The following is an 88,730-nucleotide window of genomic DNA, read 5'->3' on the forward strand; positions in this document are numbered from 1 at the left end:
GGGCGGCCGGGCATTCGCAACCATCTGTTGGTTCTGAATTGCACCGGGCTGACCGATGCCGCCGCACGCCGCGTGGCGGCGGCCCTGCCCGGCACGGTCTTTGCCGGGACGATGTATGGCATGGGCATGATTGCCGCCGATGGCGACTTTCATACTGCGGCCCTGTCCGGGCTGGCGACACATCCCAATTGCGGCGCGGTCCTGCTGATCAGCGCGGACCGCACGCGCCTGGATCAGATGATCGCCGTGGTCGAAGCATCGGGCCGCCCCTATGCCGCGCTGGGGTTGGATGACACCAACCACGATGCCCAGGTACTAAGCCAACGGGCGATATGTGACGGCGCGCAGCTCTTGCGCGATCTGTCGACCATGCGGCCGGTGCCCTGCCCGATGTCTGACCTGTTCCTTGGCTTTGAATGTGGCCTGTCCGACCCTTCGTCCGGGTTGGTGGCCAATCCGCTTTTGGGGCAAATCGCCGATTGGCTGGTGGATGCGGGCGGCAGCGTCGTGCTGGGCGAAAGCATCGAATGGTTGGGCACCGAGGATGAACTGGCCCGGCGCGCCGCCACACCAGAGGTTGGTGCGGCACTGACAGATGCGGTCTCCAACCGGCTGGCCATGGCCCATGCGGCGGGCCTGGATCTTTTGGGCACCAACCCCAACGCCGCCAATATCAGGGCGGGTCTGAGCACGATCGAGGAAAAAGCCAGCGGCGCGGTGCTCAAGGCCGGATCACGCCCAATTCAATCGGTTCTGTCTTATGCCGAGGCGCCCGCTGCGCCCGGTCTGCACCTGATGGACGCCCCCAGCTATTCACCGGAATCCCTGACCGGTTTTGTCGCCGCAGGCGCGCAGATGATCCTGTTCACCACCGGGCTTGGCAACAGCTATTGCAGCGCGCTGGCCCCGACGCTGAAGCTGACGGCCAATGCCGGCACCGCCAGAAACCTGCCTTGCCAGATCGACTTTGACGCCTCTGCCGGGTTCACCGGCCAAACGCTGGCCGATCTTGCACCGGATCTGATGGCCGGGATCATCGCCACGGCCTCGGCCAGGCTCACCTGGGGTGAGATCATCGGCGAAGGCGCAGAATCCATCAGCCGTTTCGGAGCCGCAATATGACCACCAAAGCCCATATGGTCCGCCCCGACGACATGGTCGCCTATCTGCTGGCCGACGCCCGGCCGGGCATGACGGTCCAGACCGCATCCCATGCCCTGACCGCCCGCGACGCCATCCCCGTCTTTCACAAGATCGCCCTGCTCGACATTGCAGCGGGCGCGACCATTCACCGGGGCGGCTGGCCGATTGGCCGCGCCTCTACCGACATCCCGGCGGGGGCACATGTGCATGTGCACAACCTCGTCAGTGCCTATGCGACGTCAAAGGAAACGGAATGACCAACTCTCTGCCGCGGACCCTGGTAAAAGGACGCATCTTCAAAAAGAAACTGACCGACGGACAGGCCGTATCGGGTGCCTGGTCGACCCTCGGCTCGCCCGAGGCCGCCTGCCTGATGGCGGGGGCGGGGTTAGATTACCTGTTGATTGATCTGGAACACGGGCGCGGCGGGCTTGACGGGCTGGCAGCACAGGTTCAGGCGCTGGCGGCCTTTGACACCGCCGTCATGGTACGCCTGCCCGACCACGAATCCGGCAGCATCAAACGGTGTCTCGACCTTGGGGCAAACTGTATTTTGGCCCCCCAGGTCGACACCGCCGCGATGGCGCAATCCATCCTCGACGCGGCCCTGTTCCCGACCGAGGGACGCCGCGGCGTGGCGGTGGGCGCGATCCAGGCCGCCGACTGGGGCTATTCCGCCGAAAGCTATTTCGCCCATGCCAACGATGCCTTGACCGTGCTTGTCCAGATCGAGTCCCCCGAAGCGGTGGCCAACCTCGATGACATCCTGGCGCTGAAACGGCTGGACGGGGTCTTTGTCGGGCCAAACGATCTGTCCGCCAACATGGGCCTGTTCCGGCAATTCGATGCACCGCCGTTCCGCGCGGCTTTTGACAGCGTGCTTCAGTCCACATTGGCCGCAGGCAAGGTCTTTGGCGCCTTGCCCGCCCCGAACATCGAGGTCGAGACCCTGGTCAAACGCGGGGCACAGGTGGTTCCGGCCGGCTCGGATCAGGCCATGCTGCGCGGCGGCACACAGGCGATGATCGCAGGTTTGAAAGCAGCAGGAGACAAGGCATGAGCGACATGACACTTCAGCCGCCGGTATTGCCCGCGCCGACAGATTGGTCGGGCGCCGAAGGCTTTGCAACGCGCGATCCGGCCCTGGGCACCGTTGTCGCCCGCTACGGGATCGCCACGCCGGATGCATTGGCGCAGATCCTGGACGTCGCGCAACAGGGCTTTGCCCTTTGGTCGGCGATGACCACCAACCAGCGCTGTGACCGGCTGGTCGAATGGTTGAACCGGATCGAGTCCGAGACCGACAGCCTCGCCGGGGAAATGACCGACGAACAGGGCAAGCCACTGGCAGAATCCAAGGCCGAGATCGGCAAATCCCTGCGCGAAGCACGCCAGATGCTGGGCTTTGCCCGGTCGCATGGCGGCCAGACCCTGCCGGGCCGTGCGCCGGGCTGGACCAATACAATCCTGCGCCGGCCGCTGGGGGTTGTTCTGGCCATCACGCCCTGGAATTTCCCGGTGCTGACGCCATTGCGCAAGCTGGTGCCAGCCCTTGCCACCGGCAATGCCGTGGTGCTGAAACCTTCGGAATTCACCCCCGCCGCCGCCATGCGGCTGGTGCGCGCCGCAGAGGGCATTCTGCCTGACGGGGCGCTCTGCCTTGTCAATGGTGCCGGTGATGTCGCCGCACAGCTGGTGGCATCCGATATCGCCGCGATTTCCTTTACCGGATCGGTGGCCACAGGCCGCAAGATCGGGGCGGTCGCGGGTCAGAACCTGGTGCCTGTGTCGCTGGAGCTGGGCGGCAAGAATGCGGCCATCGTCGATGACGTGGCCGACCTTGACGCCGCTCTTGATGCCATTGTCGGCGCGGCGTTTCAATGTTCGGGCCAACGCTGTACCGCGATCAGCCGGGTGATTGCCCGGGACGCGATCTATGATGCGGTGCGCGACGGGTTGATCACACGCATGAACGCGCTGACCGCCCCCGGGGCGCGACCCGGCCACAACGCTGGGTCCGATCACCACACAGGCCCAGCTTGACCGGATCATGCATCTTGTCCGCGCCGCAGAGCTTGAGGGCGCCACTGTCCTGACCGGCGGTCAGCGGCACGCGCCCGCGAAATCGCCAGACGGGTTGTTTTTCGAACCAACGCTGCTGGCCTCCGATGACCCGGAAAACCCCGCGGTGCGCGATGAAATCTTTGGCCCGGTGCTGACGCTGACACGTTACCACACCGATGCCGACGCATTGGAAAGTGCCAATGCCACCTCTTACGGCCTGACCAGTGCGATCTTTACCGATCGTCTGGACTTTGCCCAACGCGCGATGAACACGCTGCAAACCGGCATGATCCACGTCAACCACGGAACCGCACCCGACGATAACATGCCCTTTGTCGGCATCCGCGATTCCGGGCTTGGCACCGGATCTGTCGGCCCCTCCACCCTTGATTTCTATACGACCGAACACGCCGCTTATCTGGCGGGTTGAAGGAGCTTTCCCATGAAATTTACCAATATCGAAATCCGCGCCTGCCGGCATGAACCAGAACAATCCTATAGCCTGAAAGACGGCAAACCGATTGATTTTGAATTCCTTGCCATGCGGTTTGACACCGACGAAGGCATGAGCGTCGAAACCTTCGGCTTTGCCGGGCGCAGCGCGCTGGCGATGGGCGCGGTCTCGGCCGAATTGCTGCGGCCCTTCTTTCTTGGCCGTGACCCCGATTACCGCGAGCAGCATTGGCATGACTATCGCCGGTTCAACCGGGCGTGGAATTTCACCCCGTCCTATTGCTATGCGCCCTATGACATTGCCTGCCATCTGGCGCAGGCGCAGAAAGCGGGATTGCCGCTGTACAAACATCTTGGCGCCGTGCGTGACAGCGTGCCAATTTACGGCTCGTCGCTAACCCTGCCCACTGCCGAGGCCTATGCACAAGAGGCAAAGGAACTTCAGGCAAAGGGCTGGGCGGCCTATAAATTGCACCCGCAGGCAGATATCGAGGTTGCCTTTGAGGCCCACCGCGCCTGCCGCGAAGCGGTTGGACCGGACTTCCGTCTGATGTCCGATCCGGTCAGCAACTTCAATTTCCAACAGAACCTGCATTTCGGCAAAATGCTGGAAGAGCTGAATTATTACTGGCTCGAAGAACCGATGTTCGACGAATGCCACGGGTCGATGCGGTCGTTGCGCGACACGTTGAAAATCCCGATTGTCGGCGGTGAAACGGCGGAAAACCACCCCGCAGGCGTGGCCGAACTGGTCGCGACCCGCGCTATCGACATTGTGCGTGGCGATGCATCCTGGTCCGGCGGGATCACCGGTTTGATGAAAACCGCACATCTGGCCGAAGCCCATGGCATGAACTGCGAAATCCACACCGCGATCTATCACCCGCTGGAGCTGGTGAACCTGCATTGCGCCGCCGCGATCCGCAACAACGAGTTTTTCGAGGTGCTGGTGCCCGAAGAATTGTTTGCCATCGGTCTAAAAGATCCAATCGACGTGCGCGACGGCCATGCCCACCTGCCACAGACGCCGGGGCTTGGCATCGACCTGGATTGGGATTTCATCGACAACGCTACGATAAAGGTGATGTGATGGCGGATGTTGCCACACAGGGTCGCACAATAAACGAGGACCGCCAGCGCCGTTGGCGCCAGGCGGGGATCTATATCGCATTGACGGTTGTGACCTTCATCATGGTCTTTCCGATCCTGTGGATGATCTCGGTATCGCTGAAGCCGACCACCGAAACCTTTTCGCTGCCGCCGCGTCTGTTGCCGGACAGCTTTCACTGGGGCGGCTATGCCAAGGTGCTGACCGACCCCAAGTTCCGCACCTTTCTGATCAACAGCTATGTTGTTGGTCTGGCCGTCACTGCGCTGTCGCTGGTGATTGGCACGCTCGCGGCATTCGGCTTTTCGCGCTATCGCTTCTTTGGCGACCGGGTGGCCAAATTGTTCGTGATCACCACCCAGATGGTGCCGACCATCACGCTTCTGATCCCCTATTTCGGCGTGATCGTCTTTCTTGGGCTTTATGACACGCTCTGGGGTCTGATCCTGACCTATCTGACCTTTGCGCTGCCCTATTCCATCGTCATGATGAACGGCTATCTCGACACAATCCCCAAGGATTTCGACGAGGCCGCCACCATTGACGGCTGTACGCCCCTGGGCGTTCTGGTGCGGGTGCTTTTGCCCGTGGCACTGCCGGGCATCATCTCGACCGCGGTTTATACCTTCCTGCTGGCCTGGAACGAATTCCTGTTTGCCCTGGCACTGACCCGGTCGATGGACATGCGCACCGTGCCGGTGGGGATTTCGATGATGGTCGGCGAATTCGGCCTTAAATGGGATAAGATGATGGCCTTTTCGGTGATCGGCTCCTTGCCGGTGCTGATCCTGTTCATGCTTGTTCAAAGATTTGTCGTCGGCGGTCTGTCCGCTGGGGGCGTCAAAGGGTGAGAAACCCGAAAACCGGGGCAACACGCCCCGGACAACCAAAAGTGGAGGAAACAACAATGATCAAGACCCGGATGACCGCATTCGCGCTGGCGGCCGCAACGGCGCTGACGCCGCTGGCCGCACAAGGCGAAATCGAATGGCTGCAATGGTTTGCTGCCGAAAACACCGATGGTTTCTATGACGAACTGGTGGCCGATTTCGAAGCCAAACACCCCGACATCACCGTCAAGCTTGTCACCCAGCCCTTTGGCAAGGTGCGCGAAAGCATCGTGACCGATAGCGCGATTGGTGTCGGTTCCGATGTGCTGGGGCTCAACATGCCATGGACCAAGGAATTCCTCGACATCGGCATTCTTGAACCGCTGGACGACTACCTTGCGCGGGACGACAACAGCTTTGCCACCGGTGATCTGGTCGAGGCCCCACTGGGCAAGATCGACGGCCACACATGGATGGTGCCGCTCAACGCCTTTCCATTTGTGATGCATGTCAACATGGGGCTGGTGCGCGAAGCCGGTTTTGATGCCCCTCCCGCCACATGGGCGGAACTGTCCGCACAGACCAGCGCGATCTCGGCGTTGCAGGATGGCACATCCGGCATCGGCATGCCCTTCTCCTCTCAGCCGCCATCGAACGGCCCGATCCTGACCTTCCTGCCCCTGCTCTATGCCAATGGCGGGCGGATCATGGATGGCACCACGCCGAATTTCGACAACCCCAAAGTGGTGGAAACCCTGCAATACCTCAAAGACATGAACGACGCAGGCGGCATGGCCCCCGGCGCGGCATCGCGCACCGGCGGTGTCGATCTTGAGGAATTCATTGCCGGACGCACCGGGTTCCTGATTTCACCGGGTGTGCATTCCAGCTCGATCACCAGCCGCAATCCTGAACTGGACTACACGCTGGTGCGGGTGCCGTCGAACGGCGAAAACGCCTATCGGGTGCATGGTTGGGAAATCGGCATCTCGGCCGACAGCGCCAACAAGGAAGACGCCTGGACCTTTGTGAACTATCTGCTGTCACCAGAGGTCAATGCCCGCGCGGCCAAGGCCGCCAACGCCCTGCCCGGCAACCTGAAGGCGCTGGATGCGGTGCGCGAAGGCGCGGATGAAACCCTGATCAAACAGATGGACATCCTGTCCGGCGACACCCCGGTCGAAGAAATGCGCCAGTCCCCCAAGGCCGTCGGAAGCTGGTCCGTCATGACCGAAGAAATCCAGGCCATGCTGCGGGGCGACCAAACCCCGGCAGAGACCGCGACCGCCGTTCAGGCGCGTTGGATCGAACTGGCCAAATGATACGCCGGGACCGGGCGGCGCCTGTCCGCCCGGTCCTCCTTGCATGAAGGACGATCAAGTGACCTCAACCATTCGCCAGATGACCACCAAAGGCACACCTTACTTTTTCCTGTTGCCAGGGTTGGTGATCCTTGGTGCGCTGCTTTCCGTGCCGCTCTACAAGGTGGTGGAATATTCGCTCTACGACAATGTCATCGTCGAGCGGAACCCGACCTATGTCGGCCTCGCCAACTATCAAACCCTTCTGACCGATCCCGGCTATTGGAGCGCGGGATTGAACACGCTGCTCTTTACCGTTGGGTCGGTGCTGGGCCACATGGTTGTCGGCATCGGTCTGGCGTTGCTGGTCAACGCCGATATCGCGCCCCGCGCCCGGACCTTTTTCCGGTCAATGCTGGTCCTGCCATGGATTTTCACCGCTGTTGTGGTTGCGCTGAACTGGCAATTGCTGCTCAACCCCTTTGGCCTGATCAACTATATCCTGCAATGGATGGGGCTGACCACGGAACCGCTGGATTGGCTGGGCGATCCCAACCTTGCCATGTGGTCCCTGCTGCTGATCTCGACCTGGCGCGGCTATCCGTTCATCATGGTCAGCTTTCTGTCGGGGCTGCAAACCGTCCCGCGCGAGCTTTATGAAGCTGCCGAAATCGACGGCGCCGGATTCTGGAGCAAATTCTGGCATGTCACCCTGCCACAGCTGAAACCTGTGATCTATGGCGTGGCCCTGCTTGACCTGATCTGGACCTTCCAACTCTTTCCGCTGGTCTGGCTGTCCACGGGCGGTGGCCCCGGTCGCGCAACAGAAGTTCTGTCAACGCTGACCTTCCGCCTTGCCTTTGTGGATTTCCAATTCAGCCAGGCAGCCACGGTTGCCGTGTCCATCCTCATCATCTCGGCGGCCTTCACGCTGCTTTATCTGCGCAACGAAGCGCGCCGTCTGTAAGTCCCGGAGTCCCCATGTCACGTATTGAAATCCGCAATCTCGTCAAGATGTACGGTGCCCATCAGGCGCTGCACGGGATCGACATCTCGATCCAGCCGGGTGAATTCTGTGTGCTCGTCGGCCCGTCGGGCTGTGGCAAATCCACCACCCTGCGCATGGTCGCCGGTCTGGAAACCATTTCCGGCGGCGAGGTGTCGATCGGCGACCGGGTGGTCAACGGTCTGCGCCCCAAGGAACGCGGCATCGCGATGGTGTTCCAGAACTATGCGCTCTACCCGTCCAAGACCGTGTACAACAACATGGCGTTTTCGCTGCAATTGTCGCGGATGCCGAAACCCGAAATCGAACGCCGCGTGCGCGAGGTTGCGGAAATCCTCGAACTGACGCCCCTGCTCGACCGCAAACCCGGCGCCTTGTCGGGTGGCCAACGCCAGCGTGTCGCCATGGGCCGGGCCATTGTTCGCGATCCAAAGGTGTTCCTGTTTGACGAACCGCTGTCGAACCTTGATGCCAAGCTGCGCGGCCAGATGCGGGCCGAAATCAAGCGCTTGCATCAACGGCTTGAAAACACGATCATCTATGTCACCCATGATCAGGTCGAGGCAATGACCCTCGCTGACCGCATCGTCATCATGCGCGACGGGCGGATCGAACAACAGGGCACGCCGGATGAGATTTTTCACGACCCCGACACGGTCTTTGTCGCCGGTTTCATGGGCAGCCCGCCGATGAACCTGGTGGATTGCATGGTCACGCCCGATGGTCTGAAACTGGGGGACAGCGAAATCACCTGTGCCACCCCCAATGGCCTGCGGGCCGGTGAACGCGTGATCTGTGGCATCCGCCCGGATGACATTCGCCCCGCCTCAGACATGACCGCAGACATGACCGCCGATACGGCCCACAGCGCGCCAATCACCGTGCCGATCAACCTCATCGAACAATTGGGCACCGAAAAGCTGGTGCATTTTTCCGCCGGGGATCATGAAATGATCGGCAAGACAGGGGGCCGCGTCACAATGGCCGAAGGCGCGCCGCATCCCATGTCCTTTGACATGAAACATGCCTATTTCTTTGATCCAAAATCAGAAAAACGCATCCGATGACCACGCCGATCAAACCGGTGGGGCTTGGCTTTGGTCTGTTGGGGACGACAAATGCCGCCCCCATTTCCGATGCCGAGGCCGACACCATGATGGCCGCCGCCTGGGGCTTGGGCGTGCGCCGTTTCGACACCGCGCCGCTCTATGGCGGCGGCCTGTCAGAGGAACGGTTGGGGCGGTTGCTCAGGGGGCATCCGCGGGACGCCTATGTCCTGTCCACCAAGGTCGGCCGCTACCGCGACTATGCCGCCGCGGTCAGCAACCCAAAGGACAATCCCGGCGACTGGCGGGATTATTCCCGCGACGCAACATTGCGGTCGATCGAAGCCAGCCTGACCCGGTTGGGCGTTGACCGGATTGACATCGCCTTTGTCCACGATTGCGACGCCCAGCCCGAGGCCGCATTGCAGGGCGCGCTGCCCGCATTGGCCGAGCTGAAATCTCAGGGCGTCATTGGCGCGATTGGCTGTGGCAGCAATCTTGCCGCCACACATCTGGCCCTGTTGCAGGAGGCGGATCTTGACGTGTTGATGGTGGCCGGGCGCTTCACCCTGCTTGATCAATCCGCCGCACAGGCGCTGTTTCCGCTCTGCCTTTCGCGCGGGGTCGCGGTCGAACTGGCGGCGCCGTTCAACTCTGGCATCCTTGCCACCGGCCCCGACGACCCGACAACGCGGTTCGATTACCAAAGCCCGGATGACGCGATCCGCGCCCGGGTGCGCGCGATCAAACTGGTCTGCGACGTCCAGGGCATCCCGCTCAAACGCGCCGCATTGCAATATAGCGCGGCGCATCCGGCGGTCACACGTCTGGTGCTGGGATTGACCGATCCGGCGGGGATGAAATCCAACCTTGATGACCTTGCCGCGCCGGTCCCGCCAGGTTTCTGGACCGCATTGGCAGAGCTGAACATCCCCGACCCCACCGGAGAGAGCTGACATGCCGGCCCGTGCCATCGACACCCACGTCCATATCTGGGACCGCACCCGGGGCGAGACATTTATCGCCGAAACACCCTTTCCCTCGCTGACCGGCAAGGCCTTTTTGCCCGGGGATCTGGTGCCCGTACTGGCCGACACCGGCGCAGAGAGTGCGGTGCTTGTGCATGGTCCCGCCACGGTGAAACATGCCCTGCACTGCCTTGATCTCTGGCGTCAGCATGATGTGTTTCGCTCTGTCATTGGCTGGATTGATCTGCGCGATCCGAACCATGCGGCGCAGCTTGCCGAACAGGCCCGCCATCCGGCGTTTCGCGGCCTGCGCTTCACCCCGCTGCTTGATCCCGATCCAGAGGGGTATTTGCGCAGCGATGCGGCGTCACAAACCTGTGCCGCGCTGCGCGATGTCGACGCCATTGTCGAGGTTCTGGCCCCGCAACCCCTGTTTGATGCGGTCGCCGCCTTGGCCACCGCCCATCCCCGCCTGATCTGCGTTCTGGCGCATTTCGGCCTGCCCGACGGCGATCCCGCCCGGTTTGCCACATGGCGCGATGCAATGGCGCGGCTGGCCGATTTGCCCAACCTGCGGGTCAAACTCTCTGGCCTGCCGCTGACCGGCGATCTTGCCCGGGACCGCGAACTGGCCAGCCGCCATGTGACCGCACTGCTGGATCTCTTCGGCCCCGAAAGGCTGCTTTATGCCAGCAATTGGCCGGTCGCCACCGCGCTTGCCACGCCGCGTCACTGGCGGGATCTGCTCGACGATATCCTGCAAACCGCCGGGGTTGCCGAAAAAGACGTCGCCGCGATTTACCGGGACAACGCCCTGACGCTTTATTGACCGCCCCCGCGCCTGCAACGCGCGCCATCGACCCGCTGCTGCATATAAGTTTTGATTTCAGTGATTTTCATTGTTTCAACGCTGGGTTTAGGTGTTGTTGGTGGTCGTGTTGTTCGTTTGCGGGGCGGCCGTCGATGTAGCTGCCGACGGGCAGTTGGTAACCGCCATGGGCGAGGGCGTCGTTTTCGGCGCGCATCCAGTCGAACAGCCGGGTTTTCAGCCGGGCTTTTTCCTCGGCCAGGGTCGGGTCGTCGGCGCGGTTGGTCCGTTCGCCCGGATCGGTGTCGAGGTCGTACAGCTCTTCGATGTCATGCGGGCTCCAGGCGTATTTGTAGCGCGCCTCGCGGATGCCGCGGAACTTGAACTGGCGGCCCTGATAGGCGTCATAGCCATAGGTCGCATGGTCCTGCCGGGTGGCGCCATACCGGCGTGCGGTCTCTGCCTCGGTCAGAATTCCGGCGCCCGCGCTGCTCGCCACCATGGTCGGGAAAAGATCGCGGAAATTGACAAAACCGTCGTCGACCTTGGCCGCCGCCTGCCCCGCGTCACGGATCAGCATCGGGATGCGCATCACCTCTTCGTAGAAGAACGGCCCCTTGTCGAACCAGCCATGCGCGCCCAGCATTTCGCCGTGATCAGCGGTGAAGCTCAGCGAGGTGCTGTCGTCCAGCCCCAGATCGGTCATCTTGCGGCGGAACTGGCCAAACAGATCGTCGATGAAGGAACAGAAGCCGAAATAATGCTGCGCGGTGCGGCGCCAGTCGGCCTGATCCAGCCCCCGGGTGTCCTGACAGGGCCAGTAAGGCGCGCCCTGGGCCTGGGGTTTGCCGGTCTCAGTGAACTGCGGGATGAAATTGTCGGGCATGTAATCTTCGGGCAGGTCATCATACAGCGCCACCCAATCCGCCGGAACGTGATGCGGGAAATGCGGCCCCGGCAGCGAGACGATCAGGCAAAATGGCTTGTCGCGGCGGCAAGCGACTCGAGCCGTTCGATCCCCGCCATGACCCGCTTTTCGTCCATATGCGTGCCTTTGGTGATCGTGCCGTAAAACGGTGTCTTGCGCGGGGTGGCGAACTCCAGATCATCGGCCGGGATCAGCGCCTCGGCGCCGCCATCGCTCAGCGGGGCGTCGATGCCGCGTTCGGTCAATGTGCCCGCGCCCAGATGCCATTTGCCGATGAACGACACCGCATATCCGGCGTCCTGCAACCGCTCCATATAGGTTTTGTGGCTCGGGTGCAGCTTGCCATGTGGATAAAACGACGAGCCCTGCACATTGTCCATCGTGCCGTTTTGATGCGGCCATGTGCCGGTGAACAGGCTGCCGCGCGCGGGCGTGCACAGCGGCACCGAGGTAAAGGCGTTCACGTGATTGGTGGCCTCGGCGCGAAACGCCTGGAGGTTGGGCAGCTTGCACGGATGCCCCGGCTGGTTCAACGTGTCCCAACGCCATTGATCGGTGATGAACAGAATGATGTTCCTGGCTGTCATTGCGCTACTTTCCTGGTTGAAGACGTCGCGGGGGGGCGGGTGCGTCGTTTGCAAGACCGTGGTTCCCGGATCGAAGGCCACCACAGGCCCCAACCGCCGCCACTGTCCGGCTTGAACACGTCCCCATCTCCGCTCCGGGTGCGAAATCTCACTTTGCTTTATGGGCTCCGTTATCGGCAAACATAATATGTTTTGCAAGCACCCGTCGAGGAAAGACAAGGCCCAGCGCCCCCGCACAGGAACGGACCACCGGCGAATCGTCGGTTTGATCCGGCCACATATTTCCGCCTGTTTCACCCGGCAATCCCGCCGGGGGTTGCGCGGCATGGCGCAGGTTTCAAATCTGAAAGCCCCCGCAAACATCATATCATTAAACAAAACGCCGGGAACGGGGTCACCGCGCCAGAGCCCTGAAATGTGGCGTATTTTCAGAACGTTACCCAAACCTCCGCGCGACAATCCCCCGACGCAAGCAAAATTATGGTTCTATTTTCCAATTTTAGCGTATGCTTTTTTTAAAATAATGTACTATGTTGAGGAAACGACGCACAAACCCCACCCAAGGTCACACTGGGATCCAAGGGGCCCACCCGAACAAATGGACCGTAACATGACAAAAATTGCCGCCATCACCCCCCATTCCATCCGCGTCGGGCAACGCAATCAGCTTCTCGTTCGGATCGAGACGGAAGACGGTATCGTGGGTTGGGGCGAATCCGGCTTGTCATCACGCGAACAGACTGTCGCCACGATGATCAAACAGCTTGCGACCTTCCTCGTCGGTCAGGATTCCCAGCGTATTGGCCGCATCTGGCAGGAAATCTATCGCAGCCAGTATTTCGAAGGTGGGCGCGTGATCACGGCGGCCATGTCGGCCATTGATATCGCGCTTTACGACATTCTCGGGAAACGTCTGGGCGTGCCGGTCTATCAATTGCTTGGCGGCAAGCAGCGCGATCGCGTGCCCAGCTTTGCCACCGCAACCGCCGCAACAGGCGAGGAAAAGCTGGCGCAAACCAAGCTTCTGATTGATGCCGGTTGGGATTGCGTGCGCATCGCGCCCTCATACTATGACAGTGACGATGGCGTGTTCGAGGCCCGCAAATGTATTGCCAATACCGTGCGGGATCTGATCGCCATGCGCGAAGCCTTTGGCAACGAATTGACCATCGGCATTGATTTCCACCACCGGCTGTCCCCGGCGGAAACCGCCAGCTTCTGCAACCTGTTGCCTGCCGGAACGCTCGACTTTCTCGAAGAGCCGATCCGCGATGAATCCCCCGAAGCCTATGCAATGCTGCGCGGCATGACCAACATTCCCTTTGCCGTGGGCGAAGAGTTTGCCTCGAAATGGCAGGCCGCGCCCTATCTGGAGCAGGGTCTGACGCAATACATGCGGCTCGACATTTGCAACATCGGCGGGTTTACTGAATCAATGAAGGTCGCCGGCTGGAGCGAACGGCATTACATTGATTTGATGCCACATAACCCGCTGGGCCCGGTTTGCACCGCGGCCACCGCACATATGTGCGCCGCTGTTCCGAACCTCAGCTGGGTAGAAACCCGTCAAAGCCCGGTCGAAGCACTGGGGTTCCACGACACCACCATTTTCCCGGTTCAGACCCAAATGGAAGGCCCGGATTACATCGTCAGCGATGCGCCCGGGTTGGGGATCGAAATCGACGAAGACGCATTACGCGCAGCGGAGAATCCACACCACGTGGAATCCCCGCATCTGGTTCGGCCTGATGGGGCCGTCACCAACTGGTAAAATCCAGTATCAACGGAGGAGGAGAGACATGAAACACACTATGAAGTCACGCCATCTGGCGGTGTCGCTTGCGGCATTGCTGGGGCTGGCCGCCCCGGCCATGGCGTTCGAGGAAGCGCCGATCCTGAAACCGCTGGTGGAAAGCGGCGCGCTTCCGCCGGTCGATGACCGCCTGCCACTTGAACCGCTGGTTCTGGAAGTGGTCGACAAACCCGGCGAATATGGCGGCACCATGCGCCGTGCGATCCTGGGTGGCGGCGACCAACACAATATGGTCCGCACCATCGGCAGCGACAATCTGGTTCGCTGGGATGTGGAATGGACAGAGGTCCGCCCGAACATCGCCAAAAGCTGGGATGTGTCCGAAGACGCGACCACATTCACCTTTCACCTGCGTGAAGGCATGAAATGGTCGGATGGCGATCCGTTTGATGCGGACGATATCATGTTCTGGTACAATGATATCTTCCTGAACGAAGATCTGACGCCCACCAAACACCCCAATTACGTCGGCCCCGACGGCCCGGTTCAGGTGACCAAGATCGACGATTACACCGTCGAGTTCAAATTCGGCTCGCCCAACGGTCTGTTCATCCAGCAGATGGCTTATGGCTTTGGCTACTATCCCACCGCATACGGCCGCCACTATCTGGAACAATTCCACGAAAAGTATAACCCGGATGTTCAGGCGCTGGTCGATGCCGAACCTGCCGCCAACGATTGGGTTCAGCTTTTCAACCTCAAAGCCGGACCAATGCACACGCCGCTGTTCTGGCAAAACCCGGATCGCCCGGTGCTGCATGCCTGGCATCTGACCAACGCCTATGGCTCGACCGATCGTGTTGTCGCAGAGCGCAACCCCTACTACTGGAAGGTGGACAGCGAAGGCCAGCAGCTGCCCTATTTCGACCGCATCACCTATGATCAGGTCGAAGATGTCGAAACCATCCTGCTCAAGGCGTTCAATGGCGAAATCGACTATATGAACCGCCACGTTGGCCGCCCCGCATTCAAGGCGGTGCTGACCGACAACATGGAGCGCGGCAAATATCGTTTCTTCTCGACCAACGATCTGCCGTCCAACACGATGATCCTGATGATGAACCTCAATCACGAGGATCCCAACAAGCGCAAGGTGATCAACGATCTCAACTTCCGCGCCGGGCTGTCACATGCTGTCAACCGTCAGGAAATCATTGATCTGCTGTACTTTGGTTCCGGGCTTCCGGTTCAGACATCGCCGCGCGAAACCTCTGGTCTGTACAAAGAGGAATACGCCAAGCAGTACACCGCCTATGATCCTGATCTGGCGAACGAATTCCTCGACAAGGTGATGCCGGAAAAAGACGATGACGGCTTCCGCATCGGTCCCGATGGCGAACGGTTCCAGCTGATCTTCATGGTTGCGGATGTCTTTGGGCTTCAATTCCCGGATGCGATGCAGCTGGTGGCGGAATATGCCGCGGATGTCGGCATCGACATTCAGGTGCGCGCCACAGACCGTTCGCGGTTGATGGAAATTGTCCGCTCCAACGAACATGACGCCTATATGTGGAACTGTGCCGGCGGTCAGGCCGATGCGTATACCGCACCGATCTGCTATCTGCCGCTGCCGGGCAACACCGTCAACTGGGCTGTGCGTTGGGCCGAATGGGGCATCGACAACACCAAGGGCGAAGAGCCGCCAGAAGAGGTCAAAGCGGTCTTTGACGCCTATGCCAAGGTTCTTTCGGCCACCAGCCCCGAAGACCAGAAGGCGCGGATGCAAGAGATGCTTGATCTGGCAATGCCGCAGCTGTTCACCATCGGTCTGGTCCAGAACGAAGCGCCCTTTGGCATTGCCCGCAACAACGTTGGCAATGTGCCCGACCCGCTGCCGATTGCCGGTCAGCTTTGGTACCCCGCGCCCTATACCGCGCAGATGTACTATGAAGGTGGTAAATCTCTAGACTAGGTTCCTCCTGGTGTGGTCGGGGTTTCGATCCCGGCCACACACTTTTAGTCTGACATCACTCATTCCCGTTACAGAAAGGTCCTGATCATGTGGGGGTTTATTCTCCGCCGGATCATGTACATGATCCCGACCCTGTTCCTGGTGTCCATCACCACGTTCATCATCATTCAACTGCCTCCGGGCGATTATCTTGACACGCTGGCCGCCGAAATGGGCGAAGCAGGCGTCGAAGACACCGGCGCGATGGAGGTTTTGCGCGAACAATACGGCCTCGGCCAGCCGATGCATGTGCAATACTACAAATGGATGAAGGCCATCCTGCTGCACGGCGATTTCGGCCTGTCGTTCGAAAAGAACCGCCCCGTTGGCGATCTGATCTGGAACCGCCTTGGCTGGACCTTCGGTATCTCGATCCTGACATTGTTGTTCATCTGGGCCACGGCCCTGCCCATCGGCATCTATTCGGCGGTGCGCAAGTATTCCGCCGGGGATTACATCGCCACGTTCTTTGGCTTTATCGGGCTTGCGATCCCGAACTTCCTGCTGGCGCTGGTGATGATGTACATATCGTTCAAATACTTCGGCCAATCGGTGGGTGGTCTGGTCAGCCCGGAATACCTTGATGCGCCATGGACATGGGACAAATACGTCGATCTGTTCAAACATATCTGGATGCCCATCGTCGTGGTCGGCACATCCGGCGCCGCCGCCCTGATCCGCATCATGCGCGCCAACCTGCTGGACGAGCTGTATCGCCCCTATGTCGTGACCGCCCGGGCCAAGGGCATGTCGGAATTCCAACTGCTGCTGCGCTATCCGGTGCGTGTTGCGCTGAACCCCTTTGTCTCCACCATCGGGTGGATCCTGCCAACGCTGGTGTCGGGTGAAATCATCGTTGCCGTGGTGATGAACCTGCCGACCACCGGTCCGCTGTTGCTGCGCGCCCTGCTGGTGCAGGACATGTACCTTGCCGGATCGCTGATCCTGATTGTCAGCATGCTGACGGTGCTGGGGACGCTGATTTCCGACCTTCTTCTGGCCTGGATTGACCCGAAGGATTCGTTACCAATGACCGCGATCACAAAAAACCCGGCCATCGACGAGGATGGCATCGCCACGCCCGAAATTCTGGGGCCCTGGACCCTGATCTGGCGCAAGTTCCGCCGTCACCGGCTGGCCATGTTCAGCCTGTGGATTGTCGGTCTGATCTATCTGGTGGCGGCCCTGGGCGAATTTCTGACGCCAATGGACCCACATGACACGTCGGTGCGCCACACCTTTCAGCCGCCGCAATCGCTTGGCCTGATCGTGCATGAACCGGACGGCGGATGGCGCTTCCAATTGCACGCCAGCGCCAAGAAGATGGAGCTGAACCGCGAATTGCGCCGCCGCACCTTTGTCGATGATCCAGACAGCTTCGTGCCGCTTGGCTTCTTCGTGAAGGGGCATGAATACAAGCTGCTTGGCCTTGTGTCGTCGCGCACCCATCTTTTCGGGCCGACAAATCCCCGCGACCGGGCGCATCTTCTTGGCGCGGACCGGCTTGGCCGCGACATCCTCAGCCGGATCATTGTCGGCACGCGGGTGTCGATGTCGATCGGCCTGGTCGGTGTGGCTGTTTCGCTGGTGATCGGGGTGATTTTGGGCGGGATTTCCGGCTATTACGGCGGCTGGGCCGACAACCTGATCCAGCGTCTGATCGAATTCATCCGCTCGGTGCCCACCATTCCGCTCTGGATGGGGTTGGCTGCTGCGATCCCGCTGGATTGGCCGCCGCTGCGCACCTATTTCGTGGTGACAATCATCGTGTCGATGATCGGTTGGACATCACTGGCCCGCGAGGTGCGGGGCAAGTTCCTGTCGCTGCGATCCGAGGATTTCATCACCGCCGCGCGTCTGGATGGCCTTGCCGACCGGGAAATCATCCTGAAACACATGGTCCCCAGCTTTTCGAGCCACATCATCGCCTCGCTGACCCTTGCGGTGCCTTTGATGATCCTGGCGGAAACCTCGTTGTCCTTTTTGGGCATCGGCCTTCAGCCGCCCCAAATCTCTTGGGGTACTCTGTTGAAAGAGGCCCAGAACGTGCGCACCATCATCGAAGCCCCCTGGCTTCTGTGGAGCCCCGGCGTCGCGATCGTGATCGCGGTACTTGCCCTCAACTTCCTAGGAGACGGACTTCGTGATGCCGCAGACCCCAATGCACACTGACACCTCGCCCCTTCTGGAAATCCGCAACCTTCAGACGCATTTCTTTACCCATGACGGGTTGGTCAAGGCGGTCGACGGCGTCGACCTGACGATCCAGCCCGACCGAACGCTTTGTGTTCTGGGGGAATCCGGCTGTGGCAAATCCATCACCGCGCGCTCCGTTCTGCGGATCGTGGATCAACCCGGGCGCATTGTCGGCGGCGAAATCATCTATCGCGCGGCGGATGGGCGCACGGTGGATCTGGCGGCGGAACGCCCCGGATCACGCCGCATGCGCGAGGTGCGCGGCAAAGACATTGCGATGATCTTTCAGGAACCGATGTCGTCGCTGGGTCCGATCACCCGTATCGGCCAACAGATCAGCGAAACCATCCTGCTGCACCGCAAGGTGACCAAGGCCGAGGCCCGCGAGATTGCCATCGAAATGCTGGACAAGGTTGGTATCCCCGACCCCACCGGGCGCTACATGGCCTATCCGTTCGAGCTTTCTGGTGGCATGCGGCAACGGGCGATGATCGCCATGGCGCTGTCCTGCCAACCCAGACTGTTGATCGCGGATGAACCGACCACCGCGCTGGATGTGACAACCCAGGCGCAGATCCTTGATCTGATCGCCGAGTTGAAAGAAGAGCTGAACATGGCGGTGATGCTGATCACCCATGATCTGGGCGTGGTGGCCGAGGTCGCCGAAGACGTGGCGGTGATGTATATGGGCAAGGTGGTGGAATACGGCGACGTACACGACATCTTTGCCAATCCCCAGCACCCCTATACCCGTGCGCTCATGGCCTCGATCCCACGTATCGGGGCCGAGCGCCGCGATCGTCTGCCTGCGATCCGGGGCATGGTGCCACATCCGCTGTCGCGGCCGTCGGGCTGTTCCTTCCGGACAAGGTGCGACCACGCAATCCCCGGCGTCTGCGACCAGAGCGAACCCAAACTGCAGCCCGCGGCCCCACCAAATCAGCCTGTTTCCTGCATGATCAAAAGGTGACGTCATGACTGCCCCCCTTCTTTCTGTCGAAAACCTCGACATGGTCTTTGGCGGCAACAAGCGTGACGCCGGTGTGCGGGCGGTTGATGACGTGTCTTTTGACGTGATGCGCGGCGAAACCTTTGGCATCGTTGGCGAAAGCGGATCGGGCAAAACCACGCTTGGCCGCTGTATCATGCGGATCATTGATCCGACCGCGGGCAAAGTGACCTATCGCCCGGATGACAGCGCGCCCGTGACCCTGACCGACCTCGACAAGGCCGAGCTGCGCAAACAATGGCAAAGCATTCGGATGATCTTTCAGGATCCGCAAAGCTCGCTCAACCCGCGCCTGCCGGTGATCGAACTGATCGGTCAGGCCCTGCGCAAATCCGAAGGTCTGACAGGCAAGGCACTGGCCGAACGGGTGGCACAATTGCTGCAACAGGTCGGGCTGCGCCCCGAATTTCTGCATCGCTATCCCGGCGCGTTTTCCGGCGGGCAACGGCAGCGGATCGGCATTGCCCGTGCGCTGGCCACCGGCCCGAAACTGGTGATCGCGGATGAGGCCGTATCGGCGCTGGACGTGTCGATCCAGGCGCAGACCCTGAACCTGCTTCAGGATTTGCAGGACGAATTCGACCTGACCTATATCTTTATCGCGCATGATCTGGCGGTGGTCGAACATATCTGTGACCGGGTGGCGGTGATGTACCGTGGCCGCATCGTAGAGCTGGCCGACCGCGACACTCTTTTCCGCACCCCGGCCCATCCCTATACCCGCGAACTGCTCGAGGCGGTGCCGGTGCCCGACCCTTCGCGCCGACGCGACCGCAAGAAAACCGTGCCCGTGCCGACCGGGGTGCAATCCGCAGGCTGTGCCTTTGCGCCGCGCTGTGCCCTGGCGACGGAAATCTGCCGCAACCAGACGCCGCCAAAACGCAATGTCGGCGGCGCCGAGGTGTTATGTCATCATGTGACCTGACGCTTGGATTGCCTTCGGTGAAAATGGTATTATGATTGCGAGACCTAATGAGGCAACGCATCGTGACAACACCTGACACCGAATGGCTGATCCCACAGTCGAATACATTGGCCCGGTCCCTGTCGGGGCAGGTGTCGAGCAAACTTGGTGAACGCATTCTGGATGGCCAGCTGGCCCCAGGCCAGTTGTTGCCGGATGAAAATGCGCTCTGCGATGAATTCGGCGTCAGCCGGACGGTGATCCGCGAAGCGGTCAAAATGCTGGTGGCCAAGGGCCTGTTGGAGGTGCGCCAGCGTATTGGCACCCGGGTGCAGGATGTGCGCAACTGGCAGATGCTGGATCGTGATGTCCTGATGTGGCACCAATCGCTGACCGTCGATGATGAGCGGCTTATGCAATTGATGGAACTGCGCCAATCCATCGAACCCAAGGCGGCCTTTCACGCGGCCACCCGGCACAATGATGACCAATTGGCCGCCATTCTTGCCGCCACGCTGCGCATGCAGGAACATGCCGCCGACAACAGCCGCTATGTGCTGGCCGATGCCACCTTTCATATCTCGGTACTGCGGGCCGCCAACAACCGCTATTTTAACTCGTTGGAAAATGCCATCTTCACCGGGCTCATGCTGTCCATCCGGCTGACCAACCCCGACGAAAAGCGTAATCGCAAATCCATCCCCCTGCACCAGACCATTGCCGAGGCGATCAAAAACCAGGATCCCGAAGCGGCCCAGGAACGCATGCGCGAACATCTGGCCGATTCCGCCTACCGCCTGTCGAAAACCGTCAAGACGCCGGAATAGCGATTGGCGGCCCTTGATCGGCCAAACATATTATGATTACTGGACGGGCGTGACCACATCAGGATGCCCCTCCCATGACCCAATCCCCGCCCGAGAGCCAAAGCCCCGTTTCCAACACCCCGATTTGCCTTGGTGCCGTTGGCGCATTATGCGGCGAAAGCCCGGTTTGGGATCATCGCGCGGGTTGTTTGCGCTGGATCGACATCACCGCACAGCGCGTACATGCCTATGACCCGGCAACCGAAACCACCACAACCCTTACCCTGCCGTATTTGGTCAGCTCCGTCTTGCTCGAACATGGCGGCGGCCTGCTTGTCACCACCGCGCGCGGCTTGGAACGGCTGGATCTGACCACCGGCCAGCTTGAATTTCTGCACAACCCGGAACCCGACCTTGCGGGCAATCGGCTGAACGACTGCAAGGCGGATCCATCGGGACACCTTTGCGCCGGCACGATGAGCGAGGGTGCCAAAGGCCCGACCGGCGCGCTCTATCAGTACGGATCAAACGGGCCAGAGCGGCTGGTGTCGGGATTGACCGTCAGCAATGGCCTCGGCTGGAGCCCGGATGCCCGGCATTTCTATTTGGTCGACAGCGCAAAGGGCGAAATAAATGCCTTTGATCGTGATCCGCAATCCGGCGCCCTCTCGGCGCGGCGGCTGCTGGCATCCTATCCACTGGATCAGGGCAAACCCGACGGGCTCTGCGTCGATCAGGACGGCAATCTCTGGGTGGCCTTCTGGGATGGCGCGCGGGTGGAATGCCTGTCGCCGGACGGCGCGCTGCGCCATGTCGTGCCCCTGCCGGTTCGCCGCCCGACAAGCTGCTGTTTTGGTGGTTCCGACCTGAAACGCCTCTATATCACCAGCGCCGCGATCGGTCTGGATGCGCCTGACCTCGACGGCGGTCTGTTTGCCCTGGACCTTGATGTGGCGGGCCTTCCGACAAACGAAGTGCGCCTTGGCCCCCTGACCGACCTCTGAACACCATCCCCGGATACGCGCGGCACCTGATACGCGCTACCTGATACGGCCGGACATCCTGAACATCCGGCCGTGTCATTTGGGTCAGATCAGATACGCATCGCGATGATATTTGTCGCGATTTTCACTGTTTAGTGCCAACCGACGCGTTCTGCGCGGGGGATGATGGTGTTTGCGCGGCTGTGGATCATGTCCATGTGGCTGCGGCGGATGGGGGCTGCGGCGGGGTCGTCGAACAGGTTGACCATTTCGGTCGGGTCTTCCTGCATGTCATAGAGCTCGCCCGTGTCGGTGTTCAGATCGACCGACATGCGATAGCGCGCGCTGCGCACGGTGCGCAGGTCCAGATCCACGGCGCTGCGTTTGGCGTCGACCTCGAATTCGCTGAGCGCGAATTCCCGGCTGTCCTCGCCATTGATCAGCCCGATCCACGAGGTGCCATTGTCCTCTTCGACCGTCAGCCCGCAAAGCTCGGCCAATGTCTGGCGGATGTCGATCGTCGACACCGGCGCATCAATCACCTGATCGCCCTTGATGCCGGGACCACAGATCAGACAGGGCACCCGCAGCAGCCCATCATAGAGCATCGGCCCCTTCAGCAAGAGCCCGTGATCGCCCATCCATTCACCATGATCCGAGATGAAGACAATGATGGTGTTGTCCAGCTCGCCCCTGGCCTCCAGCGTGTCCAGAATCCGGCCGACCTGGGCATCCACCGCCGAGATCATGCCGAAATAGATCGCCGTGATCTCGCGCATTGCCGCTTCGGACATGTCACCGCGGTTGCCCCAATCGGTGCCGCCCGCATTATGTTCCGCGCCCTGCTTGATCTTTTCGCGACCCTCCATAAAGGCGCCATGCCACCAGGGCCGGTTTTCAAGGTCAAGATCCGGGCATTTCGTGATCTCGACCGCATCGGGATCATACATGTCACACCAGGGTTTCGGCGCCAGAAACGGCGGGTGCGGATCGGGAAAGGACACCCAGGCAAACAGCGGCTTGTCGCCCTGATCCTCCAGCATTTCAATGGCGCGGTCGCCAATCCACGGCGTCGAATGATATTCCGCGTCCAGCGCCGAGCGCCAGGCCTGAAAGTTGCGCGTCTCGGGCGGCAGATGTTCCTTGGCCAGATCCCAGCGCGCCCGCCCCTGACCATCCTGATCCAGCCAGTTTTCATAATGCAGCGTTTCCGGCGCGTCATACCATTTGGTGTGGTGATGCGGGCGCAGCATCATTTGCACATTGTCGAAGCCGAAATAGCTGCCGCTCCAATCCGCCGGATAATCCTTGGCGCTGGAATAACATTCCGGCCGCCCCGTCGGGGCAAAGGTTTGCTGGCTCGACAGATGCGCCTTGCCGATGAAATGCGTGTCATAGCCGGCACTGGCCAGCATCCCCGCCAGCCCCTGCTCTCCAAAGCCATAATCCAGATCCCGGCCATTGTCGCGCACGCCGGTGCTATAGGGCAGCTTGCCCGTCAGGATCGAGGCCCGCGCCGGTTGGCACATCGGATGCGGCGTGATGCATTTCGAAAACCGGGTGCCCAACTGGCCAATCCGGTCAATCGCCGGCGTCTTCACCCCGCGCCCTTCGGGGCCGATACAATCGCCGCGCTGCTGGTCGGTCGAAATCAGAATGATGTTTGGTTTGCGTGTCACAGGCGGCCCCTTTTGCGTTCCGAACGGCATTGCACACTAAAGATCAACTTTAATACATGATACTGTGTGTAGTATGTATGTGACGATATCTGCCTATTCTGTCAACGATTGCCTTGTCGCGCGCATTCATAATATGTTTCAAAACGGCATAAGCGGCCCAATCCGCCACCCGCACCAGCGCATTTGTACAAATCACCGGGTTATGATACACGATCTGAACCGCCCCCGAAAACTCCGCGATTGCCCCCGATATCGCGCAACACGACATGGCCCAGGATGACAGCTTCGAACCTTCCCCTTACGATCAGCGTGGTGACCGAAGACGATGATCCCGGCAGCAACACGATCTTTCACCAGATCCGCCACGAAATCCTGGCCGGAGAGCTGGACAACAACGAACGGCTGAAAGTCAGCGATCTGGCCAAGCGGTTCGGCGTGTCGACCAACCCGGTGCGCGAAGCATTGCAACAGCTGCGCGGCGAGGGGCTGGTGTATTTCGTGCCAAATCAGGGGGCGCGCGTGCGCTCTATCGACACCGATTTCGTCCGCGACGTCAGCGAGGTCGGCCAGCAGCTGGAACCCTATCTGGTGCGCTATTTCGTCGAAACCGTCAGCCAGGAAGACATCGACCAGCTGGTGCGGATCCAGGACGAGATCGAATTCCTCAACTTTGCCGACAAACAGGCCCACGCCAGGCTCGACAAACAATTCCACATGACGATGTACCAGAACCACTACAATCGCGTCGCCTTCAAGCTCTGGCAACAACACCGCGAAATCCTCTGGGCAATCTCGACCCGCGTCCCCGTCTCCATCGGCCGCCGCGACGCCATCTTCGCCGAACACCGCGCCCTGATCGACTGCATCCGAAAACAAGACGCCGACGCAACCGCAAAAACCCTCTACAAACACGTCTCCGACGCAGGACAACACCTCGTCGACAAACTCAGCATCAAACAACGCGGAAACAAAGACAGGTAGAGCGACGACGCACCGCCAGCCGGTTGCTGTTTGTAAGTCACCACGTACTTTTGTAAGCCCGACACAGGGGCGCGCCGGGATCGGTCCGGGCCATGCGCCGATCTAGCACGGGCACACATCACATGAGCGAAACACTGTCGGGCCAACCCAAGGCCTCTGGCCGCCCGGAATGGGTCAACGCGCTTGTCCTGATGACCCTGGTTCAGGTTGCGGCCACGTTAAGCATCCTGGCATTGACGGCGCTCGCCCCCGAGGTTGCAGCGTCGTTGGGCATCGGCGCGCATTGGATCGGCTATCAGATCAGCCTGATCTATTTTGCCGGCGTCTTTGCCTCGGCGGTGGCCGGGACCGTGGTCGAAACCTTTCAGGCAGAGCGCGTGGTGGTGTTCGAAATGGGCGCCTTTGCGGCGGGGCTGTTGCTTGTCGCCAGCGCCAATCCCGCGCTGATGGTGGTCGGATCGGTGATGTTCGGCATCTGTTACGGGCTGAACAACCCCGCCTCGTCCGAGATCCTGAACCGCACGGCGCGCGGCGGGCGGCATTCGCTTATCTTTTCGATCAAACAGACCGGGGTGCCGCTGGGGGCGGTGCTGGCCTCGGTCACATTGCCCGCATTGGCCCTTGTCTTTCATGGTCAGGGCGCTGGCTGGCAATGGGCCCTGGTGGCTGCGGCGGCCCTGCCATTCGGCCTTATGCTCTGGTCCTGGCGGCGGTTCCACTTTGCGCCTGTCCAGCCCCTGACCGGGCGGGGCAACCCGTTTCGGCGCGCATTGCACGATCAGGTCGCGCTTTACCAAAACGGCCGGCTGCGCACCCTGGCGGTGCTTGGCGGGTTGTATTCCGCCCTGCAACTGGTGGCGACGGCCTTTACCGTGGTGATGCTGGTGGAACATGGCTGGTCGCTGGTGGCCGCCGGGGCCGTGGCGGCGGGCCTGCAAATGGCCGGCGCGGTGGGCCGCATCAGCTGGGGTCTGGCCGCCGACCGGTTGGGCGGGTTTCGCACCCTCGGCGTGATCGGGCTTTTGGCGGGCATGATCATGTGCGCCCTCGGCTGGATCGCGGTGATGCCCGGCTGGCTTCAGGTTGTGTTGCTGGTGGCGCTTGGCACCGTGGCCACCGGATGGAATGGCGTTTTCCTCGCGGCGGCGGCGCGGACCGCACCGGCCGGCAAGGTCGGCGCCAATACCGGGGCGCTGCTGGTCTATACCTTCATCGGGGTGATCATCGGCCCCTCGGTCTTTGCCCTGGTCTACAATCTGGTTGGCACATACGAACAATGCTTCCTGCTGTTTTCGCCTGTCGGGCTGATCGGGGCGGTGCTTTCGTTCCGGCGGGCGGCCGAGGGACGCGCCCCAAAGTGACCCGCGGCGGGTTTTGCGATACACATAACGCCCAGATCATGGGCATCTGCACAATAATTAACCCACCCCCCCGTGCATCACATTTTTGCGCAGCGCAGACCCGCCAAAACCGGCGGCCTGACACACCAGGGACTTATGCCGCCAGTGGCATGCGAAACTGGCTGATCCAATAGTCATACAGCTTGTCGTTCGCGGGGGTTCTCATCGCCGCATTTCGATACAGCTGAAGATCAATTGGCGGCAGCTCCGGCAGGCCGGAAATCTGCGCCAGATCGCGACCTTTGTTATACAAGACATCGGGCGTGCGCACCGCAATCCCCAGCCCGGCCTCGGCCGCGGCGGTCACACATGCCATGCTGGGGCTGGACAGCCGGATATCCCAGGATCGCCCCATATCCGACAGCGCCTGAAAGGCGGTTTTGCGGAACTGGCAGGGGCCATCAACAACCACCATCGGGATCGGGTCATTGGGCGACAGCGCGGTGCCGGCCTTGCCGATCCACACCATCTCTGATCGCCGCAACAACGTGCCGGGGCCGGAATGGTCGTTGTTAAAGGCAATCACTTGATCCAAATCACCTTTTTCCAACATTTCAAGCAGGAACTGACTGCGTTCGACCACCACATCAATGCGGATATTCGCGAATTTTTCGGCAAAGGATGACAGCGCACGGGGAAAGAAATCCTCGGCAAAATCCTGCACGATGCCCAGCCGGATTTTGCCGGACAATTGATCCGCATTGGCCAGACGAAGCGCGGCATCATTCTGGGCCAGGATCGCGCGGGCATGTTCGAAAAAATCAATGCCCGCGGCGGTCACAACCCGGTTGCGGCCATCCTTGCGGAACAGCTGCACGCCGACCTGACTTTGCAATCGATCCATCTGCAAACTGATCGCCGGGGCGGTGCGCCCGACCTCTCCTGCGGCGCGGGCAAAGCTGCCCTGCTCGACGATCGACACAAAGGATCTGAGACAGTCCATGCTAAGGTTCACGTTCATTTTCAAATTCCCTGATCACGGCCATTAGATAAGTAAATTTAACCTTTACCCAGAATATAATCAACTTGTTTTACCTAATGGCCCATGGCCCCATGATCTCCATCGCTGCAACCCGCCAAGGGTGAAGCAACGTAATGGGTCCAAAAACCCGCCAAACCGTTTCAGGTTACGCCGCTGTGAAAATCGCGGTTGTGACCATATGAAGCGCAACCAACAGGTAAGGAAATGAAATGCTGAACACCAAAATTATGGCCACGGTCGCCGCGACCACGTTGTTTGCCGGGGCGGCCACGGCCCAGGAATTCGAACTGACCCTCTCGACCTATCTGCCGCCGGCCTATGCCTATTCGTGGGAACCGCTGGAAACCTTCGTCCAGACCATCGAAGAAGAAAGCGAAGGCCGCATCAAGGTCAATGTCTTCCACTCTGCCCAGCTTTTCGATGGCTATCAGGAACTCAGCGCCGTGTCGCGCGGTGACGTCGACATCGTCAACATGACAGGCACCTACCCCAGCGGCACGGTCCCGGCGCTCAGCATCTTTACCCTGCCGTTCATGTTCAACGACATCCAGCATCTGGAACGCGCGCTTGACGCCTGGCCTGATGGATCTTGGCGTCGCAGAGGAATTGGAAACCACGCATAACACCGTCGTTCTGGGGGTTGGCCCGTTCGATCCCTATCAATTCTATTCCAAATCGGACCCCATCGAAACGATGGACGACATCAAGAACAAGGTCTGGGCCACCACCGGCGCGATTGATGCGCGTGCGATCCAGCTTATGGGCGGCTCGCCCACCGGCATGTCCTTATCCGAGCTTTACCTCTCGTTCGATCGCGGCGTGATCGACGGCACCCCCCGCCCGCTGCTGACCGGGGTCGGGCGCAGCCTGGACGAGGTGGTCGGCCACCTGTCGCTTGTCACCTTTGGCGTCGATACATCCATTCTGGCGATCAACGGCGACACCTGGAATGCCCTGCCAGAGGATTTGCAGGCCATTGTCAGCCGCGCCGCCGAAGCCCGCGACAAACAGCAATTCGCCATGGTCGAAGAGTTCATGAAAGATGCGCTGGTCACTTTCGAAGAAAAAGGCATGGCCATCCATCAGGTCGCGGATGCGGAAATCGAAAAGATGAAAGCGGCCACAAGCCCCGCCGTCGCCGAATGGTTGGAAAAGGTGCCCGAAGGCCAGGCCTATATCGACATGGTCGAAGCCGCCCGGAAATAACCACGACACCACGTCGGCCCGGTGCATTCGGGTCGACGCCACCCCAGAATGAAAGAATTCGATGCCCTTACCCCGTTGGATACGCATCATCAACTGCGCCGGTCTGTACCTGGCCCAAGCCACGCTTTTGATGCTCATGTTGATCATCAGCTATGCCGTTTTCGCCCGGTATGTCCTGCAATCGCCAAGCGTACATGCGGTTGAAATTTCATCCTACCTGTTGGCCCTGTTGATCTGGTCGGCGGTCGGTTGGACCCATGTCGAAGGCGGCCATGTCAGCCTGGAACATTTCACCAAGCGCCGCGACGGGGTGATGAAGGTTCTGTCGGTCTGGGCCACCGAAATCTCGATCATGATTGTCTGTGTGACGCTGGCCTTTGCCGGGGTGAAATCCACCCTGAATGCCATCGACAAGGATTATCGCTCGGCCTCTTTGCTGGAATTTCCGCAATGGCCGCTGCTGCTTCTCATTCCGCTGGGGGCCACGCTGTTATGCCTGACATCCATCGGCGGCTTTGGGTCGGCACAACCTATAAACACGAGGGATAGTCGATGGATCCGGTTTCAATCTTCATTCTGATCGTCGCGGTGTTTTTCGGGCTGATCTTTCTCTGCGTGCCAATATTCGCCGCCCTTGGCGTTGCCAGCATTCTGGGGTTCATCCTGCATGGCGGCTTTGCCTCGCTTGAAACGATCCCCGACATTCTTCATCGCGGGCTCAGCAGCTATTCGCTTCTTGCCGTGCCGCTGTTCATCCTGATGGGCGAGGTCATGGCCCGCACCAGCATCGGTTCGCGGCTGTTCAACATGTTCGCCCTGTGGACCGACCGGTTGCCCGGCGGGCTGGGCGTGGCCAGTGTGGCCAGCTCTGCGGTGTTTGGCGCGATGAGTGGCGTCAGCGTCGCGGGCGCGGCCACCATCGGCCGCTTTGCCATCCCGGAAATGCTGGCGCGGGGCTATCGCCCGTCATTGGCGGGCGGCACCGTGGCCGCCGCCGGGGCGCTGGCCTTGTTGATCCCGCCCAGCATCGGCTTTGTCCTCTACGGCGAAGTTGCGGCCAATCCGTCGGCAAGCTGTTTCTGGCGGCTGTTCTTCCGGCGGTTCTGCTGACCGCGCTGATGATGACCTATGTGGTGGTGCTTGCCGCCATTTACCCCGACATGGCCCCGCGCCACGCCACCCGCTGCAATTGGCGGGATCGCTGGCGGTCGCTGCTCGATATCTGGGCGGCGGTGACCATCGTCCTGTTGGTGCTTGGCACGATCTATTTCGGCATCGCCACCCCGACCGAGGCCGCAGGCATCGGTGCGCTTGGCGCCTTTGGGGTTGCTGCGCTCTACCGTGAAATGACCTTCACGCTGCTCCGCGACGTGTTGCGCTCGACCGCTGTGACCAGCGTCATGATCCTGTTGATTTTGGCGGCGGCGCTGATGTTCGGCTATGTGATGACCCGCCTGATGGTGCCACAGAAAATCGTGATGATGGTTGTCGGCATCGACCAGCCGAAATGGGTCATCCTGGCCATGGTTCTGGTGTTTCTGGTGCTGATCGGGATGGTGCTGGATATCGTGTCGATCATCGTGATCACCACCCCGGTTCTGTTGCCGGTCATCACCGCGCTTGGCATTGATCCGATCTGGTTCGGGGTGGTGTTGATCCTGACCTGTGAAATGGCGGTGATCACCCCGCCGGTCGGATTGAACCTCTATGTGATCAAGGGGATCGCGCCGGATCTGTCCATTGGGCAAATCATTCGTGGTGCATTGCCCTTTGTCGGGATCGAGCTGCTGGCCATCCTGATCCTGATCGCCTTTCCCCAAATCGCCCTTTACCTTCCCAGCCTTCGGTGACCCCCATGAAAGATGCACAAAACGTAAAATGCGGCTTTGACCGGTCGGTTCCCGTGGGGCGGCGCCCCGCCCTGTTGGTGATTGATTTCCAACGCGGATTTACCGAACCCGATCTTTGCCCGCTGGCGTCGGATTGTTCCGCCGCCGTCGATGCCACCGCGCAATTGATCAAGGACTTTCGCGGGTTGGGGCCGTTGATCTTTACCATCAACGGCTATGCCGAAAACCTTAGCGATATGGGCCGTTGGGGTGAAAAATGCAGCTCTCTGGCGCAGCTGGTGCGCGGCACCCCCCCGTGCGAGCTTGACCCCCGCCTGGGCTATTCCGCCGAACACGACACCATCGTGCAAAAGACCCAAGCCTCGGCATTCTTTGGCACCCATCTGTCGGGCATGTTGGCGGCGGCGGGCTGTGACATGTTGATGATCGCGGGCTGCACCACAAGCGGCTGCGTCCGCGCCAGCGCCAATGACGCCATGGCCCACGGCTATCCCCCCTTTGTGGTGCGCGACTGCGTGGCCGACCGCACCGCCGCCCAGCATGAAAGCAACCTGATCGATATCCACAGCAAATACGGCGAAGTCATCACATTGGATGATGCCCTGTCGATCACAACCGACCTGCGCGGTTGACCCCCGAAATTGTCGTTTCACAAGGAGAATACGAAATGACCCGCCTTATCCCCGATACCCAAGCCCCGGAGCTGACCATTGATCTGCTGGGCGGTGGCAAATTCACCCTGTCCGAGGCCACACCGGAAAATTTCACCCTCGTCGTCTTTTACCGTGGCCTGCATTGCCCCATGTGCCGCAAGTATCTGACCAACATGAACAAACTGGCAGATGACTTTGCCGCGACGGGCGTTGACCTCCTGGCCGTGTCGATGAATGACATCGCCACGGCAACCCAGACAAAAGCAGACTGGGAATTGGACAAGCTGGCGATCGGTTATGGCCTCAGCGAAGCCGCAGCAGAGGCCTGGGGGCTCTATATCTCTTCTGCCATCCGCGAAGGCGAGGCCGATGTCTTTTGCGAACCGGGCCTGTTCCTGATCCGCCCGGACAATCGCATTTTCCTGCTGAACGTCACCAACATGCCCTGGGGCCGCCCGGTGCTGGATGAGCTGCTGGAAAAGATCCCGTTTGCGCTGGAACGAAACTATCCCGCGCGCGGCGTGCGCAGCTGATCGGATCCCCGAAATTTTCCAAGCCGGACCCAGACCGGCACGAGAGGACACCATGAGCGATCTCAACCTGTCAATTGCGATGGGCAATTACGACCGGGTACAGCCCCTTTTGAACCGCAACGTGGCGATTGACGGCGTCAATCCGGTGTTCATGTTGCTGCCCCCCGAAGAAATAATGTTCCGGGCCTTCCGGCACCATGAATTCGACATCACAGAGCTTTCCCTGTCCGGCTATGTCGGCAGCCTGACCCGCGACAACCCGCCCTATATCGGCGTGCCGGTCTATCTGTCGCGCGCCTTTCGACATGCGTCTTTTTATGTGCGCAACGACCGCGACATTCAGGAACCAAAGGATCTGATCGGGCGGCGCATCGGGATTTCGGAATTCCAATCGACGGCAAATGTCTGGGCACGGGCGATCCTGTTGGATGAATTCGGGGTGCGGCCCTCGGACCTCCATTGGGTGCGCGGCCAGTTGAATGCACCAGGGCGGACCCCGGAATTGGCGGTGCCGGTCCCCGACGGGCTGACCGCCGAACCGGCCCCCGACGACCGATCCCTCAGCGACCTTCTGGCCGCCGGTGAGATCGACGGATTTGTCGGCCCGCGCCCGCCCGATTGCTTTCAGCAGGGCCACCCCGATGTGCGGCGATTGTTCCCGAATTCCGACCAGATTGCCCGCGAATATTACCAGAGCACCGGCATCTTTCCGGTCATGCATATCCTGGGCCTGCGCACCACATTGGCCGAACAGCATCCCTGGCTGCCCGCCGCTTTGTACAAGGCCTTTGCCAAATCGCACCGCATCGCGATGGAGGCTCTGTGCGAAACCTCGACACCCAAGGTATCGCTGCCCTTTGTCGACGAACAATTGGGATCGGCACAGCGGCTGATGGGCCGCGACTTCTGGTCTTATGGGCTTGATGGCAACCGCGACGCGCTCTCGACCTTTTTGCGCAACCACCATCAACAGGGGCTGTCCCCCTACGAGGTTCAGGTCGACGATCTGTTTCATCCCTCGACCCTCATGCCCTTTGTGCAATGATGCGGGTTCTGGGGCGCGACAATTCGGTGAATGTGCAAAAGGTGATGTGGCTGGTCCGGGAATTCGACCTGCCCGTCACCAGAGAGGATTACGGCGGCCCGTTTGGCGCCACGGATCAGCCTGATTATCTTGCGCTGAATCCCAATGGCACGGTGCCGACTCTTGTCGACGGCGATGTCGTTCTGTGGGAATCCAATGCGATCCTGCGGTATCTCTGCGACAGCTATGGCGACGGGCATTGGCGGCCCCAAACTGCCGCCGACTGGGGCCGGGCCGGGCAATGGATGGATTGGGGCCTGTCCTGCCTCACCCCGCCGATGATCACGCTGTTCCGGCAATTGGTCCGCACCGCGCCGGACGCCAGAAATCCCGCGTTGATCACAGACGCGCGGGACCAGGCGGCCAGATACTGGACCCTGCTGGACAGGCATCTGTCGGACCGGGACTATGTCCTTGGCGCGCATCCCGGCCTGCCCGACATTGCCCTCGGAGGGTTGGCCTATCGCTGGCACGCAATGCGGTTTGATCGCCCGCCCCTGCCCGCGCTTGACCGCTGGTATCAGAGTTTGACGGCCCGGCCCGCCTTTCGCCAGAATGTCATGCGACCTTTGACGTGACCGCATCCGGCCTTGGCCGTCCAGCGGGCCAAAGCCGGGCGTAGAACGTTGCATTTAAAAGGCCGGAGTAAAGCCCCCCAACCAAGGCGTTTTCGCACCGTGCAGGCGCCGGAACCCGAAATCGCCCCGCGTCTGGGGATGAGCAGCCCCCCCGTGCGCGGGACTCTTATCCGGCTTGAGGCCAAGGGCCTGCCGGGCGCCGGTGCAACCGATCTTGTCCAAACGTCGGTCAGAAAAGGCCTGCCCGGAAACGAAAACGACCCCGGCAATGCCGGGGTCGTATGACGTGCGCCAAAGCTCTGGCTAGGCCGACAGGCCCCCGCCGGGCAAATCCCCCGTCGGCCCCGCGTCGAGCCGAAAGATATGCGGCGCAACATCGACCGGGAACAACGCCCGCACCAGCGGATCATGGCCGGGCACAATCAGCCGCCGATCACTGGCCAGCGCCTCCAGCCGGTCAAACCCGTCCAGCATGTTTTGCAGATCCACCACGATCGGAAAGGGTTTGCGCGCGATGAAATTCTCATAATAATGCGCCGCATCCGACGCCAGCACCAGCCACCCCGCCGCCGTGCGCACCCGCACACATTGCAGCCCGCGGGAATGGCCGCCAATGCAATGCACCGTCACACCATCGGTGATCTCGCCATCGCCGTCATGGAACATGACCCGCCCGGAATAAAGCCGCTGGATCGCCTCGCAGATATGATCGGCGGTAAACGGCATCTGCAACGTGCCGTGACACATGCAAGGTCCGGTGGCATAGGCCATTTCCGTCGCCTGCAAATGCAGTTTGGCATTGGGAAACAGATGCAATCCCCCGGCGTGATCATAATGCAGATGGGTGACAATCACCTGATCCACATCTTCCGCCGCAATCCCCAGCGGTGCCAGCGCCGCGCGCGGATCGGTCAGGATCGGCCGGTCGCGTCGGCTGGCCTCAACCTCGTCATAGCCGGTATCCACCAGGATCACCTGATCACCGCGCCGCAACACCCAGATAAAGTAATCCATCGCATGGGGCGCGTCGTGATTGTCATCAAAGATGAAGCTGTCCCGCCGCGTCCGGGCATTGCGCTCGGCATACCGCACGGCCAGAACCTCCCAATCGCTCATGACCGGACCTCGGCATAAAGCGCCACGCGCTTGTCCGCGACCATATCGGCGGTGGCGGCATCAAAGGCTTTGAAATGATCCGCCGCAAGATGCGCCTGAAAGGCCGCCGCATCTGTGTAAAGCTCGTACAGAAATACCTCGTCCGGGCGGGCGGGATCGGTACAGACATCAAATTGATGGCAGCCCTCCTCGACCCGCAGGCTGGTGGCGGCATTGTCCGACATCAAGGGCAGGAATTGTTCCCCCTGCCCCGGTTTCAGGGTGAATGTGACGGTGACGGCGTACATCGTGATCTCCTCAGAACAGGCGCGGCAATGTCATCGACAACGCGGGCACATAGGTCACCAGGATCAAAGCGAATATCGCCGCCAGATACAACAGCCCCATGTGCCGGGCGATGCCCAGAACACCAACCCCCGAAATCCGCGACGCCACATAAAGCGTCGCCCCGACCGGCGGGGTGAACAGACCAATCGCCACGTTACAGGTCATGATGACCCCCAGATGCACCGGATCAACACCAAATGTCTGGGCCATCGGCAGGAACAGCGGCGCCGTCAACAGGATCGCAGGCACAGGGTCAAGCACAAGCCCCAGAACCAGCATGACGATATTGACCAGCAACAGGAACACCCAGGGCGAGCTTGACAGGCTTTGCACCGCATCGACCAACACATATGGCATCTGCTCCAGCGTGATCAGCCACCCCAAAACCGACGTCGCACCAATCACCACCATTACAATGGCCGAGGTGACAAAAGCGTCGATCATCAACCGTGGCAGATCGCGCAGGTGAAAATCCCGATAGATCAGCATCGTCACCAACAGACCATAGATCACGGCAACCGCCGCCGCCTCGGTCGGGGTGACAAAGCCGGAAAAGATGCCGCCAATGATCAAAACCGGCATCATCAGCGCCGGGATTGTCCCGACAAAGGCGCGCCACAGATCCGGCGCCGGGGTCATCACCCCGCCCGCATCACAGCCCGACGCCTTGCCAACCCGGTAACACACCCCCATGAACAGCAACCCGAACAACAGCCCGGGCAAGGTGCCCGCCAGGAACAGATCGGCCACCGACACACCGCCGACAAAGCCGTAAATCAACATCGGGATCGACGGCGGAATGATAATGCCGATGGTGCCCGCCGCCGCGACAAGACCGGCGGCAAAGGCGGGTTTGTATCCCTGTTTCGCCATGTTCTTGATCATCACCGAACCAATGGCGGCGCTGTCGGCAATGGCCGAGCCGGAAATGCCGCCAAACAACATCGACGCGCCGACCACAACCATGCCCAGACCACCGGGCAGAAAGCTCAGCAGTGCCCGCGAAAAGGTGATGATCCGCTCGCCGACGCCGCCCCGGCTCATCAATTCACCGGCGACAATGAACAGCGGAATGGCGATGAAATGGTTCGGCTCCACCCCGCCAATGAAATTCAGATACAGCGCCTGAAGCGGATAACCGAGGTCAAAAACCATGATCGGCAAAACGGCGGTGATCAGGATCGCCCAGACCAGCGGAACGCCAATGAAAACGGTGAACAGAAACACCGCGACAACAAACAACAGGATCATGCTTGGGTATCCCCGGCGATATCGGTGCCGCGGAAATGCAGCCACATATTGAAAAGATGAAAGATCAGCGACAGCGCCATGCCAACCGGCATCGCGGCATAAAGCAGCCCCACCGGCCAATAGAGCACCGTGGTCTTTTGCGCCCATTGGTGGGCGGCAATCGACCATCCATGCCAGATCAACGACAGGATCAAGAGCGCAATCACCAGATTGATGACATGTTCCAGGATATTGCGGGCGCCCGCGTTCAACAGGGTTGCGCTGATCTCGGTCACGCGCATATGCGCGCCACGGGCAATCGCCGCCGCACAGCCCAGGAACGTGGTCCACAGCAGCAAGAAGGCCGTGACCTCCAGCGACCAGGCCAGGTCAAACCCGGCCAACCCCCGCAACGTGGCATTCGAAAAGGCAAGGATCAGGATGGAAAACCCACCCAAGGCAAGCAGCCCGTCAATTGCCGATGACAGGGCCCGCAGCCCCGCCGGATAAAATGGTCGGAAATCCATTGGTCACATCCTGGAATTCGGGAAGACCGGGCGCATAGCGACGCCCGGCCATAGGTCGTTTCAGCTCAGATCAATGCGCGGCGCGAATTGCGGCGGCATCGGCCAGCACCCGGTCAACGACCTCGGCGCCATACACTTCGCGGGCCTTGTCATAGACGCTGGCCACGGCATCGCGGAACGGGCCGATATCCGGCGTGATGATCGTAGTGCCGTCGGCCTCCAGCTGTTCAATCTGTGCAGAGACCAAATCCGCCACCAATTTGCGGCTGAACGCCGAAGATTCAGCAGCCGCCTTTTGAATGGCCGCCTTGTCCGTGTCCGACAATTTGCCCCATGTGCTTTCCGCCACGGTCAACGGCAGCGGCGAATAGACATGGCGCGTCAGCGTCAGGTTCGGCGCGACTTCGGCAAATTTCAGCGACACGATGGTATCAACCGGGTTTTCCTGACCATGCACAGTGCCCTGCTGGATCGCCAGATAGACGTCTGTCACCGGCATCACCACGGTCTGGAACCCGATGGCCTCCATCGTCCAGCGGATCATGTCGTTGGGAAAAACCCGCATCTTCTTGCCTTCGGCATCGGCGGGGCTGTTCAGCGGGAATGTGGTGGTAAAGCTGCGGAAACCGGCCTCCCATGTCGACAGAACGCGAATGCCCTTTTCCGGCATCTTGGCGAATTCACCCTGAAGCCATTCGGAACTGTCGTAAAACGCCCAGCCCTGCTCATAGCTGTCCACCAGGAACGGCATCGCCGTCAGGTTCAGCGACGGCATATGTGTCGCATAAGATCCGGTGGCCGATACGGTGAAATCGACGCCGCCCAGTTGCAGCTGCTCGATCGCCTTGGGGTCATTGCCCAATTGGCAGGCCGGAAAGATCCGCACCTTGTAGCGGCCTTCGGTATATTCTTCGACTTTTTCAGCAAAAACCTTGGCGGCCTGGTCGCGCGACCCGCCGGGATTGTCGGTGTGGCTGAATTTCAAAATGGACTGCGCATCCGCAGCCCCGGCGGCCAAGGCCAAAATTGCACTGGTCGCTATGGCCTTCAAAATGGGGGCCCCAAAAATGGGCGTCGTGGCAAATTTCATATCAGCTCCTCCCTGAGCGATCTTGGTTATTGCATTAATTTGCGTATGCGTTAATGAATGCGCTGTCAACTGCCGCAATCGGTATACTCGCGCTGAAATGCAAATCACCGGGTCTGAACCGGGCGCTGACATGGGTTGGACATCAGGTGCGGGGGCTGGCCATTTCCGCCGGGCCATGACACCCGATCGCACTTGAAACTGGCCGAGACCGAAACAGGCCCGAAGACACATGAACCAAGGACAGGACATGCCACACCGAACCGCCCTTCGCAGCCAGACAGACAGAATGACCACCACCGTCGGATATGCATCATGACCGACACTGCACTGCGCGTCGCCTGTGTCGGGGCGGCTATTTCAGCCAGTTTCATGTCGACAGCTGGACCCGAATGCCCGGCGTGTCATTGGTGGGTCAATGTGATCTGGATATGGCGCGGGCGGGCGTGCATGGCGCGCCGCCCTTTGATGATCTGGACCGGATGCTGACCCAGACCAGCCCCGACATTCTCGACATCATCGTGCCGCCGCCCGGCCACGCTGACACCATCCGCACTGCGCTGGCCCATGGCATCAAAACCATCATCTGCCAGAAACCCTTTTGCCGCGATCTGGACGAGGCCCGCGCCATCACAGCCGAGGCCGCAGCACAGGGCGCCACCCTGGTGGTGCATGAAAATTTCCGCTTTCAGCCCTGGTATCGGGCGATGCGCGATGCGCTCGACAGTGGCAAGGTCGGCACCGTGCTGCAAATGACCTTCCGCCTGCGCCCCGGGGATGGCCAGGGGCCTGACGCCTATCTCGAACGCCAACCCTATTTCCAGAAGATGGAGCGTTTTCTGGTGCATGAAACCGCAGTGCATTGGGTTGACACCTTTCGCTATCTGCTGGGCGAACCAACGGCGGTCTATGCCGATCTGCGCCGGGTCAATCCGGTCATTGCCGGCGAGGATGCAGGCTATATCCTGTTTGATCACCCGAACGGCGTGCGCAGCCTGTTTGATGGCAACCGGCTGTTGGATCACGCCGCCGAAAACCACCGCAAAACCATGGGCGAGGCCGAAATCGAAGGCACCAAAGGCACGTTGTCACTGGGGGGTGACGGCGCGGTGTCGTTCCGCGCCTTTGGCAGCCGCGACATCGACACATGGATGCCGGCGCCGGACTTTCCCGGATTTGGCGGCGATTGCGTGCATCATCTGCAATCCCATGTGGTGGCAGCGGTGCGCAATGGCCATACGCCGGAAAATACCGCCTCTGACTACCTTGCGGTCATAGGGATCGAACAGGCAATATACCAATCTGCCAATTCCGGCCAAAAAGTCAGGCTGCCCCAAACGTGACGACACTGCACACCCCTTCCAACGCCCAGCGGGCCCAAACCCGATTGCGGGACATGATCCTGTCGGGCGAACTTGCCGCCGGCACCGACCATCTGGAAAGCGAGCTGGCGGAAAAGCTCAGCATGTCACGCACCCCGGTGCGCGAGGCCTGTGTCATGCTGGAATCCCGTGGGCTGTTGTCGGTCCGCCCGCGCAAAGGCGTGCGCATTCTGCCGGTGTCCCCCGCCGACATGGAAGAAATCTATGACATCCTCACAGAGCTCGAGACCCTCGCCGCGCGCAAGGCGGCCGAGGATCGCCCACCCGAATCCGCGCTGGAAAACCTGAGCCAGGCGATCAAGGATATGGACCGCGCCCTGCTGGCCGAGGACCGCGATACATGGGCCCGCGCCGATCACCGGTTTCATCGTGAATTGATGCGGCTGGGGGCAAATCGGCGGGCGATGGACATCTTTGAAATGATGAGCGACCAGGTCGCCCGCGCCCGTCTGACCACGCTTTACATGCGCCCGGCCCCGGATCGGTCAAACGCCGATCACCATGCGGTGCTAGAGGCGATCCGCGATGGCGACGCCGAAAGGGCCGCCGCCCGCCACCGCGACCATCGCCAATATGCCAAGGCCATGTTGCTTGGCCTGTTGAAAAAGCACCGGCTCAGCCTGCTTTAGGGTCAGACCCTGTCAAGTCGGCCCCTGGACCGCGGTATCCGCCATGGGAATTTCCCGCAACCGCAGCGACACAAGACAGGCCACCGCCGCCAGCCCCGCCGCGATCCAGAACACCGGATGCAGCGCGTTGGAAAACCCGGCAAAGACCGCGTGCTGTGCCTGTACCGGCAGATGCGACACCAATTCGGCACTGATCGACCCGATGCCCTGACCGGCGGTGTCCGGCAGATGCCCGGCCAAATTCTGCGTCAGATTGGCACTGAACAACGCCCCAAAGGCCGCCGTCCCCACCGACCCGCCAATCAGACGGAACATATTGGCGCTTGCCGTGCCAACGCCCAGCATATGCCGTGGCACATCGTTCTGAATCGCGGCAATGCCAATGGAAAACACCGGCCCCAGCCCCAATCCGACCAGCACCATCGACAGCGCCACCACCCAAAGCGACGACCCGACCGACAGAGTCGACAGGGCCAGCATCGCAAGCGCCAGCAACGCGGTCGACAGCACCGGCATCCACTTGTAGCGCCCGGTGCGGCTCATCACCCGGCCCGCCCCGGCAGACGACGCAATCAACCCGACCATCATCGGCGTCAGGAACAAACCGGACACCGCCGGCGTCACGCCCTGCACCACCTGCAAATACAACGGCATGAAGGTGATCGTGCTGAACATCGCAACGCCCACCATGAACCCCACGGTGTTGACCACCAGAAATGTGTTGTTGCGAAACAGGCTGAGCGGCAACACCGGTTCCGCCGCGCGGCTTTCCACCACGATGAACCCGGCCAACGCCGCAAGACCCAGACCAATCATCCCAAGCATTTCCACACTGCCCCAGGCCAGCACCGACCCGCCAAGGTTCGACACCAGAACCGCAACCGACAACAGCACCGCCAGCAAAATCGCCCCGGCAATGTCCAGCTTGACCGCCCGGTTGCGTTTCAGATCCGGCAGCGCCGCATGCAACACCACCAGCGCCAACAGACCAATCGGGAAATTGGCAAAGAAGATCCAATGCCAGCTCAGCGCCTCGACCAGAAAGCCACCGAACAAGGGGCCAATGACGGTGGAAATCCCGAACACCGCCCCCATCATGCCCTGCGCCTGACCGCGTTGCCGGGCCGGTAGAACATCGGCGACAATGGCCATCGACACCACGATCAAACCGCCGCCGCCCAGCCCCTGGATCACCCGCCCGGCGATCAACACCTCCATCGAATACGCCAATCCCGCCAGCGTCGCGCCCGCCAGAAAGACAAAGATCCCCAACTGCACCACCATCTTGCGGCCATAAAGATCCCCCAGCTTGCCCGCCACCGGCGCACCGATTGTCGAGGCCAGCAAATAGGCGGTGATGACCCAGGTCATATTCTCCATGCCGCCAAGATCCGCCACCATGACCGGAATCGCCGTGGTTACAATGGTTTGTCCCAGTGACGCAAAAAGCAGCGTCACCGCCACAGCGGCAAGCGCAATTCGGGTTTGATAGCGGTTGGCCCCGACGTCAGTCGGGTTTTGCGTTGTTGCGGTGCTCATAATACATTCTCCGGGGGCTGTGGGCGATGCTGCCCCAGCCTTAAAATCAATGTTGCTTGCATTTATGTGCTGGCAGCATGTAAATGTCAACAGCATCTATTTGGAGAGCGAGGCCTTGCCCGACCGTGACACAGATCTGAAACGCCTGCTTGCGCAGGCCGACATCGGCGAAGACCTGAGCCAATCGGCCTTTGAACTGGATGCCATCATGCAGCATTGGCGCCGACGGGTGGTCAAACGCGAATTGGGGCAACGGGCCCTGGCCGATCTTGGGCTTGATCTCGATCTGGCGTTGCTGGACGTGTTGATGGTGGTCTGGGCACCGTCGAATGAATTTGCCGACACCCCCGAGGGCGATGTCATGGTCTCGACCGTGGCCACCCGGCTTGGGATTGATCCCTCACGCGCCAGCCGCCTGACATCGGAATTGATCCGTCTTGGCCTGATCCGCCGCGCCGTCAGCCAGGAAGACGCCCGCCGCGCCGTGCTGGAACTGACCCCGGAGGGCGCACAAATCGTTCAGGCCGTGCGCCGGTACAAATTTCTGATCCTTGGCAATTTTCTCAAAGGCTGGAGCCCAGAGGAGCTGGCGACCTTTATCCCGCTGTTGGAACGGTTTTCCGCCTGGTCGGAAACCTCCGAAGATCCCACCGGCAAGATCGCCGCCGAAATCGACCGCCTGCGCAGCAGCCTGACAGACACCGCGCCCTAGACCCCCGCCATCAGTACAACCAAAGGGTCCGGCACGCCCAACCCGACACGAAAGCGCGCGACAACCGCCGCGCGCCCAATAGACTTTTGTGATAGATCTTATTGCGTCAGAGTGAAGGGGCCGGTGTAATTGGCCACATTGTCCGGCGTGATCAGCAGGCAGTCAAACAGCTGCTTTTCCGCGTCGACCATCGGTGTGCCGTTCTTGATATAGTAATCGGCCTGCACCACCGCTTCGCGCGAAAACACAGCAACCGGTTGCAGCACGGTATAGGCCATTTCGCCGGCCTTGACCGCTTCGACCGCATCGGGCGATCCGTCAAATCCGCCCACAAACACACCGTCCAGCTTGCCCGCTTCCTTCAGCGCGGCAATCGCCCCCAGCGCCATTTCGTCATTGCCCGAAATCACAGCGTCGATTTCCGGGTTGGCCTGAATGATCGACTGCATCTTGTTGTAACCTTGGGTCCGGTCCCAATTGGCCACTTCCTCGGCCACTTTTTCCAGACCGGGATATTGGCTCAGCACGGTGTTGTAACCGTTCGACCGGGTGGCGGCGTTGTTGTCAGCGGGGTTGCCAAAGAATTCGACATATTTCGCTTCGTCGCCAACCATGCTCTGCCAGGCCACAGCTCCAATCGCCGCGCCCTGGGCGTTGTTCGACACAAGCTGGGCAATCGCAATGCCGGCCTCGTTGATTTCCGCATTGACCAGGAACACCGGAATGCCGGCTTCGGTGGCCTTGCGCACCACACCCACCGACCCATCGGCATTGGCCGGATCAAGAATGATCGCCTTGGCGCCATTGGTGATCGCGGCGTCAATCAGGTTGGATTCGGTGTTGGTGTCACCTTTGTGGGCGGCCACGGTGGCCTCATACCCCAGTTCCTCGGCGGTGGCCTTGGCAACTTCGCCTTCGGTAAACCAATACGGATTTGCCGGATCGGTAACGATGATCGAGATCAGGCCTTCGGCCCAGGCCGAGCAGGCCATCAGTGGCAACGAGGCCGCAGCGGCCAAAAGCGCGCGTTTGGTAAATGAGATCATTGGAAGTCTCTCCCTTGGGGTTGGTTGGGTGCCGGCGGACCGGCGATCTTCGCGTCGGGTCTCCTCGCCCGAATATCCGCGAAACTGGATGGGGATCAGCCCTTGCGGCCTTTGCCCCCGTATTGGATCGAATTCAGCATCACGGCGAGCACGATCACCGCACCGGTAAACACCGTCTGCCAGTAGGAACTGACGCCGATAATCACGAGACCATCTGACAGAAAGCCGATGACAAAAGCCCCCAGCAACGTGCCGCGCACCGTGCCGCGCCCGCCCATCAGGCTCGCGCCGCCGACCACAACCGCGGCAATCGCCGTCAATTCATAGGTGGTGCCCGCCGTCGGCCCCGCCGACGTCAGCTGGGACGACAGCACCAGCCCCGCAATCGCGGCACAGACCCCCGACAGAACATAAACCGTGATCTGAACCTTCTTGACCGGCACGCCGGACAATTCCGCCGCGCGTTCATTGCCGCCCGACGAATAGAGCCAGCGACCAAATGCGGTCCGCGCCAGCAAAAGCCCCGCCAAAATCGCCACCACCGCCAGCACAATCACCCCGATCGGCACGCCGCCGATACGGTTGAAGCCCAGCCAGTTGAACCCGGTGTTGCCGAATTCCGGCCGCCCCGACAGGTTGTTGAACGTCAGACCATTGGTCATCAAAAGCGCCACGCCGCGCGCCACATAGAGCGAACCCAAAGTGGCGACAAAGGCCGGCACCCGGAAAAACGCAACCAGTATACCGTTGACCGCGCCGACAAATGCACCAAGCGCCAGCGTCAGCAACACCACCGCCCAGACCGGCGGATAAAGGATCACCCCCGCCGCCTCCAGCTCGATCCCCTGCATCAGATAGCCGGCAAAAACCCCGGTCAGCCCCAACACCGACCCAACCGAAAGGTCGATGCCGCCATTCAGGATCACCAGCATCATGCCAATGGACAACAGGCCGAAAATCGCAACGTGATTGGCCATGATAAGAAAGTTCGACACCGTCGCGTAATTCGGCGACAGAAAGGAAAAGATCGCGATAATGGCGATCAGCGCGAAAAACGCCCGCCCCTCCAGCAATATCTGCACGAGACTGGCTTTCTCCCCGAACATCTGGGCGATCAGCCCGCCCGAGCCATGTTTCTTGTGGGTGGTGACGTCGGTCATGACTTCAGGTCTCCGTTTCCGTGCTGCGCGGCGTTGGGGCTGTCCATTTCGACAATGGCCCGTGCTGCGTGTTCGTCGATGATCAGCCCGCGCAACAATCCGCTCTCCAGAACGGCTTTGATGGCTTGGGGTTTCAGGGCGCCGCCGGCCACGGCGACAATGCGGCGGCCTTTCAGCTGGTCGCGCGGCAGGGTCAGAATGCGGTCGCTGACCTCCTGACCCACGGGTTTCCCGCGCCGGTCAAAGAAGTGGCCCAGCATTTCGCCAACCCCGCCGGCCTGCGCAATCCCGGCCATGTCCGCCGGTGCAATCATGCCTGCGCTGACCAATTCGGCCTCTGGCGTGGTGGTGCCGATGCCAACAATCAAAAGATCCGCCTGCGCGGCCAATGCCGCCGCTTGTTGAACCGCGCCCTGGTTCAAAAGCACCGCGCGATCCGCCGCGGAATTGGCGATAAAGGGCGCCGGCATCACCACCGGCTCTGCCCCGGTCCGCGCCGCCAGATGTGACACAATGGTATGTGGATTTTCATCCGCGCCACCGGTCAGCGCCCCCATCAGCGACACGATTTTCAGATCCTGCGCCTGCGGCAAATCGGGCGTATCCGCACAGGCCAGAAGCGTCCGGCCATGGCCGACCCCGATCACCCGGGTGCCCCCGCCAGAGTTTGCGGCAGAATTTCCAGCAGAGATTTCGGCGGACAAAAACGCACCACCCGCGCGCCCCAACGGCCCAAGCGCCAGTGCGTCACCATCCCGCCCCAGATCATCCTGCCCCGCATCGGCAACCACCTGACAATGGTCCAGCCCAAAGGCCGCGATCAGGCTCTGTTCCAGATCAACCTCACCCGAGGCCGCCATGATTTGTTCCTTGGTGGCGTCGGGGCCGAAGCTGGCGGAAATCTTACCCTTGTGCATGACGACAATGCGATGGGCGATGGACAGACATTCACTGACCTCAGAGGTGGAATAAACCACCGCCAGCCCCTGCTGCGCGCCTTCCGCCAACAGGCGGAACACCTCGGCCTTGGCCCCGATGTCGATGCCGCGCGAAGGTTCGTCCAGCAACACCACGGACGGTTTGGTCGCCAGCATCTTGCCGATCACCACCTTCTGTTGATTGCCACCCGACAGCGACCCGATCGCCGCCCCGCCGCCATCGGTCTTGATCGTGACCTCGCGGATCGACCGGTCAATGATCGCCTGTTCGTCCGGGCGAGAAGTAAACAACCGTTTGGTAAACGCCCCGATAGAGGCCAGCGACAGGTTCTGTCCGACCGACATGGTCTGCACCAACCCGTCGCGCTGGCGATCCTCCGGCGTCAGCACCAGACCGGCCTCGATCCGCTGGGCGATGGACATGCCCGCCAGATCCCGACCATGCAGCGCCACCGACCCGCCCGACGCGGGCAAACGTCCGGCGATACATTCCATCATCTCGGTCCGTCCTGCGCCCATCAGACCATAGATGCAAACGATCTCGCCCTGACGCAGATCCAGCGACAGCCGATCCACCACCGAAAACCCCGACCCGCCGGAGGCACGCTCAGGTTCCTGATCGACAGCGCGACATCGCCAAATTCCACCTCTGGCGGCGATCCCAGATCGAAATTCTCGCCCACCATGTTGCGCACGATCCATTCCAGATCAATCTCGGCGCGCGGCGCATAGGCGGTCATCACCCCATCCCGCAGCACCACCGCGTGATCGGTGATTTCCAATGCCTCTTCCAGATGGTGCGAGATATAGACAATCGACACCCCCCGCGCCTTCAGGTCATGGATCACCTTGAACAGCACCTCGACCTCGGATGCTGACAGCGCCGATGTCGGCTCGTCCATGATCAGAATGCGGGAATTCACCGAAAGCGCACGGGCGATTTCAACAATCTGCTGCTGGCCCAGACGCAGATCCTCGACCGGGGTCAGCGGATCAATGTCTTCTTCCAGCTCCGCCATAAGCGCGCGGCACTGGCGTTCCTCTTCGGCGAAATTTACCCCGCGCGGGCCCATGATCTCGCGGCCCATAAAGATATTGTCGCGCACATTCATATTCGGCGCCAGCGACAGTTCCTGGTGAATGATCGAAATCCCCTGTTCGCGGGCTTCGACCGTGGATTTGATCGCCAGCGGTTTGCCATCAAGGATCAATTCGCCAGAGGTCGGCAAATGCACCCCCGACAGGATCTTCATCAGGGTCGATTTGCCCGCGCCATTTTCACCAAACAGCGTGGTGACCTGACCGCGATGCACGTCAAAATTCACACCTTTCAACGCATGGACCGCGCCGAAACTCTTGGTGACATCGCGGGCTGCCAATACAACCTCGGTCTTGTCGGGCGCGGCCCTGTCGCGGGTTGCGCTTGTTGGCACGTGCCGGGCTTCGGTTTGCATCACTGCACCTCAAAGGCCACCGGGGTGACCAGCCAGTTTTTCGGATTGATCATGGTGAACACGCCGGTCACGGTGACGGTCTTGCCCGTCAGCGCATCGCGGTCCAGCCCGGCCAGAACCTCGGCCGCCATGGCGCGATTTAAACCGGCGCCGGCGTCCTGATATTCGATCTGGTTCTTGAATGCGCCGAATTCGATGTCGCCGGTGATGTCGCGCAGCTCGGTGCCATTGATCGCCGGGCCGGTCTGGACCCGCACGCCGGTGCCCTCAGGCAGACCCTCAACCGCGACGGTGAAAATTCCCGATTTGCCCTCGCCCGCCGTGCCGGTCAAACGGACCGTCATCACCGGAAATGCCCCGGACATCCTGCCATAGGCGGCGATCGCTGCGGCCTTGTCGCTGGCCAGCTCCGCGGCCAGCTGCGCCGCCTCGGGCGCCTTTTCAATCACATGATCGCGCACAGGCGGAAATTCCTCTGCGCCGAACCGATCCGGGTTGAACGCCTGTTGGCGCAGGTCTTCGTCTCCGCCGATTGTCACCACCTTGGTGTCGAGGGCCATTGCGCCAAGCAATACAACCCCAGCGATAGCAAAGAGTGTCTTGCGTCGCGTCGCTTTGGACGTGCTGGCAGATAGGGTGCCGGTTGTGGCCATTACAGACGTGCCTCTTTTCTGTCCGACCCGGGTGACCGGGCGGTGGTGATTCTGCGCCGGAAACCCCCAGCGCCGTCATGTCAGGAAATTGTCCAACCAACTGATATTGAACTTTTCCTCCCTCTGTCGCTGCTCCGGAAACTCCTCAATTTCCATCGGGACCGGCAACTCGTCCCACCCAGTGGATGTAACGGATTGAACAAACCCTATTCGAAAAAAATTTCGTTGTCTGCAAAAAATTTCAGACAGCCAAAATTTTTTATGCTAGAGCTAACTCAACCGGACGCGGAGCAATCCACCGTCCCGGCACAGCGTCATCCGCAAAAAATCCGGCAAAATCGCAGGATAATATGCGGGGTCACAGGGGAGGGGCAGGCGTGAAGCACAAGCCAAAGGGAGGCAGCACATGGCCAATTCGTCCGATCTGATCATCGGCGTGGATGCCGGCACATCGGTGATAAAGGCCGTGGCCTTTGATCTGGCGGGACGCCAGATTGCCGCCGCTTCGGTACGCAATTCCTATGTGATGGGCGCGGATGGGTCCGCCACGCAATCCCTGCCGCAAACCTGGTCCGATTGCGCCGCCGCCCTGCGCGGTCTTGGCGACAAGATCACCGGATTGGCGCGCCGCACGGCCGCCGTGGCCCTGACCGGTCAGGGCGATGGCACCTGGCTTGCAGGCGCGGACAATGCTGCGGTGACCGATGCCTGGCTCTGGCTTGATGCCCGCGCCGCGCCGACCGTGCGGCGACTGGCCGCCGGACCCGACGAACGCGCAAGGTTCGAAGCCACCGGAACCGGGCTCAACACCTGCCAACAGGGCAGCCAGTTGGCCCATATGGATGCCACCTGCCCCGAAATTCTGGACCGCGCCGAAGTGGCCCTGCATTGCAAGGACTGGCTGTTTCTCAACCTGACCGGCACACGCGCCACCGACCCCTCGGAGGCCAGTTTTACCTTTGGCGATTTCCGCACAAGAGCCTACAGCGACCGGGTGATTGCCGCGCTGGGATTGACGCACCGCCGCCATCTGTTGCCCGACATCATCGACGGCGCCCAGGACACCCGCCCCCTGACCGCCGCCGCCGCCGCACAAACCGGGCTGCGCGCGGCACGCCGGTGTCGCTTGGCTATGTCGATATGGTGATGACCGCGCTTGGCGCGGGGGTCCATACCGGCGATGCCGGCGCGGGCCTGTTCCACAGTCGGCTCAACCGGGGTGCATATGCGGGCTGTGACCTCTGACGCGGTGCATCTCAATACCGAAGGCACGGGATATGTGATCTGCCTGCCGGTCCCGAATCTGGTGACACAGGTCCAGACCAACATGGCCGCCACCCTCAACATCGACTGGGCGCTGTCCCTGGCCGAGGATCTGATGTCCGAGGTCGGCAAGGCCCCCTCGCACGCGGATATGGTGGCCCGGATCGACGGCTGGATGGCACGGTCCCACCCCGGCGCGCTGGTCTATCACCCCTATATATCCGAGGCCGGCGAACGCGGCCCCTTTGTCAATGCCGATGCCCGCGCCAGCCTTGTCGGGCTGAACGCCGGCCACCGTTTCCCGGATGTGATCCGCGCCGTAATCGAAGGTTTGGGCATGGCCGCGCGCGATTGTTACGCCGCCATGGGCGACATGCCGCGCGAATTGCGCCTGACCGGCGGGGCGGCACGCTCGGCGGCGCTGCGCCGCGTTCTGGCCGCCGCGCTCAACACCCCGGTGCGGGTTTCCGCGCGCGAGGAGGCCGGCGCCGCAGGCTGTGCCATGATGGCGGCGGTGGCGATCGGCGCCTATGACACGATGGATGCCTGCATCGCCGATTGGACCACCCCGCTTCTGAACAGCCCGGAACCCCCCGACCCGGATCTGGTGCCAATCTATGACCGTCTTTTTACCAATTACCGACACGCGCGCAGTGGTCTTGCCCCCGTCTGGGACGGGCTGGCGGCGGCGCGCCATGCGCAAGGAGCCTGAGACATGAGCGATATTCAAGAGGTTGACCTGTTTGTGATTGGCGGCGGCATCAATGGGGCCGGCATTGCCCGTGACGCCGCAGGCCGCGGCCTGAGCGTTGTTCTGTGTGAAAAGGATGACCTCGCCGAAGGCACCTCTTCGCGCTCGGGCAAGCTGGTGCATGGCGGGCTGCGCTATCTGGAATATTACGAATTCCGTCTGGTGCGCGAGGCGCTGATCGAACGCGAGGTGCTGATGAAAAACGCCCCGCATCTGATCTGGCCAATGCGCTTTGTCCTGCCGCATTCGCCACAGGATCGCCCGGCCTGGTTGGTGCGGCTGGGCCTGTTTCTCTATGACCATCTGGGCGGGCGCAAGAAACTGCCCGGCACCCGCACGCTGAACCTTCACCGCGATCCAGAGGGCGCGGCGATCAAAGACAGCTACAAACGCGGCTTCGAATATTCCGATTGCTGGGTCGATGATGCGCGGCTGGTGGTGCTGAACGCGCTGGATGCGGCGGAACGCGGGGCCACCATTCTGACCCGGTCGCCCTGCACCTCGGCCCGGCGCGAAGACGGGCATTGGCGGGTGACAACCCGGCATTCCGTCACCGGCGAAACCCGGGATTTCCGCGCCAAACTTCTGGTCAATGCCGCCGGTCCCTGGGTCACGGATGTGGTCAATCGCGTCGCCGGATCGAATTCCCCCCGCAACGTGCGGCTGGTCAAGGGCAGCCACATCATCGTGCCGAAATTCTGGAAGGGCGAAAACGCCTATCTGGTCCAGAACCATGACAAACGGGTGATTTTCATCAACCCCTATGAACGCGACAAGGCGCTGATCGGCACCACCGACATCGCCTATGAGGGCCGGGCCGAAGATGTCCAGGCTGACGAGTTCAGAGGTGCAATATCTGATCGACGCGGTGAACAAATACTTCAAGGAACAGCTGACCCGCGACGATGTGCTGACCACCTTTTCCGGCGTGCGCCCGCTGTTTGATGATGGCAAGGGCAACCCCTCGGCGGTGACCCGCGATTATGTCTTTGACATTGACGACACCGGCGGCGCGCCGCTGTTGAACATCTTTGGCGGCAAGATCACCACCTTTCGCGAATTGGCCGAACGCGGGCTGCACAAGATTGCCGCCTATTTCCCCCGGATGGGCGAGGATTGGACCGAAAATGCCCCCCTGCCCGGCGGCGACATCGCAAATGCAGACTACGAAACCTTTCGCAACGATCTGAAACGGGATTACCCTTGGATGCCGCGCGCCCTGCGCCAGCATTACGGCCGGCTTTATGGCACACGGGTCGACCGGATCGTTGGCACGGCAACCACGCTTGACGGATTGGGTCGGCATTTCGGCGGCACGCTCTACGAGGCCGAGGTCACCTATCTTCTGGCACATGAATGGGCACAAACCGCCGAGGACATTCTGTGGCGGCGCACCAAACACCGCCTGCATCTGAGCGCCGAGGAACAGGCCCGGTTCACCAAATGGTTCGAAGACCAGAGGGAGGCCGCCTAAGATGGCGCTGACGCTTTCGCTGAACACCAATCCGCTGGTCAACCGGTTTGCCGAACCCGATGACCTGATCACCGCCATTGCCCGTGACATCCGCATCCGCGACATCCAGTTGACGCATGAATTCATCAACCCCTCCTGGCCCGCGCCGGTGATCCGCCGCCTGACCCGCGACATGCGGGCGGCGCTGCACCGCACCGGCGCCCGCGTCACCAGCGGCATGACCGGGCCTTATGGGCGGCTCAACCATTTTGGCCACCCGGATCGCGATGTGCGCCGCTATTATGTCGATTGGTTCAAAACCTTTGCCGATATCATTGCCGATCTCGGCGGCACTTCGGTCGGCACGCAATTCGCGATTTTCACCTATCGCGATTACGACGATGCCGCGCGGCGCGCCGAACTGATGCAGATCGCCATCGACTGCTGGGCCGAGGTGGCCGATCACGCCAAGACCGCCGGTCTTGCCTATGTCTTTTGGGAACCGATGAGCGTCGGACGAGAATTTGGCGAAACCATCGCCGCAAGCCTTGACCTGCAAGCCCGGCTGAGCGCGGCAAATATGGCGGTGCCGATGTGGATGATGGCCGACATTGACCACGGCGATGTCACCAGCCCCGATCCCGACGACACCGACCCTTACGCCTGGGCGCGCGCGGTGCCGCGGGTGTCGCCGATCATTCACATCAAACAATCCATGATGGACAAATCCGGCCACCGCCCGTTTACCGCCGACTTCAACGCCAAGGGCGCGATCCAACCCACGCCGCTGCTGGATGCATTTGCCGCCGGCGGCGCCATCGACAATGAAATCTGCCTTGAGCTGTCGTTCAAGGAACGCGACCCGAACGACCGCCAGGTGATATCCCAGATCGCCGAAAGCGTCGCGTTCTGGGCCCCACATATCGACAGCGGGGCACGTGATCTGAACATCTGAAACCGGCCCGAAAGGCGCAGTCATCCGATATTTCTGGACCAAACGGTGCCGACACGCATTATAGACAGGCGCAATTCAAACGGCGCGCGACAGCCGCCGCAGACCAAAGGATGGAACATGGCAAAAGACCGCGGTGCAACAAATGCAGAGCATTCCCTGGCGATCCGCGCCGCCTGGTTGCATTTTGTTGGCGGGTTACGTCAGGCCGAGGTCGCCAAGCGTATCGGCGTGCCCTCGGTCAAGGCCCACCGCCTGATTGCCCGCGCCGTGGCCGAAGGCGCGGTCAAGGTCTCGATCGAGGGCGACATCATCGAATGCATCGAGCTGGAACAGGCGCTCTGCGCGCAATACGGCCTGCAAACCTGCGAAGTTGCGCCCGATCTGGACGAAGACGGCATTCCCTTTCGCACGCTTGGTCTGGCCGGGGCCTCACGTTTGCGGCGCTGGATGGAAAGCGGCGAAATGCAGACCATCGGCATCGGACATGGCCGCACCCTGGCCGAGGCGGTCCGCACCATGCCCCGTTTCAGCACCACCGGGCTCAGCTTTGTGTCGCTGCTCGGCGGGCTGACCCGGAACTTTGCCGCCAACCCGCATGATGTGATGCATCTTCTGGCGGAAAAAACCGGCGCGCGGGCCTATGTGATGCCGGTGCCGTTTTTCGCCAATACCGCCGAGGACCGCGAGGTTCTGTTGGCGCAACATGGCGTGGCCGAGGTATTTCAACTGGCCGAAACCGCCCCGTTGAAGATTGTCGGCATCGGCACCGCCAAGACCGAAACCACGCTTGTCACCTCCGGCATGATCGAACCCGCCGAAATCGAGGCAATTTCGCGGGCCGGCGGCGCGGGCGAGATGCTGGGTCATTTCTTTGATCCCGACGGCAATTCCCTGGAAACCGCGCTGACCGCGCGCACGCTGGCGGTGTCGCTGGATGACACCCGCGAAGACCGGATCATTGCGCTGGCGGGCGGCCCGGAAAAAGTCGCGCCGCTGCGCGCCGTGTTGAACAGCGGCCGGCTCTCGGGGTTGATCACCGATGAACGCACCGCGCGCGGCCTTCTTCGGGACGATCCCGGCTGATCGGGATGATCGCCAACAGGTTGTAACGCAAAAAACCGGCAGGGCGCGCATGTCTTTGCCGCGCAGATGTCTTGCGCGGCAAATATCACATCACAAAATAACAACATAACATTATTGACGTTCGATTTGTGACATGGGATGTTACGCACAGGAGGATTCCCCGTGAAACGTGACGACAGACAACAGGCGATCATGGATCTGCTGGTGACCCGGGGCGAGGTCGACCTCGATGCGCTCTCTGACCATTTTCAGGTCTCGCGCATGACCATTCACCGCGATCTGGACGACCTCGAAACTGCGGGCCTCCTGCGCAAGATCCGGGGCGGCGCAACCATCCGGTCCGGCACCCAGTTCGAAAGCGATTTCCGCTTTCGCGAACGCCAGGACCGCGCCGCAAAAACCGCCATGGCCGAGGCCGCCCAGCATTTGGTCGAACCGGGCATGACGGTGATGATCAACGACGGCTCGATGGCCGCCATCCTCGGGCAATTGCTGGTGTCCAAACGGCCGCTGACGGTGATTTCCAACAATGCCGCCGTGATCGACACGCTGCGCGCCGAACCCGGCATCACCCTGATTGCGCTTGGCGGGGTCTATTCCGCCAAATTCAACGCCTATCTTGGCAAGGTGACAGAGGACAGCCTCGCCGGGTTGCGCGCCGACATCTGCTTCATCTCGGCCCCCGCCGTGGCCGGGCTGGAGGTGTTTCATATGGACGACACCGTTGTGCGCGCCAAACTGGCCATGATGGACCAGGCGGCACAGCGCGTGCTGTTGGTCAATCACAGCCGCTTTGATCAGGTCGCCCTGCATCGGCTCGCGGGTTTGTCCGATTTTGACCACATCATCACCGACACCGCCCCTGCCCCCGAAAGCCGCGCAGCACTTGATCGTGCGGGGCTGACCCTGACCCTGGCCGACACATAAAGAGGCACCAAAATGACCCAGACAGATTACTGGATCGGAACCAGTTGGAAAATGAACAAGACCCTCGCCGAGGCCCGGCAATTTGCCGAAACCCTCGCGGCGGCGGATGCGGCGCGCGATCCGCGCCTGCAACGGTTTGTGATCCCGCCGTTCACCGCCGTGCGCGAGGTCAAGCAAATTCTGGCGGAAACCTCGGTCAAGGTCGGCGCACAAAACATGCATTGGGCCGATCAGGGTGCCTGGACAGGCGAGGTTTCGGCCCCGATGCTGACCGATTGCGGGTTGGACATTGTTGAACTCGGCCATTCCGAACGCCGCGCCCATTTTGGCGAAACCGACGACACCGTCGGCCTGAAAACAGAGGCCGCCGTGCGCCATGGGCTGATCCCGTTGATCTGCATCGGCGAAACGCTGGACGACCGCGAAAGCGGCCGCGCCCAGGAGGTGCTGGCCGCACAGGTGCGCGGCGCGCTGGGCCGGCTGAGCGCCGACCAGAAGACCGCCGAAATCCTGCTTGCCTATGAACCGGTCTGGGCGATCGGGGAAAACGGCATTCCCGCCACATCGGAATACGCCGACGCCCGACAGGCGGAAATCATTGCCGTGGCCAACGATATTCTGGGTCGCCCCCTGCCCTGTCTTTATGGCGGTTCGGTCAACCCCGACAATTGCCAGGACCTGATCACCTGCCCGCATATTGATGGGCTTTTCATCGGGCGCTCTGCCTGGAACGTCGAAGGCTATCTCGACATTCTGGACCGTTGCGCCGCCGCGATCTGACACCAACCGCCATTTGACGTAGAGGAGAGAGTTCCATGAAAATTGCCGTTGCAGGCGACAGCGCAGGCGAAGGATTGGCCAAGATCCTGGCCGACCACCTGAAAGCCAACCATGAGGTGGCCGAAATCTCGCGCACCGATGCGGGCCCCGACGCCTTTTATGCCAATCTGTCGGACCGTGTCGCCAGCGCCGTATTGGCCGGCGATTATGACCGGGCGATCCTGTGCTGTGGCACCGGCATCGGGGTCTGTCTGGCCGCAAACAAGGTGCCGGGCATCCGGGCCGCGCAATGTCACGACACCTATTCCGCGGGCAAGGCCGCGACCTCGAACAACGCCCAGATCATCACCATGGGCGCGCGGGTAATCGGGGCTGAACTGGCCAAGGACATCGCCGATGCCTTTCTTGCTGCGGCTTTCGACCCACAGGGCAGATCGGCGGACAATGTCGGTGCCATTGATGCGGTTGACGCCAAATACAACCGGGCCTGAGGTGTAATTCGGCCCGATTGACCACGGGTCACAAATAGCCACGGGTCACAAATATCCACCGGGCCCGAATACCCACCGGACCTGAACCACAACCGGACCCAAACGCCGCCGCACCCATCGCGCGCGGCCCCGGTCCGCAGCCGGAGCCCCGCCTCCTCCCCCGGGACTCCGGCAAAAAAACGCTCTTTAACCAGCTCTGCAACCAAAGGTGCCGCATGGACAGGATCCTCGCAATCGACAACGGGTTGACCGTCACCAAGGCGGTGCTCTTTGATCTCAACGGGGCCCAGATCGCGGTCAGCCGCCGCAATGTGGCCCAGCTGAAACCCGCGCCGCGCCGGGTGGAACGCGACATGACGGCCCTTTGGGACCAGACCGCTTCGGCGATCCGCGATGTGCTGGAAACCAGCGCAACAGATCCCGCGCGGGTCATCGCCGTGGCCGCGACCGCCCATGGCGACGGTCTCTATCTGCTGGATCATGACGGCGCGCCGCTGGGTCCGGGCATTCTGTCGCTCGACAGCCGGGCAATGGATCTTGTCACCGAATGGCAACAAGACGGCACCGCCCAGGCGGCGCTCGACCTGACCGGCCAGATGCCACATGTCTCGGCCCCCGCCGCGTTACTTGGTTGGATACAGCGGCACGAACCCGGCCGCTTTGCCCGGATCGGCCATGTCCTGTCCTGCAAGGATTGGCTCTGCTACTGCCTCAGCGGGCGGATCGGCACCGACCGGACCGAGGCCAGCACCTCTTTCACCGATGCCCGCACCCAGGATTACTCGCCCGAGGCGCTGACCCTGTTTGGTCTCTCTGCCCTCAGACCCGCCCTGGCAGAAGTCGCGCATTCCGCCGACATCGTCGGCACCCTCACCGCAGCGGCGGCCAGGGCAACCGGCCTTGTCCCCGGCACACCGGTCGCCGCCGGTCTGCATGACGTCACCGCCTCGGCGCTTGGGATCGGCGCGCATCGCCCCGGCGTCGTCGGCATTGTCGCGGGCACCTATTCAATCAATGAATGCGTCGCCACCGCCCCCCGGATCGACGCCAATTGGTTCTGTCGCAATGCGGTGACACCGGGGCAATGGAACAACATGGCGATCTCCCCCGCCTCGGCGACGAATTACGACTGGTTTCTCGACACGCTCTGCGCCGCCGAACGTACCGACAGCGCCACCCCGATCCACGCCCGCCTTGGCCCGGAAATCGACGCCGCCCTGTCGCGCCCGTCCTCGGTGCTGTATCACCCCTATCTGTTCGGATCGCCGATGGGTGCCGCGCCAAGCGCCGCGTTCCTCGGGCTGCGCGGCTGGCATGAGCGCGGCGATATGCTTGCCGCCCTGCTTGAGGGCATTGCCTTTAATCACCGCCAACATGTGGATGTGCTGCGGGCCGGCTTTGGCCCGTCCGAGGCGCGGTTGACCGGCGGTGCCTCGCGCAATCCCACCGTGGCCCAGCTCTTTGCCGACATTCTGGATATGCCGGTCACCGTGACCGACACGGACGAGGCCGCCGCCTGGGGGGCCGCGCTATGTGCCGGGGCCGCCGTCGGGGCCTTTGCCCGCTTCGATGCCGATCCGCGCGACATCAACGGCAGCGCCACCACCTATCTTGCCGATCGTGACCGCGCCGCCCACTACGCGCATCGCTTCGCAATCTACCGCGAGGTTGCGGATACATTGACCCAAACCTGGGATCGCCTGAACACCCTGGAACAGATGGGCCGAAAGGGACCAAATGTCTGACACCTCAGAAGAGAGCTTTGACGTCGTCATCATCGGCGCCGGGATCAACGGCGCGGGCCTGTTCCGCGACCTCTGTGCCCAGGGGCTGAAATGTCTGATCATCGACAAGGGCGATTTCGGCTCCGGCACCAGCGCCGCGCCATCGCGGCTGATCCATGGCGGGCTGAAATACCTTGAAACCGGCGAATTGCGGCTGGTGGCCGAGTTGACCTATGAACGCAACCTCTTGTTGAAAAACGCCGCGCATCTGGTGCGCCCGCTGCCGACCGCGATCCCGATCCTGTCCTGGACCAAGGGCGTGACCGCCGCGCTGCGCACCCTTCTGGGATCGACAACCGCCCCGCGCAGTCGCGGCGCGCTGTTGGTGAAGGCCGGTTTGGCGCTTTATGATTTCTATGGTGCCCGTGCGCGCCAAATGCCGAAACACCGCATGGTCGGACGCCGCCGCGCGCTGGCGGAAACCCCGGCATTGACGCCCCGGATCAAGGCGCTTGGCACCTATTACGACGCCACCGTCACCGCGCCGGAGCGTTTGGTGCTGGAACTGGTGCAGGACGGGCTGGCGCTGTCGCCGGGGGCCGAGGCGCTGAATTGGTGCGCGGTCACTGGCCTGTGCGACGATGGCGCAATCACCCTCTGCCCCGCCCCGAACACCACGCGCAAGGTCCGCGCCAAACTTGTGGTCAACGCCGCCGGTCCCTGGATCGACCGGGTCAACGCCTGTCTTGGCCTCGACACCCAGCTGATCGGCGGCACCAAGGGCGCGCATATCCTGCTGGATCACCCCGAATTGCTGCACCAGCTGAACGGCAGAATGCTGTACTTCGAGGCCGACGACGGGCGCATTCTTTTAGTGGTGCCCTTTCAGGGCCGGGCGCTGGTCGGTTCGACCGACATTCCCGACAACAACCCCGATGCCGCGTTCTGTACCGAGGCCGAAACCGATTATTTCCTGCACAGCCTGCGCGACCTCCTGCCGGGGTTGGCCTTTGACCGCGACCAGATTGTCTATGCCTATGCCGGCATCCGGCCCTTGCCGAATTCGGCGGGTGTGGCACCGGGCCTCATCAGCCGCGATCATTCGGTCCCGCGCGCGCCCGCAACGCCCGACCGGCCCTTCCCGATCCTGTCGCTGGTCGGCGGCAAATGGACCACCTTTCGCGCCTTCGCAGCCGAGGTCAGCGATATGGTGCTGGCCGAGCTGGGGCAGACCCGGCACCAGCTGACCGACGACATGGCAATTGGCGGCGGGCGCGACATGCCACGCACAAGCGACGGCCGCGCCAACTGGGCGGCGACGACCGCCAGCGCCACCGCCGCCACCGCGCCCCGTGTCGCCATATTGCTGGATCGCTACGGCACCACGGCCCGGCATATCGCCCGCCACGAAGGCAAGTCCCCGACCCCGCTTGCCGATGCCCCCGACTATACCGAGGCCGAGATCGACTGGATCGTGCGGCACGAACATGTCCAGCATCTGGCCGACATCCTGTTGCGCCGCACACCGCTTGCGATCAGCGGGCAGCTGACGCCAGACCTGTGCCGCCGGGTCGCCGCCATCGCCGCCGCCGCGCTGGATTGGAACGCCGCGCGAAAGGCCGCCGAACTGGAAGATCTGGCCACCCTGCTGGCCCGGCGTCACGGCGTGCAGCTTGACCTCGGCCCGGCGCAGCAAACCGGGTCCGCCATGGCCTGACATCGCCGCAAAACCACAAGTCTTGGTAGGCGGGGGGTTTCCGACCGCAAGATACAGGTATATTTGCACCACATTTGGCATATTCGCCACATTCCGCACCCGATCCGCAAACGGCGGGTGACCCCCGGCGATTTGCGCAATATGGTGCCAATGTCGCGGGACAGGATATGGCGGGCCCTGATGGTCCCCCTGCCCGGCCTCTGCCCCGGCGCGGCGCTTTCCCTGAACATTCTGGCTGTTTACCGCCCTAAACCCGGGCGGTCAGGTACGTCCGATAATGCGGGCGATAATGTGGACTGTGGCGGGCCATAACATCGGCCCGTCGCCATCTTACCCGTGGGTAAGATCAACCGGCCTTATCCGTGGATGGGATCAGACCGGCCTACCGGGGGCAAGGTCGAACATTCTTACCCACGGGTAAGAATGACCCAGCCTGCCCGCCGCACTTAATCCTCTAATGCGGCATAAAACGCGGCAACCGCCTGTTCCAGACGATGGCGTTCAATGGCCGAAAAATCCCGGCTGTCCCGCAATTCCAACCGCCCGTCCGACGCGCTGCACTTGGCCACGCCATGGCCAAGCGGCACCTGAAACGTGGTTTTGGCCTGACGCGGGCGCGCGGATTTTGCAGCGGTCTTACCCGTGGGTAAGGGTGCGCTGGTCAGAAAACTGCGCAGGATCTCGACCTCGCGCGCGGCGTCACGATCCGGTTCCGCCCGCAGCGCCAGCGACACCCGCCCGACCAATGCCTCGTCCCGTTCCATCAAACGCTTCAGCTCGACCCCGACATTGCGCGGAATGTCCTGCGGATGTTCCAGCACCTTTTCCAGCTTTGCCAACAGATCGGCAAAGGCGCGAATATAGCTGCGCTTGGTGTAAGACGCCGATTTGAACAGCGCCGTCACTGCCTCGGCCACATCCGCGCATTTATGCGCCGGGTCATCCGCATAGCGTCGCGCCAGCGTCGCCATTTCCGCAAAAGAGATATCCTTGCGCACAAGGTTCTCATCCACCATCCGGCGATAACTGGTTTCTGTCTCGGCCTCGGTCGGGATGATCCCGGCGGGAATGGTGGCAAATGTCGCATCGCCGGTTTCATCGAACAAGGCGCGAAACGCCAACAGCCGCCGCATCCCTTGGATCAATTCGAACTTGCCATCGGCGCGGGCCTCGACCCGGATCGGGTTCGACAAGCCGATTTCGCGGATCGACAGCACCAGCTCGTCCAGCTCATCATCCGCGCCCGGCTTGCGATCCCGCAGCAACCGTTCGGTCACCACATCCGCCAGCGCGATCCGGTCGGTGATCAGCCCCTCGCGTTTCATGCGCACGAACTCGGCGGCGAGCTTGTCGTTTTCTTCCCGAATGCTGTTTTCCACCGCCTTGCGGTCGCGCAACGAATTCGCATTCTCATTGATAGCCGAGGCCATAGGCCCCCGGCGCAACCCACGATCCGGGGTTTTCCCGACCTCCATATCCCCCATTTCGGGCAGGTCGATGTCAAACATTCTGCGCTTCTTGCTCATTGATCCACCTCCAACGTGTCCCATGCATCATGCAGGGTTTGGCGGAATTCTTCATACGCGCTATCGAATGTAGATCTTGCGCGTCGCCAGGTCTCTCTGGTCATTTCGCGGTAATCCATTTCATAGACCGAGTTCAGGAACCGCCCCGATTGTTCGACTGCGCGCGTCATTTCGACCGGATGCTGGGTGACGTGATCGCCCCAAACCTTGCGAAAGGCATCCTGCATCGCGCGGTGCAATTCATTGCCCGGCTCGTACCTCGTCAACAGGAACCGGATGTCACAGAATGCTTTCGGCAGTTCGATCTTACCCGTGGGTAAGCTGCCATCAAATCCGGCAGAGAGATCTTCAAGCGCCTCGGACAGCTGACCGATAAAGGATGTGGTGGAATCATATTCCCAATATCCGGGCCCCGACGGCACATAAAGCACATCCGCCGCAAACACCGCATTCATCGACTGATAGCCAATCGCAGGCGGGCAATCGAACAGGATAAGATCGTAACTGTCATCCGGGATCTGATCGAGATAGCGCGACACCACCGCAAAGAACGACCAGTCCGGATTGAGGTGACGATACTGCGCCGACGCGAATTCAACAAAGGCGGCATTGGCACAGGAGGGGATGCAATCAATTGTCGGCCAGGAGGTCGGCTTGATGAAATCGCCGATCCGCAAATCCCCAAGACCCAGTTCGGTAATCGCGGTTGGCAAATGCCGCTGCGGCAGACCGGCGCCGGATTCCGCGCCCACCGGACCCTGGTTCATCCGCTCTGTTTCGTGAATCAAATCGCGCGCCATGATGCCCCAGACCGTGTGCTCCTCGGCGACGTCGGTCAGACCCATGGAATGCGACAGCGTCGCCTGGGGGTCGAAATCCACCACCAACACGCGATAGCCGTCCAGCGCGGCGGCATGGGCGAAATGCAAGGCAACCGTCGATTTGCCAGCACCACCTTTGAAGTTGGCGACCGCAGCGCGCACCGCGCGTTTGCAGGCCGGGCGATGCGGCATCAGGCTGCGCTTGCTGACCTTCAACCGGCGGCGCAATTCATTGATCTCTTCAAGCGAGAACCAACGCTGCCGACCTTCCTGTTCCACCTCACCCGTGGGCAAAGAGGGGTCAGCGGCCAGCTTGCCGCGAAAGGTCGATTGGTTCATGCGGAAAATCAGCTCGGCCACCTCCCACGAGGAAAACCGCCGCAGTTTCTTTTCCATCCCCGGTGAAAAGGTCTGTTGCCGGATCCAGCCCTGTAGTTTCAGGGAACGGTTTTGAAGGGTGGCCAGGTCTTGGTGTGTGTACATGCTCTGCCTCTTAGGACGCATTTTGATCTCTTCACTTCATTTACGCCTTTTTTGCCTTTGGTGCAAAACCTATTATCATGAAGTCACAGGTCACCGCGATCTTACCCATGGGTAAGAAAACAAGGGGCCAAACGGCAGAAGCGATTCGGATACGCCCGCAGCGCCAGAACCGGGCAGGGCGGGCAAATGATTGATCTGGCCGCTATATATTGGGGGACACCTTGTGGGGTGAAACCATCAATAGGGGGACATAAAGGCCCAATAGGGGGTCATACAGAGTGTCCCCCATCACCTATATCTTCACCAGATTCATTTTGAATTCAGGTCAGCAGAACATTCAATCCAAGCGATGGCTTGACAGAATCGACGGATTGGACGCAAATTGACGGCAAGCTCGGAAAAGCGTTGGCAGGCGTGGAAAAATCGGGCATGACAGCCGGATAATCCGGCATTGAAGCGGAGCAGTCCATGCAGGCGGCAAAACCGGTCGGGCGTCATGCCTCGGCCCTGAAATACGATATTCTGTCCGCTCTTGGCGTGACGGCGCTTGCGGCGGATAAACATCGTCAGCGGCTTATGCTGCGACTGATGGTGCTGATCACCACAAGGTATAATTGGCAGAACAACGAATTGTCCATTGGCCGGGCGGAAATGGCGCGGCTTTGGTCGGTCGAGGAACGCACCGTCAAACGCGAAATCGCCAAGATGCGCGCCGCCAGGCTGGATCGAGGTCAAGCGGGCAGGGGTGAAAGGCCGGGTGACGGTATATGCGCTGAACCTCAGCGGGTTGTTGGGCGAAACGACCCAGAGCTGGACCACCATCGGCACGGATTTTGTGGCCCGGATGCAGGAACGCCATGTCGGGGCGGGAACGGATATGGCGGGACCAACCGACGGGCAAGACCCAAGCGGGGCCGCGGCAACAGATCCGAATGTCATCCCGTTTCAACGCCGGATGCAGACCGCAGAGACCGAAGGCACATGGGGTCAGGTACTGGCGCAGCTGCGCGCCGAAAGCCCGGCGCAGGCCGCCACATGGTTCGGGCAATTGTCGGAAATGGCGCGTGACGGCGACCGGGTCACATTGGTTGCGCCATCACGGTTCATTGCGGATTATGTCCGCACGCATTTTCTGAACCGGCTGCTGGGCAGCTATGCCGCGCTGGACCCGGCTGTGCGCCGGGTCCAGGTTGTTGCGGTTTCTGAGTGATGTCCTGATCAGCGGGCAGGGGGGATGACGATCGCGTCGCAGATCTGTTGGCCCACCGCCAGCGCCCGTGCGGTCGCGGCGGCCATCTGGGGCAGGATCATCCATTCCAGCCCCCAGGCCGCGCCAGACCGTTCCTGTTCATGGATCATCGCCTGATGCATGCCGCCAATCTGGGTGGCATTGAACCGCGCCAAAGTGACCAGCAGTTCGGCCAGAACCGGGTTCTGTTTGTGCGGCATGGCCGAAGACCCGCCGCCACCGGACAATGCCAGTTCCTGAATGCCCTGTTGCGCCATCAGGCAGATGTCCTGACCCATCTTGCCCAGGGTGCCGGTGATCAGGGACAAAAGCCCGGCGTGATCGACGATGGTGTCGCGCTGACTGTGCCAGCCTGCGGCGGCATCTTCCAGGCCGAGGGCGTCGGCCGTGAAGGCGGAAATCGTTGCGCCCTGTGCGCCAAGCGCGGCGCGATCGCCGACGGCCCCGCCCAGTTGCAGACGTTCGACCATGGGGCGCAGTGCCGCGAGCCGGGTCCCATGCTGGCGCAGCGGGTCGACCCAGCTGCGCGCGCGGTCGGCAAAGGTCAGGGGCAGGGCGGCCTGCATCCGGGTGCGTCCCATGATCGGGGCGGTGCCGTGGTGGGCCACCAGCTGATCAAGGGCCTGCACCACATCCTGCAAACGCTGCATCAAGAGAGTGTTGGTGTCGCGCAGCGCCATCACCAATGCGGTGTCGATCACATCCTGCGATGTCAGCCCCTTGTGCACGGCGGCCTGGGTGTCCGCATCCACCCGCGATTTGAGCTGGCGCACCAGATCCGGGACTGGCAGCCCATCCCGCAGGGTGGCGTTGCGCAGGGAATTGATGTCGGGCTGACAGGTTTCAATCGCCTGTGCGGCCCGGTCGGCCATGTCCATCGGCACCTTGCCCGCCGCGCCAAGCGCGCGGGAAAACGCGGCCTCGATCGCGAGCATGCGCCGCAGCTCTTGGTCCGGGGACCAAAGCGCCGCGATTTGCGGATCGCCAAACAGCCCGCCAAGCCAGGGATGGTCAAAGACACTTGTGCTCATGGCTGCGGCCTTTGCGTCCGGGGGGATTTGCAATCCGGGGCCAGAGTTGAAGTCGGGTTCGGGGCAGGGGGGTGCCATGTCCGCCGGTGTTGCAAAAGGTCCGTGGTGGGCATGTCTGGTTCCCCTCTCTGTCAGCAAAGGTCTGTCTGGCACGATAGATCGCATGGTTTGCGGCAGGCGCGCCAGACTGATTGCGACAACATGGAACCGCTAGATCACGTGCGGGGCATGCCCTTGGTTCGCATCAGACGTTTTTGTGCGGCAATCCGAAAGGGGGCGTTTGGCGCGCCATATCCGGCATATCCGCCGCGCCGTTCGACGATTTCGAAAAACATGCCGCCGGCAAAGGGGCGCGCATAGATCTGAAAAAACGCGCCATTGGCGTCTTCGTCATAGAGGATATTACCGGCTTGCAGCTTTTGTAACATGCTGGGGGAGAGTTCAAAGCGCGCGGCCAGATCAGCATAGTAATTGTCCGATATGGCCAGCGGTGTGAACCCCTTGGCGGCCAAGGCATCAGAGGTGGCAAAAATGTCGTCGCTGGCCAATGCGATATGCTGGACCGAGGCACCAAAGCTGTCGGCGAGGAAATTGCCCGCCATGGTGCGGTGGGTTTCCGCGCCATTGAGAGTGATGCGAAAGGTGCCGGTTGCGGTTTCCAGCGCCTGACTGCGCACCAGCCCGTCCGGGTCGACCACATCGACGATGGCCGATTTTCCCATGTCGAACAGCGAGGAATAGAACAGCGACCAGCTGAGCATTTCATCATAGCTCATGGTTTGTGCCAGATGGTCGATGCGTTTCAGCCCAACATCAGATGCGGCGGTGTCGGCGCGGGTGAATTCCAGCGACCAGACCCGGTCCAGACCGCTGGTGGCGTCGATGAAATGCAACAGGCTGCCGCTGCGCCCGCGGATCGCCGGAATGTCGAGTTCGCCGGGGCCAAGCGGTTGGTGAAAGGGGTTGGCGCCAAGCCGGATGGCGCGGGCCACCGTGGCATGGGCATTTTCCACGCCAAGGCCGATGTCACATACCGTTGTGCCATGCACATTATAGGCGCTGCTGGCAAAGCCGGTGGTTTCCCGGTTGACGACAATGCGGATGTCGCCCTGGGTCCAGAGCGTCAGTTTCTTGGCGATATGGCTGCCGGAGCGGGCAAAGCCGAGGGTTTGCAGGATGGTTTCCAGCGCCTCGGCCTCGGCTCCGCGACTGGTGAATTCGACAAAGGCCACCCCGTCGACGGCAATGCGCGGCGGCATTTGTGGCAGGTCGACGGCGTTGGTCGGTTCCTGGCGGCGGACATCATCCATCAGCGCCACCAGCGCGCGATGACCATCGCGGGCGATGGAATGCGGGCTGCCGCCGCGAAACTGGTCGTTGAAGATTTCCAGCGACACCGGCCCGGCATAGCCCGTCGCCATCACCGCGCGCATGAAATCGGTCACCGGCAGGTCGCCTTCGCCCGGCATATTGCGGAAATGGCGCGACCAATAGAGCAGATCCATGTCGATCAGGGGCGCATCGGCGAGCTGGACAAAGAAGATCTTGTCACCGGGAATGCGGCGGATCGTGTCGGGGTCGATGTTGCGCACGAGGGTGTGAAAACTGTCGAGGATCAGGCCGACATTGGCATGATCGGCGCGGCGCACAATTTCCCAGGCGTCGCGGTGATCATTGACATGGGTGCCCCAGGCCAGGGCCTCGTATCCGATGCGCAGATCACGGGCGGCGGCACGTTCGCCCAGTTCGTGGAAATCCGCCGCCGCCCGGTCGATACCGCCAAGCGCCTTTGGGTGACAGGAGGAACAGACCAGCACAAGATCGGTGCCCAACTCCTGCATCAGGTCGAATTTGCGTTCGGCACGGTCAAAGGCCTTGGCCCGGTAAGGGTCTGGCAGACCTTCGAAATCGCGGAACGGTTGAAACAGGGTGATCGTCAGCCCCATGTCCCGGATCAGGTTGCCGACATCGCGCGGATTGCCGTCATGGGCGATGAAATCCTGTTCGAAAATCTCGATGCCATCAAAACCGGCGGCGGCGATGGCCTCGAGCTTCTCTGGGAGGTTGCCGGAGATCGAGACGGTGGCAATGGATGTTTTCATTTTGCAATCCTCGGGGCCGGCGGGTTTGGCAAGACGGGGCAGGGATATGGCCGGGTGGAATATGGTCGGCCGCGCCATCATGCGGTTTCAAAGCTTTCGAAGGTGGCCCGCATACGGCGGTCATCGGCGGTCACCCCGGTAAAGAGGTGAAAGGCGCGCACGGCCTGAAACACCGCCATGCCGGAGCCATCCACCGTGCGACAGCCCCGGGCGCGGGCGGCGCGCAGAAATTCGGTTTCGCGCGGGAAATAGACGATGTCGCCAACCCAATGGCGGTCTGACAGCAGGGTGGTGTCGATGGGGGTGCCGGGCAGTTTTGCCATGCCCATCGGGGTGGCGTTGACGATGCCCTCGGCCTGTTCGATGGCGGGGGCAATGTGATCTTTGGTATGGGGCACGGCGCGGGCCACGGTATGGGCCACAGTATGGGCCACAGTATCGACCCCGAGGGCGTTGGCGGCGGCATTCACCGCCTCGGCCAGGGCGACGGCGGCCTCGATCCGGCGGTCGGTGATCATCAGATCGGTGGCGCCCATGTCGTGAAGCGCATGGGCCAATGCCCCGCCCGCACCGCCGGCCCCAACCAGCAACACCCGGCGCGGCGTGACATCGGGCAGGCCACGGCGCAGACCTTCGGCAAAGCCGGAAAAGTCGGTGTTGTGCCCCAGACGTTTGCCATCGCGAAACACCAGCGTGTTCACCGCGCCCACCCGCCGTGCGGCATCGGACAGCTGATCGGTGAGGGCCAGCACCTCTTGTTTGTAGGGGAAGGTGATGTTGAGCCCGGCATAGCCGTCTTTTTCCGCTTGATCGACGATCCGGGTCAGCGGGGTGTCGGGCGGCATCTGGTCGGTGTCGAGCAGATCATAGCGCAGGTTCAGGCCCTGAGCCGCGCCCTCGGCCATATGCATGCGGGGGGTGCGAGAGCCTAAATCCCTTGCCCACCAGCCCAACCCGGAGGTGTTGCGGCGTCCTGGTGTCGGCCTGCGCCGGTGATGGTTCCTGCATGTCGCGCCCCTGAACTGCCGTGTGATGATTCCCGTGGGTGAGGGTCTTTTTGTACCATTTGGTTAATTTGGTCAATCATTTTGTACTAGACGGTTAAATTGACCGATGTTAGCACAGGCAGACGGAGGACAGGATGCCAGAGCCCGCCAAACACCCCGCGCCCGATACGGGCAAGCCGGACAAGAAAAAGCGCGCGCCCCGGCGGCCCCGCTGGAAACAGAACCCGGACGCGGTGCAGCGCGATATCCTGATCAATGCGATTTCGGAATTTGCCGACCGTGGGCTGTCGGGCGCGCGGGTGGATGCCATCGCGGCGCGCACACAGACGTCAAAGCGGATGATTTATTATTATTTCGGCGACAAGAACGGGCTGTATGCTCGCGCGCTGGAGGCCGCCTATGCCGAGGTGCGCAAGGGCGAAGAGGGGCTGAACCTCGACCATCTGCCCGCCGCAGAGGCGCTGGCGAAGCTTGCGGAATTCACCTTTGATCACCACCGGGCCAACCCGGATTTCATTCGCATGGTGATGATCGAAAACATCCATAATGCGGAATTTGTCGGTGCGTCGGATATGATCCGGGCGTTGAACGGCGCGGCAATTGACCAGCTGACAGAGATCTGTCGGCGCGGGGCGCAGGACGGCAGCCTGCGGGCGGATCTGGACCCGATGCAGCTGCATTGGCAGATTTCGGCCTTCAGCTTTTTCAATGTGTCGAACCGGCCGACGTTTTCGGCGCTGTTTGGGGCGGCGCTGTTCACGCCGGAGACTCAGGTGGCGCTGCGGGATGATCTGGTGCGGATGCTGGTTGAGGCCGCCCGCAGGCCTGCGGGGACAGACGGGACAGGCGGCAAATGACCACGGGCGCATAGCGGTTTCGCTGCGCCGGTTGGGTCAATTGCTTGTGTGTCATCAAGGTCTCGCAAAGTTCGCTTTGCGGGGCCTTTTGCTTTTGCCTGTCGCGTTGACCGCCCATTTTCCGGCTTCTGCGTGCCCCTCCGCAACCCTGTGATCGCGCTGTGGGCATCGCCGCCAAGGCGCTGTTGTTTGGCGGGGCCGGGGTTGCGTCTCTGCACCCTTGGTCCTATGGTCCAACCAAAGTAGGGGTGACTCGATGGCCGGCCAGTCCGCAGTTGATGAAATTAGAGAGGTGCTCAGACGCGAGATCGTGAATGAGTATGAGACAGGGGATTTCCTGCCGACCGAACGCGATTTGGCCGAGCGGTTCGGCGTGTCGCGCAACACGATCCGCGAAACCATCATTCATCTCGAGGCCTTTCAACTGGTGCGCAAAACCAAACGCGGGCCACAGGTGACAAAGCCCGATTTCGAGACCATGTTTCGTGGTTTCAGCCAGTTCTTTGCCGCGTCGTCGCGGACCTTTGTTGATGTGCTGAACTTTCGCCGGATCATTGAAACCGGCGCGGTGCCGCTGATCGTGCACAATGCGACCGACGATGATATTGCCGCGCTGGATGTGGCCAATCGCGCGATGCGCAAGGCGCTGACGACCTCTGAGTCCGCAGAACAGGATTACCGGTTTCACCTGGCGTTGATCGACGCGGCCCGCAATGACGTGCTGAGCCGGATGTATCGCGTGATGTCGGAACCGCTGCGGTTTTACCTTGAGGTTGGCAAATCTCAAACGCCCGCGACCAATGCCGCCAGCGACCACCACGAAGCCATTATTGCGGCGCTGGGGCGGCGCGATCCAGAAGACATGGCCGACGTGCTGGGCGCACATTTCCAGCATTCCGCAGACACGCTTGCGGTGTGGCTGGCCGAAAGCGGCGGTGCCGATGCGCCGTCCGAAATATGGCCGTCTGAAAAGGCGACATGACCCCGAAAAGAACGCAAACACCGGAGACTGACATGCGATTTCTGAACCACCTTACCGGGGCGGCCGGTCTGGTTGGCAAGCGGGATCTCGGGATTGTCGCTGGCACTGATTTGACCGCAAAGGATACCCCATGAAAGATTTAGACACCCCAATGCGCGCGCTTGTCTGTGCCGAGCCGGGCAAGCTTGACCTGGTGACGCAGCCCCGTCCCATGGACCAGCCCGGTCATATCCGTCTGAAGGTCGAGGTGATCGGCATCTGCGGCACCGATTACCATATCTACAAGGGCCAACAGCCGTTCCTGTCCTATCCGCGCACCATGGGCCATGAGCTTGCGGCGCGGGCGATGGAAGACAGCAGCGATGGTCGTATCAGGCGCGGCGATCTGGTGGTGGTCAACCCCTATGTCACCTGCGGCACCTGTCATGCCTGCACCATCGGCAAGCCGAACTGTTGTGAAAACATCGGCGTTCTTGGGGTGCACCGCGATGGCGGCATGTGCGAGGAAATCGTGATCCCGGAGGCCAATGCATATCCCGCCGCAGGGGTGGAGCCAAAGGCCGCCGCAATGGTCGAATTTCTGGCGATTGGCGCGCATGGTGTGCGCCGGGGGCAGGTGGCCGAGGGTTCAACCGCGCTGGTGGTTGGCGCGGGGCCGATCGGGTTGGGCGCGGCGCTTTTTGCGCAGGTCGCGGGCGCAACGGTGACGGTGCGCGACACCTCGGCCGAGCGGCTGGCGCTGGCGCGTGCGATCCTGCCGGATGCGATCTGTCAGAGCGTGGATGCGGCGGGCGATGACATGTTTGAAACCGTGTTCGACGCCACCGGCAATATCGGTGCGATGAATGCCGGGTTGAAATTCGTGGCCCATGGCGGGTCATATGTGTTGCTGTCGGTGGTCAAGGGCGATCTGTGCTTTGCCGACCCGGACTTTCACAAGCGCGAAACCACGCTGATTGCCAGCCGCAACGCGCTGAAAGCGGATTTCGAACATGTCATGTCCTGCATGGCGCGCGGTCTTGTGCCGATTGACGCCTTTGCATCGCACAGCACGACGTTCGACGATGCTGTAACGGATTTGCCCAAATGGTCAGAGGACCGGGGCACTGTGGTAAAGGCGCTGATCCATGTCTGAGACTTTCAAAACCCCCGTCGTTCAATTCGGCACCTCGCGGTTCCTGCAGGCGCATGCCGATCTTTTCTTTCACGAAGGCACACCGCCGCGCGCCATTACCGTGGTGCAATCTTCCGGCGATCCCGACCGTGCCCGGCGTTTGGCGCATCTGGCTGCGGCAGAGGGGTATCCGGTGCGCATTCGCGGGGTTCAGGGCGGTGAAACGCTGGACGAAGAGCGGCGTGTGACCTCGGTCAAGCGGACGCTGGCCACCGCCACCGATTGGGACGAGATCAGCCGCGTGATCACCGAAGAGGCGAAAATCATCCTGTCCAACACCGGCGACCGTGGGTATGAACCGCGCCCCGCCGATGCCGGGGCCAGCCCGGATCAGGACATGAGCTATCCTGCCAAGCTTTTCCATCTTTTGGCCGCGCGTCATGGCGCGGGGGGCGCGCCGCTTGATATCTTTCCGATGGAGCTGGTGCCGGAAAACGGTGCGGTGCTTCGGGCGCGGGTGCTTGAGATTGCGGCGGCGCAGAATGCCTCTGGTGCGCTTGTGACCTGGTTGGGCGATTGTCGCTGGGTCAATTCGCTGGTCGATCGCATCGTGTCAGAGCCGATTGAACCGGCTGGCGCGGTGGCCGAACCCTATGCGCTTTGGGCGATTGAGGCCCAGCCGGGGCTGGAGGCGCCAACAGAGCATGCCTCGATTTAGGTGGTGGATGATCTGGAGCGGATCGAGCGGTTGAAATTGCACATCCTCAACCTGGGTCATACGGCCATGGTTCAGATCTGGCGTGAGGCTGGCGGGGATGCGGAGCTGACCGTTGATGCGGCGCTGGCGGGGGACATTGGCCGCGCGGTCGAGGCGATCTTGCAGGACGAAGTCCTGCCCGGTTTTGCCCTGCGCGGCATGGAGGCCGAGGCCCGCGATTATGCCGCCGCCACGTTCGAGCGGTTCCGCAACCCGTTTCTGCATCACCGGCTGTCCGACATTGCCCAGAACCACGAACAGAAAATCGCACGCCGCATTGCGCCGTTTGTGGATTGGGTGCGCGCCGAAGCGCCGGATTTCGCGGCGCCGAGGCTGGATGCCATCATCGCAGCAGGCGGTGCCAAATGAGTGCGGGCCTAATCATTCTGTCGCCCGAAGACAGCGTGGCGGTTGCCCTTGTGGATTGGCCCGAAGGCGAGGCGCGCGACGGTCTTGTGGCGCGCGAAGCGGTCGGGCGCGGGCACAAGATCGCCCGGCGCGCCATGGCCAAAGGCGATCCCATTGTCAAATACGGCCAGATGATGGGCATCGCGTCGCAGGACATCGCGGCCGGCGCGCTGGTGCACAGCCACAATTGCACCATGCCGCAAGATCATGCGGAAATGGCGGTGTCGTCCGGGGCGTTGCCGGATGCGCCGGCACGCAACACCTTTGACGGGTATCTGCGCCCCGATGGCCGCGTCGGCACCCGCAATTTTATCGGCATCATCGCCTCGGTCAACTGCTCTACCACCGTGTGCAACGCCATCGCCGCCGAGGCCAACCGCACATTGCTGCCGAAGTTTCCCGGCATCGACGGGTTTGCGCCGATCATCCATGATCAGGGCTGTGGCATGGCGCATAAGGGCGTGGGGTTTGACGCGCTGGTCCGGGTGTTGAAGGGCTATCGCGATCATCCGAATTTTGGTGGCGTTCTGATTGTCGGGCTGGGCTGTGAGGTCAACCAACTGACCCTCTACAAGCCGACCGAATGGGCGCAGGAACGTTTCCAGACCTTCAATATTCAAGAGGTCGGCGGGTCGCGGTCCGGTGTGCGCCGCGCGCTTGAGCTTTTGGAACCGATTGCGGCGGCCGCCAATGAGGACCGCCGGTCCAGCCAGCCGGTGTCAAAGCTGGTGCTTGGCATGCAATGTGGCGGGTCCGACGGGTTTTCCGGCATCACCTGCAACCCGGCGCTTGGCCATGCCTCGGATCTGTTGGTTGCGGCGGGGGGGATGTCGATTTGTCCGAGACGCCGGAAATCTATGGCGCGGAACATCTGTTGATCGCGCGTGCGGATGCGGGGGCGGGCCAGAAAATCCGCGACATGATTTCGTGGTGGCGCGACTATGCCGAACGCAATGGCACCACGCTGGACAACAACCCCTCGCCCGGCAACAAACGCGGCGGGCTGACCACCATTCTGGAAAAATCGCTTGGCGCGGTGGCCAAGGGTGGGCTGTCGCCGGTGTCGGGGGCGTTTGCCTATGGCGCGCGTATCGAGGGCCCGGGTTTTGTCTATATGGATTCCCCCGGCTATGATCCGGTGGTGGCCACCGGGCAGATCGCGGCGGGGGCCAATGCGCTGTGTTTCACCACCGGTCGCGGGTCTTGTGCCGGGTATAAACCGACGCCGTCACTGAAACTTGCGTCCAATACCGAGCTTGCCAAATCCATGCCCGAAGACATTGATCTGGATTGCGGTGTGATCATCGGCGAGGGCGTGGCGATTTCCGAGATGGGTCTGCAAATCTATCACCGTATCCTGGATATGGCGTCGGGCGACACAACCGCGTCCGAGGAATTGGGCTATGGCGACAATGAGTTTGTGCCGTGGAAGATCGGCGCGGTGCTGTAGCGCGGTTTTTACGGCGGTCTCTTTGAGATGGCTTTGCCTGACGGTGGGTTCATGTGGTCTTTACTTTTGGGTCATATGAACCTACTTTGAGGGCGAAGGAGATCTGCGATGCATGTGGCCGACAAGACCCGCGAACCGGTGCAGGTGAACGCAATTGCGCTCAAAGCCTATGCGCGCATTGTCGACGCCTGGGCCTTTGGTGTGAAGGATGCCGCGCGGCTTGCGGATATGTCCGAAAGCACATGGAAACGCGCCAGAAAGCCGGGGTTTGCGGGTGAGCTGACCAAGGATCAGCTGCTGCGGCTCAGCGCGGTGATTGGCATCTATAAATCGCTGGAGCTGTATTTTTCCGATCCATTGGCCAAAAGCTGGTTCACGCGGCCGAACACCGGGCCATTGTTTGGCGGTCAGCGGCCAATTGACGTGGCGATAGAGGGTGGGCTGCCGCAGATCATTGCCATTCGCACCTATCTTGACGCGCTGCGCGGTGGGGCATGAAACAGGCGGAGATTTCCGATCGCGGTCTGGTGCGCCTTTTGCCTGCGACCTATCACAAACCGCCGGCCCTGCGCGGGCTTGTCGATAGTGATGATGAGCTTGATATTCTTGCCGAGATCGAAGGTTTGACCAGCGGGCGGCTTTTGGCGGAACGGGGCCGCAACCCGCATCTGGATCCGCGTGAATTGGCCTGGCAGCGCCGAAGCCACGATTTGCGGCTGTATGGTGACAGCCATATCAATGCGGCCTTCACCTATACCCGGGCGGGGGGCAATCGTTTCAACACCGAAGCGCGCGGCGCGTGGTATTGCGCCTGGAATGTGATGGTGTCGGTCAGCGAAGTCGCCTGGCACCGGACAAGGGAGCTGGGGTTTACTGGCTGTTATGACGACAGCGCCCGCTATGTCGAGCTGCTGGCGGATTTCATCGGGGTCTTTGACGATATGACCGATGAACCGGATCACCCGGCGCTTCATGCCGACCCCGATATTGGCTATCCCGAAGGTCAGAGCCTTGCGCAGCATCTTCGCCGTCACGGGTCGCGCGGGTTGATTTACCCATCTGTGCGCGCACCGGGCAGCGATCTCGGGGGCGATCGGGGTCGCGATATGGGGGGCGGCAAAAATTGTCTTGTGTGTTTTGATCCCCGTGCGATCCAGAATGTGCGCCCCGGCGCATCCTGGGATCTGGTGTGGGACGGCACGCCGGATTACGCGATCAATGCGGTGGCCTGATCGTCGGGGTCCAGACCCATAAACCCAGACCTCAGCGGTTGCCGTCGATCCATTTCGACATCAATCCTTTGTCGCGAAAACATTCGTCCGGCACGGCACGTTGTTTGATCCGGGCCAGACGTTCCGCAAAAGCGACCTGTTTCGATGTCGGGCGACCGTCCTGCGGGGCAGGCTTGACCTTGGTCTGGGCATCAATCCAGGCGCTGAGCGCGCGGCGATCCTGCTGAACCTCCCAAGGTAACGAGATCCGGTTCCGTTGTGCCAGTGACCGGGCATAGGCAATCTGTCGGGGCGTCGCGGGCAGGGTGTAACTGGAATTTTCCATTGAAACGTTCTCCTTTCGGCTTGAAACGAACATAGAACAGAACGAGAACAAAATCAAGACCCCGGCGAAAATCGGGGCATTCACCCGGCGAAATCGGTGTTTTGGCGGCGGGCGTTTGCCCCTTGGTGATCTGGCGGGCGGCACCGGGGATCACGCCGCATTTGGCACCATGCCGGCGCAGGGCAGGCATAGGGCGGGCATTGGCGAGGTGGGGCGCAACTGTGGTAAAGCTTGAAATCTGCGGCGAAATCGGGTCTATCCAGCCACATGAACGTTAGGACCCGGTGAAATCCCGGGTGGCTCTTCCGGCCGCTGATCCGCCGGACAACCCTGAAAATTCCCGAAAAACGCCGCCGTCCGTCTTGTCACAGACGCTCTGGCACAGGGTCTTGGATTGCTCTTATGATTTCACTTTCTGACTACCGACAGCAATGGTTCGGCAATATACGCGGCGATGTGCTGGCGGGGATTGTTGTTGCGCTGGCCCTCAATCCCCGAGGCGATCGCATTTTCCATCATTGCGGGCGTGGACCCCAAGGTGGGTCTTTATGCCTCTTTTTCGATTGCGGTGATCATCGCCTTTACCGGCGGACGGCCCGGCATGATTTCGGCCGCCACCGCCGCGACCGCGGTGCTTATGGTGACGCTGGTCAAGGAATACGGTCTTGAATATCTGTTGGCCGCAACCGTGCTGGCCGGGTTGTTGCAGATCGGCGCCGGGCTGCTGAAACTTGGGCGTTTCATGCGCTATGTGTCGAAATCGGTGATGACCGGTTTTGTGAACGCGCTGGCGATCCTGATCTTTATGGCGCAATTGCCAGAGCTGAACCCGGCCAACGCCGGGGTGACATGGCTGACCTATGCGCTTGTCGCTGTCGGGCTGGCGATCATCTATCTCTTTCCCCGGATCACGACGGCGGTGCCCTCGCCTTTGGTGACCATCGTTTTGTTGACGCTGGTTGTTCTGGTCATGGGCTGGGATGTCCGCACGGTGGGCGACATGGGCGCATTGCCGGATACGCTGCCGGTGTTTTTGATCCCGGATATTCCGCTGACATTCGAGACGCTGGTAATCATCTTTCCCTATTCCGCCGCGGTTGCGGTGGTGGGCCTGTTGGAAAGCCTGATGACCCAGAACATCGTCGATGATTTGACCGACACCAGATCCAACCGCAATCAGGAATGTATCGGTCAGGGCATTGCCAATACCGCAACCGGGTTTATCGGCGGCATGGCGGGCTGTGCGATGATTGGCCAATCCATCATCAACGTGAAATCCGGGGGACGCGGGCGGCTTTCGGCCTTTACCGCCGGGGCGGTCCTGTTGGTGCTGGTTGTGGGGCTGGGCGATCATGTGGCGCGCATTCCGATGCCGGCGCTGGTGGCGATCATGATCATGGTGTCGATCGGCACCTTTTCCTGGTCGTCGATCAAGGCGCTGCGGGTGCATCCGCGCTCGTCCTCGATCGTGATGATCGCAACCGTGGTGACCGTGGTTTATACCCACAATCTTGCCATTGGGGTGCTGGTCGGGGTGCTGCTGTCGGGGATCTTCTTTGCGGGCAAGATTGCCCAGCTTTTCCGCATCTCTTCCAGCCTGTCTGCGGATGGGCGCGAACGCACCTATCTGCTTGAGGGTCAGCTGTTCTATGGGTCGGTCGAAGATTTCGCAGATGCTTTCGATTTCCGCGAGGCGCTGGATCGTGTCATCATCGACGTGAGTTGCGCGCATATCTGGGATATCAGTTCGGTTCAGGCGCTGGACATGGCGATCCTGAAATTCCGCCGTGACGGCGCCGAGGTCGAGGTGGTCGGTATGAATTCGGCCACAGAAACGCTCGTTGACAAGCTTGCCATTCATGACAAGCCGGGCGCGATGGACAGGTTGATGGGACACTGAGGGGGGATAACCATGGACAAGATACTGACAATGCTGGACGGGTCGGCCTATTCCGAAAGCGTCTGTCATCACACGGCCTGGATTGCGCAGAAGCTGAATGCCGGGGTTGTGGCGATGCATGTGCTGGGCCGCCGTGAGGGCGCGGCCTCGACCAATCTTTCCGGCGCGCTCAGCCTTGGGGCGCGCTCGGCCCTGCTGGAGGAGCTTGCCGGGCTGGACGCAAAGCGCGCGAAACTGGCGCAGGCCAAAGGCCATGCCATCCTGGAGGACGCAAAAGCGATCCTGGAGCAAGACGGGGTTCCATCGGTCGATCTGCGGTTGCGCCGGGGTGATCTTCTGGATGCGGTGCGCGCGCTTGAGGGCGACATTCGCGCCATCACCATCGGCAAACGCGGCGAAGGGGCGGATTTCGCCTCGGGCCATCTGGGGTCGAACCTGGAACGGGTTGTGCGGGTCTCAAAGGTGCCGGTTTTTGTCGCCTCGCGCGAGTTCCGGCCAATTTCCAGGGTTCTGGTGGCCTATGACGCCAGCGCCAGCGCCAAGGTCGCCATCGAACGCATGTCGATCAGCCCGGTTTTCAGCGATCTTGACGTTTGTGTGCTTTGTGTGGCGCAGGATGACGCCCGCGCCCGCCAAACCGCAGGCGAGGCGGTGGCAAAGCTTCGCTCGGTCGATATCACGGCATCGGCGCGCACCGCCACCGGCGACCCGGAGGAGGTTCTGGGCGAGTTGGTTCGCAAAGAAGGTTTCGACCTTCTGGTCATGGGGGCCTATGGGCACAGCCGGATCAGACGTCTGATCATCGGGTCGACCACCACGGCGATGATCCAATCGGTCAAGATCCCGGTGTTGCTTTATCGGTGAATTGGCGGATTGTCTGTTTGCAGGCGCATGCGGGAAATAGGGGCGGGTTTTCGGGTGCGGTGATCTATTTGCCAGTCCCGTGTGTTCCAGCCCCGGATGTATCACCCCTGCGCAGCGGTCTTCCGGTTCGCAGGACCGAAGCGGCCCCAAGGATCAGCGCCGCGCCAATCCAGAAGCCCGGCGATGGAACCTCGTCAAATACCAGATAGCCGACGCTGGTTGACAGGATCAGGCTGAGATAGCCCAAAATCCCGAGAAAGCTGGCCTCGGCCAGACGGTGCGCGTTCAGGAAACAGAACTGTGCACATTGCGCAAAGACCCCGATGCTTAGCAGGGCAAGCAGATGCTGCGATGCAATTGGCGTCCAGTGGAGCCAGGCCATCGGCGCGCTGAATGCGGTCAGGCCCAGCGTGTAAAACCCCATCAGGACCACCACCGGCGCGGCGCGCAATCGGCGGGTTGTGGTCACCGCGGCGACCCCACAGAGCACCCCGCCAAACATGGCCGGCACCGCCCAGTTCAGGTCGATCTGGCCGGGGTTCAACGCGATCAACACCCCGACAAAGGCCACCGCCGCCGCCAGCCACCGGGTTAGGCTGATGCGTTCGCCCAGGACCAGCGCGGCCAGGATCATCATCAGGGCCGGGCGGGTAAAGCCGATGGCCGAGACCAGCGCAAATTGCAGGCGCGGCATGGCATAGAAGTTCAGCGTCAGGGCGCCGGTGGCAAACACCACCCGCAGCAGATGCAGGCCGGGATCGGCAATGGCGACAAAATCCGCCCGCCGCCGCCAGACCCAGGGCGCCATCAGCACCATGCCGACCAGCGCGCGCAGAAACACGATCTGGCTAGAGGCATAGCCCAGCCCCAGCGCCTTGACGATCGACAGCGACCAGATGTTCAGCGCCATATCCGCCAGAAGCCACATGCCGCCCAAGCGATTGTCGGGGTCGGGTTGCAGCGCCGGGCGGGGCGGATCAACCGCGCGGGGCACAGAGGTTGGCCATAAGCCGGAATGCGCCCGGCACACCTTTTTCCATCTGGTGGTGCAGGATCAGGGCGCAATGCACGTGCCGCCCCTTGCCGATGTCGGCCACCAACAACGCGCCGTGGTGCGGGTCTTCGTCGGGGTCGGCCATTTCGAGAAGTGGGGTATAGGCTGTGTCCCAGCGCTTGGCGAAATACAGCCCGCGTTCCTTGTGCCAACCGGCCCAGTCCGCTTCGGTGATCTGGTTGGGATGGGACAACAGCGGGTGATCGGCCAGCGGCGTGACCTTGGCGTTTTCATTGGTAACCCGCCAGCGCAGCGACGGTTGGCCGATTTCCAGCGGTGCGGGGGGCGTGGTGTCGGGGTGCCAATTGTCCCAGGGACGATGGTAGAGCGTGACCAGCGTGCCGCCGTTTTTGACCCAATCGTGCAGTCGTGGCATGGCCGGGGCCAGCGCCGGGCGGAACCGCATGGCAAAGATGCCGATGACCAGGGTGTCAAACCCGGCAAGCGCGCTGTCGCTGGCGATTTGATCGTCGCTGAGGGCGGTGACATCCGCGCCCATCCGATCCAGCCAGTGATCGACCCGGTCATTGCCGCCACCGATATAGCCGATGCGGGCCTCGGGCAGGGCGGCGTCAATCACGGACAGCTGCATCTGTGCCGGGGTGATCAATGCACGCGGGTCGATATGGTCGTGGGCGATCTGGCGCTGGGTCTGGCCCAGATCTCCGTTCAGTCGCAGTGGCAGATCATAGCGCCCCGCTGCGACATCGGCGGGCAGGGTCACGGACAGGCCGGTGTCGTTTTGCGTGGCGCTCCACCCGGCGGGTAGGTCCAGCGTCGGCGTTGCGCCGGTGGGGTGAATGTCGCGCAGGTGCAGATCTATGTCCCGTGCCGGGGCGCGGCGGTTGACCACATCCAGCATCGGCGTCAGCCGGGCCGATGTGGCGGGCAGAACCAGCGGCGGGGTTTCAAACGGCACATAGGTCGTGCTGGTGACACCGGCGGTGGTGATCGCAACCTCGACACAGGGCGCGCGCGGGGCGCCGGGCAGATAGCTGTCGGGATAGGGATCGGCCAGTGGCGCGTCGGGGGTCACACTCAGTGTATCGTCGGCATGGAGCCAGCCGTCGGGCAGGGCAGGTGCATGGCGCAGTTGGTCGGCATCGCCCGTACGCTGTTCCACCTGAAACCCGGTGCTGTCGCCGGGGCGCAGGGTGTCGCGATCCAGCGTGGCGCGCAGCTCGACCCCGGCGGCGATGCGCAGGGCGGTGGCCAGTTGCTGTTGTTTGCGCCTCAGCTTGTGGTGCAGATCCGGCGGGCAGGCCGCGAGATCCAGCGCGCCATGGGCGGCGGACAATTCCGCCACCACCGCGCGGCGATCGGGGAAAGCGGCCAAAGCGGCGTCGATATGCATCTGGGCGGCGGCATTGCCCAGATCCGCCAGCGTTTGTGGCAGACCGTCGGCAATTGTGGTGTCGGGGCCGGTCGTGCGGCGGTTGGCCAGATGCAGCGGCCAGTTGCGTTCCGCGCCCGGGGCGACCCAATTGCCCATGGCCTGGGTCTTGTGAAAGGCGCGGCTGTGCTGGCCCAGCATGGCATAGCTGGTGCCGGTGATTTCCTCGATCCCGTCGGCGGACACGGTCAGCGTCGCCGGGGGCGGGGGCAGATCGTCGTCATAGGCCTGACCCGCGCCGGACCACGCCGGAAGATAGAGTTTCTTGACCTGCCAGACCGGCAGGGTGCTGCCGCCATAGGTGGGGTCCGCCGCCAGATCAAAGACGCGATGCGCGGCCTCGGTCATGGCGCGGTGGTGGCCGTGTTGACCAGGAATGTCGAGAAAGGTCGGGCAGATGATGTCGGGCCGTTCCAGCCGCAGGATGTCGACAAAGCGCGCCAGCGTCCGGGCCTCGTCCCATTTGGCCAGAGTTTCCTTGCCGGATTTGGAAAAGCCGAAATCAAAGATCGTGTCATCGGGGAATTGCGACAGCCAGTACATCCGCAGGTTCAGCGCATCTGAGGCGCGTTCCATTTCGGCGGTGCGCAAGACGCCAAGCGCCTCGGTCGCTTCGGTGCCGATGTCGTTCTGGCCGCCTTCGCCCCGGGTGGAACAGGCATAAGACAGATCCACGCCATCGCGAAATCCCATCGCCGCCAGCATGGCCGAGGTTTCGTCATCGGGATGTGCGCCGGTGTTCATGAAGCTGACGGTCGAGGTCAGCGGCACAAGTGCGCGCCACAGACGCAGGATTTGGGGTTGCGCGGCCTGGCGCGCGATGCGGGTTTGGTCGGTCAGGGGCATGTGTCAGATCGCATATTGATTGGGGGTGAAAAGACGGTCGAGAACAAGCGCCGCCGCGCCAAGCGTGGCGGTCATGCGTCCCGACTGGCCGCGCATCATGCGGGGCAGGGGGTGTTCGGGGCGGTTGGCCACAGAGCGATCCGGCAGCACCGCGCCAGAAATCAGCGCATCCAGAAGCGCGTCGGGCATGGCGCCGCCAAGCACAATTGTCGCCGGGTCAAACAGGTTTTCAACAATGCCGGCCGCTTGTGACAGGGCGTTGCGCGCCTGATCCAGCCAGCGGGAAAGGTCGGGGTCGCCCTGTTGAAACAGCCGGTCAAGGTCGGCAATATCCAGACGGCGACCCAGCGATTGATTGACCGACAGGCGGCTGAGCCGGGATTCAAGCGGCGCGGTGCCATCGGGGCCGTGGATCGGCAGCTGGCCGATTTCACCCGCATTGCCAAAGGCGCCGGTGACCAATTGGCCATTGTGAATGATGCCAAGCCCCAGACCGGTGCCGAAATAGAGATAGGCAAAACTGCCGACGCCCTGCGCCACCCCGCCAAGCCGTTCGGCCATGGCGGCGGCATTGGCGTCATTGGCGATTTCAACCGGACCTTCCAGCGCCTCGGACAGAAGCGTGCCGGGATCGGTGTCTTCCCATCCGGGAAGATCCGCCGACAGACCGGACAGGCCGGTGCGGCCAAAGGGGCCGGGCATGACGATGCCGGTGCCGATCAACCGGTCTGGGGCGATGCCGGCCTTGGCGATCAGGGCATCGCGCCGGGTGCGAATCGCCCGGGCGACCTGATCCGGGTGGGGATCGGAAATTGTGCTGCGACTGGCGACAATCTGGTGCCCTGCAAGATCGACCAAGGCGATGAAAAACGCATCTGGCCGGATTTCCACCCCCAGCGCAAACCCCCCGACAGGGTCCAGCCCATAGAGCACCGCAGGCAGGCCACGCGCGCCGGCACGCGTGCCCATTTCACGCACCAGACCCTCGGCCATCAGGCCGGAAATTATGTTTGAAACCGCCTGTGTAGACAGGCCCAGATCGCGGGCCAGCTCTGCTCTGCCACGGGCGCCGGCGGCATGAATGCGGCCCAGAACGTTTTGACGGTTCAGGTTGCGGGACCGTTCGGCATTGGCCCCCTTGGGGCTGCGCTGGGCCGGTGCCTGAGATTTGGGCGGAATTATTTGCATGACCTCTTAATAACTCAAATATCTTGAGTGCTCAATCAAGTTGAGTTAATCCTGAGGAACAATTCATAAGAATGTCAGAAAAACTACATTCAGGGAGACGACCAATGACAAACAAGCTGAGACAGATGGTCTATGGCGGCATGACCGTTGCGGCGGGGCTGTTTTCGACTGCGGCCCATGCGGTCGAGATCGAATATTGGCAGTATTTCTTTGAGGCGCGGGTCACGGCGATGGACCAGCTGATCGAGAATTTCGAAGCGGCGAACCCCGATATCACTGTGAAAATGTCGCATTTCCCCTATGCGGATTACCGCACCAAGGTCGCCGCAGCGATCCCCGCCGGTGAAGGCCCGGATGTGGTGCAATTGTTTTATGGCTGGCTGAACGACTATATCGAGGCCGGTTTGATCCAGCCGCTGCCGACCGACACATTTGATCCTGCCGTGGTGGATGCGGAATTCTTCCCCATGGTGCAGGCGATGAAAAAGGACGGCCAGTATTATGCGCTGCCCACGGCGGTGCGGTCGCTGGCGCTGTTTTACAACGAGCGGCTGTTTGACGAGGCCGGGATCGAAGGCCCGCCCGAAACGCTGGAGGAATTGGTCGAAGTGGCCAAAGCCTGTACCAAACGCGATGGCGCGGGCAATCTGACACAGGTCGGGTTCACCACCGGCATGACCGCGCAGGATCACCATTGGTTCCGCGAAGTGTTGGTGCGGCAGATGGGCGGCGAGCCTTATGGTGAAGATTACACCAAAGTCACCTATGACGACGAAGCCGGGCAAAAGGCGCTGGATTTCTATATCGGCCTGTCGCGCGATCACGGTGTGACGCAGTCCGGGTTCATGGATGAGCCACAAGCCGCGTTCAAGGCAAGCCGCGCCTGTATGCATATCGACGGATCGTTCCGTATCGGCGCGCTGGACACGGTGCGGGGTCTGAAATGGGGTGTGGCGGAATTGCCGGCCAACGCCGAAGGCGAGCGGTCGAACTATTCCTCTTATTGGGTCAATGGCATCACGTCCAAGGCCGAGGGCGAAAAGCTTGAGGCGGCGAAAAAGCTGATGACCTATCTGACCTCGGATGAGGCGATGCAGGTCTGGCTGGATGTGGTCGGCGAATTGCCCGCGAAACCATCGGTTGGCATGACCGACGCCAATGCCAATGACGAGGTGTTCGGCCCCTTCATTCGCGGGTTGGCCTATGCCCATACCACCAAATTCGCCAATGAAAGCGCACAGCGCCAGCAGATGGTGGAAATGGTCGAACGGGTGTTCCTGACCGATCAGAGCGTGGCGGACAGCATCGCCGAAGCGGCGGCGGCAGAGCAGGCCATCCTCGACGAATATTACAAATAATCCCCCTGTGGTCCGGGGGGAACGCCCCCCTCGGGCCGCGTCCTATGGCGCCTGCGCCATGTCAAATCAACTGAATCAATATCGACAGCGGGGGGATAGCGCCGACCATGACGATGTATCGAAACCTTTCTATTCGTCAGAAACAGATCGTCTGGGCCTGGGGCTTTTTGGCCATTCCCGTGCTGTTTTATGTGGTGATCCGGTTTTATCCGACCGGCACCGCGTTTCTGATTTCGTTTCAGGACTGGAACCTTCTGGGGTCGCGGACCTGGGTTGGGATCGAGAATTATCAGAAGCTGTGGCATGATGCGGTGTTCTGGAAGGTGTTTCGCAACACCTTTGCCTATCTGCTGATCGGCACGCCGATTTCACTGATCCTGAGCTTTATCATTGCCTATCATCTGGACCGGGTGCGGTTTGCGCATGGGTTCTTGCGCATGTTGTATTTCCTGCCGTTCATGACATCCGCGGTGGCGATGGCCTGGGTCTGGCGGTGGTTTTATCAGGACGTGCCGATTGGCCTGTTCAACAATATCCTGGCCGGTTTCGGCATTCCGCAGATCAATTTCCTCGGCTCGATCACCAATGCGCTGCCCTCGGTTCTGGCGCCGGCGGTCTGGGCGGGGCTTGGGTTTCAGGTGATCATCTTCATGGCGGGGCTGCGGTCGATTCCGGTCAGCTACTATGAGGCGGCCAAGATCGACGGTGTTGGCTGGTGGACGGTGCTGACGCAGATCACCCTGCCGCTGCTGCGGCCGACGATTGTGTTCATCGTGGTGTTTTCCTCGATCGGGTTCCTGCGGATTTTCGATCATGTGTTCAACATGACCACCAACAATCCCGGCGGGCCGTTGAATTCGACCAAACCGCTGGTGCTGATGATCTATGACACCGCGTTCAACAGTTTCGACATGGGATATGCCTCGGCGCAGACGGTGGTGTTGTTCCTGATCCTGCTGGTGGTCAGCCTGCTGCAACTTTGGATTTTGAGGAGCGACAGATGAGCGCCGTCGACATGCCCGCATCACAGCGCCCCACGACCGAGGCCGCATTGGCGAAACCGCCGCGCCGCCCGGCCAATATGGGGCAGATCATCCGCTGGCTGCTGCTGTTTCTGGGCGGGATCGCGATGGTGATGCCCATCGTTTACATGATCTCGACCTCGCTGAAATGGCCGCATGAGGTCTATAACATCAATCTGATCCCCGAAGAGCCGACGATCGAGAATTACACCTATGTGCTGGAAGACGGGCGGTTTTACTGGTGGTTCGTGAATTCGATCATCATTGCGACGGTGACCACGATATCCAACGTGCTGTTTGACAGTCTGGTGGGATATACCCTTTGCAAGTTCAAGTTTCCGGGGCGGCAGATTGTGTTTATCGCCATCCTGTCGACGCTGATGATCCCGACCGAAATGCTGGTCATCCCCTGGTATCTGATGAGCCAGAGTCTGGGGTGGTTGGACAGCTATTGGGGGATCATGTTCCCCGGTCTGATGACCGCCTTTGGCACCTTTTTGATGAAGCAGTTTTTCGAAAGCGTGCCGGATGATTTCATCGAAGCGGCGCGGATTGACGGGCTGAACGAGTTGCAGATCTGGTGGACGGTGGCGATGCCGCTGGTCAAACCGGCCTTGGCGGCGCTGGCGATCTTTGTCTTTCTGGGCAATTGGACTGCGTTCCTGTGGCCGCTGATCGTGACCAATTCGGTCGAAATGTACACCGTGCCGGTGGGGCTTTCGGGGTTCGGGGACGAGGCCGATGTCGCCTGGGAATTGATCATGACCGGGGCGGCGATTTCGACCATTCCGACGCTGATCGTGTTTCTGGTGTTCCAGCGGTTCATTATTCGTGGGGTTGTCATGGCGGGGCTTAAAGGATGACGGATACAAGTGTTTTTCCCGATCCGACCTATCGCGACACGGTGCTTGCGCCGCTGTTTGATGGGGTGAAAACCCATTTCGCGGGGCACATGGCGACGATCAACCGCGCGCATCTGGTGATGCTGGCCGAGACCGGGATTTTGCCGCCGGGCGACGCGCGGGCGTTGGCCGGGGCGCTGGCGGATATCGAGGCCGAGGTCGATATCGAGGCGCTGCAATATACCGGGGAACATGAGGATTATTTCTTTCTGGTCGAGGCGATGTTGCGCGAGCGGCTGGGTGATCTGGGCGGGGCGCTTCATACGGCGCGGTCGCGCAACGATATGGATCACACGCTGTTCAAGCTGGGGCTGCGCCGTCGCACGGATGCGATGCTGGCGGCGTTGCACGGGTTGGCCGATGCGCTGATTGCCAAGGCAGAGGCAGAGCGGGACACGATGATTGTCGCCTATACCCACGGGCAACCGGCGCAGCCGTCGACATTCGGTCATTACCTTGGCGCGGTGATCGAGGTGCTGTTGCGCGATATTGCGCGGGTTGAAGCGGCGGCAGAGGGGCTGGAACATTGCCCGATGGGCGCGGCGGCGATCACCACCAGCGGTTTCCCGATTGATCGGGGCCGGGTGGCGGATTTGCTGGGATTTGAGGCGCCGTTGCTGAATTCCTATGGCTGCATTGCCTCGGTCGATTATGTCACGGCGCTTTATTCTGCGCTGAAGCTGGTGTTTGTGCATCTGGGTCGGGTGGTGCAAGACATGGCGTTCTGGTCGGCGTTTGAGGTTGGCCAGCTTTATGTGCCAAATGCGCTGGTGCAGATCAGTTCGATCATGCCGCAGAAACGCAACCCGGTGCCGATTGAACATATGCGCCATATGGCGTCGGTGGCGGCGGGGCGCTGTGATGCCATCGTCAACACCATGCACAACACGCCCTTCACCGACATGAACGACAGTGAAGGCGAGGTGCAGCAGGCCGGATATGGCGTGTTTGACCATGGCGGGCGGATGATTTCGCTTTTGACCGCGTTCCTGCCCGCGTGCAGCATCAACGCCGACCGGGTGGCACAGAACACCGATGCCGCGTGTATCACCATCACCGAACTGGCCGATACGCTGGTGCGGCAAGAGGGGCTGACCTTTCGCCAGGCGCATGAGATCGCGGCCACCACCGCGCGGGCGGTGATCGGGCGGGGCGTGCCGTTGCGCGACGGCTTCGATGCGTTTTCCGCCGCCTTTGCCGAGGTTGCGGGCCGTGATCCGGCACTGACGCAAGGGGCCTTTGGCACCGCGGTGTCGGCGCGCAATTTCATTGACCAGCGTGATCGCCCCGGCGGTCCCGCACCCGCCGCAATGGATGCGGCCTTGACCGAATATCGCGCCACGCTGGGCCGGTTGACCGGGGCGCGTGCCGCCCGGTGCGCCCGCCACAGTGCGGCACAGGATACGCTTGCTTCGGCATTTCTAGATTTGAAGGAGACCTGAATGGCCGAACTTAGCCTTCATCAACTGACCAAAGCCTATGGCAAGACCGAGGTGCTGCATGGCATCAACCTGGGGGTGGCCGATGGGGAATTCGTGGTGTTTGTCGGCCCGTCGGGCTGTGGCAAATCCACCACCCTGCGCATGATTGCCGGGCTGGAAGAGGTCACATCGGGCGAGATCCATATCGGCGGCACAGTGGTGAACAATCTTGAGCCCAAGGAACGCAACATCGCGATGGTGTTCCAGAATTACGCCATCTATCCGCATATGACGGTGCGCAAGAATATCGGATTTGGTCTGCGCAGTTCCGGTCTGCCCAAGGCAGATAAAGAAGCGCGCATTGACGAGGTTGCGGCCCTGTTGGGGATGACCGATCTGTTGGCGCGCAAACCGTCGCAATTGTCGGGCGGCCAGCGTCAGCGGGTGGCCATTGGCCGGGCGATGGTGCGCGATCCGTCGGTGTTTCTGTTCGACGAGCCTTTGTCAAATCTGGACGCGCAATTGCGTACGCAAATGCGGCTTGAAATCAAGAAGTTGCACCAGCGCGTCGGCACCACGATCATTTTTGTCACCCATGATCAGGTCGAGGCGATGACCATGGCGGACCGGATTGTCATCATGGATGGCGGTCACATCCAGCAGGTCGGCACCCCGGAAGAGGTCTATCGCCGCCCGGCCAATGCCTTTGTTGCCGGGTTCATCGGCGCGCCGTCGATGAACATGCTGGCGGCCGAGGCCGGGCCGGACGGGGTGCGGACCAATGCGGGGGGCAGTATTGCCATGCCGCTGGGTGCGGATTTCGGCAAACGCGCCGTAACTTTGGGTGTGCGGCCCGATGATCTTCAGCTGACGGATGGCGAGGGGCTGGTCGCGGGCACGGTCGCGGTCTGTGAGCCGCTGGGGCCGGAAACGCTTGTCCATATTGACACGGCAGGGGGCGAGGTTGTGGCCAAGGCCGATGGCCGACACCCGCCCAAGGTGGGCGACACCGTGCGGCTGATCGCGGCGCAGGAAGATCTGCATCTGTTTGATGCCGACAGCGGTGTGGCACTTTCATGGGGTCCGCGCACGTGACCGACCGGCCAGAAATACTTTGTGTTGGGCGGGTTTACGCGGATCTGGTCTTTGCCGGGCTAAACCGGTTGCCCAGCCTTGGGACCGAGATCTTTTCCGACGGGCTGAGCCTGCATCCCGGGGGCGGCGCGGCCAATTCGGCGGCGACCCTGGTGGCGCTGGGGCAGCGTGCGCATTTGATTGCGACCCTGCCCGCCGCGCCGTTTGGCGGGCCATTGACCGAGCGGCTGCGCGCCATTGGCATCAATATCGACTTTTGCACGGCGGCCCGGCCCGGCGATGCGCCGCAGATCACCATGGCGCTGTCGCTGGCCGATGATCGGGCTTTTGTCACCCATCGGGTTGGCGCGGCCTGTGCGCGGTTTGATCCTGCGGTTTTGCCGCAGGTCGGGCATTTGCATATCGGCGAGCTGAAAACGCTGGAGGAAGATCCCTGGCTGATTGATCTGGCGCGGGATGCGGGGTGGACACTGTCGCTGGATTGCGGTTGGGATGACGGGCTTATGGCGCGCGGGGCAGAGGTGGCGCATTTGATCGAAGCGGTCGATGTGTTTTTGCCCAATCAGGCGGAATGGCAGGCGCTGTGCGACAGCGGTCTGGTGATGGGAAAACCGCCGCTGGTGGCGGTGAAATGCGGTGGCGACGGGGCCTTTGCGCTGGTGGATGGCGCGCGGGTCGAGGCCGCCGCGCGCCCCACAGAGGTGGTTGATCCGACCGGGGCAGGGGATGCATTTGCCGCCGGTTTTGTGGTCGCCTGGCGGCAGGGGCGCGCGCTTTTGGCCTGTTTGGAGCTGGGAAATGACTGTGGCGCGCGTGCGGTGGCGGTGATGGGCGGCGCTGGCGGGATTGGCCAGATTGACGCCGGGATGCACCGCGCGGCGGAATAGCCGTGGCGCGGGTGATGCGTCGATAAACCACTGATAAAATTGTTGAAAATTCCTGCCTGGCTCTTGCGTGAGCCGGGCCATTTTGCTGTGGGTTCTGCGCGGTCCTTTGATCCCATCGGCGCAGTATGGCGGAAAATCACCCAAGGTTTGCCGCAGAAAAGGTTTGACAGATCTTTGTCGAATCTATTAGTTCGGTAACTAGACGAATTAATAGGAATGAGCCATGACGGACCCGACAAACATTTCACGACGCATGTCGATGAGTTCAGTCGTTCAGGCGATCACCACCTATGGGCCGATCTCACGGGCCAGTGTGGCCAAGATGACCGGCCTGTCGAAACAGACGGTGTCCGAGGTTGTTGCCAGTCTTGAATCCGACGGCTGGGTTCAGACGGTCGGGCGCACCGAGGGCAACGTCGGGCGGCGCGCGGTTGTCTATGAAATCGTGCCCGAGGCGGCGCTGGTGGCCAGCGTGGATCTGGGCGGCACAAAGGTGCGGGTCGCGCTGTGCAATCTGTCGGGTGCGGTGGTGGTGGAAATCGCCGAACCAACGGTTCAGAGCGGCGGCACGGCGGTGATTGACCAGATCGGGCGGCTGATCCTTGCGGCGGCGTCGAAATACGGCTGTTTGCCGGAAAAGGTCCGGGTTGCGGTTGTTGGCGTGCCGGGGGTGCTGGATGCGGCGACCGGCCATATCAATCTGGCACCCAATATCAGCGGCATCGATAGCATCAATTTCCCGGCGCTGTTGCAGGACCGGTTGGGGATCGAGGTTCTGGTCGAAAATGATGTGAACCTTGCCGCGCTTGGCGAACATTGGATGACCCATCAGGGCGAAAAGGACGATCTGGTCTATCTGTCGATTGGCACCGGGATCGGCGCGGGGTTGGTCATTGGTGGGCAATTGGTGCGCGGTGCCACCGGGGCGGCGGGCGAAATCGGCTATTTGCCGTTCGGGGCCGATCCGTTTGAGGCCAAAAGCCTGACGGTTGGGGCATTGGAGCGCAAGACCGCGACCAGCGCGATCATCGAACATTATCAGGAATTGACCGGCGTGACCAAAACCGTGCCGCAGGTGTTTGAAGCAGCATTGCAGGGCGACGCTGACGCGAAAGAGGTGCTGGCACGTGCGGCGCGCTATATCGCGCGGGCGATTGCCGCCATTGCGGCGGTGGTTGATCCGGCCTGTGTGGTGATTGGCGGCTCCATCGGGGCCAGAGACGAGTTGATCAGGTTGATTGAACCGGAAATCCGCCGCTGTTTCCCGCGCAATATTCCGGTGGAATCTTCGGTGCTTGGCAATCATGCGGCGCTGGCGGGGGGCACGTCGATTGCCCTGTCGCGGCTGAACATTGCGCTGTTTTCCGGCGGGTTGCCCGGTGGGGCGATTGTGGTGCCGGCGCGGATCTGGCCAAGTTTCACGAGGGCGTGGCATGAGCGACAGTGATCTGAAATCCCGGCTGGTCGCGGCCCAGGACGGCGCGGCGGATGTGGCGTTGTTGCAGCGGGCGATTGGTTGCGAAAGCGTGACCGGACATGAGGCCGGATTTGCCAGCTTTCTGAGCGGCGTGATGGCGGAGTTGGATCTGAACCCCGGATCGGGGGACTTCCTTGCCGGGCGGCCCAATACCTGGGGCGCGCGTGCGGGGGCGGGCCCGAACC

General features: G+C 61.5%; 81 protein-coding genes, 5 pseudogenes and 1 other annotated feature (1 of these 87 cut by a window edge). Of the genes and pseudogenes, 61 read left to right on the top strand and 25 right to left on the bottom strand.

Features of this window, described 5'->3' with window-relative positions:
* The 12 genes in view from AC0L4F_RS18070 to AC0L4F_RS18125 are tightly spaced (at most 56 nt apart) and all read left to right on the top strand, a layout consistent with a single transcriptional unit that may run on beyond the window.
* Nucleotides 1-1,122: the 3' portion of a UxaA family hydrolase gene (locus AC0L4F_RS18070; RefSeq protein ID WP_244690806.1), read on the top strand. The gene continues 42 nt to the left of window position 1, outside the view; the window shows 1,122 of its 1,164 coding nt (coding positions 43-1,164); its start codon lies off the left edge, out of view; its stop codon occupies nt 1,120-1,122.
* Complete coding sequence (locus tag AC0L4F_RS18075) at nt 1,119-1,400, top strand: UxaA family hydrolase (RefSeq protein WP_280520656.1); 282 nt, start codon at nt 1,119-1,121, stop codon at nt 1,398-1,400. The genes AC0L4F_RS18070 and AC0L4F_RS18075 overlap by 4 nt, the downstream gene beginning before the upstream one ends.
* A complete protein-coding gene (locus AC0L4F_RS18080) occupies nt 1,397-2,203 on the top strand; it encodes an HpcH/HpaI aldolase family protein (RefSeq protein ID WP_244690807.1) in 807 nt (268 codons plus the stop codon). Before AC0L4F_RS18075 ends, AC0L4F_RS18080 begins: the two co-directional genes overlap by 4 nt.
* Entirely contained in the window at nt 2,200-3,186 is a 987-nt protein-coding gene (locus AC0L4F_RS18085; RefSeq protein WP_280520657.1) for an aldehyde dehydrogenase family protein, read from the top strand. The genes AC0L4F_RS18080 and AC0L4F_RS18085 overlap by 4 nt, the downstream gene beginning before the upstream one ends.
* 7 nt (nt 3,187-3,193) lie before the next feature.
* On the top strand, nt 3,194-3,637 hold the full coding sequence (locus tag AC0L4F_RS18090) for an aldehyde dehydrogenase family protein (protein ID WP_280520658.1): 444 nt from the start codon (nt 3,194-3,196) through the stop codon (nt 3,635-3,637).
* 12 nt (nt 3,638-3,649) lie between these two features.
* Nucleotides 3,650-4,750: an enolase C-terminal domain-like protein gene (locus tag AC0L4F_RS18095; RefSeq protein WP_244690808.1), complete on the top strand. Its 1,101-nt coding sequence runs from the start codon at nt 3,650-3,652 to the stop codon at nt 4,748-4,750.
* Complete coding sequence (locus AC0L4F_RS18100; RefSeq protein WP_244690809.1) at nt 4,750-5,619, top strand: carbohydrate ABC transporter permease; 870 nt, start codon at nt 4,750-4,752, stop codon at nt 5,617-5,619. Before AC0L4F_RS18095 ends, AC0L4F_RS18100 begins: the two co-directional genes overlap by 1 nt.
* A 56-nt stretch (nt 5,620-5,675) precedes the next feature.
* The gene (locus tag AC0L4F_RS18105; RefSeq protein ID WP_244690810.1) at nt 5,676-6,920 is read left to right on the top strand and encodes an ABC transporter substrate-binding protein; all 1,245 of its coding nucleotides are present in this window, start codon (nt 5,676-5,678) and stop codon (nt 6,918-6,920) included.
* A 43-nt stretch (nt 6,921-6,963) separates the two neighbouring features.
* Nucleotides 6,964-7,866: a carbohydrate ABC transporter permease gene (locus AC0L4F_RS18110; protein ID WP_244690811.1), complete on the top strand. Its 903-nt coding sequence runs from the start codon at nt 6,964-6,966 to the stop codon at nt 7,864-7,866.
* Between the two features lie 14 nt (nt 7,867-7,880).
* Entirely contained in the window at nt 7,881-8,972 is a 1,092-nt protein-coding gene (locus tag AC0L4F_RS18115) for an ABC transporter ATP-binding protein (RefSeq protein WP_244690812.1), read from the top strand.
* Nucleotides 8,969-9,907 carry an aldo/keto reductase gene (locus AC0L4F_RS18120; protein ID WP_244690813.1) on the top strand — a complete coding sequence of 313 codons (939 nt, stop codon included), beginning with the start codon at nt 8,969-8,971 and terminating at the stop codon, nt 9,905-9,907. The genes AC0L4F_RS18115 and AC0L4F_RS18120 overlap by 4 nt, the downstream gene beginning before the upstream one ends.
* 1 nt (nt 9,908) lies before the next feature.
* Nucleotides 9,909-10,748: an amidohydrolase family protein gene (locus tag AC0L4F_RS18125; RefSeq protein WP_244690814.1), complete on the top strand. Its 840-nt coding sequence runs from the start codon at nt 9,909-9,911 to the stop codon at nt 10,746-10,748.
* A 67-nt stretch (nt 10,749-10,815) separates the two neighbouring features.
* Here the strand turns inward: AC0L4F_RS18125 and AC0L4F_RS18130 are convergent, their stop codons facing one another.
* A complete protein-coding gene (locus AC0L4F_RS18130) occupies nt 10,816-11,700 on the bottom strand; it encodes a sulfatase-like hydrolase/transferase (RefSeq protein WP_348524128.1) in 885 nt (294 codons plus the stop codon).
* Nucleotides 11,697-12,242 carry a sulfatase-like hydrolase/transferase gene (locus AC0L4F_RS18135; protein WP_280520659.1) on the bottom strand — a complete coding sequence of 182 codons (546 nt, stop codon included), beginning with the start codon at nt 12,240-12,242 and terminating at the stop codon, nt 11,697-11,699. The genes AC0L4F_RS18130 and AC0L4F_RS18135 overlap by 4 nt, the downstream gene beginning before the upstream one ends.
* Nucleotides 12,243-12,852: 610 nt before the next feature.
* Between AC0L4F_RS18135 and AC0L4F_RS18140 the strand changes: the two genes are divergently transcribed.
* From AC0L4F_RS18140 to AC0L4F_RS18170, 7 genes are all read left to right on the top strand, one after another.
* Nucleotides 12,853-14,013 carry a mandelate racemase/muconate lactonizing enzyme family protein gene (locus tag AC0L4F_RS18140; protein WP_244690815.1) on the top strand — a complete coding sequence of 387 codons (1,161 nt, stop codon included), beginning with the start codon at nt 12,853-12,855 and terminating at the stop codon, nt 14,011-14,013.
* 28 nt (nt 14,014-14,041) lie between these two features.
* The gene (locus AC0L4F_RS18145; protein ID WP_244690816.1) at nt 14,042-15,967 is read left to right on the top strand and encodes an ABC transporter substrate-binding protein; all 1,926 of its coding nucleotides are present in this window, start codon (nt 14,042-14,044) and stop codon (nt 15,965-15,967) included.
* An 87-nt stretch (nt 15,968-16,054) separates the two neighbouring features.
* Nucleotides 16,055-18,178: an ABC transporter permease subunit gene (locus AC0L4F_RS18150; RefSeq protein ID WP_280520660.1), complete on the top strand. Its 2,124-nt coding sequence runs from the start codon at nt 16,055-16,057 to the stop codon at nt 18,176-18,178.
* A complete protein-coding gene (locus AC0L4F_RS18155) occupies nt 18,153-19,172 on the top strand; it encodes an ABC transporter ATP-binding protein (protein ID WP_244690818.1) in 1,020 nt (339 codons plus the stop codon). The genes AC0L4F_RS18150 and AC0L4F_RS18155 overlap by 26 nt, the downstream gene beginning before the upstream one ends.
* A 4-nt stretch (nt 19,173-19,176) precedes the next feature.
* Complete coding sequence (locus AC0L4F_RS18160) at nt 19,177-20,136, top strand: ABC transporter ATP-binding protein (protein ID WP_244690819.1); 960 nt, start codon at nt 19,177-19,179, stop codon at nt 20,134-20,136.
* Between the two features lie 62 nt (nt 20,137-20,198).
* On the top strand, nt 20,199-20,942 hold the full coding sequence (locus AC0L4F_RS18165; protein WP_244690820.1) for a FadR/GntR family transcriptional regulator: 744 nt from the start codon (nt 20,199-20,201) through the stop codon (nt 20,940-20,942).
* Nucleotides 20,943-21,016: 74 nt separating this feature from the next.
* Nucleotides 21,017-21,925, top strand: a complete 909-nt coding sequence (locus tag AC0L4F_RS18170; protein ID WP_244690821.1) for an SMP-30/gluconolactonase/LRE family protein — start codon at nt 21,017-21,019, stop codon at nt 21,923-21,925.
* Between the two features lie 131 nt (nt 21,926-22,056).
* Here the strand turns inward: AC0L4F_RS18170 and AC0L4F_RS18175 are convergent, their stop codons facing one another.
* Entirely contained in the window at nt 22,057-23,583 is a 1,527-nt protein-coding gene (locus tag AC0L4F_RS18175) for a sulfatase family protein (protein ID WP_244690822.1), read from the bottom strand.
* Nucleotides 23,584-23,859: 276 nt separating this feature from the next.
* On the opposite strand from AC0L4F_RS18175, the gene AC0L4F_RS18180 reads away from it, so the two are divergent.
* Together AC0L4F_RS18180 and AC0L4F_RS18185 are read left to right on the top strand one after the other, a co-directional pair.
* Nucleotides 23,860-24,564: a GntR family transcriptional regulator gene (locus AC0L4F_RS18180; protein ID WP_244690823.1), complete on the top strand. Its 705-nt coding sequence runs from the start codon at nt 23,860-23,862 to the stop codon at nt 24,562-24,564.
* A 122-nt stretch (nt 24,565-24,686) separates the two neighbouring features.
* A complete protein-coding gene (locus AC0L4F_RS18185) occupies nt 24,687-25,925 on the top strand; it encodes an MFS transporter (RefSeq protein ID WP_244690824.1) in 1,239 nt (412 codons plus the stop codon).
* Between the two features lie 133 nt (nt 25,926-26,058).
* Here the strand turns inward: AC0L4F_RS18185 and AC0L4F_RS18190 are convergent, their stop codons facing one another.
* Nucleotides 26,059-26,925 carry a LysR substrate-binding domain-containing protein gene (locus AC0L4F_RS18190; RefSeq protein ID WP_244690825.1) on the bottom strand — a complete coding sequence of 289 codons (867 nt, stop codon included), beginning with the start codon at nt 26,923-26,925 and terminating at the stop codon, nt 26,059-26,061.
* A gap of 230 nt (nt 26,926-27,155) precedes the next feature.
* Here AC0L4F_RS18190 and AC0L4F_RS18195 point away from each other — a divergent pair, with 230 nt between their 5' ends.
* The 8 genes and pseudogenes from AC0L4F_RS18195 (at nt 27,156) to AC0L4F_RS18230 (ending at nt 32,850) form a co-directional block, all read left to right on the top strand.
* Nucleotides 27,156-27,569, top strand: a complete 414-nt coding sequence (locus AC0L4F_RS18195; protein ID WP_244690826.1) for a TRAP transporter substrate-binding protein — start codon at nt 27,156-27,158, stop codon at nt 27,567-27,569.
* Nucleotides 27,514-28,152, top strand: a complete 639-nt coding sequence (dctP, locus tag AC0L4F_RS18200; protein ID WP_244690827.1) for a TRAP transporter substrate-binding protein DctP — start codon at nt 27,514-27,516, stop codon at nt 28,150-28,152. Before AC0L4F_RS18195 ends, dctP begins: the two co-directional genes overlap by 56 nt.
* A gap of 61 nt (nt 28,153-28,213) precedes the next feature.
* Nucleotides 28,214-28,732, top strand: coding sequence for a TRAP transporter small permease subunit (locus tag AC0L4F_RS18205; protein ID WP_244690828.1), 519 nt, complete (start codon nt 28,214-28,216; stop codon nt 28,730-28,732).
* A pseudogene (locus tag AC0L4F_RS18210) lies at nt 28,705-30,002 on the top strand (TRAP transporter large permease). The gene AC0L4F_RS18205 and the pseudogene AC0L4F_RS18210 overlap by 28 nt, the downstream one beginning before the upstream one ends.
* A gap of 5 nt (nt 30,003-30,007) precedes the next feature.
* On the top strand, nt 30,008-30,634 hold the full coding sequence (locus AC0L4F_RS18215) for an isochorismatase family protein (protein ID WP_244690829.1): 627 nt from the start codon (nt 30,008-30,010) through the stop codon (nt 30,632-30,634).
* A 35-nt stretch (nt 30,635-30,669) separates the two neighbouring features.
* The gene (locus AC0L4F_RS18220) at nt 30,670-31,188 is read left to right on the top strand and encodes a peroxiredoxin-like family protein (RefSeq protein ID WP_244690830.1); all 519 of its coding nucleotides are present in this window, start codon (nt 30,670-30,672) and stop codon (nt 31,186-31,188) included.
* A 52-nt stretch (nt 31,189-31,240) separates the two neighbouring features.
* On the top strand, nt 31,241-32,233 hold the full coding sequence (locus AC0L4F_RS18225) for an ABC transporter substrate-binding protein (RefSeq protein ID WP_244690831.1): 993 nt from the start codon (nt 31,241-31,243) through the stop codon (nt 32,231-32,233).
* Nucleotides 32,230-32,850, top strand: a complete 621-nt coding sequence (locus AC0L4F_RS18230) for a glutathione S-transferase family protein (protein ID WP_244690832.1) — start codon at nt 32,230-32,232, stop codon at nt 32,848-32,850. Before AC0L4F_RS18225 ends, AC0L4F_RS18230 begins: the two co-directional genes overlap by 4 nt.
* Before the next feature lie 303 nt (nt 32,851-33,153).
* Here AC0L4F_RS18230 and AC0L4F_RS18235 read toward each other — a convergent pair whose 3' ends face one another.
* From AC0L4F_RS18235 to AC0L4F_RS18255, 5 genes are all read right to left on the bottom strand, one after another.
* Nucleotides 33,154-33,966 carry an N-acyl homoserine lactonase family protein gene (locus AC0L4F_RS18235; protein ID WP_244690833.1) on the bottom strand — a complete coding sequence of 271 codons (813 nt, stop codon included), beginning with the start codon at nt 33,964-33,966 and terminating at the stop codon, nt 33,154-33,156.
* Nucleotides 33,963-34,253: a putative quinol monooxygenase gene (locus tag AC0L4F_RS18240; RefSeq protein ID WP_244690834.1), complete on the bottom strand. Its 291-nt coding sequence runs from the start codon at nt 34,251-34,253 to the stop codon at nt 33,963-33,965. The genes AC0L4F_RS18235 and AC0L4F_RS18240 overlap by 4 nt, the downstream gene beginning before the upstream one ends.
* Nucleotides 34,254-34,263: 10 nt before the next feature.
* Nucleotides 34,264-35,544 carry a TRAP transporter large permease gene (locus AC0L4F_RS18245; protein ID WP_244690835.1) on the bottom strand — a complete coding sequence of 427 codons (1,281 nt, stop codon included), beginning with the start codon at nt 35,542-35,544 and terminating at the stop codon, nt 34,264-34,266.
* On the bottom strand, nt 35,541-36,050 hold the full coding sequence (locus AC0L4F_RS18250) for a TRAP transporter small permease (protein ID WP_244690836.1): 510 nt from the start codon (nt 36,048-36,050) through the stop codon (nt 35,541-35,543). The genes AC0L4F_RS18245 and AC0L4F_RS18250 overlap by 4 nt, the downstream gene beginning before the upstream one ends.
* A 70-nt stretch (nt 36,051-36,120) precedes the next feature.
* Complete coding sequence (locus tag AC0L4F_RS18255; protein ID WP_244690837.1) at nt 36,121-37,140, bottom strand: TRAP transporter substrate-binding protein; 1,020 nt, start codon at nt 37,138-37,140, stop codon at nt 36,121-36,123.
* Between the two features lie 305 nt (nt 37,141-37,445).
* Between AC0L4F_RS18255 and AC0L4F_RS18260 the strand changes: the two genes are divergently transcribed.
* Both AC0L4F_RS18260 and AC0L4F_RS18265 read left to right on the top strand, forming a co-directional pair.
* Nucleotides 37,446-38,480: a Gfo/Idh/MocA family protein gene (locus AC0L4F_RS18260; protein ID WP_244690838.1), complete on the top strand. Its 1,035-nt coding sequence runs from the start codon at nt 37,446-37,448 to the stop codon at nt 38,478-38,480.
* A complete protein-coding gene (locus tag AC0L4F_RS18265) occupies nt 38,477-39,148 on the top strand; it encodes a GntR family transcriptional regulator (protein WP_244690839.1) in 672 nt (223 codons plus the stop codon). Before AC0L4F_RS18260 ends, AC0L4F_RS18265 begins: the two co-directional genes overlap by 4 nt.
* Nucleotides 39,149-39,160: 12 nt before the next feature.
* On the opposite strand, the gene AC0L4F_RS18270 is transcribed toward AC0L4F_RS18265, so the two are convergent.
* The gene (locus tag AC0L4F_RS18270; protein WP_244690840.1) at nt 39,161-40,687 is read right to left on the bottom strand and encodes an MDR family MFS transporter; all 1,527 of its coding nucleotides are present in this window, start codon (nt 40,685-40,687) and stop codon (nt 39,161-39,163) included.
* 115 nt (nt 40,688-40,802) lie between these two features.
* Between AC0L4F_RS18270 and AC0L4F_RS18275 the strand changes: the two genes are divergently transcribed.
* Nucleotides 40,803-41,399, top strand: a complete 597-nt coding sequence (locus AC0L4F_RS18275; RefSeq protein ID WP_244690841.1) for a MarR family winged helix-turn-helix transcriptional regulator — start codon at nt 40,803-40,805, stop codon at nt 41,397-41,399.
* A 98-nt stretch (nt 41,400-41,497) separates the two neighbouring features.
* On the opposite strand, the gene AC0L4F_RS18280 is transcribed toward AC0L4F_RS18275, so the two are convergent.
* The 5 genes from AC0L4F_RS18280 to AC0L4F_RS18300 all read right to left on the bottom strand — a co-directional run bounded on the left by AC0L4F_RS18280 (nt 41,498) and on the right by AC0L4F_RS18300 (nt 46,650).
* Nucleotides 41,498-42,445: a D-ribose ABC transporter substrate-binding protein gene (locus AC0L4F_RS18280; protein WP_244690842.1), complete on the bottom strand. Its 948-nt coding sequence runs from the start codon at nt 42,443-42,445 to the stop codon at nt 41,498-41,500.
* A 95-nt stretch (nt 42,446-42,540) separates the two neighbouring features.
* Complete coding sequence (locus AC0L4F_RS18285) at nt 42,541-43,605, bottom strand: ABC transporter permease (RefSeq protein WP_244690843.1); 1,065 nt, start codon at nt 43,603-43,605, stop codon at nt 42,541-42,543.
* Entirely contained in the window at nt 43,602-45,122 is a 1,521-nt protein-coding gene (locus AC0L4F_RS18290; RefSeq protein WP_244690844.1) for a sugar-binding domain-containing protein, read from the bottom strand. The genes AC0L4F_RS18285 and AC0L4F_RS18290 overlap by 4 nt, the downstream gene beginning before the upstream one ends.
* Nucleotides 45,062-45,997, bottom strand: a complete 936-nt coding sequence (locus AC0L4F_RS18295; protein WP_244690845.1) for an ATP-binding cassette domain-containing protein — start codon at nt 45,995-45,997, stop codon at nt 45,062-45,064. The genes AC0L4F_RS18290 and AC0L4F_RS18295 overlap by 61 nt, the downstream gene beginning before the upstream one ends.
* Nucleotides 45,997-46,650 (bottom strand): DUF2291 domain-containing protein, encoded by a 654-nt coding sequence (locus tag AC0L4F_RS18300; protein WP_244690846.1) that lies wholly within the window; start codon nt 46,648-46,650, stop codon nt 45,997-45,999. Before AC0L4F_RS18300 ends, AC0L4F_RS18295 begins: the two co-directional genes overlap by 1 nt.
* A gap of 406 nt (nt 46,651-47,056) precedes the next feature.
* Here AC0L4F_RS18300 and AC0L4F_RS18305 point away from each other — a divergent pair, with 406 nt between their 5' ends.
* The 10 genes and pseudogenes from AC0L4F_RS18305 to AC0L4F_RS18350 all read left to right on the top strand — a co-directional run bounded on the left by AC0L4F_RS18305 (nt 47,057) and on the right by AC0L4F_RS18350 (nt 57,794).
* On the top strand, nt 47,057-47,797 hold the full coding sequence (locus AC0L4F_RS18305) for an FGGY family carbohydrate kinase (protein WP_244690847.1): 741 nt from the start codon (nt 47,057-47,059) through the stop codon (nt 47,795-47,797).
* 33 nt (nt 47,798-47,830) lie between these two features.
* Complete coding sequence (locus AC0L4F_RS18310; protein ID WP_280520663.1) at nt 47,831-48,625, top strand: FGGY-family carbohydrate kinase; 795 nt, start codon at nt 47,831-47,833, stop codon at nt 48,623-48,625.
* 3 nt (nt 48,626-48,628) lie between these two features.
* Nucleotides 48,629-50,138 (top strand): annotated as a pseudogene (locus AC0L4F_RS18315) (glycerol-3-phosphate dehydrogenase).
* A gap of 1 nt (nt 50,139) precedes the next feature.
* Nucleotides 50,140-51,072 carry a TIM barrel protein gene (locus AC0L4F_RS18320; RefSeq protein ID WP_244690849.1) on the top strand — a complete coding sequence of 311 codons (933 nt, stop codon included), beginning with the start codon at nt 50,140-50,142 and terminating at the stop codon, nt 51,070-51,072.
* A gap of 117 nt (nt 51,073-51,189) precedes the next feature.
* A complete protein-coding gene (locus AC0L4F_RS18325) occupies nt 51,190-52,155 on the top strand; it encodes a sugar-binding transcriptional regulator (RefSeq protein ID WP_244690850.1) in 966 nt (321 codons plus the stop codon).
* A 162-nt stretch (nt 52,156-52,317) separates the two neighbouring features.
* Complete coding sequence (locus AC0L4F_RS18330; protein ID WP_244690851.1) at nt 52,318-53,082, top strand: DeoR/GlpR family DNA-binding transcription regulator; 765 nt, start codon at nt 52,318-52,320, stop codon at nt 53,080-53,082.
* Between the two features lie 12 nt (nt 53,083-53,094).
* Nucleotides 53,095-53,862, top strand: a complete 768-nt coding sequence (locus AC0L4F_RS18335) for a triose-phosphate isomerase (RefSeq protein ID WP_244690852.1) — start codon at nt 53,095-53,097, stop codon at nt 53,860-53,862.
* Between the two features lie 35 nt (nt 53,863-53,897).
* Complete coding sequence (derI, locus tag AC0L4F_RS18340; protein ID WP_244690853.1) at nt 53,898-54,353, top strand: D-erythrulose-4-phosphate isomerase; 456 nt, start codon at nt 53,898-53,900, stop codon at nt 54,351-54,353.
* A 215-nt stretch (nt 54,354-54,568) separates the two neighbouring features.
* Nucleotides 54,569-56,098 (top strand): FGGY-family carbohydrate kinase, encoded by a 1,530-nt coding sequence (locus AC0L4F_RS18345; RefSeq protein WP_244690854.1) that lies wholly within the window; start codon nt 54,569-54,571, stop codon nt 56,096-56,098.
* The gene (locus AC0L4F_RS18350) at nt 56,091-57,794 is read left to right on the top strand and encodes a glycerol-3-phosphate dehydrogenase/oxidase (RefSeq protein ID WP_244690855.1); all 1,704 of its coding nucleotides are present in this window, start codon (nt 56,091-56,093) and stop codon (nt 57,792-57,794) included. Before AC0L4F_RS18345 ends, AC0L4F_RS18350 begins: the two co-directional genes overlap by 8 nt.
* Before the next feature lie 446 nt (nt 57,795-58,240).
* On the opposite strand, the gene AC0L4F_RS18355 is transcribed toward AC0L4F_RS18350, so the two are convergent.
* The 3 genes from AC0L4F_RS18355 to AC0L4F_RS18365 form a co-directional block, all read right to left on the bottom strand.
* Nucleotides 58,241-59,302 carry a ParB/RepB/Spo0J family partition protein gene (locus tag AC0L4F_RS18355; protein ID WP_244690856.1) on the bottom strand — a complete coding sequence of 354 codons (1,062 nt, stop codon included), beginning with the start codon at nt 59,300-59,302 and terminating at the stop codon, nt 58,241-58,243.
* A 14-nt stretch (nt 59,303-59,316) separates the two neighbouring features.
* Nucleotides 59,317-60,624 carry an AAA family ATPase gene (locus AC0L4F_RS18360; RefSeq protein WP_244690857.1) on the bottom strand — a complete coding sequence of 436 codons (1,308 nt, stop codon included), beginning with the start codon at nt 60,622-60,624 and terminating at the stop codon, nt 59,317-59,319.
* A gap of 309 nt (nt 60,625-60,933) precedes the next feature.
* On the bottom strand, nt 60,934-61,359 hold the full coding sequence (locus AC0L4F_RS18365) for a hypothetical protein (RefSeq protein WP_348524126.1): 426 nt from the start codon (nt 61,357-61,359) through the stop codon (nt 60,934-60,936).
* Nucleotides 61,360-61,381: 22 nt separating this feature from the next.
* Between AC0L4F_RS18365 and AC0L4F_RS18370 the strand changes: the two genes are divergently transcribed.
* A complete protein-coding gene (locus tag AC0L4F_RS18370; protein ID WP_348524127.1) occupies nt 61,382-61,834 on the top strand; it encodes a DnaA N-terminal domain-containing protein in 453 nt (150 codons plus the stop codon).
* Between the two features lie 8 nt (nt 61,835-61,842).
* Here the strand turns inward: AC0L4F_RS18370 and AC0L4F_RS18375 are convergent, their stop codons facing one another.
* From AC0L4F_RS18375 to AC0L4F_RS18385, 3 genes are all read right to left on the bottom strand, one after another.
* On the bottom strand, nt 61,843-62,904 hold the full coding sequence (locus AC0L4F_RS18375; protein ID WP_244690858.1) for a 3-carboxy-cis,cis-muconate cycloisomerase: 1,062 nt from the start codon (nt 62,902-62,904) through the stop codon (nt 61,843-61,845).
* A gap of 215 nt (nt 62,905-63,119) precedes the next feature.
* Nucleotides 63,120-65,006: a bifunctional sugar phosphate isomerase/epimerase/4-hydroxyphenylpyruvate dioxygenase family protein gene (locus AC0L4F_RS18380; RefSeq protein ID WP_244690859.1), complete on the bottom strand. Its 1,887-nt coding sequence runs from the start codon at nt 65,004-65,006 to the stop codon at nt 63,120-63,122.
* 77 nt (nt 65,007-65,083) lie between these two features.
* On the bottom strand, nt 65,084-65,917 hold the full coding sequence (locus tag AC0L4F_RS18385) for a shikimate dehydrogenase (protein ID WP_244690860.1): 834 nt from the start codon (nt 65,915-65,917) through the stop codon (nt 65,084-65,086).
* Nucleotides 65,918-66,147: 230 nt separating this feature from the next.
* Here AC0L4F_RS18385 and AC0L4F_RS18390 point away from each other — a divergent pair, with 230 nt between their 5' ends.
* From AC0L4F_RS18390 to AC0L4F_RS18425, 8 genes and pseudogenes are all read left to right on the top strand, one after another.
* Nucleotides 66,148-66,870, top strand: coding sequence for a TetR/AcrR family transcriptional regulator (locus tag AC0L4F_RS18390; protein WP_244690861.1), 723 nt, complete (start codon nt 66,148-66,150; stop codon nt 66,868-66,870).
* A 256-nt stretch (nt 66,871-67,126) separates the two neighbouring features.
* Nucleotides 67,127-67,852: a FadR/GntR family transcriptional regulator gene (locus AC0L4F_RS18395; protein ID WP_244690862.1), complete on the top strand. Its 726-nt coding sequence runs from the start codon at nt 67,127-67,129 to the stop codon at nt 67,850-67,852.
* A 130-nt stretch (nt 67,853-67,982) separates the two neighbouring features.
* Nucleotides 67,983-68,987: a zinc-binding alcohol dehydrogenase family protein gene (locus AC0L4F_RS18400; RefSeq protein ID WP_244690863.1), complete on the top strand. Its 1,005-nt coding sequence runs from the start codon at nt 67,983-67,985 to the stop codon at nt 68,985-68,987.
* Nucleotides 68,980-69,684 (top strand): mannitol dehydrogenase family protein, encoded by a 705-nt coding sequence (locus AC0L4F_RS18405; RefSeq protein WP_244690864.1) that lies wholly within the window; start codon nt 68,980-68,982, stop codon nt 69,682-69,684. The genes AC0L4F_RS18400 and AC0L4F_RS18405 overlap by 8 nt, the downstream gene beginning before the upstream one ends.
* A 3-nt stretch (nt 69,685-69,687) precedes the next feature.
* On the top strand, nt 69,688-70,092 hold the full coding sequence (locus AC0L4F_RS18410; protein WP_244690865.1) for a mannitol dehydrogenase family protein: 405 nt from the start codon (nt 69,688-69,690) through the stop codon (nt 70,090-70,092).
* Between the two features lie 254 nt (nt 70,093-70,346).
* Nucleotides 70,347-71,581: pseudogene (locus AC0L4F_RS18415) on the top strand (UxaA family hydrolase).
* A gap of 108 nt (nt 71,582-71,689) precedes the next feature.
* Nucleotides 71,690-72,079 (top strand): MbcA/ParS/Xre antitoxin family protein, encoded by a 390-nt coding sequence (locus AC0L4F_RS18420; protein WP_244690866.1) that lies wholly within the window; start codon nt 71,690-71,692, stop codon nt 72,077-72,079.
* Nucleotides 72,076-72,813, top strand: coding sequence for an RES family NAD+ phosphorylase (locus tag AC0L4F_RS18425; protein WP_244690867.1), 738 nt, complete (start codon nt 72,076-72,078; stop codon nt 72,811-72,813). The genes AC0L4F_RS18420 and AC0L4F_RS18425 overlap by 4 nt, the downstream gene beginning before the upstream one ends.
* 31 nt (nt 72,814-72,844) lie before the next feature.
* Here AC0L4F_RS18425 and AC0L4F_RS18430 read toward each other — a convergent pair whose 3' ends face one another.
* The gene (locus tag AC0L4F_RS18430) at nt 72,845-73,138 is read right to left on the bottom strand and encodes a hypothetical protein (RefSeq protein WP_244690868.1); all 294 of its coding nucleotides are present in this window, start codon (nt 73,136-73,138) and stop codon (nt 72,845-72,847) included.
* 274 nt (nt 73,139-73,412) lie between these two features.
* Nucleotides 73,413-73,468 (top strand) — a sequence feature (sul1 is cis-regulatory element that is thought to sense ions involved in sulfur or methionine metabolism; They are found in Alphaproteobacteria).
* A 72-nt stretch (nt 73,469-73,540) separates the two neighbouring features.
* Between AC0L4F_RS18430 and AC0L4F_RS18435 the strand changes: the two are divergent.
* Together AC0L4F_RS18435 and AC0L4F_RS18440 are read left to right on the top strand one after the other, a co-directional pair.
* A pseudogene (locus AC0L4F_RS18435) lies at nt 73,541-75,038 on the top strand (SulP family inorganic anion transporter).
* A gap of 12 nt (nt 75,039-75,050) precedes the next feature.
* Nucleotides 75,051-75,902, top strand: a complete 852-nt coding sequence (locus AC0L4F_RS18440) for a universal stress protein (protein WP_244690869.1) — start codon at nt 75,051-75,053, stop codon at nt 75,900-75,902.
* A 64-nt stretch (nt 75,903-75,966) separates the two neighbouring features.
* Here AC0L4F_RS18440 and AC0L4F_RS18445 read toward each other — a convergent pair whose 3' ends face one another.
* The 3 genes from AC0L4F_RS18445 to AC0L4F_RS18455 are packed head-to-tail and all read right to left on the bottom strand — an operon-like array spanning nt 75,967 to nt 80,383.
* Nucleotides 75,967-76,896, bottom strand: coding sequence for a DMT family transporter (locus tag AC0L4F_RS18445; protein WP_244690870.1), 930 nt, complete (start codon nt 76,894-76,896; stop codon nt 75,967-75,969).
* Complete coding sequence (locus AC0L4F_RS18450) at nt 76,880-79,195, bottom strand: PIG-L family deacetylase (RefSeq protein WP_244690871.1); 2,316 nt, start codon at nt 79,193-79,195, stop codon at nt 76,880-76,882. Before AC0L4F_RS18450 ends, AC0L4F_RS18445 begins: the two co-directional genes overlap by 17 nt.
* A gap of 3 nt (nt 79,196-79,198) precedes the next feature.
* A complete protein-coding gene (locus AC0L4F_RS18455) occupies nt 79,199-80,383 on the bottom strand; it encodes an ROK family transcriptional regulator (RefSeq protein ID WP_244690872.1) in 1,185 nt (394 codons plus the stop codon).
* Nucleotides 80,384-80,487: 104 nt separating this feature from the next.
* Here AC0L4F_RS18455 and AC0L4F_RS18460 point away from each other — a divergent pair, with 104 nt between their 5' ends.
* The 8 genes and pseudogenes from AC0L4F_RS18460 to AC0L4F_RS18495 form a co-directional block, all read left to right on the top strand.
* Nucleotides 80,488-81,741, top strand: a complete 1,254-nt coding sequence (locus AC0L4F_RS18460) for an extracellular solute-binding protein (protein WP_244690873.1) — start codon at nt 80,488-80,490, stop codon at nt 81,739-81,741.
* Nucleotides 81,742-81,848: 107 nt separating this feature from the next.
* On the top strand, nt 81,849-82,745 hold the full coding sequence (locus tag AC0L4F_RS18465) for a carbohydrate ABC transporter permease (RefSeq protein WP_244690874.1): 897 nt from the start codon (nt 81,849-81,851) through the stop codon (nt 82,743-82,745).
* The gene (locus AC0L4F_RS18470; protein ID WP_244690875.1) at nt 82,742-83,626 is read left to right on the top strand and encodes a carbohydrate ABC transporter permease; all 885 of its coding nucleotides are present in this window, start codon (nt 82,742-82,744) and stop codon (nt 83,624-83,626) included. The genes AC0L4F_RS18465 and AC0L4F_RS18470 overlap by 4 nt, the downstream gene beginning before the upstream one ends.
* Nucleotides 83,623-85,107, top strand: a complete 1,485-nt coding sequence (gene argH / locus AC0L4F_RS18475; RefSeq protein WP_244690876.1) for an argininosuccinate lyase — start codon at nt 83,623-83,625, stop codon at nt 85,105-85,107. The genes AC0L4F_RS18470 and argH overlap by 4 nt, the downstream gene beginning before the upstream one ends.
* Entirely contained in the window at nt 85,108-86,181 is a 1,074-nt protein-coding gene (locus AC0L4F_RS18480) for an ABC transporter ATP-binding protein (RefSeq protein WP_244690877.1), read from the top strand.
* Nucleotides 86,178-87,068 carry a carbohydrate kinase family protein gene (locus AC0L4F_RS18485; RefSeq protein ID WP_244690878.1) on the top strand — a complete coding sequence of 297 codons (891 nt, stop codon included), beginning with the start codon at nt 86,178-86,180 and terminating at the stop codon, nt 87,066-87,068. Before AC0L4F_RS18480 ends, AC0L4F_RS18485 begins: the two co-directional genes overlap by 4 nt.
* A gap of 223 nt (nt 87,069-87,291) precedes the next feature.
* Nucleotides 87,292-88,515, top strand: a complete 1,224-nt coding sequence (locus tag AC0L4F_RS18490) for an ROK family transcriptional regulator (protein ID WP_244690879.1) — start codon at nt 87,292-87,294, stop codon at nt 88,513-88,515.
* Nucleotides 88,502-88,730: pseudogene (locus AC0L4F_RS18495) on the top strand (M20 family metallopeptidase); the annotation flags it as partial. The gene AC0L4F_RS18490 and the pseudogene AC0L4F_RS18495, both read left to right, overlap by 14 nt.

The organism is Marinovum sp. J2-8 (genome assembly GCF_055808435.1).

Bases quoted from the DNA above. Each gene is read 5' to 3' on its own strand.
- AC0L4F_RS18075 (WP_280520656.1), top strand. From the start codon at position 1,119: ATGACCACCAAAGCCCATATGGTCCGCCCCGACGACATGGTCGCCTAT.
- AC0L4F_RS18080 (WP_244690807.1), top strand. From the start codon at position 1,397: ATGACCAACTCTCTGCCGCGGACCCTGGTAAAAGGACGCATCTTCAAA.
- AC0L4F_RS18085 (WP_280520657.1), top strand. From the start codon at position 2,200: ATGAGCGACATGACACTTCAGCCGCCGGTATTGCCCGCGCCGACAGAT.
- AC0L4F_RS18090 (WP_280520658.1), top strand. From the start codon at position 3,194: ATGCATCTTGTCCGCGCCGCAGAGCTTGAGGGCGCCACTGTCCTGACC.
- AC0L4F_RS18095 (WP_244690808.1), top strand. From the start codon at position 3,650: ATGAAATTTACCAATATCGAAATCCGCGCCTGCCGGCATGAACCAGAA.
- AC0L4F_RS18100 (WP_244690809.1), top strand. From the start codon at position 4,750: ATGGCGGATGTTGCCACACAGGGTCGCACAATAAACGAGGACCGCCAG.
- AC0L4F_RS18105 (WP_244690810.1), top strand. From the start codon at position 5,676: ATGATCAAGACCCGGATGACCGCATTCGCGCTGGCGGCCGCAACGGCG.
- AC0L4F_RS18110 (WP_244690811.1), top strand. From the start codon at position 6,964: ATGAAGGACGATCAAGTGACCTCAACCATTCGCCAGATGACCACCAAA.
- AC0L4F_RS18115 (WP_244690812.1), top strand. From the start codon at position 7,881: ATGTCACGTATTGAAATCCGCAATCTCGTCAAGATGTACGGTGCCCAT.
- AC0L4F_RS18120 (WP_244690813.1), top strand. From the start codon at position 8,969: ATGACCACGCCGATCAAACCGGTGGGGCTTGGCTTTGGTCTGTTGGGG.
- AC0L4F_RS18125 (WP_244690814.1), top strand. From the start codon at position 9,909: ATGCCGGCCCGTGCCATCGACACCCACGTCCATATCTGGGACCGCACC.
- AC0L4F_RS18135 (WP_280520659.1), bottom strand. From the start codon at position 12,242: ATGACAGCCAGGAACATCATTCTGTTCATCACCGATCAATGGCGTTGG.
- AC0L4F_RS18140 (WP_244690815.1), top strand. From the start codon at position 12,853: ATGACAAAAATTGCCGCCATCACCCCCCATTCCATCCGCGTCGGGCAA.
- AC0L4F_RS18145 (WP_244690816.1), top strand. From the start codon at position 14,042: ATGAAACACACTATGAAGTCACGCCATCTGGCGGTGTCGCTTGCGGCA.
- AC0L4F_RS18150 (WP_280520660.1), top strand. From the start codon at position 16,055: ATGTGGGGGTTTATTCTCCGCCGGATCATGTACATGATCCCGACCCTG.
- AC0L4F_RS18155 (WP_244690818.1), top strand. From the start codon at position 18,153: ATGCCGCAGACCCCAATGCACACTGACACCTCGCCCCTTCTGGAAATC.
- AC0L4F_RS18160 (WP_244690819.1), top strand. From the start codon at position 19,177: ATGACTGCCCCCCTTCTTTCTGTCGAAAACCTCGACATGGTCTTTGGC.
- AC0L4F_RS18170 (WP_244690821.1), top strand. From the start codon at position 21,017: ATGACCCAATCCCCGCCCGAGAGCCAAAGCCCCGTTTCCAACACCCCG.
- AC0L4F_RS18180 (WP_244690823.1), top strand. From the start codon at position 23,860: ATGACAGCTTCGAACCTTCCCCTTACGATCAGCGTGGTGACCGAAGAC.
- AC0L4F_RS18185 (WP_244690824.1), top strand. From the start codon at position 24,687: ATGAGCGAAACACTGTCGGGCCAACCCAAGGCCTCTGGCCGCCCGGAA.
- AC0L4F_RS18190 (WP_244690825.1), bottom strand. From the start codon at position 26,925: ATGAACGTGAACCTTAGCATGGACTGTCTCAGATCCTTTGTGTCGATC.
- AC0L4F_RS18195 (WP_244690826.1), top strand. From the start codon at position 27,156: ATGCTGAACACCAAAATTATGGCCACGGTCGCCGCGACCACGTTGTTT.
- AC0L4F_RS18205 (WP_244690828.1), top strand. From the start codon at position 28,214: ATGCCCTTACCCCGTTGGATACGCATCATCAACTGCGCCGGTCTGTAC.
- AC0L4F_RS18215 (WP_244690829.1), top strand. From the start codon at position 30,008: ATGAAAGATGCACAAAACGTAAAATGCGGCTTTGACCGGTCGGTTCCC.
- AC0L4F_RS18220 (WP_244690830.1), top strand. From the start codon at position 30,670: ATGACCCGCCTTATCCCCGATACCCAAGCCCCGGAGCTGACCATTGAT.
- AC0L4F_RS18225 (WP_244690831.1), top strand. From the start codon at position 31,241: ATGAGCGATCTCAACCTGTCAATTGCGATGGGCAATTACGACCGGGTA.
- AC0L4F_RS18230 (WP_244690832.1), top strand. From the start codon at position 32,230: ATGATGCGGGTTCTGGGGCGCGACAATTCGGTGAATGTGCAAAAGGTG.
- AC0L4F_RS18235 (WP_244690833.1), bottom strand. From the start codon at position 33,966: ATGAGCGATTGGGAGGTTCTGGCCGTGCGGTATGCCGAGCGCAATGCC.
- AC0L4F_RS18240 (WP_244690834.1), bottom strand. From the start codon at position 34,253: ATGTACGCCGTCACCGTCACATTCACCCTGAAACCGGGGCAGGGGGAA.
- AC0L4F_RS18245 (WP_244690835.1), bottom strand. From the start codon at position 35,544: ATGATCCTGTTGTTTGTTGTCGCGGTGTTTCTGTTCACCGTTTTCATT.
- AC0L4F_RS18250 (WP_244690836.1), bottom strand. From the start codon at position 36,050: ATGGATTTCCGACCATTTTATCCGGCGGGGCTGCGGGCCCTGTCATCG.
- AC0L4F_RS18255 (WP_244690837.1), bottom strand. From the start codon at position 37,140: ATGAAATTTGCCACGACGCCCATTTTTGGGGCCCCCATTTTGAAGGCC.
- AC0L4F_RS18260 (WP_244690838.1), top strand. From the start codon at position 37,446: ATGCATCATGACCGACACTGCACTGCGCGTCGCCTGTGTCGGGGCGGC.
- AC0L4F_RS18270 (WP_244690840.1), bottom strand. From the start codon at position 40,687: ATGAGCACCGCAACAACGCAAAACCCGACTGACGTCGGGGCCAACCGC.
- AC0L4F_RS18280 (WP_244690842.1), bottom strand. From the start codon at position 42,445: ATGATCTCATTTACCAAACGCGCGCTTTTGGCCGCTGCGGCCTCGTTG.
- AC0L4F_RS18285 (WP_244690843.1), bottom strand. From the start codon at position 43,605: ATGACCGACGTCACCACCCACAAGAAACATGGCTCGGGCGGGCTGATC.
- AC0L4F_RS18295 (WP_244690845.1), bottom strand. From the start codon at position 45,997: ATGCAAACCGAAGCCCGGCACGTGCCAACAAGCGCAACCCGCGACAGG.
- AC0L4F_RS18300 (WP_244690846.1), bottom strand. From the start codon at position 46,650: ATGGCCACAACCGGCACCCTATCTGCCAGCACGTCCAAAGCGACGCGA.
- AC0L4F_RS18305 (WP_244690847.1), top strand. From the start codon at position 47,057: ATGGCCAATTCGTCCGATCTGATCATCGGCGTGGATGCCGGCACATCG.
- AC0L4F_RS18310 (WP_280520663.1), top strand. From the start codon at position 47,831: ATGCCGGCGCGGGCCTGTTCCACAGTCGGCTCAACCGGGGTGCATATG.
- AC0L4F_RS18320 (WP_244690849.1), top strand. From the start codon at position 50,140: ATGGCGCTGACGCTTTCGCTGAACACCAATCCGCTGGTCAACCGGTTT.
- AC0L4F_RS18325 (WP_244690850.1), top strand. From the start codon at position 51,190: ATGGCAAAAGACCGCGGTGCAACAAATGCAGAGCATTCCCTGGCGATC.
- AC0L4F_RS18335 (WP_244690852.1), top strand. From the start codon at position 53,095: ATGACCCAGACAGATTACTGGATCGGAACCAGTTGGAAAATGAACAAG.
- derI (WP_244690853.1), top strand. From the start codon at position 53,898: ATGAAAATTGCCGTTGCAGGCGACAGCGCAGGCGAAGGATTGGCCAAG.
- AC0L4F_RS18345 (WP_244690854.1), top strand. From the start codon at position 54,569: ATGGACAGGATCCTCGCAATCGACAACGGGTTGACCGTCACCAAGGCG.
- AC0L4F_RS18350 (WP_244690855.1), top strand. From the start codon at position 56,091: ATGTCTGACACCTCAGAAGAGAGCTTTGACGTCGTCATCATCGGCGCC.
- AC0L4F_RS18355 (WP_244690856.1), bottom strand. From the start codon at position 59,302: ATGTTTGACATCGACCTGCCCGAAATGGGGGATATGGAGGTCGGGAAA.
- AC0L4F_RS18360 (WP_244690857.1), bottom strand. From the start codon at position 60,624: ATGTACACACACCAAGACCTGGCCACCCTTCAAAACCGTTCCCTGAAA.
- AC0L4F_RS18375 (WP_244690858.1), bottom strand. From the start codon at position 62,904: ATGAGCACAAGTGTCTTTGACCATCCCTGGCTTGGCGGGCTGTTTGGC.
- AC0L4F_RS18380 (WP_244690859.1), bottom strand. From the start codon at position 65,006: ATGAAAACATCCATTGCCACCGTCTCGATCTCCGGCAACCTCCCAGAG.
- AC0L4F_RS18385 (WP_244690860.1), bottom strand. From the start codon at position 65,917: ATGCATATGGCCGAGGGCGCGGCTCAGGGCCTGAACCTGCGCTATGAT.
- AC0L4F_RS18390 (WP_244690861.1), top strand. From the start codon at position 66,148: ATGCCAGAGCCCGCCAAACACCCCGCGCCCGATACGGGCAAGCCGGAC.
- AC0L4F_RS18395 (WP_244690862.1), top strand. From the start codon at position 67,127: ATGGCCGGCCAGTCCGCAGTTGATGAAATTAGAGAGGTGCTCAGACGC.
- AC0L4F_RS18400 (WP_244690863.1), top strand. From the start codon at position 67,983: ATGAAAGATTTAGACACCCCAATGCGCGCGCTTGTCTGTGCCGAGCCG.
- AC0L4F_RS18405 (WP_244690864.1), top strand. From the start codon at position 68,980: ATGTCTGAGACTTTCAAAACCCCCGTCGTTCAATTCGGCACCTCGCGG.
- AC0L4F_RS18420 (WP_244690866.1), top strand. From the start codon at position 71,690: ATGCATGTGGCCGACAAGACCCGCGAACCGGTGCAGGTGAACGCAATT.
- AC0L4F_RS18425 (WP_244690867.1), top strand. From the start codon at position 72,076: ATGAAACAGGCGGAGATTTCCGATCGCGGTCTGGTGCGCCTTTTGCCT.
- AC0L4F_RS18430 (WP_244690868.1), bottom strand. From the start codon at position 73,138: ATGGAAAATTCCAGTTACACCCTGCCCGCGACGCCCCGACAGATTGCC.
- AC0L4F_RS18440 (WP_244690869.1), top strand. From the start codon at position 75,051: ATGGACAAGATACTGACAATGCTGGACGGGTCGGCCTATTCCGAAAGC.
- AC0L4F_RS18450 (WP_244690871.1), bottom strand. From the start codon at position 79,195: ATGCCCCTGACCGACCAAACCCGCATCGCGCGCCAGGCCGCGCAACCC.
- AC0L4F_RS18455 (WP_244690872.1), bottom strand. From the start codon at position 80,383: ATGCAAATAATTCCGCCCAAATCTCAGGCACCGGCCCAGCGCAGCCCC.
- AC0L4F_RS18460 (WP_244690873.1), top strand. From the start codon at position 80,488: ATGACAAACAAGCTGAGACAGATGGTCTATGGCGGCATGACCGTTGCG.
- AC0L4F_RS18465 (WP_244690874.1), top strand. From the start codon at position 81,849: ATGACGATGTATCGAAACCTTTCTATTCGTCAGAAACAGATCGTCTGG.
- AC0L4F_RS18470 (WP_244690875.1), top strand. From the start codon at position 82,742: ATGAGCGCCGTCGACATGCCCGCATCACAGCGCCCCACGACCGAGGCC.
- argH (WP_244690876.1), top strand. From the start codon at position 83,623: ATGACGGATACAAGTGTTTTTCCCGATCCGACCTATCGCGACACGGTG.
- AC0L4F_RS18480 (WP_244690877.1), top strand. From the start codon at position 85,108: ATGGCCGAACTTAGCCTTCATCAACTGACCAAAGCCTATGGCAAGACC.
- AC0L4F_RS18490 (WP_244690879.1), top strand. From the start codon at position 87,292: ATGACGGACCCGACAAACATTTCACGACGCATGTCGATGAGTTCAGTC.